The organism is Bacillus cereus group sp. MYBK108-1, assembly GCF_051917185.1.
In the GTDB taxonomy this organism is placed as follows: Bacteria; Bacillota; Bacilli; order Bacillales; family Bacillaceae_G; genus Bacillus_A; species Bacillus_A cereus.
In genome coordinates this window covers 230,686-312,810 of record NZ_JBQAHZ010000004.1, presented here as the reverse complement: position 1 = coordinate 312,810, position 82,125 = coordinate 230,686, and the positions used below count along the sequence as shown (strand labels likewise).

Sequence of the window (82,125 nt, the reverse complement as noted above, 5' to 3'; positions counted from 1 at the left end):
GCTATTTCTCTTGCTTTCTCTTCTTCTTTAGCTTTTGCTATTTCTCTTGCTTTCTCTTCTTCTTTAGCTTTTGCTATTTCTTGCGCTTTCTCTTCTTCTTTAGCTTTTACTATTTCTCTTGCTTTCTCTTCTTCTTTAGCTTTTGCTATTTCTTGCGCTTTTTCTTCTTCTTTAGCCTTTGCTATTTCTTGCACTTTCTCTTCTTCTTTAACTTTTACTTCTTCTTTGATTTTTGCCTCTTCTTTAGGCTTTACTATTTCTTGCGCTTTTTCTTCTTCTTTAACTTTTACTTCTTCTTTGACTTTTGCCTCTTCTTTAGGTTTTACTATTTCTTGCGCTTTCCCTTCTTCTTTAGGTTTTACTATTTCTTGCGCTTTCGGTTCTTCTTTAACTTTTACTACTTTTGCCTCTTCTTTAGGCTTTACTATTTCTTGTGCTTTCGTTGTTTCTTTCGCTTTTGCTACTTTCTGCGTCTTTACTTCTTTCTTTTCTTTAACTGATTTTTGTACTTTCGCTACTTGCTTCGTTTTCTCTTCAGTTTTCTTTTCAGTTGGTGCTGTACTTGATAGGAAAGAAACGTTTGCATAAGCAGTTTTTCCTTTATACTCAAATTGCAACCATCCGTCTTTTACTTGATGCGTTGATTCAATTACATCATCTTTTTTTAGTCTGCCAAGAATTTCTGAATCTGTGTTTGCTTCAGTACGTACATTTAACAAATTCGCCGTTACATGATATACATCTTTTGTAAACTCCGAACTTACAAACACTTCTTTACCATTCAACTCAATTTTTGACCAGCCATCTTCGGTATTTATGACTTTTAACTCTTGCCCATTCTTTACTTTTTCGACCACTTTTGATTCTGTAGTCGGTTTTTCACGTACGTTAAGTACATCTGCTGTTACGATTGTTTCTGCGGTAGCAGTTGTGGTAAACGCTCCCAATCCAAAAACAGTTGCTGTTGCTGCGCCAATTACTTTTTTCATATTAGCCTCCATTAAATTTTTTTGAATTTTATCAAATGCCTCCGTAAAATTGTATAATTTTACATAATATCAAAACATTTGCAACAGTATATTAATATTGTTTAATATACTGTTATTAAAACTCCTTACTCCAATACTATCAAATTCTCATTTCTAATTCTATATATTATAAATCTCCTTATCTTTTATAAAAGCTCCATGCCCTTCTTCACACTAAATAGTTGTGGCAATTCCCGCCAAAAATAAACTTACGATTGCTAAAATTTGAGTAGCGACAATAGCCCCTCTTAAATGAAACTTATAATCTTTATATCCTTTCATACCTTCCGTACTAGGAATCACAACAAACCTTGGAGTAATCCAGCAAAAAATTAGCCAATCAATTATAAGTAAATCTACTAAATTGAAAATCATTAAAATACCAAAAGTGTGTAAATAGGCATCCATATACATTAACTTTTCATGCTTATGTAGTATATATGTAGAAACGAAAGGAGTACCGAAAAGAATAGTATTATATACAATATTAAAATAAATGGTTTGCTTTTTTTCATGAATCGATTTTGGAAAAACTACTTTTTGAATATCTTTCGGATAATCAGTTAACGAAAGTCGAGGATTATAATATAAGGACCCTAAAATCATTACGGATAGTACAATAGACATGATGACACCAACGTACATCATTTGCTCAAATTGATTCATATGCTTCATTCACCCGTTTCTGTAATTACTATGATGGTCATTCACTTAATTACATATTGTATGTACGTACATAATCAAAAATTAACAACTAGCTTTAATAGCGAAGCAAAATTGTTGCAATGCAAATGCAAATTTAATACAGTGGAAGCCTAATTGATACAGATAGGATTGGTGAAACCTATGAAAATTGAACATATTGCAATTTGGGTAAATGACTTAGAATGTATGCGTGATTTTTATATGAAATACTTTAATGGTAAAGCAAACTCTTTATATCATAATAAAACGAAACAATTTGAATCTTATTTTATTACGTTCGAATCTGGAGCAAGACTTGAATTTATGCGTAAAAAAGGGATTGAAAATAAGCCTAATTTAAACATAACCGGCTATACTCATATGGCTTTTTCTGTCGGTAGTGAAGAACGTGTGAATGAACTAACAAAGGTGATAAAAGATGCTGGTTATCCTTTATTAAATGGACCACGTTTTACTGGAGATGGCTATTATGAAAGTGTAATAGGCGATCCAGAAGGCAATCAAATAGAAATTACGATTTAACTTACCCTTTTCCACCACCTCCGTATTTTTCCACAGATTAGGCGGTGCTGTTGTTGAGGTGCCAAATGAGGCAACTGCTTACTTTTACCGAAAAGCACTATCAAACATGCCAATATTCGCTACTTGGGAACAGCCAGAAGGTGCTGGTGGAAGTATTCGATGGGTTGAAGACTTCCGCTTAGCAATGCTTCCATTTACAAAAGGTATCTATGTTAATACTCCTGACCTATCCATTAAAAATTGGCCGGATGCATACTTCAGTTGCAACTTTGACCGATTAATGGAAGTAAAAGCGGAATACTTTGCGAAAAATGTCTTTAACTTTCCGCAAAGTATTCCGCTTTTTTAAACTATATATTCCACCTAATATATCAAAATATAAAACATCCATTTTTTTATGGGTGTTTTACAAAAAGAGTTTACATAATATAATTATTAGTTGCTTCTTTTACTAAATATCTATTCAGCAATCGAAAGTAACACTTTCTCAAGGTCTTTTTTAGATAACATACTTTCGTTTATATAGCCATTCTTTTAATTGTAATTCATCCAAAGCTCCGTTCCCCTCTCATAATCCTTCACACTATATTCGCTCGTTTTTCACAAAAGGTTCATTTTACATGAAAATTTATTTATTACAATAAAAATATAAGGTATATTTTTATGAAAAGGAGGAATTCAATAATGAATACAGAGGATAAAATTCACGCTGAAAAAGTGTTAAAAAATCTATTCATCGGATCACAAGTTGATGGATTACAATTTGGTATTTCTCCAGGCGCTATAAAGATTCATTTCACAAACTTTCACGACTCAGTTGATTATGACGGACAATTATATATCAATATCGAATCCAAATGGTGTTTATTTAATAAACCTCAAAAAAGCTACCCATTAAATGAAGATGAATTTGAAGTTTATTCTGAGAAAGAAGAATATGAAAGAATATGTAAGATAAGAAGACAAAAAGTTACCGATATACAACTTGGCTTAGAAAGCCCTCATTTAATTATTACATTAGAGAGTGGACAAATTATTTTTTTAAATGGTTTTCATGATTATTATGAATGTTGGCAAGCTGGTGTCCTATGTGAGCAATGGCTTGTAGTCGCTGCACCTGGGAATGAAATCGCCACTTGGGCTCCCGATGAGTTTACCGATAAGTAAACTGTCTTCACGAAGAAGAAACGAAGATATTTTATGAAGTACTATACTAATGAACTACATAATCATTTCTATTACACGTAAACAAAATGACGATTTTACTTTAATAGAACTCACTTTATTAAAGTTGAAAGGATGATAATGATGGCATGTGTCCATGATTTTGGAATAATTGACGATTTTACTTCTCAAAAAAATTACGAAGATTATACACCAGAGAAATATCATTGTATATCTGTTGATGATGATATTATCAGTAGTTTAAATCAAAATTTATCAATTATGAAAACCTACTTCCATATAGTCAAAAATCAGAAATACGGTTTAGCTTATTGTGGTATTACAATTATCCCGCCTGAATCATTAGCAATTTTCTATGAAACAGTTACATCCTCAAAGTTCTTCAGAAAATCTGATGAGCTGAATGAGTTAGCTTCAAAAATTGTACAAGCTGCAGCAGAACAGAAGTACATGATCCATTATGGGGTTTAAATGTAATTCAAAAAATGCTTAGGATTTCTCCGAAGCATTTTTTGTATGTTACTAATACATTTATTCCTTAACCATTTAGTCAATGCTTGAGCCTATGGACCCATCTTTTACAAGTGAGGGCGCCCCTATTAATCTAAATAAGCGTCTCATTTCCAATCTTCCAGCTAAACCATCTCCCGTGCCCTTCTGTTTCTCCAACCGTTTCACGATATTCGTTTCCGTTAATATAATAATCAATATGAAGGTCACGATCCCACATGTTGTTATACAGGTGGAATACATCACGTTTTGCGCCAATTTCTTGTATTTGTTTTTCTAACTTATGTTTTACTTGTTCTGGTATTTGATTTGCAACATGTGTATGGAAAATACAAATAACAGCTTCTTCACTTATTTGTTCAATAATAGATGATAATAGCTCTACACCGTCTCCTTCTATTAATTGGACAGATTCATTTTTCACTAAAGATGCAGCTTGATCAAACATCTCAAGCCTTTCTTTATGTTCTGGCCAAATTAAAGCACGTAACCATAAATAATCTTCCTCATTATGTAAATCATTCACATGTAAGTCCAGTCCAATTCTTTCTACGACAGATGGGCTTTCTTTTAGAAAATGCGGCACATTTTCCCCTCTTATTTCAGAAGTTACATGCACATTTGAATTTATATTTCCGTACATTTCATCCGTCCCGTACGAATAACTATATTGGTCCCAGAACAGTTGCAACCCAGAACTTGTCCCAATTTCAATTAACGCTAACGGCTTCTTCACTTTGTTAAATATGTAGCAGAAACTTGGGTATAAGTATGCGCACCGTCTTACTTCATTTGTTTGAACGAGTTTCGTTTGTAACAAAGTAATGATTTCTTCTCGGTACTCTTTACAGAAATCTTTAAAATGATTAAAAGCTTTATCTAAATTTGTATCAGCATTTTCAACTAAACTACTATAATACGTTTTTAAATGATGTTCTTTCCCTGCTAGCAATAAATAATGTACTGCACCTAATAGTAAGTTTGGGACTGGTTGACCTACCTGAGAATAGGACGATAGTGTAAGTACTTCCTCATCTTCAGCAATTTTCATTGATAAATATTCATATAAATCACTTGACCCTTTACATTCCTTTATTGAAAAGTTTCGAAATAAGTTTGAAATTTGTTCTTTTGTACACATTAGAGTCCCTCCTTTTTATTTTTCAGAATAATCTTACCATTATAGAAAGAATAATCCTATAAAAAGGTACTCGATTTAGTCACTTAAGGATACGTAAGCTTTTTCGAGATAATTTCAAACTGTAATTTTTTTCTATTTATCACCTTAAAAGAGCTTGTTAAATAAGATTTTTAGCGAATAAAACGTTAAATAGTTTAAAATTATCAGATAACACTAGATATTTTAGTCTATTAATTATTATAATAGAGTATGAGATGGTTATATAATTGAGACAAAAAAGGTATACACCTAGGTGGGGCCTAGGCGGTGTTTCTCTTTTACGGCTTAGACATAGAAAACACCTACACTTTTTTGCCAATATAGGGGATGGAGAGATTATCATGAGCAACATGCAGCAAAAAACAGACGTTATCTTAATTGGTGCAGGAATTATGAGTGCAACGTTAGGCTCATTACTAAAAGAATTAGCACCAGAATGGGAAATTAAAGTTTTTGAAAAACTCGCAAGTGCCGGGGAAGAAAGCTCTAACGAATGGAATAATGCAGGTACAGGGCATTCTGCGCTATGCGAACTGAACTATACTTCCGAAAAAGCTGACGGATCTATAGATATTAGTAAGGCTGTAAAAGTGAATGAGCAATTCCAGCTTTCAAGACAATTTTGGGCATATCTTGTAAAGAGCAAATTAATTCGTAATCCACAAGATTTTATTATGCCACTACCTCATATGAGTTTAGTACAAGGGGAAAAAAATGTTGAGTTTCTAAAAAACCGTTTTGAAGCGCTTTCAAAAAATCCACTGTTTCAAGGAATGGAATTTTCTGATGCTCCTGAAACATTAAAAAAATGGCTTCCACTCATTATGGAAGGCCGCACATCTAATGAACCGATGGCGGCAACGAAGATTGACTCTGGAACAGATGTTAACTTCGGTGCATTAACACGTATGTTGTTTGATTACTTAAAAACAAAAAATGTCGAGCTAAACTACAAGCATAGTGTCGAAAATATTAAGCGCACGAAAAATGGTTTGTGGGAAGTAAAAGTACACGATATGAATAGTGGTAAAATTGAGCATCACACTGCTAAATTCGTCTTTATTGGCGGCGGTGGCGGTAGCCTACCTCTACTTCAAAAGACTGGTATCCCTGAATCAAAACATATCGGTGGATTCCCGGTAAGTGGACTATTTATGGTATGTAAAAACCAAAAAGTTGTAGAGCAACATCATGCGAAAGTGTACGGTAAAGCTAAGGTTGGTGCTCCGCCAATGTCTGTACCTCATCTAGATACGAGATATATAGACAATAAAAAAGCTTTACTGTTTGGACCATTCGCAGGCTTCTCACCTAAATTCTTAAAAACAGGTTCAAATCTTGACTTAATCGGTTCTGTAAAACCGAATAACGTCTTAACGATGTTAGCCGCTGGTGTAAAAGAAATGGGACTTACAAAATACTTAATTCAGCAAGTTATGTTATCACATGAAAAACGTATGGAAGAATTACGCGAATTCATTCCGAACGCGAAAAGTGAAGATTGGGATATTGTAGTTGCTGGGCAACGTGTACAAGTAATTAAAGATACTGATGCTGGCGGTAAAGGGACACTTCAATTTGGTACAGAAGTAGTAAGTGCAGCTGACGGCTCAATCGCCGCATTACTAGGCGCATCACCAGGTGCTTCTACTGCTGTTCACGTCATGCTTGAAGTATTAGAAAAATGTTTCCCAAGCCGCATGGTAGAATGGGAAGAAAAAATAAAAGAAATGATTCCTTCATATGGCATTTCACTAACTGAAAATCCAAGATTGTTCCAAGATCTTCACACTTCTACTGGTCGTACACTTGGATTAAACGAAAAAGAAACTGTTCATAATTAATGAAGAAATAAAAAAACGTCCGATATATTCGGACGTTTTTTTGTCTACTAAAAATTATACTTATCAATATTGTCTTTCGTAAATACAACTCGTTCTGGTAATACGATAATTCCATTCCCTTCTGCCTCATAATCATATCCTTGAATGGAGTTTGGCTCTACCTTCACTTTTCCAATTCCTTTTACTTCGAAGCTATCCCCTACTTTTAACTTCTTCCCTTTTACAACAATTTCATTTGCTACATACGTTGCGAGAGCACCTTGTTGTTTTACATCCCATAAACCAAATTGTGCTACTGTTCCTCGTTTTACGTAATCACGCATAACGTTTGGTGTAGAGAAGCCAGTTACGACAACCTTTTTATCCATTTTTAAATTTTCAGCTGCTTGTGCCATTGCCGGAAGTGCCGTTGCATCTGGACAAATGACTGCATTAATATCAGGATACGTTTTTAAAATATTCTCTCCTACTGACAAAGACTTTTGCGCATTATTTTCACCGTACTGCGTCGTTACAATTTCCCAGTTCGGATATTTCTTTTTAATAATTTCTTTCGCTTTCGTTACCCATTGGTTTTGATCCGTTACTGTCGGGCTAGAATAAAAGAAGGCTACTTTTCCTTTATCTCCAATTTGCTTTGAAGTCATTTCTATTAATAAATTAGCAAGTTGGTCTGGTGTTCCTTGGCTGATATAAAAGGAACGGTCTTTCGGATTCACATCAGAATCCCATGTTAACACCGTCATCCCTTTTTTCTTAGCACGTTGCAGTGATTGCGATAACCCATCCACTGACGTAGATGAAACCATAATCGCATCATAGTTTTGATTAATGAAATTGTTTATATATTTAACTTGCCCTGAAACACTCGCTTCAGACGGTCCATCATACTTCACTTGCACGCCTAACTTATCTCCCATCTCTTTTGCCCCTTCACCACCCGATGTGAAGAAACCAACTCCTGTTAATTTCGGAATAAATGCAAATTTCACATCATCAACCTTTTTCTTATCTGCCGTTTGGCTAGAACACGCAATTAAACCGATTAAACAAATACATACAATCAATACAATCCCCAGTTTTCTCTTCATGACATTTCCCCCTTATGCAAATTCTTTCTTTTCTCCGCTAAGAATTGATGTAATTTGAAATGTCTCATAATAACTGAAAGAATAAGGATAATACCTATTACTACATTGGATTGTTCATTTGTTAAACCCGTCATTTGCAAGCCATACTGCATGAGCCCAATGAAAATACTCGCCAGTACAGTACCAATAATGCTTCCTTTTCCGCCTGTAATAAGTGTACCGCCTAAGACGACTGCTGTAATGATTGGTAAAATTGTTTCACTTCCCATATCAGCACGTGCGGAACCGAAGTAGGCAGTTAAGAAAGCGCCTCCTAATCCACCTCCTAACCCTGAAAGTATGTAAGCAATAATGACTACTTTTTTCGTTTTAATCCCGGTGTATTTTGCTGTATTTTCGTTCGCACCTGTTAATTTTACATGGCGCCCGTATATAGTTCGGTGAAATAATACAGTACATAAAACTGTTAATACGATCAGTAGCCATAATAAATTCGGTATTCCTATAAAACTACCGTTTGCCAGTTGTACAAATGTGTCAGGTAAACCGCTTATTCCTTCGTACCCAGAAGCACCTGCCCCTCCTGAAATGACGAGGGCAATTCCCCCGTATAAAAACATCGTTCCGAGTGTAACGACGAGTGGTTCTACATCCGTCATTTTTATAATGAGTCCGTTTAAAGCGCCTGCTAAACAACTAATTATTAGGGCGATTATAACAGCAAACAAAATAGGTATTCCGTTCATCCAAAGTACACCGATTAAGATTGAAGTGAGCCCCATTATTGAGCCGATCGATACATCAATTCCTCCTGTTACTATAACAAAAGTCATTGGTATCGCCGCAATTGCGATAAATAGGAAATCATTTGTACTAAAAAGGAGATTACTAATATTTAAGAAATCACTATTTATTAAACTAAAAAGGATGAATTCTACAAGAAGTAATACAATTAGAACCCCTTCCCATCTATATACATACTTCATAGATTCATCCTCCTTTCTGCCTTCCACTTTTTCATAACACTATCTAATATGATGATAAGTAATAATAAAAAACCTGAAATAGCATTATTCCAAAATGCTGGTATTTTTAAAAAGACGAGTGAGCTACTTATTGTTTCTAAAAATAACGCTCCTAATGCAGCTCCAAATAAAGATCCTGTTCCTCCTTTTAAATGAATTCCTCCTAGTACAGCGGCTGCGATTACTTGTAATTCTAATCCTGTACCTGTTTGATTTGGCACAAAACCGATATTCATAACAAATATGCAACCAGCGAGCGCAGCGCTTATGCCTGAAATCATAAACGCATATATCTTCACTTTATTTACAGGTATACCAATAAGCCTCGCGCCATCTTCATTATCACCTACCGCATAAAAGTATCTTCCCAATGGCACTTTTCTTAAAAAGAAGTATAGTAGTAGTAAAATAATAAGAACGAACCATACAGTTATAGGTAAACCAAGAATGATGATAGATGACAGCTGCTTAAAATCGTTTGGAATATCTTCAATCCACTTCCCGCCTGTGAAAATTAACATTGTACCTCTAATAATTCCTAACATGCCTAATGTCATAATAATGGCTGGTACCCGAAACTTCGCAACTCCAATACCATTTACGAAACCGATAATGGCTCCAAGTATAATAGCTACAAATATCGACAAGAATGCACTATACCCATTCGTTAACATCATTCCGCAAACTGCTGCACTTAGCCCCATGCTTGAACCAACTGATACATCTATATTTTTCGTAAATAAGACGAACGATTGACCGATTGCTAGCACGACTAAAATAACGCTTGATTTCATCAGTAAAGATAACGAGTTAAATTGAATAAAACTAGGGTTTATCATTCCTACAATAGCTATATAAATTAGTAGTAACAGTATGATAGACGTTTCATGCATTTTTAACATATGTTTCATTCCGCTACACCTCCGTATGCAAGGCGTGTAACTTCATTCACACTCAGTTGTTCTTTTTCCATATGAGAAACAAATCGCCCATTTCTCATTACATATACACGGTTTACTAATTGGACAATTTCTTCAACATCTGAAGAGATTAATAAAATTGCGAGTCCTTCCCTTTTCATTTTTTTTATCGTCTCATACACTTCAAGCCTTGCTTTCGCATCAATTCCGCGAGTCGGCTCATCAAGAATAATAATTTTAGGATTACATGCAAGATACTTCGCAAGCACGACCTTCTGCTGATTACCTCCTGATAAAGATGCCAGTTCTTTATTCATATTCTGTACAACAATTCGGAACTGTTCTATAAACGAATTAACTAAAGCGCTTTCTTTTTCTTGATTTATAAAAAAGCGATTATTTTGATATAAACTTGCTGCTGCAATATTTTCTTTAACAGAAGCAATTGAGAAAATTCCATTCCTCGCCCTATCCTCTGGCACATAAACTAGTCCTTCGTCTAGCCTTTTATGCAAAGAACACGTATCAATTGATTTTCCACCCAATAAGATAGACCCTGATTTTATAGTTTTCAATCCAAATATCGCTTCTGCTAATTCCGTTCTGCCAGATCCTATAATGCCAGCAACACCTACAACCTCACCCGCATGTACAGTGAATGATATATTTTCGAATGCGTGACCATTTATATCAACCACTTCTAATATTTTTTTCGTCTTTACTGTCTCTTGAACTACTTCTATTTTCTCTTTCTGTTTATATCCTTTTGGCAATAGTCCCTCCATCAGCATGTCATATGTATAGTCACATACATCACCTTGGCTTACAACCATTCCATCACGTAGTATTGCTACTTTGTTGGCAATTTCAAAGATTTCTGGAAAACGATGCGTAATATAAATCATCCCAATTCCTTTTTCTTGTAAACTTTTCATCAACACAAAAAGACTCTTAATTTCGTGTGTTGTTAATGTCGATGTTGGCTCATCTAGAATAAGAATCTCAGCTTCTCTTATTAATCCTCTAACGATTTCTACTAACTGTTGTTGCGCAATCGATAATGTTCCTCCTAGTTTATTAAGGTCAATATCCCATCCTAAGCTGCTAATCAATTGCTGAATCTGTACTTTTAGTTTCTTTTTCTTTTCTTTTAACCCGATACATATATTTTCTTCAATAGTCATATGCGGAAAAATGAGTGGTTCTTGCGGTATTAAATAAATACCTTTTCGGTGTGCTTCTGATGGATTTGAAAACTGTTGCTTCCTTCCTTTTACATACATCTCTCCATCATCATACGAATATAACCCCGTTAATATTTTCATTAATGTTGATTTCCCGGCGCCATTTCCCCCCACTAAAGCGTATATATCTCCGCGCTCTACTTGTAAGTTCACTTCTTTTAATACAAGTTGATTTAAAAACGCCTTACTCATTTTCTTTACTTGTAATAAAGGTACGTTCTCCACATGATGTCACCTGCCTTTATCCAGAACATTTTTTGAGAAAATGATTATTTGTTCTACTTGTTTTGTAGCATTGTATATTCCTTTTTTTATATCTAGAACACTTTTTTCTACGTACTATTAATCGTTTCAACTGGAATAAACAAAATATATGGTACATATGTTTAAGCTGTGGTCAATTGTTGAAAGGGATGAAGAGTATGACTCAGCTGAACTTTGAAGAAAATTTATTAACTAAAGTAGCTTGGTACTATTATAAAGACCAATTAACACAACAGGAGATCGCGTCACTTCTTCATATTTCAAGAAATAAAGTCGTCCGGTTATTAGATAAAGCGCGGAGTGAAGGTATCGTTACATTTCACGTAAAAGGGACTGGTTTGCACTGTTTAAGTATTGAGCGTGACCTAATGAAAAAATTCCACTTAAAAGATGCTTTTATTATCCCTACCCCAGTAAACAATTATCACGCTTCTCTCGGAAAAGCTGCTGCACAATATTTAGAAACTCATCTCCAGCAAGGCGATTTACTCGGTATTGGCTGGGGAGAAACAATTAGCAAAATGCTAGAAAACATTCATTTTGAAAGTTCTATCAACCTTTCAATCGTAACGCTCACAGGCGGGGTAAATCACTATCTCCCGAGAAAACAAAACTATTTACACTACATGCAAGGCGAACTTCACATTATCCCTACGCCGTTTCTAGCGTCTACAACCGAAATGGCACAAAGTATTCTATCAGAACCGAGTGTAAAAGATATGCTTCAAGTCGCTTCACTTGCTCATACGGCTGTTGTCGGTATTGGGGGATTATCTCAAGACGCTACGATTGTAAAAGAAGAAAAATTAACACTACGTGAGATGACATATATTCGTAGTCAAAACGGTGCTGGCGATATTTTAGGACAGTTTTATAATACAAATGGCGATTTATTAGAACTCTCGCATCACAATCGTCTAATTGGCACGCCCCTCTCTATTTTGCGCAATATGAAGCATGTCGTCGGTGTTGCTGGAGGTACTGAAAAGATAGATGCAATTTATGGTGCCTTAAAAGGAAAGTTTATTCATTCATTAATTACCGATGAGGAAACTGCCCTCTCCTTATTACGAAAGGATGGTGATTGTTAATGTCCCATTTATTAGCTTTCGATGCTGGTACAGGGAGCATTCGAGCAGTTCTTTTTGATTTACATGGTAATCAAATTGCAGTAAGTCAAAAAGAATGGATTCACAAATCTGACCTTCGTTATCCAGGCTCTATGAACTTTGATGTAGTAGAAAATTGGAAGCTAGTACAAGAATGTACGAAAGAGGTGCTTCAAAAAAGCAACACTCCTGCCTCTTCTATTCTTGCTATTAGCGCTACAAGTATGCGAGAAGGATTTGTTTTATATGATCAAGATGGGCAAGAAATATGGGCGTGTGCAAATGTTGATGGGCGCGCATCCGTCGAAGTTAGTGAATTAAAAGAAATTCGGTCACATCTTGAAAAAGATTTATATACAAAGTCTGGTCAAACTTTTTCATTAGGTGCTTTACCACGCCTACTCTGGATAAAAAAACATGAACCCGACGTCTATAATAATATTTACTCTTTTACAATGTTAAACGATTGGATTTTATATAAACTAAGCGGCGTACTACAAATTGATCCCTCAAACGGATGCACGTCAGGTATTTTTGACTTACAAAATAGAGTGTGGGATAACGATGTCGCTAAGGAGTGCGGTCTATCTTTGCCATTTTCACCAACAGTAAATGAAGCTGGTACAGTAATTGGCAACGTTACAAAAGAGTGTGCAGCATTAACTGGATTACGTGAAGGGATTCCTGTCGTCGCCGGGGGTGGAGATGCTCAAATGGCATCGCTCGGAACAGGAATCGTGAAACCGAATCAAACGTTAATATGCGGGGGTAGCTTTTGGCAACAAGAAGTGAATGTTACTGAGCCAATAACAGATCCACATGCTGCGATTCGAGTAAATTGTCACGTCGTTCCGAACCTATGGCAATATGAAACAATCGCCTTTTTCCCAGGTCTCGTTATGCGCTGGTTTCGAGACGCTTTTTGCCAAGAAGAAAAGAAACTTGCTGATAAACTCGGTGTAGATGCTTATGAATTACTAGAAGAACAAGCGAAAGACGTACCTGTCGGTTCATATGGTATTATCCCTACTTTTTCAAACGTTATGAACTACATTTCTTGGCGTCATGCCGCACCTTCATTCTTAAATTTAAGTTTAGACGCTGACAAATGCGGAAAAAAGGAAATGTTCCGTGCTATTGAAGAAAATGCGGCCTTCGTTACACTTGGAAACTTAAAACTAATTGAAAATCTTACTGGTACATTCCCTTCTGAAGTCATTTTTGCTGGCGGTGCCGCTAAAGGGAAACTATGGCCACAAATTCTATCAGACGTACTCGGCATTCCTGTAAAAGTACCAGTTGTGAAAGAAGCAGCTGCTTTAGGAACTGCAATTGCTGCTGGAGTTGGCGCTGGCATATATTCATCTATGGAAGAAACTGCCGAAGAGTTTGTACAGTGGGAGCAAACATTCGAACCAGTTACTGAAAATCACGAACTATATAAAGAGTTCTATGAAACATGGAAAACTGTATATGACAGTCAGCTCGCTTTAGCTGATAAAGGGCTCACCTCACATATGTGGATTGCGCCTGGTGCACTGTAACACATTACATAAAGGAGTGAACTGTATGTTAAAAGCGAATGAAAATGACTTCTCCTATCGCTTCGGTGATAACGGGCCGAAATATTTAATACAAGGGCCAAACATTGATCTTGGCCTTGTTGTCATTCAACCGGGCCAGGAGTTTCAAAACCATTATCATACGACGTGCGAAGAGGTCTTTTATGCATTAGAAGGTGAAATAGACTTCTATGTAAATAACGAAAGAGTTCCGATTAAACAAGGTGATGTCCTGCAAGTTCGCCCTCATGAATCTCACTATCTGATTAACCATTCTGACAAACCTTTTAAAGCTGTTTTTATAAAGTCACCACATTTACCAAATAAAGATACGGTACAAACGGAAAATCCAACATTAACGAAGGAGTGATTTTGAATGACTTGGGGATTTAAAAATCGATTAAATACAATTTTACCTGATGGTAGAGCGGTTATGTTAGCAATAGATCACGGCTACTTTTTAGGGCCAATTCACGGGCTAGAACAACCACTTGAAACAGTTAAAAACTTACTTCCGTATACAGACTCCCTCTTTTTAACACGCGGTGTACTTAGTTCCTGCATTCCTGAAAACTGCAGCACACCGATGGTTATGCGTGTATCTGGTGGTGCTACTGTCGTCGGTAAAGATTTAGCGAATGAAACAATTGTTACACCTGTAAAAGAAGCAGTGAAGCAAAACGCAATTGGCGTTGGCGTTTCTGTTTTTGTCGGATCAGACTATGAAACACAAACTGTTACAAATCTCGCAAATGTAGTTTCTGAAGCTCATGATTACGGCCTACCAGTACTCGGCATTACCGCAGTCGCAAAGGAATTACAAAAACGTGAAGCTCGCTTTCTAGCACTTGCTTCCCGCGTATGTGTTGAAATGGGTGCTGATATTATTAAAACGTATTACTGCGAAGGATTCGAAAAAATAACGAGCACATGCCCTGCCCCAGTCGTCATCGCGGGCGGCCCAAAACTAGATTCAATTGAAGACGCATTAAACATTACGTACAATGCATTGCAAGAAGGAGCAATTGGAGTAGACATGGGCCGAAACATATGGCAATCCGAGCACCCAGCTGCGATGATCCAAGCAATACATGGCATTGTGAAAAATGGATTGAATGTGAAAGAGGCACTTGAACTTTATGATGATGTGAAGAATTAATGTGAAAAGACAGACTATTTATTAGTCTGTCTTTTTTACTTTACAGTGAAACTTTCATAATCCGTCTTCTAATATGATACATACTTAAATTTTATACACCTTCAAATGATTACTCTTGTTGATCGCTATTAAGCTTTGAAACTTTCTTACCTTCTCTATAATCAAGACAAGACACTTCAATTAATAAGCCATTAAATACTGTAAAATAAAAACCATAACTACTACCTCGCATCGAATAAGGTTCCTTATCTATTTCAATGCCGCCTGCTACTAAACGATTATACGCTTGATCAACTTCATTTGAAGTATCCACTAAAAAACCAATATGAAAAGCTTCAGGATACATCACTTCCTTATTCCCCTTAAATGCTTTGGGGTCGCTTAGCACCAGTATAAATCCACTCTCATCACTCATTACTAATAATGCCTTTCCCTTTTGCTCTAAAAATTGAAAATCAAAAAATGTTTCAAAGAAATGTCTCGCTTCTGATAAGTCATCAACACATAAATTTAAATGATTCAGCTTCATGTACTCATCTCCTTTTAAAAAGAAGGGATATAGACTCATTTTCATAACCCTTAAATATGTAAGGCAAGATATTCAAGCGTTCCATCTAAGACTATGCTTTATAAGTCTAATACTTTTCTCCATAGCCTAGAACGTTTTTTATGACTGCAATTATATAAACTGTTCGACGTGAAATATTAATGTACCTATATAAAATAGTCTCATTATTTATTTTCCAGATTGTGTAGAACCCACTCAACCAGGAAAATTGCTGAAGGGATGCGCTCTGTTGTATCACCTAAAAATAGCTTATTAAGTAACTCATCTAAATGAATTGGCTTATTCGGCAACGTTTGAATATACCTTAAAGCAGATCCCGCTGGCGGTACTGGCTTATTATTAATAGCCCATATCCCTTCTAACAATGTCCAAGTTGACGTATGAACTAAGTATGAAGCTTTTAACTCATCATTTGCTTTTAAAGCAGATTGAATTTTAATAAGCGAACTATGCAACCAATGAGAAATGCCCTTCATTTTGTCGCTTGAAACACGATAGTTTTCAAATTCATATGTAGCTATTTCCTTTAACTTTTTTAACTCACCGCTTTTATCAAACAAAATTTTCCCTTCTAGAAATGAGTATAGTTCCATCGGATTGTTTTTAAAGTTTACTTGAATTTGATTAAAATCTGCACCCTTATATTCAACTAAAATATCTTCTCTCATTTCAGAATGAAATTTCTTCTTTTGTCCGCCTTCTAAAAGAATATAGAAGTCTAAATCAGATTCAGGATATGCATCGCCTCTTGCAACAGATCCAATTAGCATGAATCCATTTACCTTTTCCATAGATAAGACTTCCGCTACTATTGTTTGCACTAATTTTTTATGTTGTTCATATGTAATGAATGCAAGTTTTTCTATCATTCCCATCCCCCCAGTCATAAAAAAGAGGATACATGATTGCTTCTACAACATGTATCCTCTACTTATATATTACGACTGTTGATAAGCCGATTTCGATGATTTCACATAATAAACTGCATGATCCACATTAATAATATGATCTGGCTTTGGTTTACCACGGCCCGCTCTATGTCCAGCTAAGTGTTCTTCACTTGTTTCCCAGTTTTTCCATGCTTCTTCAGATTCCCAGCGAATCATTACGACAACTTCTTCGTCGCCGCGTCTTACTTTTTTCACGAGAACACTTAAATCGATGAAGCCTTCAAATTTTTCAATAATACCTTCTCCAGTGAAACGTTCTACAACTATATTTGATGTACCTTCTTTTACTGTAAATGTTTTCGTTTCGATAAACATATATCCCACTCCCTCTTTGTTATACGAATACTAGTATTCTTCTATTATAATTGATTATGATAATTATTTTCAATTGTAAAGTTTTAATTTTTTGAATTATGCTGATTTCTTTTCTATCGCCTCATCTAAAAATTTGAAATATGGAAGTAACATCCCTATTAAAGATGTAACACATATAATTGCACCGATGATTACATATAGCGCTCTTACTCCCCACATTTCACTCAATATCCCCCCTACTAACACACCTAATGGCATAGCGGATCGTATAAAAAATAAACGCACTGAAAATACTTGTCCTATCATATTATTTGGAACGGTTTGTTGGCATATTGTCGTGTTATGAACATTGAAAAATGCAATACAAATCCCTGCTATTACTTCAATTATTATTGCAATGATAATACTATGATTGAATCCTAATGAAATGTATGTGAGTCCCCCTATAAACAATCCTCCAAGCATAAGTATACGCCGGCTTTTATATGTTACTTTTCCGACTAATACTGAGCCAATTACGTAGCCAAGTGGAAAACCTGCCATGAAATAACCGTACTCTGCATATCCCGCTGACAGCTCGTCTTTTATATAAGGAAGATTTGTGACCATCGTTACCCCTACTCCAAACTGCACGAAAGTAAGAAATATACCGAGCCAAACGATGATTGGTTTTGTGAAAAAATATGTAAAACCGTGAAAAAACTGTTCTAGCCACGTTTTCCGAATAGGTTGCGACGTTCTATTTTCTTTTATATAAAATAAGAAAGTGCCACTAACAAATAAACATATGCATACGAAAGATAATGTAAGTTCTGTTCCAATCAAATGAATGACTACTCCGCCTAATACTGGCGCAAGAAACATCATAAGGCGAGTCATTCCATCAATGTACGCATTTGCATCTTGAAGTTGTTCTTTCCCTACAATGCTCGGTGTAATTGCTTGACTTGCAGGTGTATAAAGTGGTGTAATAAGTCCCACTACAATTTGAACAACATAAATGTGCCAAACTTCTATACTACCCGAAACTAGCATCACCAAAGGTAATAAAAATACGGACGCTCGTATCCATTGTGAAAATATCATAATCCACTTCCGGCTCCATTTATCAATAAATGGGCCACTTATTAATTGCAATATGAGTGATGGGATGAAATATAATAACCACATACTACTTAAAGCCATTTCTGATCCTGTTAACTCATATACTAGAATTGTATTACATAACGTTCCGAAAGCCCCTCCTAATTCAGAGATTGCACTACCAATCCACATAAAAAAGAACGAACGATTTTTCAATATATTTTTCAATTTCACACACCAACTTTTCTTTTATATTCCTCCCTTTATGTACATTCTCGTTGTTAATTATCTATTCAAAAACATATCTAATTCTTTCGCTAAAGACTGTACTGCTTTCTTTCTTAATACATATTTTCCGTCATGTATATCAACTAACTTCGCTGCACGTAACAATTTCAAATGATGGTGTACAGTCGATTTACCGAGTTGCAATCTTTCCGTTATTTCCTGTAATGTACGTTCTTTTTCAAACAACATTTTTACAATTCGCAATCTCGCTTCATCTCCAAGAGCCTTATATTTTTGAACTAAAAAATAATTCGGTTCATACGGATCTTCAGGATGAATACTTTCATTCGCAACTGGATAATGAAATACTTTCGTATCATCAATATCTGCTTCAATATTCCACGGTCTGTACGTCATTTGCGGAATAAGAAGTACGTGATGAACACTTGGCTCTGGCATATAGTTCACTCCGCCAGTCGCCCACTCGACAAACTCTTCCGGCTTCATCTTTTTATTCATTTCATTTTTTGCTTCATAATCTCGTTTTAATATAGAAAGTATTTCTTCTTCCTCACTCTTAATTACACTCTCATACCACCCTGTCATTACAGCGATTAAATGAGATTTCAGCACTTGTACATCTACATCACATATAAAGCGAATGTACGTAGAGAAAAACTGATGATCATGTGTTAATTCCTTTAGTTCATGTATTGCAGTTCCATCTCTACTTGCGGCTAAACGTCTTTTTTTCTCATATTTCTCCCCTAAAAACGGTAAACATGTATACTTCAAATCTTCTTCTGAAAGTGAATCGATTTTAGCATGAAACTGCGATACACCCTGTATGTCTTCTTCATACAACAACTGAAGCAATGCTTTCCACGTATTATTTTCTTCGACAAATTGTAAGTGCTCTCTCATTTCTTCTGTTAATGATTTCTTAATTTCTTCCCATTCATTTTGACTCTTTTCAAGTGTATCAATTAACCTCTTATGAGTACTTGCTGCAATGCCAAGCGCACATTCGAAAAGTATCGAATATTTCACTTGAACGTTATAAGTTTCCCTCTTTCTACTCGTTATGTGATAGACCTCCATTTTTATCCCCTCCTTGTTTGCTATATATCAAATTCTATTTTTATCGAATTTAACCTTCTATATTTTTAGAATTATTTTGCGACTTCAAAAAAACTCTAATCCATGAGCAAATAGAGAAAGGTTTATACTCTTTTTCATTCTGACTCAATTAAAGCCTTGATTATTAAGTATCATATTAAAAAGAAGTTTTTTAATGGCTCTGTTATAAGTTGTCTTTCACCCTCTTGTGCAACTATAGAAAAGGTTTATTGAAGAGAAAAGAGAATTGGTTTTATTAAGAAAAATGAACAGGAGGCTATACGAATGGGAAGAAAAGAAATGTTGCAAAATGGAGTCCAACAAGTTTTTTACGAAGAAGAATGGTACCCACCAATATCAGAAGCGTTAAAGAATCTTACGGTTGAACAAGCATGTTGGCAACCAGAAGGTGCTGCCAGTAATACGATTTGGGAAAATGTGAACCATTTATTAATCTTTAAAGAACGCCTACTTTCCCGTTTACATGAAGACGACACATTTGTTGCTCCACAAAATAATGATCAGACGTTTATCCAAGGTGGACCTAATGATGATGCCGCTTGGCAGCAAACCGTAAAGCGAACGCTTCAAGTACATGATGCCTTACAATCTTCATTAACCGCCCTTCAAGAAGCAGAACTAGATCAACTAAGTCCTTCTCTACCAGTTTGGCAACAATATATGAATATCCTTTTGCATGATGCTTATCATACAGGACAAATTATACAGCTTCGGAAACTTCAAGGTTCATGGCCAACTCACCGTTCTTATTTATAAAGTGAAATTTTAATCAGCTCTTACCAATCGGGATTTTGCGGGCAGCCCATCCCCACCTCACTTCTTTGCTTTCCTTGAATTTTGAGGTAAAAATCTTACTGCCCGTTAATGCGGAATAAACGATGTTTAAAATCGCATACGTTTAATATCCAACAAAACAATTGAAAACAGCTAATTGTTCGATAATTACTGCGATTGCTCAAAATAAAGCAAATTAAAATACATTGATTCCTAACATAACTTACATGCTTCATAACTTCTAATCATAATCCAAATTTGGAAGAATAGATGCTTTTTTATATACAAATAATAACTCTCAAGGAGTTGTTGACATGCATTTCATATTGAATATGTTAGGGATTTTCGTTGTCATATTAATCATTTTCTTATGTTCGCCTAATAAAAAACATATAAAATGGAGACCGATTGTAATTCTCATCCTATTGGAGCTTTTTATTACGTGGTTTATGTTAGGCACAAAGCTCGGCAGTATTATCATTAATAAAATTGCGTCATTTTTCAGTTGGCTACTAGCATGTGCGAATGAAGGTATTCGATTTGCATTTCCTTCAGCTATGGAAAGTCAGCACATTGATTTCTTCTTTAGTGCGTTACTTCCTATCATTTTTGTTATTACTTTTTTCGATATTCTTTCTTATTTCGGAATCTTAACTTGGATTATTGATAAAGTAGGTGCAGTTATTTCAAAGATTTCTCGTTTACCAAAGTTAGAAAGTTTCTTTTCGATTCAAATGATGTTTTTAGGAAACACCGAAGCACTTGCGGTTGTTCGTGATCAATTATCTGTTTTAAAAGAAAATCGATTATTAACTTTTGGAATTATGAGTATGAGTAGCGTTAGCGGATCCATTCTTGGTGCTTATTTATCAATGGTTCCAGCAACATATATTTTCAGCGCAATCCCATTAAACTGTATTAACGCATTAATTTTAGCCAATGTATTAAATCCTGTGGAAGTTTCGAAAGAAGAAGACGTTGTTTACACACCTTCAAAACATGAAAAAAAGGATTTCTTTTCTACTATTTCAAACAGTATGTTAGTTGGGATGAATATGGTTATCGTTATTTTAGCTATGGTAATTGGTTATGTAGCTTTAACAGCATGTTTAAATGGGATTTTAGGATTTTTTGTAACGGGGTTAACAATTCAAAAAATCTTCTCCATTATCTTTAGTCCTTTTGCATTTTTACTCGGTTTATCAGGCAGTGATGCTATGTATGTAGCTGAATTAATGGGGATCAAAATAACGACGAATGAATTTGTTGCAATGATGGATTTAAAATCAAACTTAAAGTCGCTACAACCGCATACGGTTGCGGTTGCAACGACATTTCTAGCTTCTTTTGCTAACTTTAGTACAGTAGGTATGATTTACGGAACTTACAATTCATTATTTGGCGGAGAAAAATCATCAGTCATCGGTAAAAATGTTTGGAAGCTTCTTGTTAGCGGGATGGCTGTTTCTTTATTAAGTGCTATGCTCGTTGGGCTATTTGTATGGTAATTAATTTTAATAATAAAAGACACCCAAGCCAATTGAGTGTCTTTTATTATTATTTTCGAATTTGCCCATTTCCACGAATCACATATTTTGTAGAAGTTAATGCTGGAAGCCCCATTGGTCCTCTTACGTGTAACTTTTGTGTACTGATACCAATTTCCGCTCCGAATCCAAATTCGGATCCATCTGTAAAACGAGTCGATGCATTATGATAAAGTGCCGCGGCATCTACAGAAGTAAAAAACTTGCTGACGTTTTCCTCGTTTTCAGTAATAATTGCTTCAGAATGCATAGATCCATACGTATTTATATGATGAATCGCATCTTCAACAGTGGAAACCACTTTCACTGCTAGTGTGAGAGATAAAAACTCAGTTTCCCAGTCTTCTTCTGTCGCAAGTAAGATAGAAGAATCAATCGCCACTGCTTTATTATCACCACGTAGCTCCACTCCTCTTTCCTTCAAGGAAGAAAACAACTCGCTACCATATTGCTCTGCCCAATTCTCATGAAGTACAATCGTCTCAATTGCATTACATACAGATGGACGCTGTGTTTTTGCATTTATAATAATATTAAACGCCATTTGTTTATCTGCTGTTTCATCAATGAATATATGACAATTTCCCGCACCTGTTTCAAGTACTGGAACAGACGCTTCTCTCACAACAGTATCGATTAATTGTTTGCCACCTCTTGGAATAAGAACGTCTAGATAATCCTTCATTGTAAACAACTGCTTCGCGCTATTTCGCGTTGTATCTTCTATAAGCTGTACGCTTTCTTGAGGTAAGCTTGTTAGTTTGAGCGCTCTGTGAATAACGGCAACGATGGCCTTATTAGAATGAATAGCAGAAGAACTACCACGTAATATGACTGCGTTTCCTGTCTTCAAACAAATTGTAGCTGCATCCACTGTTACATTCGGTCTTGCCTCATAAATCATGCCTATAACACCAAGTGGTACGCGCATCTCCTGAATAGATAGTCCATTTGGCCTTTCCCATGCACTTACACATTCTCCTACAGGATCACGTAATTCAATTAGCTGCTTAATCCCCTCTGTCATATCAATAATACGATTTTCAGTTAGCAGAAGACGATCAAGGAGTGAATCAGAAAATCCTTTTGCCTTACCTTCTTCAATATCCCTCTTGTTTTCTTCTAAAATATAAGCTGTTTCTAATATTAACTGATCAGCTATTGCGGAAAGTGCTTCGTTTTTTTGCTCTGTAGATTTAAGCACAAGCTCTCTAGCAACCTCTTTTGCTTTTATCCCCTTTGCCAACACTTCATTCATTTTTATTTCCTCCTTTTTAAAGTGAAACCCAATGATCCCTATGGATGACTTCATAACTATGTCTCTCGCCTCTTACTTGAATATCTTGGCTTTGCATACCTTTTACATCTCTTAGTTCCTCTGCACTATATGTGCATTGTCCTTTTCCTATTACGCGCCCTTGTTGCGTTACAACCTCTACAACTTCACCCACTTGGAAAAATCCTGATACATTCGTAACACCAGCTGGAAGTAAACTCTTACCATGCTGAATGATGGCAGTAGCTGCCCCAGCATCTACTTCAATTTGTCCGCTAACAAGCGAATGTAAGGCAATCCATTGCTTGTTCATCTTCATTTCTTTTTGAGGAGCATTACCAACATACGTTCCATCACCCTTACCCTTCAAAACATCTACAAACTTTTCCTGTCCACGTCCTGTTCCGATAAATACACTCACACCAAGAGAGAGCGCTGTCTTTGCAGCGTCGATTTTTGATTTCATACCGCCAGTCCCAAGTTTTGAGCCAGCATCTCCTGCAAGAGAAGAAATTTCTTCCGTAACTTCAGGAAGAAAATAATATTTTTTTGCATCCGGATTTTTCTGAGGATTTTTGTCATATAACCCGTTCACATCCGTAAAGATCATAAGCATATCCGCCGAAACAAGCCCGCTTACTAAAGCTGACAGCATATCATTATCACCGAACGTCAGCTCCTCTAAAGAGATGGAATCATTTTCATTAATAATTGGAAGAGCGGAGCGGTTTAATAATTCTCCTAACGTAGCGTAAGCATTACTATATTGTTCTTTTCTAGAAAAATCACTCCTCGTCAGCAAAAGTTGCGCAGTAACGATGCCATATTTACGGAATTCCTCCGTGTACGCCTGCATTAACAAACTTTGTCCGACAGCTGCTGCAGCCTGTTTCCCTTTAATCGTTACAGGTCTGCTAGGATATCCTAGCGCTGAAAAACCTGCAGCGACGGCTCCAGATGTAATTAACACAACCTCGTGCCCCTCTTCTTTCAACCGAGCCAATGCGGCAACGTGATCTGAAAGCTGTTCTGTAGAGATGCCTCCGTGACTATCTGCCAAGGAACTACTCCCAATCTTTACAACAACTCGTTGTTTTTTCACTTTTTTATCCCCCAAGTCTAAAATCAAAGTTTTTTATAAATTACACTTCATTCACTTTGTAACTATATCTATTCTCATCAATGCTGCAATGAGGTATTTAAGAGCAAAATAAAAATGACCGCTTCGCCCTTAATAAAATAAAAAGGACGAAACGGTCATTGTTCCGCGGTACCACCTTAATTGATATACATAGATATCCACTTGGTGCCTATAACGCAGGCGAACGCCTAAACTTTCATTTAAGACTCAGGGATAGGTTCGATATATTCTATACGAGGAATCTTTCAGCCGGTGAATTCCACTCTCTTTCGCAAGAAGACATATGTACTAATTCCCTTCAACGATTTTCAATCTAATTTTTTTATATTATGCGATATAGTTCGATTCGGTGTCAAGAGGTATTTTTAAAAATAAATAGAGCCGCAAGTTATTTGTATGAAATTATCGCCCTACTGAATGAAAATACAAAATGATATAAGTTTAACTCATATTCATAAACATAAAACCTTACATTATAGTGTATATATTTACATAATGTCGAATATAATTAATTTTTATCTTTTAGTGTTGCAAAAAGGAATATATTCTCTTAGAATGTTTCTTTATATTGCACAGGGATGTTATTCTTATTCTAAGAAAATAATATCAAACCGATATAATTGATTATAAAAGGAGCAAGATTGAGTTATTATGGATAAACAAATTGGATTCATCGGTTGCGGAAATATGGGAATGGCTATGATTGGCGGAATGATAAACAAAAATATAGTGTCTTCAAATCAAATTATTTGTTCAGATTTAAACACTGCTAATTTAAAAAATGCTAGTGAAAAATATGGGCTAACTACAACTACCGACAACAATGAAGTAGCTAAAAATGCTGATATTTTAATTTTATCAATCAAACCAGACCTATACGCGTCAATAATTAATGAAATAAAAGAAATAATCAAAAACGATGCTATCATCGTTACGATCGCTGCTGGGAAAAGTATTGAAAGTACTGAAAATGCCTTTAATAAAAAAGTAAAGGTTGTAAGGGTAATGCCTAATACTCCTGCTCTTGTTGGAGAAGGAATGTCTGCATTATGCCCGAATGAAATGGTGACAGAAAAAGATTTAGAAGATGTACTAAACATTTTCAATAGTTTTGGTCAAACAGAGATCGTAAGTGAAAAATTAATGGATGTTGTCACATCCGTAAGTGGTTCTTCACCAGCTTATGTATATATGATTATAGAAGCGATGGCAGATGCTGCTGTACTAGATGGTATGCCAAGAAATCAAGCATATAAATTCGCTGCTCAAGCTGTGTTAGGCTCTGCAAAAATGGTACTAGAAACAGGAATACATCCAGGTGAATTGAAAGATATGGTTTGTTCTCCTGGCGGAACGACAATAGAAGCTGTAGCAACATTGGAGGAAAAAGGACTGAGAACAGCGATTATTTCAGCTATGCAGCGTTGTACGCAAAAGTCTGTTGAACTATCTGGTCAAACTAAAAAGTAAAACTGTAAAAGAGATCGCGTTAGCTATGAATTCATATGAATTTAATTAGAAATTCACTACATGATAAACGGCCAAACTCATATATAATTGAGTTTGGCCGTTTCAGTTTTAATTATATTAAAATAATTTCATTCAAATCTTCTTTACAGGTTCTGTTTTATCCCTTACCTATTCCCTACTATGATTGTGTAATTTTATTAGAAACTAATAATTTTTCAATGCACTTCGGTAACATATCTAATAGCGTTTCAAATGCGTAGTTTACATCTAGACGTTCTGTCCATTGATGTGCATCTTTTCCTACCGGCCCCATATTTAATACTGGAACATCAAACTCTTCTAATTCCTGAAGCGGAATTGAATAACCTTTATCCCATAATGGCATATTGTCTACAAGCGAACTCATTGAATCCAGTGGATACTGCAAGCCTACATAACTTAAATCTGAAATCCCCCCAAAATAATTTTGGTTTTCAAATGTAATTTTATGATTGTAGTGTGCATACTTTTCCATTTCTACAACTACCTCTTTTATTAAAGGATTGTTGCGTGAACTCACAGCTGGATAGTACGGCGGAGCGAAGAAAAGTACAATCATCGGTGCCTTTTCTTTACATAAAATCGCTAATTTATCTACTAAATCAATGGTTACCGCACGATCATCTTTATCTCCTCTATTTTTTATAATATTAGATTGAATATGATTTATTTTTTCTCGTCCATGTTGCTCAATTGCATATGTGATAAGCTCTTCATAAGTTAATACATTTACTTTGAGATTAGGTGGTATAAATGGATTATATTTAGAAAAACGATATGCATGTTTTTCATACGACTCTTCTATTTTCTCTGCTACTTTCGTTACTTTTTGACGTAACAATGAAACTACATCTGTCATTGATTTTTCTAATAAAAACAAATTAAATAATGTAACTGCACGATGCGGAATTTGTACAGAATAATCCTCTTTTAAGTCCCTTTGAAGTAAGTTAGTTGGCGGAGGACTCGCTTCCCCTTCTACAATATCACAAAGGTCTGTGTTTAACTCTAATTCTGCTGTTATTAATGAAGCCATATAACTCCCATTTAACCCTGCAAAAGGTTCACCTACATGTGTCTCTTTTCCGTAGCAAAGAAAACCAGGTAACACTTTACCAATAGAGCCAGTGTAAATATACTTATTTTGGTCACCAGGATGTCTTGAAAACATAGGCTCTGAGTTTAGTACCGTTTTATACTCTAAATCATGTTCTCTTGCTAACTCTAGTAATCTTGGAACAGCAGCTCTCATCCCTACAGAGTTTACTTCTTCATCTGGTACAGCCAATAAAAGAACATTCCCATCAAATCTTTCTTCGCAAGCTTGCTCAATCATTGCCATTTGTAATGCGAGGCCGCATTTCATATCCATTGTTCCTCTACCAAACAGCCATTCTCCATGTTCTATATCTTCACGTACATGGTCTGGAAGTTCATCTTTATGAGAATAAAACATAGATGTTAACTTTTTAGGATTAAATGCATCTTCTTTCCACATTCCGTAATCTTGTACATCTACAACATCAAAGTGACTTACTAGAATTACAGTATTTTTTGTACTATCGCTTTTCTTTACTAGTGCTGTAACAAAATATCGTCCGTCCCCTGTCGGATTTTTTTGCAAATGGTGCGGGTTTTGTTTGAAATACTGTAAGTCAGATAATTGTTCCACAACAAAGTCTGGCAATATTACTTCAGCTTCTGAACCGGTAATACTAGGAATTTCAACAAGACTGCTTAATAATTGAACCAATTGTTCTTTTGATTGCCACTTTGACATATAAATCCCCCTATTTTCCGCATTATGAAAACTAATTCCAGTATATGAATAAAAAATGACGACAGCTATCAAAATTATAGTTCTGATGTACTGCCGATTTTTATTGATATTTCATGAGCCGCTTGTTTTACCTTGCTAATAAGAAAAGATAGTCGATCATCATTAATACGATGACTAATTACCCCAACACTTAATGCTCCTACTACTTTATGATTAAATCCGATAATAGGTGCAGCTACTGAAGCTGTCCCTTCTGTTTTTTCACCATAACTGACAGCATATCCTTCATTTTTTATTTGCTTTATTTGATTAAGAAGAATTTGCTTTTGTTCTGGTAATGAAGGAAGTAAATACTCTACAATATGTTCCATTTCATTCGTTTTCATATTGGCAAGCATCGTTTTATTTGCAGCACCAATTGAAAGTGGAATTTGTTCTCCTAGATTATCGATAACTCGAATTTTTAAAGGACTATCAATTCTTTCAATGATAATAGAATGTGTTCCGTTTGGAATATTCAAATAGACACTTTCTTCCACTTCAGAAGCCAAACGTTTCATCACTTCTCTCGCAACAGATCTATAGTCTACCTTCTCCAATTGACGCAACCCTATTTCCATCCACATTGGTCCAATTTTGTACTGTTTTGTCTCTGTAATTTGTGTAACTAACCCATGCTCCATTAGAGAGTTAAGTAATCTATGTACTGTACTAACCGGGAGATGTGTTCCATCAGCTATATCAGAAATAGCCCAATACTCTTTTTCATTTGTAGAATTCAATAATTTAATAATACTTATCGCTCGATCAATGGACTGTACCATAACTCGCCTCAACTTTACTCGTAATATGTTAGTACGCTTAATTAACTATCAATTTAGCAAACATTCGAAATGAAATCAATCTATTTATTTAATTTTCTAACAATAAAAACATATCACTAACAACGAATTGAAAACGCAAACAAAAAAATATTGACTTTTCTTTTTAATTATCTGAAAATTATAACAAGATTTCACATCACGGAATACATTCCATAATACGGAAAAACATCAAACGTTATTCTATCAACTACGAAAGTGAGGAAAACAATGGCGCAAGTAAGCAATACAAACAATGAATTAAAACGTACGATGAAAAGTAGACACTTATTCATGATTGCACTCGGTGGTGTGATTGGAACCGGGTTATTTAACGGATCTGGCTTTATTATAAGTCAGGCTGGACCTGGTGGATCCGTACTTGCCTTTATTGCTGGTGGATTATTAATGTATTTCGTTATGCTATGTCTTGGTGAACTTGCTGTAGCCATGCCTGTTTCAGGTTCTTTTCAGGAATATGCTACTAAATTCATCAATCCTGCAACTGGCTTTACAATCGGATGGTTGTATTGGTTAAGCTGGGCGAATACGACCGGTCTTGAATTTACAACTGCCGGTATTACAATGCAGCGCTGGTTTCCTGATATTCCTGTTTGGGTTTGGTGTTTAATATTTGGCGTTACCATCTTCACTATTAACGCATTATCTGCTCGTAGTTATGCAGAAACAGAATTTTGGTTTTCAAGTATAAAAGTATCTGCCATTATAGCTTTTATAATTCTTGGTGGCGCCGCTATGTTCGGTTTTATTGATTTAAAAGGCGATGAACCAGCTCCACTTCTTTCAAATTTCGTAAATCATGGTGGTTTATTTCCGAATGGACTTGCAGCTATTCTATTAACAATGGTTACAGTCAATTATTCCTTCCAAGGTACAGAGCTTGTCGGAATCGCAGCAGGTGAAAGTGAAGATCCAGCAAAAACTTTACCTCGTTCTATTAGAAATATTATATGGCGCACAATGTTTTTCTTCGTCTTAGCAATCTTTGTTCTTGTTGCTTTAATTCCTTGGGAAGAAGCTGGATTAACAAAGAGTCCATTCGTTGCTGTTTTTGATAATATCGGTATTCCATATGCAGCTGATATTATGAACTTTGTTATTCTTACTGCTGTTCTTTCTGTCGCAAACTCAGGACTATACGCTGCTACTCGAATGCTTTGGTCTTTATCAAAAAACGAAATGGCTCCAGCATTTTTAAAGAAATTATCATCACGTGGGATTCCTCTCAACGCTTTAATCATGACAATAGCTATTTCTGCTTTTTCTCTTTTGACAAGTGTAGTAGCTGCTGAAACTGTTTACTTGTGGCTCATTTCAATTTCCGGAGTCATTACCATTATTGTTTGGATGTCAATTTGTGTTTCTCAATTCTTTTTCCGCAAACATTATTTAGCAGACGGCGGAAAATTAGAAGACTTAAAATTTAAAACGCCACTTTATCCACTCGTACCAATTCTTGGTTTTGGATTGTATGGCATTATATTAATCAGTCTTATTTTTATCCCAGAACAACGACTTGGAATCTATTGCACTGTCCCATTTATCATCTTTTGCTACACTTACTATCACTTTAAAGTTAAGAAAAGAAATTCTACTAACACTCATAGTGAAACTAAAATTAGCGAGACTTCGTAATATTTGACTATACATAAAAGACTACACATGGCGTTTCACTTCATGTGTGGTCTTTTTTCATCATTTTAATATGATTTCATCTGAATTTAATGAATATATCCCCTTTCCTACAAAAGTAGTAGAGTGTTCATTTAAACACTTACTACCTCAGTGGGATTTATCACATTCCAATTTCAATATAATAGCAAATAGGTATATCGGATATAGATGTACATTACTAGGCTTATACATATTTCAACTTTAGAATTATATTCACTATTCAATTGGTAGTTACCAATAAAGAAAGAAAGGAATGATCATAATAATACAGAACATATACGAAACTCATTTACATGTAAGAAATTTAGAGAAGGCAATAAATTTCTATCAAAACAAGCTAGGATTAACGTTAGCAAGAAAACTCTCCAAAAGAAGAGTGGCTTTCTTTTGGGTCGGAGAAAATAAACAACAAATGCTTGGACTATGGGAAGTACATAACATTGAAGACTTTGAGCCGAGACATTTTGCTTTTGGTGTAAATTTAGAGTTTTTAATGACTTCTAAAGCGTGGTTAGAGGAACATGGAATAGCAGTGATAGGAAGTCAAGGAACAGGAAATCAAGAGCCAATTGTCCAAAGGTGGATGCCTGCTGCAAGTGTATACTTTCTAGATTGTGATGGAAACAAATTAGAATTCATTTCTATGCTACATGAGAATCCAGATGAATTAGAATATGCGTCCTATTTAAGTGTATGGAATGCGGAACACCAAGAAAAATGAATGGAATTTTCGTTCAAGTCTTTTCTTATTTTTGGATATAATGTTGTACGATCCCCCCTTTTACTATGAATTTGTTAACATAATGCATTTACTGTCATCTTATATTTGTACTTACGTACGAGCAATTCCTAATCTGCTTCAATTACAATTTGAATTATGTAAATTTTCCTCTTATCTGGCATCTACTCTTTAAACACAAACTCCCCTTAAATCGAAAATGATTAAGGGGAGTTTTATATACGATGCAATTATAGTTCAGATTTCACTCGAACAGAAACATTATTTTTAATTATATTTTTGACATCTTTAAAGCTAACAAAATTGTTACTTTTCTCATCCCAAAGACGGAAACGTAGTGATTGTAAGCTTGTAGCAAGCGTAATCGTTGGTACATTTTTTAACGGAAGCGTATTATTGTGTGCCTCTTCTAGTTTATAGTTAGGTACCCTTGGGCTTAAATGGTGAACATGATGGAATCCAATATTACCAGTTAAGAATTGCAAAATTTTAGGAAGCTTATAAAAAGAACTTCCTTCCACTGCCGCTTTCACATATTCCCAATCTTTATCCTCTTCAAAATAAGAATCCTCAAATGTGTGCTGTACGTAAAACAGCCAAATCCCTACTGAACCTGCTATTAAGAATATAGTACCATGTACTAACAGAAACGATTGCCACCCAATTGCCCAGCAAAGTATAGCTACTACAGCAACAATTATAATATTCGTCAAATAAGTATTCATACGTTCTTTCTGCCTTGCACCTTTTCGGTTAAATCTATTTTTAAGCAAGAAAACATAAATCGGACCTAATCCAAACATAACGAATGGATTGCGATATAAGCGATATGCTAAACGAAGTCTAAATGGTGCAGCTACATATTCATCAACTGTAAGCGTCCAAATATCCCCTGTACCCCTCTTATCCAAATTACCACTCGTAGCGTGGTGAATAGAATGTTCATGCCCCCACTGATCAAATGGGAATAATGTTAAAACACCCATACACGTTCCAACTATTCTATTTGCACGTCGACTTTTAAAGAACGAATAATGGGTGCAATCATGAAAAATAATGAAAATTCTTGTCATAAATCCAGCGGCTAACAGTGCTGGAACTAATGTTAACCAATAAGAAACTGACAAACTTTTATAAGCAAGGTACCATAAAATAATAAATGGCACGATTGTGTTGATCAGTTGCCAAACACTTTTTTTAATCGTTGATTTTTCAAAAGGAGCAACTTGTTTTTTTAAATTTTTAGTATTTTCTAAGGTCATTGTTCTAATTCCTTTCCTTTTTGTTGCTAATTCATATTATAGCACACTATTAGTATCAGGTGTTAAAAGTAGCTATAATAAATATTATATACTATGAAAATCTCTTTTTTCTTACTCATTACTTACAAATTACTTACGCCCAAAATAGCTTCTATAATTGGACAGGCGGAGTATTTTATTTATAAAAGAAACTTCGAATTTTTCCAATAAGTACATAAAAAAACAGCAAGTTTTTTCACAAGAAGAAAAAAGCTGCGATAAGTCAGTTTCACCGACTTATCGCAGCTCCTCTTCGTTTTACCTTATTTTATCGATGAAGCCACACTGCACCTGCAGACTTGTCTTCAGCTTGGCCTACCACTTCAAACTTCAGTCCTAGTTTCGGTAACTTACGTCCTGCATCAGGAATAATGCTGTTGATGTATTGCTTAGAATCATCAAATTTTGCCACTCCTGGTAATCCTTTATAATCGAAGATACCGCGAGTTGGTGAATTTACTTTCCATGCTGGTGTTTGATCAAATGAGAATGCCGCATCGGCAATTTGGTAACGCGTACTGCTCTTCACAGTAGGTTGTCCGTTTAATGTCCCTACAATTGCCTCTGGATGAGAATCTACTACTCCTAAGAACCCTTCACCTGGATGAACGCCTACCCAGTTATCTGTAAAGCTTTGATCCGCATACCATACAACCATTCCTGTATTAAATACTGGGCCACGTGCATGTTGTAACGCAGTGTCAGAACCAGCGTAATTTCTCCACTCTACATAGTAATTATGTTTTTTCTGTTCAAATCCGTTAGACACAGTAAAGCCTTTTAACGTCATTGCTGGCTGACCTTCTGCATCATCAGAGAAAACAACTTTTCCATCTACAGTTAATGCTGCATTATCTAACGCAAACCCTTTATAAGCTACTGCAATATCTGTTAAGTACTCAAATTGCAGTTTTACTTTTTTTCCTTTGAATTGGCTTAAATCGTATGATTTATCAACCCACTTACCATCAGTTGTATCCGCGCCGCCTTTTACATCTTTTTCGCCCATTCTATCAATGCGTGTCTTCGTTCCATCTTCTGCAATCGCATATACGTCAAGGAAATCATACTTCGCTTCAAGTTCGTAAAATGCCTTATAATCGAACTTAGCATCCTTTGCATTTGTTAAGTCAAATACTGGTGTCTCAAGTGTTGTATGAATGTCATTTCCTTTTGTACTGTAATAGAACTTCTTACCAAACGCTGATTCGATATTTTTTATATCTTTGTCCGGCAAGTTAACACGAACGATTCCAGGTCGTTTAGATTTTGTAGTACTTTGATCTACATATGTCGCAACACCGATTCCTTTGCTAAGTTTGTCATAATCTACTTCAAGGATATTCGCCCAGTTCCCCTTCATATTCTTTTGGAAAAATTCTTTATTTTGTGGTGAGAAACTCGTTGGCTCTGTTCCTGCAATTTTTCCAGCCCAGCTACCACCACTCATAATAGACCATGACTCAACAGGTTCACCTTGTCCTGAGTACTTTGTATCATATTCATCTGGTAAGCCTAAATCATGGCCATACTCATGTGCAAACACACCAACTGCCCCGTCTTCAGGCTCGATTGTATAATCATATGCAGCCATCTTTCCGCCCCAGTTCGAAACAGAAGATTTCGTGCCATCAATTGCATATGGTTTTGAACCTAGTTTTGAACGATGTGACCAAATCGCATCATCTTTCAATTTACCGCCGCCAGCTTCTTGACCAACGCCAGCATGTACAACCATTAAATGATCAATAATGCCATCTGGCTCATTTTTATTTCCATCACCATCTTGATCGTATTGATCAAATTGGTCATAGTCTGCTAAATTGATTCCTTTTGCTACCGCTGCTTTTAATGCTTCTTTCACAAAATCTTTTGGTCCTAAAGGCCCCTTGTTATCATGCCCAGTACCCGCATCAGCACCATAATCTGATGCTTTTCCTGGAACAGTAAGCCATTCTGTTACAGTCCCATCAACTGTGTAGCTACCACCAGATTGTTCTTCATAATATTGCTTAAATGTGTTAATCTTCGATCCATCAAATAAAGTAAATGGTTCATCACCAAATAACATTTTTTGATAATGTTCACGATTAAAGTCTTTAGAATACATGTATCCTGGCTCTTGATCAATATTGTTATGCTTAAAATCGCTAAATTCTACAAGTAAAACAAGTACTTTATCTTTTCGAACAGCTCCATTGTATTCTTCTTGCTTCGCTGATGTAGTAGGTACTTTTCCATTTAATTTCCCAGGGTTCAATGCTGCACCTTGTCCAGCTACTGGGCCTACTTCAGGCTGCTGCGCCTGTTCATTTTCCTTCATTTTTGCATCTTTTACTTTTTTCATAAAATCAGAAGCTTCTTGCGTAAGACTATCTCCTGTTAAAATTTCTTTCCCAGGGTTTTCCCCTTTCTTTTTCTCAACATATTTTTCGACAGCCTTTGACGTCTCAGCTTGCGATGCAGATTGATCAATTACCCCCCGTTGTTTTAGCGCTTCAGCCAAGCGCTCCTCCGGTATTAAGTGCTCATCTATTGGTAGAGATGATGTTGGTGTCTCAGCATGCGCTGCGTGACCTCCAAAAGCAAACGTACTACTTAGTACTGCTGCTGTTGTTAATACCGCTAATGGTTTTAATTTCTTTTTCTTTTTCAATGTATTTCCTCCCCAGTGTCTGCAAATTATCGTTTTTTGCCGATAACAACATAATATTCGTTATAATACGAATATTCAATCTTTTTCAACAAATAAAATGTTGAGAAATATTTTTTATGCAGGGTGAAATACATAAGATAGAAAAACAAACTCACCTATAAATAACAGTGAACTTTTTTAGTAAAAATAAGAATTAAATATTTTCTATACTACTTAATCTATGGGTTACCATATTACTCACTAATCTCATTATTACAAGCTAATAGTGGTTCGTACATCATTATAGCGTGATTCTCTGTTACATATTGATCTTCTATTAACTGTTTCTGTAGATTATATACTTTACGTTGAATCACATTATGTCGTATATAACCGCCCCAGTATGCAGGTTGAATTGAGTGTTCTTTCTCATACACTTCATATTGATAAAGTTGCGGATAGACTGTTCTCCATTCACCAACTAAATGTTCATCTGTCATATAAAGGTGAAGTTGATACGGTTGATCCGTTTCATTTTTAATTTGTAAATCCAAATAGTTATAGGAACAAGTTGCCCCACTCCCAAACGGTTGAGTTCGCCTAGAATCAGGAAAGACATCAAAGCTATGACGATATCGTTCGGTTACTGTCAGTGGTGTATGTAGAGTCATCCAATATATTAAATTTGAAAGCTGACAAAGACCTCCTCCAATACCTGATTGAAAAGATCCGTAGTGTAATACCATACCTTCTACATACCCTTTTTTCCTCGTTGGCTTACCTATTAAACGCCAGTAAGAAAATGTTTCTCCCGGTCTAATGACGATACCATTTAGTTTTTTAACAGCAATTTTCAAATTAACAACCTTATTCTGTTGATACCACATATCTACATCTTTGAGCTTACGAAGTAATATTGTTTGGTGCTGAATTGCTGTACAAGGTAGCTTTTCTTGTTGGAACCTTTTTGCATATGTTTTTCCGTCTGCTAACCACTGAATGTGCCTCTTTGTAGAGTAATACCACTTACCTAGCATAATGCGATACTTAGACCGCTGTTTAGGACGTAAGTGCACTATATTCATTTTATTCCCTCTCTCTTTCTTCAACTAAATTCTAATATATTTCTAATTCAATAAATTACAGTTTTCTTAACTGCATAATAATTTCCGCAAAAAAATAATAAATTTACTCTAGTGGAGATTTTATTTTGATGATTGCTTTATAATTATATAAAACTGAGCTTCAATACAATAAATTGAAATAAACACATTATAAATATAACGGATAACCTTAAATAAAAAATAATGAACATTAAAGAAATTCTAAAGTATTAATATATTTTTCGTAAATATTAATTGATAACCCATTAGACTTTACTATATGTATAACTTCTTATTCTACAAAACGAAATTTTTTAATGTAAGAAAAAACTATACTTTCCCTTTAACATTTATACCAGTCTCATATGGAAAACTTTACAAAACAATCCGAACCCTTATATTTAGAATAAACACAAAAAATTGCCACCAGTTAGCTTAACTGGTTGGCAATTTTTTAACGAGAATGCTTTACAAATAGTTGAATTGCTTCTTCTGGTACATAGCACTTTCCATTACTCTCTACAATAATACTTCCTAATTCATACCCTTTACCATTGATACGAATTATATTTTTGTTACCAAATAATTGTGCTTCTACTTTATTACGTTTTACTACGAGTAACGGGTTTGCTCCTTCGGTTTTGTCGGCTGTTACAGTTGCACCGATTTTCTTAAAGGCTTGTTCACTCTCTAAAAATATTTTATTCGTTACTTCTTCTAAGTTAAAGCCCATCGCTTTCGCCATCGTCTTCGCAATGTCTGTATTTTGGATTAAGCCTTCTGGTTTTTGAGGTCCATAAGAATGTAAAAATACATCCTCACCTGTATGTCCTCCTGTCGTAAAGCCGATATTTGCACGATTAGCCAATAATGTAGTAAGAATTCGTCCTACATCCATTTTCTTTTTTGCCGCTTTTAATTTTTCTTTTTCATCATGAGTTAGATTATCCAAACCGTATAGTTTAGCTACATCTTCTACATTTGATAAATCAGATTTCAGTTTATTTATAGTTCCTTCAAGTGTCATTTTCGCCTTTTTCAATGAATCAATGTATGCAGAAACCGGTGTAGTATTGTATCCTTTTGTCGTATTTCTATTCCCTATAGAGATACCGCTGTTACCATGATCAGTTAAAGCTATGAGCATCGTATCCCCATCTTTCTTTGCAAATTGTAACGCCTTTGCTACCGCTTCATCAAATGCCAATACATCACTAATCATCCCAATTGGATCATTAGCATGGGCTGCCCAATCAGGCTTACTACCTTCTATGAATAAAAAGAAGCCACCTTTATCTTTTGATAATGTTTGAATTGCTTTTTCTGTCATTTGAGAAAGTGTTGGTTGTTCTGGGTTTGTTGCTATACGATCCATATCAAACGCAAGAGCATGATGTGAGAAAGAGCCCCAAATTTTATTAGATTTGGAGTTCAATAACGCATCTTTCGTTTCAACGAAATCGTATCCTTTGTCTTGAATCACCTTCACTAAATTTTCACCATCTTTTCGGATTCCATTACTTTGCATAGGTAGCAGCGCTGCTTTTCCCCCGCCTAATACGACATCTATATTTTGATATACTTGCTGCTTCGCAATTACGTCAAATTGCTTGCGATTGACATGGTGAGCCGAGAATCCCGCCGGAGTAGCATGCTGAATTTCAGATGTAGCAACAATTCCAGTTGCACGACCAGTACGTTTTGCACCTTCTAATACGTTTGCGACCGGCCGTAACTTGTCCTCTTCTTTTATTGGCTCTAAGCTAGGCGAACTTACAATAGAAGGTAATACACCTACATATCCTGAATTTGATTTATTTCCAGTTGCTAATGCTGTTGCTGCTGGCGCTGAGTCTGTAATAGCTGATTCCGCCGAAAACGTACGAACTCCTCCTGTTACAATTTGATCTAACGTAAGCGGTGCCCCTTTATACCAGCGAGCCAATGTTGTCGCCGTTGAACTCGTTCCGTCCATAACCATCATAATTATATTTTTAGGCTGATGTTCTACTTTTTTCACCTTAGCTTTGGCCGCATGATAATTCATCATACTTTCCGTACTTAATACGCTTACTATTATAGCTGCCACTAATAGCAACTTTTTCATCTTCACACCATAATTCAACATGATTGTTCCTCCATAAACTTTGCATTCATTTAAATACACACTATTTCCTTTTCCATACCAAAACCTACATATGTTTTATTAGTTCCCAATTCTCATAAAGCTAACAATAGTTACTTTCCCTTTCTTTCCTTTATTAAATATCGGTATGTATCATCTATCTTATAAAAAAGATTTAACATCCTTTTCATTAATTACTTGTTTAACAATAAATCCTCGATCAAAAGAAATAAAAATTTATTGTTAAACAATAAATTTCGTGTTAAATTAATAAGATATTAAATAAATGAGGTGCTTTTTATGAAACAAGGATCCACACTCTTTTTAAAGACCGTTGTGATTCTGATTGGAATCCCCGTTCTTGCTATGTGCATTTTTTTAGTCCCTAAAATAGGAGCTTTCGCTGCAGAATTATATCCAGATATTGCATATATTAAATATCTTGTATTTATCAATTTATATGCAACAGCAATACCTTATTACTTCGCACTGTACCAAACATTTAAGCTTTTAAACTATATTGATAAAAATAACGCATTCTCAGAGTTATCTGTTCAAGCGTTAAAAAATATTAAGTACAGCGCATTGGCAATTAGTGTATTATATGTATTAGGTATGCCACTTTTCTATCTCGTGGCAGAGAGAGATGACGCCCCTGGCATTATTATTATCGGAATGATTATGATTTTTGCTTCAATGGTAATCGCGGTCTTTGCTGCCGTTCTCCAAAGACTATTAAAAGATGCTATAGATATAAAATCAGAAAATGATTTAACGGTCTGAGGTGAATAATATGGCAATTATTATTAATATTGATGTAATGTTAGCGAAAAGAAAAATGAGTGTAACAGAGCTTTCGGAGAAGGTTGGAATTACAATGGCTAACCTTTCTATCTTGAAAAATGGAAAAGCAAAAGCAGTCCGTTTTTCAACTTTAGAAGCAATATGTAAAGCATTAGAATGCCAGCCGGGGGATATTTTAGAATATCAACCTGAAGATACCGAGTAAAAAGAGTCCTTCATACGAGAAGGACTCTTTTTATTACACATTACGGTGCAAAACTAATTTGACCAGTAAACAATAGGATAATTGCTATGATCCAAAATATAAAAAATGATGAGGACAGTATTAATGAAAGAATAGCAATTCCCTTCTTCTCTGTTCTTTTCGTCATTGTGATTATTGAAAGTATGATACCTACACCTGTCAGGGCAATTGTAATATAATCTCCAACTATATTACCTGCATTGGCTATCCTTGTTGGCGTTATAAAAACGAATAGAAAACACAAAATGCCGATGAGTAAAGATACATAGCTTATTATACTGTACTTCTTTTTAGGAACTATTTCAGTTTTCATACTAACCCCACCCCTTCTATATAGCTATGAATTCATATTAACATGAATAACCATAATTTGGTTAAAATATAAAAAAGATAAAGTAGACGCTATCACTTTATCTTTCGGTTTATTTCTATCTAACAATTAACCTGGCTACTTCCTTAATAAAGATGGACGATCATTCTTTAACCTCTAGTAATTATTATATACAGAAAATAAAGTGAAACTTTAATCAGTGGAGGTTTTGTTCACCCTTCACTGATTATTAGTTGAACCAATCAGGCTACCCGTTAATGCGGAATAAAATGAAAGAGTTCTAAAAAATAAAGACTGTACCTTTAAAATGAAAGATTCAGTCTTTATTAATAACTTTTTTTATAAAGAAAACTCTCTATCACTCACTATCTTAAAAAACTCCGAGTAATGTGATAAAGAATAATCCGCTACATCACAATCACCTTGAAACATACATGTTGAAATACCTAATTCTTTTGCAGGTAATAAATCTAATTCTCTATCTCCAATAGCTAAATCAATATTATGTTTTTTATGTAAATGATTATAAGCTAAAGAGTTGGGCTTTCGTGGAAAGCCATCGTCAATTGTAACCATATCTACAAAGTACTTTTCCCAGCCGTAATATTTAAAAATGTCCATAACCCCTGCCCTATGTTTATGGGTCATAATCACATTTTTATCTGCAAATTTCAAAACCTCTTCGACACCTGCAAAAGGTTTCATATCTTTTGGCGTGAATTTCCCCTTCAAAACTTTAATCTTTTCTTCCTGCTCACATGAAATATTATAATACTGAATTGCATGAGAGTATGATATTTTTAAGTTTTTGTATATTTCTTGTTTTTCTACTGAATCACCTAATATTTCAGAAAGCATCATTGTATATGCAGGATACGTATCAAATAACGTCCCATCAAAATCCCATAAAATATTCATTCTATTCACCTTCTATTTTCAAATCATTCAATGACTAAATCCGCCCTATCCCTCGGCAATTCCGTTTTTAAGTAATAATCCTCTGCTTTCCAATACCTATTTTCAAACTTTGAAAGGTTTTTCTGCGTTTTTTCACTCTCACGTAGAAACCTTGTCTCTCTTGGACAGTCCAAATAGACCATATAATGAAAAAAATCTCTCCATTCTTTTCGCTGCAGAAAAACTCCTTCAATAACAATTACGCCTACAATAGGAATCTGTACTTTTTCCATTTCACATATATCTGTTTCTTCATGAAAGAAAGGTAATTTCAATTTTGTTTCATGTTGTAGCTTTTGAAAAAATTTCCGCCTTAGCCATTCAATGTCCCATTGTAAATAATAATACTCATACCATTCTTCATATCCAGTATGATATCGTTTATTACGCTCCACTATATGATCATCAATATGGAAAATACGAAACGGAATGCCTTCTTGTTTCATATTTTCTTTTAAATTGGCTACGAATGTTGTTTTTCCAGATCGACTTAAACCATCTATACCTAAAATGAATCTATTTTCCCTATGCTTCTTCATAATCGTTATAAGTTCGTTTGTACTCATTACTTCTTCCACTCTTCTTTTAATAAAGAATATAAAATGGTATCATGAGCAACTCCATTTTGAATCATATGTTTTCGAAGTAATCCTTCTTCTTGAAATCCTGCTTTTATTAATAATTTTTGAGAAGCTTTATTTTCTACATATACAACCGCTGCGATTCTTATTAGTTGCAGTATTTCAAATCCGTAAGCTAAAATTGCTTGTAATGCTTCCAATGCATATCCTTGTCCCCAATATGTATCATCTAATTCATAACCAATTTCAGCTCGTTTATGATGATTATTAATTAAATGAAATCCGCACGTTCCGATTAATTGGCCCGTCCCTTTTTTCTCGATTCCCCAGCGAAATACACTGCCCTCTTCATAACGATTTTTGAACGTTTGAATCATTGTTTTCGCTTGCTCAATATTTTGGAAAGAATCCATTCCGAAATAACGTATAACTGATTCTTTCGAAAAATATTGGAACATCGTTTCTGCATCTAATAGTGTAAGTTCTCTTAAGAATAAACGTTCTGTTTCTAGTTTCGGAAATCCCATTTCTCTTTCTCCCTCTATTCTAATGAACTGCAAATTTCAATATAATTTCCATCTGGATCAGCAATGTAGGCAATTGTTTGTCCCCACGGTTTTACAATTGGCTCCACTAAAATTTTAATACCTTGCTCTCTAAATTGCTCAATCGTTTCTTGTACATTCTCAACAACGAATCCTAACTCGAAATGAGAAGACTGTAATTCACCTTCTGTAAGCGGTAGTCCTGTTAATTCTTTCACATCTTGCCGCGTATTCATCGCTAAAATGGTAGTTCCAGTATTAAATTCAATATATGTGCCGTGCTCTGCTTTTATAGGTAACTGTAAAATATCTTTATAGAACTTTAAACATTCCTCAAACTTTTCTACATATAAAATGATGTACTTCATTTTCAAATTCATTTTACATCCCCCTTTGTATCTATCCCTAAAATTTCGACAAAAGTCTCATAAAACCTTGTTCCTTGTAGTAATGAGCAAAAAAAATGAGGCCGATTTCTCGGCCCCCCAGCTTATTGGCATAAAACAGGAGATTTGGTTTGGACATAACCAGTTCGTACTTTTATTATATTTTATTTTTTCTGAATTTTAAATACATTAAACACCTATTTATATTGAGAAAGTTTTTTGCTTGCATAAAATTAAAGATTTTAAGAAATGATACAAATGGAGGTGTATACATATGGAACCAATGCTATGTCCAAGTTGTAAAACGAACCGTACTCGCTTTAATATTCTTGAGCAACAAGTAAAACCAGTCAAAATAAATCCACAAACTGGTCAAGTGGAAGAAGAATACACAAATGAAACGATGAATGCTTTTCATTTGGCCTATCAAGGACCTACATACCGTGTCCAATGTGCTGTATGCGGACTTGTTGAAAACCCTGAACAATTTATTAAACCTGCGCAAAATCAGTCTTTCTAATAAAAACATGATTATCCCTTGTAGAAATAGATTTTTCTATAAGGGATTTTTTCGTTTAATACGTTAATTAAAAATGTATTTCTTCCTTATTATATATTAAAACCCACACCCTTTTGGTAATATTTACATAAGGGGGGGATAACAAATGATTTTAAATAAAAAGATAATGCTTCCATCAACATTTCTACTAGTAACTTGCCACATAGTCATCTTTTACTTTTGGATCTTCGATTTTGAAAAAATAACGACTCCTTACGGTCTAACAATATGGATACTTTCTACTATTTGTGGTCTTTTACTTTATTTCCTTTATAAAAAACAAAAATCTAATAAAGTGATATTCATTGCTAGTTCGTTATTATTAATTACTTCTTCATTTATGATTTTTTTAGATATTGTTACTGGTATCATCTTTGTAACTGTTAGTTCTATACCTTAAATATACAATGTTTTATTATATAAAAAATACCCAACAAAACAAGGATATATAGAAATTAAAGAAGATGATTTCCATTGAATATACAACCATCTTCTTTAATAAATCCAATCTTTGTTACAATATTTCATTTTTTAACTTTTTAATCTTCCAATATACATTAATAAATATATATAAATACATACAACCTATAAATCCTATCATGCCTTTAAATATATAAGGAATTCTAGATTCTGATGGTCCAAGAAAACATAAGTAAAGCGCTGGCATTATTGTTACAAACATAATTACAAAAAACTGTAACAACTCAGTAAGTTTTTGTATCCTCGTTTCCTTCTCTGAATATATATCAGGTAACTCATTTTCCTCTTCTACTTCTTTACAAAAGTAATTCCACTTCGCAAAACTCGTTACATGTTTCCAGCCACACATTTCATATATTTGGATATATTCTTTTTGTTTTTCTGTCGAATCTTTATACTCTAATCTAAAGTCTGCTTTATATACTACATCTTTCGGCTCAGTTTTCTTAAACGTATACATTACGTTATACTTTTGTAACGCCCAGCCTTGTTGATGCATTTTACGTAAATACGCTTCTTCTTTTTCTAAGCTCCATACTGCGAAAGGTTTGAATATCTTCTTTGTCTCCATCTCTCATTCACTCCCCTAATATACTATTTCCATTCCTTACAGATCTCTGCAATCTGTTATACTCGAGCTCTAACACTTCTCTCCCAAACGGCGTTAACTCATAGCACTTCTTTCTGTCTGTAGAGGCAACTTCAACAATTAACTTCTCTTTTAGTAATTTCGTCGTATTTCCATATAAAGTACCAGGGCCGAGCTTTACTTCCCCATTTGTCATCTCTTCTACCATTTGCATAATTCCGTAGCCATGCAACGGCTTCACGAGTGACAATAATATGTAATATGTCGCCTCAGTTAACGGAATATATTTTTGCGCCTTCGCATTCATTATAACTACCTCCGATACATCGATATATGATATATCGACTCACGATACATCGTATATCGATATTGTATAATTATATTCCAAAATATGCAAGAGTAATTTAATAATTAAATATCCATTTCTTTGAATTAAAAAATCATACCGATTTTCTGAATAATTTGTTAAAATATAGAAATATTAGCTCTTTTATAATGAAAGGAATGGTACATATGATAAATAAATTGAAAGAAAACATCGGATCTGTGTTTGTTGGTAAAGAAAATGTTATTGATCTACTGCTCGTTTCACTTCTTGCTGATGGACATGTACTACTCGAAGACGTGCCTGGTACTGGGAAAACGTTACTGGCGAAAACCATTTCAAAAAGTATTGGTGGTAGTTTTTCTCGCGTTCAATTTACCCCTGATGTACTTCCAAGTGATGTAACAGGTATTGAATACTTCAACCCAAAAACAAGCGAATTCGAATTAAGAATTGGACCAGTTATGACAAACATTTTGCTAGCAGATGAAATTAACCGTGCAATGCCGAGAACGCAGTCGAGTTTGTTAGAAGCGATGGAAGAACGACAAGTGACGCTGGAGAAGCAGTCAACTCCTCTTCCGAAACCGTTCTTTGTTATTGCGACGCAAAACCCAATTGAATCACAAGGGACTTTCCCTCTTCCAGATGCACAGCTTGATCGCTTTTTAATGACGATTTCAATCGGTCATCCAACTCCTAAAGATGAGTTACAAATGATGCGACGTTTTCGGAACGATTTACCATTAGAAAGTGTCACATCTGTCATCTCATTAGAAGATATTTTAGAAGCTCAAAAACGAGTAAAAGAAATATTTGTTTCGGAACCGTTAGAACATTACATTATTAAACTTGCTCATGCTACAAGAAATCATGATTATATCGCTAACGGTGTAAGCCCTCGTGCCACATTAGCTTTAGTACGTGCTGTTCAAGCTTTAGCCTTTTTACGCGGGAGAGAATATTGCACACCAGAAGATATACAATTGTTAGTTCCTTCTGTTTGGAATCACCGTATCGTCTTATCAATGGAAGGTGCCCTGCGTACGACAAAGAATGATATTATGCAAAGTATTTTAAAAGAAGTTGACGTACCTGTGGAGATTGAACAAGCATGAATGGACAGCGTGTTGTAACTGTGCCTTTATTTTTTCAACTCCATATTATTCAACTAACCGTTCCAATCGCATTACTTTTCACATTCTTTTTCCCGCAACGAATGCTTATGTTTCTCTTTTTCTTCTATTATTTATTTGCGATTTTTATTTATAAATATGTCGCTTTCATAGAGAAGAAGTTTCAAATCATAAATGAGAAACAAACTACACGGATTTTCCCTGAGGAATCTGGACAGTTTTTTATTCATTTAAAAAATGGAGCCAGCATACCAATCGTTAATGGTGTTTGTTACTTTCATTTAAATTCGTCCCTTATACCGCATAAAGAGCAAGGCATTGAACAAATATCAAAAACGTTATTCTCTTTCCCATTTTCACAACCTGCACATTCGGCACAAAAATGGGGGTTAACATTAACCGCCACGAAGCGTGGTGTGTTTCAAATTGAACAATTTGAATGTGTATTAAAAGATCCATTTCATCTATTAACTGTACATTTACCTGTTTTTGATAAATTAAGGACTGAAATTATTGTGTATCCTTCTCCTAAAGAAGTAGCAGGTTTGCAAGAACTTCAGCAACTTTTGAATGGATCTTATCGAACGAATTTTTCTTTTTACAATGATGAAACATCTATTATCGGTGTAAAGCGATATGAGCGTGAGTCTTTCCGCTCTATTCATTGGAAGGCATCTGCTAAAATGCAACAATTACAGGCGAAGCAATATGAACCTGTAAAAAATTATAGTTGGACGATTTGTCTTTCTTTAGCTGCCGATCGTGGATTTGGTTGGAAAGATAATGTAGAAGAACTTATTTCATATGCAACATACATTTTCCAGTATGCAACGAAGCACCACCTTCCGTTTGAATTGTTTATTAGTGTATTAGCAGAAGGCGGTGCATTACATGTACCGTTAAATGAAGGACAAACACAATATGCAAAAGCTTTAGAAGAATTAGCCCGTATTTCAGATGATAGTACGTTACTTCCGAAACAAGGATTCCTTCATTATGTAAAGAGAAAGAGAGAACGATCGTCTACAATGATATACATTGGTTTACAAAGAAATGAACTCCCTCTTCTCTCGCAGCCAACGTTTCTCATTACTAGTGAAGGGATGGTGGAACCAGTTGAAAACTTGGCTATATCACATTCATGATTTCATTCTGCTCCTTCTGCTTTCATTATTAACAGAAAGAGATGAACTAATTAGTATTGCAATATTTTTAACAACAGGCTATATTGGAGTATTTCTTATTCATAAATTTATGCAGAAAAAAACAACAGGATTTGTAATACTTTTAGTTCTTCAAATCGTTCTTTTCTCTTTATTTTTACCTTTTTCTCTATTTGGCACAATCATATTACCACTATTTTTCTTTATCGTACATGTGGTCGGACCTGGATATCCAGTTCAAAAATCTTTAGGTGGTATTGTATGGTTTGTCGTTTCAGCTATATTTTATGCACCCTTTCCACCGTTGTGGAAACTATTAATGTTAGCCTTGCATCTTATGATTACATTTTGGTTAACCGGGGCAAATCGCAAACAACAACTATTACGTTTTTCTTCTATCATTACGATTGGCTTAATGAGTATATTAATTGTTCATGTATTTCCTTTCATTCGACTTATTTTTGGTTTTATAACGGAAGTAGTCGCATTAGGCGTCGGCTATGCTTTAATGCCATTAATTAAAGCAGCGGAATTAAAAGATACTGAAGATGTTTGGGCAAATAAAGGACATCTCTTAAAACCAAAAATTGAAGACGGAAAAAAAATTCCTGATTTTGATCCAATACTCATAAATAGCACTACAATAATAGTCTGTACAGCTATCGCTATTTACGTCGTTTGGAAAATAGTAAAAAAACGAAAACATTTAAGTTTACCAAATATGCCCGCCTTCGAATCTACTATCATTACTGATAAAGAAGGAATGAGCCAAAATCGTTTTAAACGAAATAAACCGCCACATAACGAAATTCGGAAGGAAATTTTCAAGCTAGAGAGTAAGTTAACCCCTCCTTTAAATAGAAAACGGGGAGAAACTGTTGAGGCTTGGCTAGAAAGAATAAACGATGAAGAAGATGTAAATATTCAAAGTGATATTATTATAGATGCTTATAATACGGTGCGTTATTCAAATAGTGCAAACACTGTACTTCTACATGAATTTAAGGAAGAGATTCATAAGCTTTATGCATATCAAAAAAGTTTGAAGAAACGAAAGAAATAACGTAACAAAAAGACTCCTATATTCATAGGAGTCTTTTTGTACTTCTACGTTGCTTTTTAAATGGAAGCATTCTTCCCTGCTTCAATTTCTAATGACTCTTCATGCCACCAAAGTGTTTCTTCAGGGTCTTCTTTAGCGATTTGGTGTGCTTCTTTTTTCGTTTCTACTGTAGGATATGAACCTTTTAGCGCACGCCCTGAAGTTGTAACGAATAGTACACTAAATACAACTAATCCAATAATACTTACACCTGCTAAATAAAATGCCGGTGCGAGCGGGTTACCAGTTGCATGAACTAAGTATGAACATACAAGCGGTGTTGTTCCACCGAATATCGATACAGAAATATTAAATGAGATCGAAAGTGCTCGATAACGTACATCAGTGAAAAAGAGTGATGGTAATAATGAAGGTAATGTTCCTTCATATACACTTAAGAAGAAACCTAGTACGAAAATACCTGCAAATATAGCTGCAATATGTCCGTTACCTATTAGTAAAAATGCTGGAATTGCAAATACAGTTAAACCAAGTAAACCAATTTGCACAACGCGTTTATTACCAATTTTATCACTTAATTTACCGAAATATAGTGCTAGTGGAATCATAAGTGCCATCGTAATAGAAATAATTAATAAACCTGTTGTTTCTTCGACTTTAAGTACTTGAGTTAGATAAGAAGGAATATACGAAAGAATCATATAATTTGTAATATTAAAGAAGGCGACAATTACTGTGCTTAATAAGAAGTCTTTTTTGTGATATTTAATAATATCCATGAATGAAAATTGTTCATTGTCTTCAGATTCCTCTTGTGCTTTTTCCATCTCTTCAAAGATTGGAGATTCATCTAGATGACGGCGTAAGTATAAACCGACCAAACCAATTGGTGCAGCTATTAAGAACGGAATACGCCATCCCCAGCTGAGCATTTGCTCATCTGTTAACAATAACGTCAAAATGGTAACAATTACCGATGCAGCAATGTAACCTGAGAGTGTTCCAATTTCAAGACCACTACCGAGTATACCACGCTTTTTATCTGGAGAAGATTCTGCGATATAAACCATTGCTCCTGAATATTCGCCGCCTGTAGAGAAGCCTTGAATCATTCGGGCAACTAAAAGTAGTATTGGTGCCCATACACCAATTTGTTCATAGGTTGGTAGTAATGCGATGAATAATGTAGAAAGTGCCATTAAAATAATAGTAGTACTTAACACGATTTTTCGGCCGTACTTATCTCCTATTCTACCAAAGAATACACCTCCGATTGGTCGAACGAGAAAGGCTGCTGCAAATGTACCGAATGTAAGTACAAGTTGCAATCCACTATTATCAACACCAGAGAAGAATAATTGACTTAAAATTACCGCTAAATACGCGTATAATCCGAAGTCAAACCACTCCATTGCGTTCCCTATACCAGTAGCAATTACTGCTTTCCTGGCTTGTTTAGGATTAACAATATTAACGTCTTGAGGTTCAAAATTTAAATCATTATTTTGTTGCATATAATAAAACAGCTCCTTATTTAATTTAACTTCTTTAAGCACACCTTCTCTTATTGAATAAAATTAATTCGAAGCACTTAAGGAAAAGCAACGTCTCCTTATCTGTTATTATTATTTCACATAATTAATTATTTGTCCAATTAAATGCTCTTTTTATATAAAATTAAACCCTGTTTAACTTGTTATAAAATGACGTTTAGCTTATATAATACATACCTTTACACTACAAATGAAACTTTAATTTATTTATATTTATAACGTTTCTATAATTGCTTCCTTTAACCTGGAAATCAGTAACTTTTACTAAAGATTTGCATATATTTAAAAAGTGAACTCATTAGCTCGAATTTTGTCTTATTACATTCAACTATAGTATTATTATAGATTTAAAGGAGGCTATTTTATGTTGGAAATAATACTTTTACTTGCTACTGTTTCTTTTCTCTTAATTATTTCTGGATTTTTCATTACCTTAAAGCAATATAAAGAAATAAAAAATATAAAGACTATATTAACTACCAAAAAAGAAAATGAGAAAACTCCATCCGAAAACTCAATCCCTATGCAATTAGACCTTAGCGTTCTCAATAATTTACTCGCTTCTGGAATAAATAAAGGTTCGAATTCAAGTAATGAAAATTTTAAATCTGATAAAACTAAATAGTCGTTACGTATATAATAAAATATATATCTCCTATTTTATCTAACCTTATTAATAACTACCTCTGATTAAAAAGGAGACTACTTATGTGTAAAAATCCGATTTCTATTATTATTCGTATACAGCATAACATAAGAGTTTTACCTGAAATTTTGAAAGCCTGTGAACAACTACAGCCTTTAGAAATCATCCTTACTATTAACGGATGTATCGATGATTCCATTGATACTGCACAATCTTACAATTGTAAAATTATCACATTAGAAGAACCGACAGAATTAAATAATTGTTATGTAATTGGTGCCAAAAAAGCAAAGGGTAAGTACCTCTTATTTTTAGATGCAAATTACATTATTCACCCTTCCTTACTTATACCATTTCTTCAACCATTACTAGACGAATCAGCTGACGTAGTATTAAACAATTTAGATGATTTTTTTTATCAAAAGCAAAAGCCCACTATAGAAATGATTTGGCAGCAAGTTACGAATCATTTTTTTCATCGTCCAGATTTACATGTTAACTCATTATTATTTCCTCCCTATGCAATAACAAAAGAAACTCTTGAAGCAATTACTCCAGAAAGTTTATTAAATCCGATACTGGCACAAATGAAAATTATTAAAAATAAATTTCGCATTAGCAATCATTTTAAAATTTCTATACCGCAAATTCCCTCCTTCCCCTCAAAACAACTCATTCGTTATCACCTAGAAGCAATTGAAAATTGGGTAAATATATCACAAAATTCAAGAGGAAACTATACTGATAATAATCGAAGGCGAGATATTATTTTAGAACTTCAAAACGGCGAACAAAGAGCTATACCTAAAATAATTACAGGTAAAAAGTTTTATTCAAATACTTATGGAAATAAACAATTATCCATCATTATCCCTGTTCAAAATGAAGAAAAAACGATAGAATCTATCATTTTTGAGGTGCAGAAATTAAAACCTTTAGAAATCATCATTATTGTTAATGGATCAACAGATAAAACAGAGGAATTGGCGAAGAATTGCGGTGCAACAGTTATTACTTACAAAGAAGCACTCGGCATTGATACCGGACGTGCCGTTGGTGCATATTTTGCAAAAGGTGATATATTATTATTTATTGATGGTGATTTCTTAATTCCTAGTTCTGATTTATTACCATTTGTACAATCTGTTCAAAATGGAACCGATTTAGCTTTAAATAAATTAGAGCACTACTACATGTATCGTGTTCCTTATACTATCGTAACTGCATGTAAGCATGTTGTTAATTTAGCATGTAATCGAAAAGATTTAGGTATGGGCTCCACAACTGCTGTCCCTCATGCTTTTAGTCGAAAATGCATTGATACAATTGGGTTTGATTCTCTTCTTTCACCAACCTTAAGTCAAGTTAAAACAATTTTAGCAGGATTGCATGTACAAAATGTTCATTCTATCGACGTTGACAAGATAAATCGAGTTCGACCAGAAAAACACTTCTCGCAGGAAGGCTACCTTTCATTAGCAACGCAACAAATCATTGGTGATCATATAGAAGCAATTTCTTACCTCATTGAACAAAAAAGAAACACTGAATACTTTTAATTGTATATTCTTACCACCAAATAATATATGAATTCATTTTAAATATATAGCAAAATAAAAAAAGATGGTTGTAACCATCTTTTTTATTTTTACATTAGATCAAAAGAAAAGTAGCAGGCAGGCTTTTCATTTCTGTATCTTTCTTAAGAAGTTTGAAAATAGAGGCTTGTTAATGAAGAGTCAACACTTAAATCATCTTTTAGTGCAATTGAGAAACATGCAACTAATGGTAAAGTAATAACAATTGATCCACTAGGACTAATTACAATAGTAGGACTTGTCCCACATGTGCCTCCACAATCGACTACTGCATCAATTCCACTACCAGGGGTAATTGTAATTTTAAGACACACATCTAAACAAACATTATTCGTAGTACATGCCATAACTCTCCCTCCTTTCTTTTAACAATATATGCAGTTAATTAAATTTGGACACGACTCTCTTACTAAGTCTTATAAATTAGATGTTATTTTATTATTAACTGCATAGAAAATTAACGTTTTATTAAACTATCTAAATCAACTAAAAAACTCAAATCATCCTTTACTGAAATAGAAACACATGCAATAAACGGTATTACATTAAAATTAGATAAACATTCATCATTGCACCTTACGAATATTTCTGCCCCACCATTTGGATTGACTTTAGTTTCTAAAGAAATATGAAAACAACTTTTATTGATGCAAGACAAGATATTCCCTCCTTTCTTATATCTAATATCAATTTATCCAAAAATAAAAATACCGTTACAACTTTATTTACTCTTTATCTTCCATACTTAAAATAAAAAAGATAAAAGCTTCTTCATATATATAAAGAAGCCTTTACCTTTTAGTTACTTGTTCATTTACTATCAGTCAGTGAAACATGCTCTTCACTTGTACCTGAGCTAAAAATAATAAAAATTTTTGATTTTAGTTTCATTGCAATACTAAATATCGTCAAGTTGCATAAATGAAATGTTTAAGTTACTCATTCAATAGACAAATTTACCTTTTAAAATAAATCTTTAAAATCCTTATTCTTCAATAAATATGAAAGTCCTTCTAAATGATCCCCAGTAATTCTCAATACAGCTGGTGGATGTCCTATCGTCGCAAAATGCTCTTGTGGCCGAATACGATTTGGTTTCATTACATCTACAAAATGGACACATTCGACTTTATACCCTTCTAATATTGCCTTTACTTGTGCAACACACGCTGTGTGAAGAGTGTCCCAGCCAATTCCCTCTAAACATTTTCTACTAATAGCATGGGGAACAGCAATTGTAGATCCTACCCCTAAATCTTTACGGTTACAAGCAATATTCAACATATATTTATATAAACTTACAATATATAGAGGAAATCTAAGATTTAAATTTAAATCATTTAAAACCATATCAACACCATCCGCAACAGCTTGCGTTAACGGATGAAGATCTTTTGCTGGAATAGCAAAATCAGCATCAATAAAGAGAAGTATATCTCCTGTCGCTTCTTGTGCACCAATTGCCCGTCCTACATCATGCCCTAATCTTTCTTCATAAACAATTACTGTTGCCCCTGATTGCTTAGCAATTGCTTCTGTTTGATCTGTTGACCCATTAATGACAACAATTATTTCTTTCGGTTCAATTTTTCTTGCCTCAAGAATAACTTCTTTAATCGTTGATTCTTCATTTTGTGCTGGTATAATAATTGATAACTGTTTTCCATTATAAATAGAGGAATTCATTCCCCATCCTTTATGGAAACGTGAATAATTCTTTTGGTTTTTTAACTGCTCTATAATTTCTCTTTTTCTTCCTCCATCTGTATAATTACCTCTATCATCTTTTCGTTGTAACCAACTCTCCAAAGCTTTTATATTTTCTTTAATCTCATATACTTCTAATTTAGTTAATCCATTTTTATAGAAAGAGGTTTTGTTTGCAGGCATATTATTCAAGGAGGTGTTAGTGATGGCTGACGAGGATTGTAGTCGCCACCCTTTCTCAATAAGAGTTACTTGGGACAGAATAGGGTTCTGCAAGAGATCATATCCAATGTCTTCAATTGCTTTTTTAGTAATAGCATATGGCATAGATAACATCGAATCATATTTTAAATCCATACGCCCCAATACATCGTTTACTATTTTTCTATACACCATAGCAATGCTTGGCCATTCTACTCTCATCTTTTCAAAACAAACCGAGTCTATATTATTTAAAATTACATCCTGTTCCTTTTTTAGTAGCGGTTCTATAAATCGTTCTAATTCTACCGAAAAAATAACATCTTCTCCATTTAAAAATAAGACTACATCACCATTGGCGACTTTTGCCCCATGAACTGGTGCTTTCCATTTACTTTTCTCCTCAATCACAACAACGTTACTTTCAACAAATGTTGGTATAGATTGTATCGCACTCATTCTATCATCAGCTACAATAATAATTTCTAGTGGTTTTATATGCTGCACTTTATTTAAAATTTGATTCAATTTTGATTTTTCTTCTCCTAAAACTATAACGACTGATAGGTCCACTTCTTTTTGTTCTTCTTTTACAGTCTGATTAGGTTTTACTTTTTTTATATATTCAATTGTTTCACTCTTCCCTACAGCTGCATGCCCTGCTTTTTTATCAAAATATAAGTCAATTATAATTTGATTTACTTCCGTGTCTTTATCAAGTTGCTCTAATTCGGAAATAAATGGTAGCAAATGATTTTGCACATCAAATTCACACGCGAAATTTTGCAAAAAATAAATATTCGGTACATATTTAATGTGATTAAAAAATTTCACAACATTAATTCTTTCGCCAAATTTCTCTTCAACTTCTTCTCTTGATAAATTTGGATAAGACAAATCGAAAACTAGATTTATTGGTACAGGTATCCATTTTAATAAATTTGTTTGAGGATTATTAATGAAAGCTGTGGAGCCCTTAACGAATCCAGCTAAAATTAAAGACATAAATCCTCCCCCAGAACTGCCATAAAACAACACATTTTTCGAATCAACTTTTAACTTTACAAATACTATTTCTAAAATATTTGCTATATCTTGTAAATAAAATCTATTTAACTCTCCCTGTCCCCAACCTAAAGATAATTTTCCAAGATATAACGTAGGGTCATTATAATATATAACAGTATCTTCAAATTCATCCATCCAAGAATGTCGATGAAAAATAGGTGGACCAATTGGCTGTTCTTGAAACCCACCTGCTCCGGATCCAAAAACAATAGTGTTAGAAGCATCGGGCTTAATACGAATTAAAAATTCATACGTTACTTTATCCCAATCAACCTTGAGTATAAATGGTTCTGTAATTTGAAAATCCATTTGCCATAATTGTTCATATGAAATGTTAATTATTTTATACTGGTCTAACAGTTTAATCACCCTTTCCATCCATTTCGAGTTGTTCTATCAAGTAAGAGAGAGCTTCAACGTGATCACCAATTATTCTTAATACTGCCGGAGGATGCCCATTGTGACTTACATTCTCCATTAAACGAATTCTATTCGGTTTTACAACATCAACGTAATGTACACATTCTACTCTATACCCTTGTAATATTGCTTTTACTTGTGCAAGACTAGGGCATAGTAAGCTTTCCCAGCCTATTGCATCTAAACATGATCTACTCATAGCATGTGGAATTGCTACTAATGAGCCATTGCTTAATTCTGGACGATTATATGCTAAATTAAGCATATATTTTACGACGTCTACAACATAAAACGGAGGGTGTAACATCGGATTCAAATCATTTAATGCTATGTCTACACCAGCTGAAACTGCTTTTGTAAAATGATGCAAATTACTTCCTGAAACACTAAAATCACCATCAATAAATAAAAGAATATCTCCTGTAGCTTCAAGCGCTCCAATAGCACGTCCAACATTATGACCAAGTCGTTCGTTATATTCAATAATAGTAACACCAAGTCTTTTAGCAATATTAGCCGTTTGATCTGTCGAACCATTTACAACGACGATGATTTCTAGTGGTTCTATTTTTCTCGCCTCAAGTATTACTTGTTCTATAGTCTCTTCTTCATTTTGTACTGGTATAATGACAGAAAGTTGCTTCCCATCATAAATTGAAGAATGCATTCCCCACCCTTGATGATAGGAAGGGTATCGCTTACATTCACCTAGTTTTTGAACAATATCTCTTCTTTTTCCTGCATCAGTAAACCCTACTCTTCTTCCTTTTTTCTCTATCCATTTAGCTATACCGCGTAAATATCTTTCTACTTTCTCTTTTTCATTTTTGGATAACTCTTTTTTTATTAAATATCCTCCTTCCTCTATAGTCTCATCTTTAGATAACGTATTGATTGCATATTGATCGTTAATCCGCCACCCTTGATTCACAATCTTCATATGAGATAGAACGATATCTTCCATATAATTAAAGCCGATATTTTCCACTACTTCCTTCGTAAGCGCATATGGTAACGAAAGTATTGAATTGCTTTTTAAATCTGGTCGACTTAAAATTTCATTTAACATTTTTCTCCATACAATATCCATATTTGGACATTTACCTATTTCTATCAATTTATCTATTTTATTTAAAACTACATCGGCTTGATTTGTAACAATTGGCTCAATAAATCTCTGCATTTCATTTGTGGATAATGAAAAATTGCCATCTAAAAATAATAAAACTTCTCCTTTTGCTGCCTTTATACAAGCTCCATATCCATCATAATGCTTATTATATTTGTCCATAAAAACAATATGACATTTATGTTTCTTTGCTATTTCATACAAATTACTTCTATCGTTAGGAACTAAAATTATAATTTCAAGAGGATTTAGCTTCCATATAGATTGAATTGACTCTTCTAATATTTGCTCTCTTTCACTGTACAAAATAATAACCGTTAACGATTTCATTACACGCCCCCTTTACACATCATGTGACATAAAATATTAAGTATTACCATTTCCTATGAATTTGCTACTTTATTAACATATTCAAAAGTGAATTATACTGTGTGAAAACAAACGTCTATTTTTAAAAATATAAGTTCTGCACTTACCTCCTTTCTCTTATCATTGTTTGTTATAACTCTCACCATAAAAAACAAAAAAAGTCCTAATTTCTTTAGGACTTTTTTAAATAAATTTATCAATATTATTAATTTTATATACTACCTTTTTCCATGTTATACCGCGATCTTTTGTAGTAAATATTTCTTTTTTATTACACGCCCAACCTTTACGCCGATTAAAAAAATGCAAACAAAATACATTTTTTAACAATGGATTACTTGATACTTTAATCCATTTTGCTCCTTTTTTTATTATTTGATACACACTTCCATTTTCACTATTTATAACCCAGCCATAATAGGAACTAAAAAACGAAACAGCCACTTTACTAGTATTTATTGTTTTATTTGAAATATGCCACGAATTCCCATTATCAAATGAGTAATTCATTAAAAATACATCATCATTCTTTTTAGTTGGTATTACTAATAAGTTATTTTTATAGATTGCTTTATAAGCCATAGCAGTCCCATTGTTAATTTCTTCAATACTTGGAATATCTTTTATAGGATGCCAACTTTCCCCACCATTTATTGTTTTAAATACCGTTGATGTTTCATAATGTTTTTGTAATGAAATAAACCCAATTAGATCGTTTATAAATGTTATCCCTGAAATACTATCACTAATACTTATATTTTTTATTACTTTCCAAACTTTCCCTTTCGTTTTCAAATAGTATAAATTATGTTCAAATTTATTTGATGCAAGCTTTCTAGATAATACAATCCATATACTATCCATATTCGTAGCATGCAATTGCACTTGAACATCAGTCGATTTCTCCCAATCTTCTTCAACCGGTAAAATAAACTCACTCCACCTTTCTCCTCTATTAACTGTATAAAATATAGCTGGCAATAAATCGTCATTCTTTTTTGTTAAACCATATGCCCAAGAGCTTCGAGCGTTTATTGGATACCCAAATAATACAATTGAATTAAGAGGATTGACAACATCCCATTCTACTCCTCTATTTTGAGTATATAAGATAGCCTGCTTTTTATTTGTATATTGAATACTAGCCCAACCATATTTATCCGTTCTCATTTGTAAAGAAGTAAATTGAATATCATTATTTTCCAATATATCACCTCATTCTTATTATTTATATATTCGTATGCTATTATTTTCAAAACGTTCTATCATTAGTTATTTAAACCACCCGCTTTATCTACTATCTTTATACTTACTTTCCCTTTTCTTCACCACTCAAATATAACGAAATTCCTTCTATTTTTCCGTTATCATATACAAACGACTGTATTTTACAAAATTCAACTATAAAAAATGCACCCAAATTGTAAACTATCCCCAACAATTAGAGTCCACTTTATATAAAATATAGCTTTAATTTTTAAGCACTTACTACAGCAGCAACTTTATCTAAACAAATAATAAACTGATTCATAAATGCGTCAATTTCCTCTTTCGTAATAATATACGGCGGAAGTAATCGAATAATATTCCCTTGTGTTACATCGACTAACATTCCTTTATTCATTAGCTCAACCTGTAATTTCTTCACATTTTCATTCGTATCATTCAGACTAATTCCAAACATCATGCCAGCATGACGCACTTCCTGTATATAATAAGAATTTTCTTTCTGAATGTCTTGCAGTTTGTCATTCAAATATAGTGACGTTTCATAAGCTTCTTGCATTAACCCATCATCAAGTAATGTATTTAATACCGTTAAACCTAAAGCTGTTCCCATTGATGAATGAGCAAACGTTGTCCCGTGATCTCCTGGTGAAAATACATCACATAACTTTTCACCTACAATAATTCCTCCTAGCGGTATCCCGCCTCCTGCTCCTTTACCAATTTGAATAATGTCCGGTGTGATATTAAAATTTTGATAAGCAAATAGTTTTCCCGTTCGACCCATACCACTTTGAACTTCATCAACGACAAGAAGTACATTATATTTTTCACATAAATTTTGAACACCATGCAAATATTTACTTGATAAAGGATAAATTCCCCCACTTCCTAAAACAGGCTCTAGCATAATCGCAATTGGTTTTTCTTTAATAATGGTCTCCTCTAATTGGTCTATATTCTCACGCTCTACTTCGTATACAGGAATAGATGTTTTAGGGAAATTTTGATATACCTTTTCTTGTCTCGTAAAATGTAGTGCCCCTAACGTCCTCCCGTGAAAACTATCTTTTAACACAACTACTCCGTCACGCTCTTCATTCGCAATAGATCTATATTTATCAATTAATTTTAATGTCGTTTCTGTCGCTTCCGTACCAGAGTTTGTAAAAAAGACTTTTCCGCTTTTTAAAGTACACTCTACTAATTTCTTTGCATACTCAATTGCAACTGGGTTTAAGAAATGAAACGGTAAATGCAACGATTTCACAACTTGCTCCATTGTCGTTTGTACAATTTTAGGATGATTGTATCCTAGTACATTTACTCCTACGCCAGAAAATAAATCTAAATACTCTTTACCATCTACATCATATAGTTTACATCCTTCTCCTCTTTCCATTGCAACCTCTGTCCGACAATATGTAGACATCATATATTCTTTATCTAATTGAAACCAATCCGACATGTTAAATTCCTCCTAGTTATTTTTCCTTTTTTAACGTTTATTCTCTATATAATCGTTTATAAATTAAGTTTTAAGATTGAAATTTTAATAGTGGTTTTCTTCCACATTTTTTATTAAAACGTGTGCTTTCTCTTCCCGATATTCATTTTTCCATAATTTCTTCTATTTCAACAGGTCCACTACATATGTGTTTTTTTCATCTAGCGGTATGTTACTGCTTTGAACTTTGTATGTCATACATAATCGAGACTATAAAATCATATTTAGTAACAATCGACGAAAAAATTTGGAGGCTATATCGATGAATGAAAAATATGATAAACATAGGAAAGAATTATTAGAAGAAGACTTTAATAAACATCGAGAACTTACTGAACCAGCTAAATTTCACTCTCAAACAGTTGGTTCACGTGGACCTGTACTAGAGCAAGATAGTGTACTGCATGAGTCATTACAACAATTTATTCATGAAAAAATTTTAGAAAGACCTGTTCATGTAAAAGGATTTGGTGCGTTCGGTTATTTTCAAACGATATATTCGATGTCTGAACATACTAAATTAAGTTTTTTACAAAATTCTAATGAGAAAGTTCCTGTTATGGTTCGATTTTCGTTAGCTGTTAGTACGAAAGGAACACCGGATACTGCTAGAAATGTACGCGGTTTTTCCACAAAATTTTATTCAAAAGAAGGCATTTTTGACCTTTTATGTAATCACATTCCTGTTTTTTCTGTCCGTGATCCAATGCGTTTCCCTGAAACGATTCAAGCATTATTGCCTTCACCTAAAAATAACTTAATAGACCCTAATAGATTTTGGAGTTTTGTCGCTAAAGCACCTGAATCTATTCATTTTGTTGTCCGTTTATACTCTAATAATGGTACGGCCAAAAGTCTTCGCCACATTCCAGGACATAGTGTTAATACATATGTATGGAGAAATGCGGAAGGTAATCGAAAGTATGTAAAGTATCATTGGTACCCATTTGAAGGTGTACAGTACATTACTAGTAAAGAAGCAATTAAATTAGCTGCTGAAAATCCTGATTATAGCGGGAAAGATTTATATGATGCTATTAAAAATGGTAAACCAGTGGAGTATGGTTTATACGTCCAGCTCATGGATCCGAAAGATGAAGCGCACCTTTCTTATGATCCTTTAGATGACACAAAAGTATGGGATGAACAGACGTATCCTCTCATACCAGTCGGGAAAATGGTATTAAATAAAAATCCTGAAAATTTTATGGAACAAGTAGAAAAGGTCGCATTCTCTCCTTCTAATTTACTGGATGGTGCAGAACTATCAGATGATAAAATGCTGCAAGGGCGCGCTAACATTTACAGTGATTCACAAAGAAGAAGAATTGGTCCAGAATTTCGCAAATTAACGATTAACCAGCAGCAAGATTGGACACCTGCTAATCAAATTACAACCGGTGAAGGAAGGTACGTTGAAGGTAAACTTGAAAGAACTTCTATAATGAAACAGGATGACTTTACGCAGGCTGGTGAATTTTATACGAAGTTACAGCCAATAGAAAAAGAACATCTCGCTGAAAACTTAGCTAGTGATTTGAAAGTTATATCCGATGATATTAGGGATATCGTTTTGGGGTATTTCAATCAAGTATCAACTGATTTGAAAACAAGCATTGAGACAAAAATGAAAGAGCATTAAGAAGATTAAAACATGCTTTACGAATGAGAATTCAAATCTATATTAATTATTTTCTTGTCAAAATCCAATGAGGGTTATTTAATTTGAAAATATAAAGCCAACATATCCCTGTTCTATAATTAGAACAGGGATATGTTGGCTTAGTTTAATGTTTAACATTACATACTTTATTTCGCTAAAAAATGCGATAAGTAGCCTTTCAAAACAAACTATAGTAAACTATTTTACTTGTACTGTATAATTCCCTGTTCCACCACCATACTTATATACACTTAAGTAATATTTCCCTGGCTTTGCATTATAATTTCCAAGCAATTTGTTTCCATCACGTTTTGTTGCATAAGCTACATAATTATTTAAATCTGATTCAGAATATAATACCCAGTTCAGTCCAAGATTTTGTTCGTTCGTAACAGAAATTTGTAAATCTTTTTGATCCTTTACATCAATAACAAATTTATCCCCCTGATCTTGATCGCTCAAGGTTCCTCTTAACAAAATATTCAAAGATAGTGGGTTTGCTGTTTCAAATGAATTATTTGGTTCTTTTTCTACAGCCGTACCTTCTTCCGTATTCACTCCGCTAAACACAACATCATATTCAAATTGCCCAGCATTATTTACACGGTAATTTACAAAATAAGCAGTCAATGTTTTATATCCAGTCCACTCTTTTCCTGAAAGACGTTTCAACATATCATTTGTTGCTTCATTCATCACTTTCCAGTCCTCAACTTCTCCTTTAGCCACACTTCCTGTATATGTTCCCTGTAGTGTAAATGTATTAAAGAATTGTGATTTATTCTTTGTTACTTTCACATCTTTTAATTTCGCTTCATTCGTAATATCTGAAGTAACGTCCGAAAGCGATTTTGGATCATGTTGAGTTAAATATTCATCTGATACTTGTGGGATCGTATACTTATCGCGATTATCAATAAGCATTTGCATATAAGATTGATATTCTTCATTTAACTTATTATCTTTGCTTAATGTAGCACGGTATGCATCGTAACTTGAAACATCATTTGCGCGAATTAAATCATGTACTTTATCGAACATTTCTGGGCGCTTATTATACATATATGATTGCAGCGCAAACGAATAATTATAAAAATCCCACGTTCCATATTTCGCATTTAATGTTTGTGATGCTGTATAACGTTTTGCAGGATCATTAGATAACCCGCCAATTATACTTTTTCGCGGTACTACACTATCTAATCGAGTTGCACCTGCAAAGAACTCTGCATTCCCTTCTTCAAACCATGTTAAACGTTCATTTTGATACATTTCCCCTTGGCCCCATAATCCCTGAACTTCGTACCTTCCCTGTAAGTAGTGCGTAAATTCATGGCGGAACAATTCTTCCAGACTATAAATACTTTGCTCTGGTGTACGTTCATATGTAAAGAAAGTTCCTGTCCCTTCAATATAAATCCCACCATTATTCGTTTCATATCCGTACAGTTGACGATTAAATTGATACTCATCTGGGCTATTATAAATAACCATCGTTAACACATCATCAGCATGTCCACTTTCAAGTGGTTTATCGCTACCAACTGTACGATAAAATTGAGAACGCACCTCTTTTGCCGCCCAGTATAGACGTTTAATTTTCTCTTCGCTAACTTTATCCCCAGCTTTAAAGACAATTGCTCCATCATCAAACGTATACGTTTTCGGTAAATATTTCTTTTTACCTTCTTCTCGAATTTGATCTAAATTTACAGTTTTTCCATTCGCATCTATTCCTCCATAATTTGTAGTAATTTGTTCTGCCGCAACAAAGTATTGCTCTCCTAAATATGGGTAAACTCGCATTGCATCTGTAACAACTTGTTGTCCTTTTGTCGGCGTGCTATGAAGCTTGCCCAATCGGCCAGCATAATAAATTCCATTATTAATTAACCATCCGTTTTTATTTGTTACTGTACCAAGTAGTGCAAAACGATTTACTTCATTAATAAAGTTATCGATATTCCGAAACCACATCGTATCTTTTGGCTCTTTTCCAGTCGTGTACATATCCGTCTGAATATCAAAGTCAATTCCCTTCATCAACTCATATATAGCGTCTCCTTTTGTTCGGTCTTCAATGAAAGTTGCAAGATTATCGTTATATTGTTTAAAAATTTCACCTGCATATAAAACCGTTTCAACATCTGCTGATGCATTTCCAATTAATTTTCCATATGATGCAATTATTTTATTTTGTTCTGATGTACCAAGTTTGAAATTTGGATTTTTTGCAATTGTTTTTAAAGCTGGTAAACACTTATCATGGTAGCTACGCTCATTTAGTTTGCTTAATTCATCATGGTAAAAACCTAAATAAAATGCTGCACGTAGAGCTTCTACTAATGTTTCAATCCCTTTTGAATCATCTTTCGTATAAGCTTGTCCTTGTTCTGCTAGTTTATTAATAATTGCTTGCATTCGGCTATCATCTTGATAGAATTTAAGACTATCACTATTAAACTGAAATAATTCCGGAATTTGATACCATTTAATTGTCACAAGAAGATCAGTTAATTGTTTATTATTTAATTGATTTAACTCAGCCATTGAATACTTTTTTTCTTCAGCTAACGGTTTAATATTATCGGTTGGTGCTAGTGGACGCTGTGATAAATCCGCTAATTTTAACCGTTTTGTAAAAGATGCATTTTCTTGTACTTTTGAAGGGTGCGCCAATTCATCAACAGATTTCTGTATTCCTACCGGCTCCATTTGTAATACGTTCTTCACATTTTGCTCTTTTGTCTCTGCTTGAATTTGCAAACCATTACATGTTATTGTCACTAATCCAACACCAAGAATCCACTTAGAAATTTTCGAATATTTAACCATCCCATTGCCCCCTAATAACTTAAAAGAAAATTCAGAATTTTAAAATCAAAAACCCCACTTATTTGTATGTATTTACAGTTCCGCTATAAATACAACTATGATTAATAATGCAATAGTAGCTTGTTTTATACTATTACGAGTACAGATTCCTTACATACAATCTCCCTTCCTTACATGTAATACAAGCAAAAACCGTGCCAATCATATTTCTTATGAATAGCCAACATTCTTTTATAAATACTGTAGAATAAAATATACATAGGTGGTTCGGCAATGTATAAATCATTTGACACAAAATCTAATGTTTATGAAGAACAAATTCATTGAATATTATAAGTTCATTAGCCAGTAAATAATCCCCAATTATTAAATCTCTCAAAAAAAGGTAAACAAACATATTCCATAAAGCTAATATGTTCGTTTACCTTTTTCTATTTCACATCAACAGCAAAATATCGTTGAATAAAAACAGTATGAATAAGTATTTTGTTATTCATTTCTCTTTTTCATATAATCTTTTTCACATTGCAACAGCTTGAATTTCACTTTTTTCCCTTTCTTCTTTTTCGTTTTTATAACGAGCCATTCCCCTTTTTCAACGTCTAGTTTTAGGCGTTTCATTACATTGATATTATCTTTTTCTTTATAAAGTAAAAATGCTTCTTGTGCCCTCACAAATAAGCTGGGCTGTTCGCTAAATCCACCACTATCATAAATTTTAGTTAGCGAATTATAATAAGAATCATTTTCCTTTCCACCATACATCAAATGAGCAGCCTCCAGATCTCTTTTACTTACTTCCCAAAAACTATGTTCATCAATATTTAAATTAAATGTGGATTTAATGTCCTGTATTATATTCTTCACATGCTTTTCATCTCTAACTTTTCTTTCTTCGAGACAATCCGAAGATAATTCTGGTGCATCTGATTGGGAATGTACAACGTGTTGTATCGATACACACAGAATAAATACGCTTAAAATGTAAAATATTTTTTTCATATTTACATATCACCTCAAATGATTTAGATACTATATCATTTGAGGCTTACAATATTCTTATGCTATAAAATTTTTATAGGATCTTTCCTTTTAATATTGCTTTATCAAATTCACGGGCGGGGCAACTACCTTACTACTTTTCACATCATATAATCCTATAGGTGTTACTCGTATAAAAGGCAAGTGCGTCGCAGAAAAGAATAAAATTGTAAATGCTGGATCATCATGCGCGTAGCCACGCTCTTGTAGTAATTTCACCATCTGTTTCTCTTCCTGTATTAATTCTCTCATTTTTAAATTAGACATAATCCCGAGCAATGGTAATGCTATTTCGTGTAACACTTCATTGTTTTCTGCTATGACCATTCCACCACCGAGCTCTTTTACTCTACGAAAAGCTGTAAGCATATCTTCTTTTCTTTTTCCGATAAGAATGATGTCACCTGTACCAGAATAAGAGCTAGCAAGCCCACCTAGTTCTTTCGCAAAACCTTTCACAGCTATATTCACTTGCCAACTGCCATCACGAGCAATCATCATAAAGAAACATTCATCATGATCTGTGGACAATTCATCACAGTCTATATTAATTTCACTAGTGTATGGTTTTGTAATAACGTTGTTTAATAAGTGTATCCCCGTTTTATTAGAGAAAATCATATCCTCTTTTTCTATTGACCAATCTAATAATAATGGAGTTACTTTATGTTTACTCCAGTCTATATGTAATGCTTCATGTGTATTTACACCGTCACGCTTCACCCATTTCCCCTTTGCAAGGACACTGATTGGTACTGGGTTTTCTTTACTTTCTAAAATATTGATATTAGCAATTCTACCTGTCGCAATCGAACCATGTACATGTTCCATATTATAATAGCGAGCAATATTATAACTTGCCATATCGTATGCATCTATTACTGGCACGCCTTGTTTTATCGCGGTAGAAATCATAACGTTTGTCATTCCATTCTCATAAAACGAAGGATGTGAGCCGTCTGTTGTAAAAAAGAATCTATCAAACTGCTTTACGCCTAGTTCCAACAATTCTTTCAGTAAAACTTCTAAATCTGGGCGGATTGAAGAATTTCTTAGGGAAACAGTGTAACCTTGCATAAGACGAGTGAAAACTTCCTGCCCTGTCATCGCTTCATGATCACAATCTGTACCTAACAGTTTTAACTTCGCTAAAGTCGTTTCAGATGCACCCGGAAAATGTCCTTCTACTTTCTTTTGCAATCGCTTCGTTTCCTGCACCCAAGTTAACATTTCATCATCGCCATGTAATAGTTTTGGCCATGCTGTTAGCTCGCCGCCTTGAAGAACCGCTTCATGCTGCAGCCACTCTATTATTTCTTCACGATTAAACAAAGATTCTCCGTTTTGCAATTCAGTCTGTCCATCAAAACGGCACCACCAATACATACTTGCTGGAATCTTATTGAATTCATCTAATAAACGAAATGCTTCTTCACGCTTTAATGTGAAAAATAAAGTTAAATTATCATTAATAAAAGTTGTTGTCCCAAACTGCATCGCATGATTCGCTAGCGTCTCTGGGTTATACAACTGATACGGATGTGCATGTGGTTCTATGTAACCGGGTACGACATACTTTCCTTCGCAATCAACAACTTCACACTCCGTTAATTGCTCTGGCAGCTGCTCCCCTACGTATACAATTCGATCATTATATATCCAAATATTCGCTGTCATCCACTCGCGCATATAAGAATTTAAATATGCTGCATTCTTTAATAATATGTGTGTGCTTCTCTTACCATCTAGTACTTCAACATGTTCTCGTAATTGTTTATTACTCCATTTATAATGATTTTTCCCCATTGTATTCAACTCCAAATCAACTCATAATTATTTTGATTAAAACGAGTAATATTTAACTAACTAAAGTATTTTCCATTCATAACTCCCCTATTGGTGCCCCTATACCCTTCATTATATGTAAAAATTTAAAAAATAACAATTTTCAGAACTATATACATACCTCTTTTATCCAAAATAAAAAGAATGTCATGTAACTGACATCCTTTTTTATTTTGTCGTAAGCATTAAGATTGATTTTCACTTTGGAATACACTTGATGTCATATCATAAATGCAACTACTGTCCATAGTTGCGAACTTAAAAAAGCACCTCTTTTAAATACAACTATAACAAAATTCTATTCATTTTCTTTTCATCTATTTATTAAATTCAATTTGCATCATTTTATTTAACTGCGGAACAATATCGACCCCACCTATTGAGTTAAGACTGATAGCTAATGTATGTTTGCCTCCAATTACTCCCCCAGCAAAAGTTGTAAATCCAGGAATTCCTCCTCCATGCCCCCAAACTGAAATACCGTTTGGAAGTTTAGTCTCATAGATTCCAAGACCGTATGCGTCACCAACCCCTTTTCCTTCTACAGGAACTGTAGTAAGCATTTCTTTTAGCTCGCGTTCCTTCAGTAACTTACCACCGAGTAAAGATGAAAAGAACTTATTTAAATCATCCGCATTAGAAATCATATCTCCAGCTGCATTAGCTAAACTCGGATTATAATACGTAATATCTTTCAACTCGCCTGTTCCTTCCATTTTCACATATCCACGAGCATGGTTCTTTCCTGGGATGACAGGTGAATTTCCTGGTAAAAACGTATTGGATAGGTCCAAAGGTTCAATAATTCGCTTTTCGATTTCTTCCGCATAACTATTTCCAGTTATTTTTTCAATAAGCATTCCTAGTATTACGTATCCTGTGTTTGAATACAACCAGTCTTTACCCGGCGAGAAATCTGGAGGCAGAGAAAGGCCTATTTTCACTATTTCTTCTGCGGAATACGTTTTTTTCGAATTCATTATGTCCGCATCTTTTGACTTTAAGTATTCAGCGATACCACTCGTATGATTCAAAAGTTGTCGTATCGTAATTTGATTGCCATCATACCCATTTCCTTGCACGAGACCCGGCAGCCACTTTTCAATTGGATCGTCAAGTTGTACGCGATTTTCTCCTACTAATTGAAGAACAGTCGTGGCAGTAAACGTCTTCGTCACACTACCAATCCGAAAGCGATAATCCGAATTCACCGGTTTCTTTGTACTTAAGTCCGCCACGCCAGCAGTAAAACTACTAGTTTTTCCGTTGTTAGACGCCTTAGCTAATATTCCTACAGCACCAAGCTGTACTGTTTCCTGCATTACTTGTTTCCAGCCATTACGATTCTTTTGATCATGTACTTGTGACGAACTAGAAATATTTTGAGCTGACTCTGCAGTCACAGTAAAACCAGGTGTGAATAGAACAGTACCCGCTAATAAAACTGCAAAACTTGCTAACTTAATTGAATTACATTTTTTCATAAGGCTTTCTCTCCTCCATTAATATCGGATTGATTCAAGCTATACTTTCATCCTATATGATAAATCTCTCTTTTTTCTTATCCATTCCTTACGAAATACTTACGTTTAAATTTAAATACGGTAAACTGAGGAAGAGTTATGCATGCAAATAAAAAGAGAACATGTTTTCATTTTTTATGTAAACATGTTCTCTTAAACATTTAAAATTCTATATCAACTTTTCATCCTATTCTTTACACAACTAATTTATATTCCTTTTTACCAGCCCGCACTAGCATTCATACCATTTCCAATAATAGAAAGTAATAGCGGCCATAATACTGGTCCTAGTGTAAGAAATATATTTAGAAGTATGAGCATTCTATATCCAACGGTGAAATTGTGATTTTTACGATTAACAAATACTAAACTGATTAATGATATTATAGTTGTTAAAAATAATACTAACATTAGCAACCAATACCACACCATTAAACTAAGACTCCACGGTGTTAATAGCTCATGTATGATACAAAATGAGATTCCTAATACAGCAAAACTAAAACTAGTCACCGATGTTTTTATAAGCCATTTATTTATTTTTTTATCGTATGTATTTTTACAATATAAATCTATTAAAGTATATAAAGATAAATATGCCATTAATACACCTATCCAAGACAATAACCAGTCTCCGTCTCCTTTGAATAATACGTACAGTAACCAACACATACCTACTGCTGAAAAAACAAAGGAAATAAGTATGCTTTTTAATACCGATTTCATTACATTTTCACACCCTTAAAAAATCAAAAATTAATTATAATTTATAAAAATTAAGTATAGGTTAACATGTAATGAAGTATAAGTAAATAAAGTTAATTTTGTTTACCTATTTGAAGACGGTTTCATATAAGAAAATAATTCATGTTAATCAAATTTCTGTATAAAAATAGAAAAGGTGGATATTTATGTATCCACCTTCCCGTCTCCCTCTACCCACTTCATTATTTCTTCCACATCTAAATCCGTATACGTCTTTTCACCATAACGAACAGACTCATATAACGAGATAATATCCCTTGTTCTACAAATTCTTTTTAACCATTGTTGTATCGTTTCATAGGACCTTCTCTGTTCATGAAATGGTAATGTTCTTTCCCATTCAACTAACGTTTTTCTTATCTTATCTGTCGGTAACGGCCGTTCTAACTGATGAATGACTTTTTCATTCTTTATGCTTCTTACCGCAGTTTGCTTTGTGATCGATTCTTTCTCCTGTACTATTTCTGTTCTCGTCAATTTGTTCCTAATATACTTGCAGATGGCATATATAATTAATATTGCGATTATCACATAAAAAACTATAGTAATCCATACATTTGAAAGAACAGAAAGCACGTCACTCCATAGACTTTCTCTTTCGAAAGGTTGAAATTTTTTACCCGTTTTCGTTCTTATACCCGTATCTTTTACTTCTTCATATTCATCTTCATCTATTTTGGAATCATCAAAATTTTCACCTATACTAGTAAAGTCATAATTTCTTTCCGATATTGTCTTAGTCTTACTGAAAAAACGCTCTTTTACTATGTCTTGTACATACACAATACCTTGTGATAACGTTATCGCACTAATCGCAAAGAAAAGTATGATTAAAGTTCTCACACTCCATAACTTCACTTTCATATGTCGCTTTTTATTCACCATGACATAAGCCCCTTCTTATTCTTTCATTACAATCCATTTATTCGTTCTACTGTATTTCTTTGGTGAAGTACCAATAATTAAAGGAACCGCATCCAGTTCCTTTCGACGAAAGCCTGCTGTGTAAAAGTAAGAAGAAGATATAGGCGTATCTTGGTCTGATATCGAGGCAAGTATCCTTAATACATTTTGCAAATGTTTCCGATTATCCCCATTTTTTATATGTAGCAAACCGTTATCTTTTACACTATTGATCCATACTTCAAACGAACAGTTTTGCATAAGAAGTTGTTTGCATATACCTGCTGTTAATTCAATTAGTTCCTCTATATCATTTCGCAAAGAAACACCACTTTTATTTTGCAAGTTGAGATAAATCGCGTATTTATCACATTGTGTTCGCTCATACTTTTTCGCAATTATTGTCCCTGTTTTCGCTGTTGCACTCCAGTGGATGGAACGAAAATCTTCATTTTCATAAGACTTTACTCCCATTACTTTCGTTTCATCATATAAGGGTGAAGACATCGCTTTTCGAAATCCTCGTGACCATTCTTGTAATTCAGGAACTTGTATTTTCGGAACAGCTGGTAAAACTAAATAAGAGGGCGTATCAACTTGTTTATATGTTATATGGTTCGTTATAAATCCAAAGAGATCAGTAATAACAATTTCAACTTCTTCCCATTTCGCGATGCCTCTTTTTAACGCTACAGCTTGCAAATCAAATGAAACTGACTCCCTTCCTTTTAAATTAAAATTCATATAATAATTTGAACCTGTACTATGATTTTTGTTTATTTCATCATGATTCCAAGTTAGCTTATTTTCACATTTAAATCGAAATACGATATTAAGAATAGGAAATATCGACTTGTTTGAAATTTTCATTTTGCACATATTCGTTTCACCTATAAAAACATTCGAATTCCCTTGACTGTATTCCCATTCAACACGAGATACTTTACGTATATATACATGCATAGCACCTATTAAAATTACATATAAAAATACGAGAGATAAAAACAGTAGATTACTTGAAAATACACTTAAAATAACGGCTACAACTGACATAACCCCCATTACGAAAGGCTCCGCTAAAGGTGTATACACAAGCTGTTGATTCATCGTACATTCTCCACTGGCACACTAATCGTATGAAGAATTTCTTTCATAATTTGTTCTTTCGTCGTTTTCATCTCTCCCTCAATTGTTAACGTTAAACGATGAGCACAAACGGATGCAGTGAGCGTCTTAATATCATCTGGCGTACAGTAATCTCTTTCATTTAATATTGCCCGTGCTTGAATCGCTCTCATAAATGCCAACGTTCCCCGAGGGCTTACACCAATTTCAATTAACTCATGGTTACGAGTTGCTTCAATAATTTCAAGAAGATAATCTTGCACATCATTCCCTACTAACACTTCTCTTGCACGCTTTTGCATCGTAATAATTTCTTCACTTGAAATAATAGAATGTAACGTTTCTAATGGATCATTCATTTGAAACCGATTCATCATTTCCTTTTCAGCTTCTCTCGTAGGATAACCTTGGCGTATTGTGAGTAAAAACCGGTCTAACTGAGCATCTGGTAAAGGAAATGTGCCCGCTGATTCGAGTGGATTTTGCGTTGCTATAACTAAAAAAGGTTCTGGTAATGAATGTGTCTGTTTCGCAATTGTAACAGTACGCTCTTCCATAACCTCAAGTAACGAAGATTGTGTTCTCGGTACAGCTCGATTAATTTCATCCACTAATACGATATTTGCAAAAATGGGACCTAACCTCGTTTTAAAATCCGATTCCTTCACATCAAAATATTCAAGGCCAATAACATCTCCAGGCAAAGTATCCGCTGTAAATTGTATTCTTTGAAATTTAGCGTCCACACTTTCAGCCAAACTTTTCGCTAATGTTGTTTTTCCTGTCCCAGGTACATCCTCTAATAAAATGTGTCCTCTTGCTATTAGAGCAATGGCTGCTAGTTCTATCGATTCGTCTTTTCCTATAATAACCTTCGAAATATTATTAGTAATTTTCTTTAATGTACTCATATAGTATCTACCACCTTTTAATTATCTAAAAATTAAGAATATATTTTTCCGAATTATAACATGTAATTCAAATATGAAATAGAGCAAAAAGAAAACTTATATTTTTTCTTCACTGCACGCAAAAAAGCACCTATTGTCGTATATTGACAATGAGGCGCTTAACTCAATCCAACAGCCTTCTTTCCCTCTAATTTTTAGTAACAATACATCCTTTTTTCTCCCACGCATGCATTGTTTTCAATTAACTAGTAAAATGCATTCTAATATTACATATAATAAAAACCATTTCGATTTGTTCGTTATAGAACTTCCTCTACATCGACACTCTCTATCTTCACTTCATACATATTTGGGATGTTTGCTTCTTTTGGTACCCATGCATAATAATTTTGATCATTCTCTAACATAAATTGAACTAACTTTGTTTCTGAAACATTCCAGAAATTTTTAAGATTATCGATGTAGTCCTCTAAATCTTCTTTATAGTCCAATTGTAATATATAATCTCTTACCGTCAGGGCAAACACAATTAAACTTCCTAATAGATTTTTTTGCTCATTTTCTTCTTCATACTCTTGTGGTAAGAACCACACTTGACCTATTCCTATCGTTTTTTTGTATTTTTCATAAAAACTACTATCATTCATATTCTCATAATCATGTATTAATTCATTGACCAATGAATGCCATTTTGGCGGAATCATGTTTTCCAATGCAGGATTATGTTCAATTCCTTCTACTATATCCTCGATTTCTTCTGTCTCATCTTCATAGTGATATTCACCTAGGTCTATATGCTTGAATTTCATTTCATTTTTATAATTTGCCAAATCATATGGATAATGATTATTATCTTTTAAACTTGTATCATCAAGTCCGAGTATCTTTACTATTGCAGCTGTCTCAAAGCTCCAATACCCTACATATCCAGGTTCTTTGTGGGCATTTTTCCATTCATAATCATAATGGCCTCTAAACCATTCTTTCTCCATATACGTTTGTAATCTTTTAGACGCTTCTTTTTTATCTGTTTGTGCAAGTTCTATAATCTCTTTCGTTTTTGCATATGGATTTTCTTTATAATATCTGTTCGTCATTTTTGTGTATCCGATATCACTAGCGCATAAGAGGAAATCAATTACTGCGTCGTTCATATTTTCCTTCTCAACTAGCTTAGCTAAACTTACAAGATTCTTTTTCTCCGTCTCTAATAAAATTCCTAGAGATATCATCCAAATTAGATTTAAATATCCAACTTCTTTTTTTCCTATATGCTTCAAATTAATAAGAGCTTTGTCAAAATCTCCTTCTATTGTATGGATAGCTTCTCCTAGGGAATATTTTGCATTAACATTATCCAAATCGTATATAAAATTTGACTGATAGAATTCTTCTATGATACTTATATTATCATTAGGATACCTTTGAATACCTTTTTTTTCATCTTCTTCTAAACTTTTAATTTCAACTCTATTTTCTTGAATAAACTCTTTATTATATTCTATTACTTCTCTACATTTTTTTTCTATACATAAATGATCTCTCATACCTTTCAATTCCTCCTGGCTTCTAAACTTATGGCCATTCTCCAATAATGTCTCCCTTTGCATCTATTCTATAAGTTTTAACGTTCCCAGTACTATCAACTTTTGATAGTACTCTTTCCACTTCACCTTTTTTCAATGCATTCGTAATTTTTATTGATAATTTCATATCTCCATCAACAGCCTTCAATATCCTACTTTTTCGCGTCTTCGCACCATTCAACCAATCATTTGACATTTGTCGTCCATCTTTAGTTTTCCCCAATTGTGAACTACCAAACTTAGCTTCATCAATAACATATTTGATCTTTGATTCTGCATTTGCATTTTCGTATAATCCATCAATTCCTTTTACTATTTTATCATTTATGCCTGATGGTGCACTTTTTCCGACTGGCTTTAAATCAAATCCAGCTTCTTTTAAACTTTGATTATTCAATAAATTGTCACTAGATTTTATTTCACCATAATTCCCTTTTTGCTTATTTGTAGCTGTTTTTGCATCAAAATTATCTACATTTGTGTTTTTGTTACTGCTAGGTTTACCGTTAGCCGTACCCTTAATAGGTACTTTAACACAAACTTAAAAATCCACAGTGTAAAAAATTTATCACTGTGGATTCTTACATTTATTTTCCTTGATAATGCACCATATCATAAGGGTAGTATAAAGTATTTTTTAAACTTGAATCATCTAATTTTAAAATCTTTACGATTGCTCCGCTTTCGTAACTCCAATAACCATTGTAGATATCATTTTTATTTTCATGTGAATCATACCAGCCTGTATCACTATGCCCCTTATACCATTTTCCCTCTAAATATTCTTTCAATTCTTTTACTGATTCTTCTTTATTCTTTGCATTAACCACACGATAAATTGATTTATATGGGTCTGCAAAGATAAATTCCGTGTTATTCCCTTCCCAATTTTCATCTTTATAACTAAATAAAAAATCAATCAAATAATCATTCAATTTCTCTTTTTCTACCAACTTTTCTAATTCAATTATATAATCTTTTGAAACATCTAGCATTATCCCAATAGAAAGAACCCACAATAAATCTATATATCTATATTTACCACTCCATCCCTTTTTCATCGCCTCAATTATTTCGGGGTAAAAATCTCTTAGTACTTCCATAGGTCTTCCCATTGAATATAAACAATTAAATTTATCAATACAAATTGATTCAATATATCCATAAGCTCTTTTAATACTACCTAAATCATTTGGTCTTTCATTTTTTACTTTTATTGCTAATTCTTTATACTTTTCTATTCTATTATTCTGTCTATTTAAATAATCCTCGAAATAATCTTCATTTTTTAAAATATCTCTCATTTCATTCTCCTCACTCAATTATTTTCTTCCCAGAAGAATCCAAAATGCTTTTAACCACATTACCATCCTTATCAACATTAATTAGTATATTTTGTACATTTTCAGGATTCAAAAGCATTTCTTCTCGAATTTTATCTGCCATTTCTTCTCCAACAGTTGATTCCAAACGTCTAGAACCATCTATCCATGTTTCGCTCATTTGCTTTCCATCTTTTGTATTTGAAAGTTGCGCAGTATTATACTTAGCCTCCGCTATCACATACTTAGGTGGCGGAGATGAATTTTCATATACAGCATCTATTCCCTTAACAATTTTTTGATCTAATGTTATTACACGATCATCACTAATTCTGGTATATGTTTGACTTTCAAAAAAGTCATCCATCTTCATTTCACCATAATTCCCTTTACACTTCGTTGTTTTTAAAGCTACTTCGCCACTTTCTACTGATCCTATTACCTTACGCTGTTGTGCTCTAGCTACTTCTAATGTTTGGGCTACTTTTCCAGATTCCTTAGCTATTTCACCAGTTTTACCCGTACCCTTACCACCATCTTTAGACTTCGCAAACTTATAAAAAGCTTCTAATAATTCGCCTTGAGGTATTTTGGTTACAATAGTTCCACCAACACTAGAGAATGCATAGGAAGCATCTCTCTTAAATGATTGTAACATTTCAAGCGTTGGCTTCAATTCTTTTGCTAGTGTTACTGCATTAGCAAATGTACTTACTCCACTTTATGCTTTTGCTCCTTTTGCGATATGTCCTACTTTATTTAGTACCTTATCGCCTAATATTGTGGTAGCTATTTGCGTTAATCTCAGGAGTAATATAATATTTGTTTTAAAATGGTAGAAAAAGAAATCAACACTTATGAATTGTAGTTTCATTTAATAGATAACTATTATTCTGTAAGTTTTGTCGCTATATTTGAATATCAATTTACTATTATAAGTTTTGATTTACATGTGAAATCTTCAAAAAGTAAAACCTTTTAGTTTACTAAAAAACCTTGAAAGGCATTTAGCCAGTCAAGGTTTTTAACTTACTTTAAAAAATCTAATATTGAATTTACACTTTCTTCAAAACGACTTGGGTTTCTTTCTTTAATACTAGTTAATTGAGAAACAACATATTTCTGAATATCATTGTTTAATGTAGGGATGATTTTTTTATAAATATTCCTCGATGGTTCATGATTCAATATTCTTTTGTGAAGTATCTTTAACCATTCCTTAGCATGAGGAATCATCTTAGGAATAGAATTAGCTAACACTTTCAGCGAAACTTCAGAACTAACAATCTTGTCATACGACTCTATAGCATGAATTAAACCAAACATTACTTCATCATTTTCAGTTAAATCATCAAAGCCTTGACACAATACTTCTATATGGTTAACATCCTCCATTTCTAAAATATTCCCAATAGATTTTTCAAATTTTTCTACTTCATTCTCATCTCTTAATAAACGATTATTCTTTAATTCGGTAAGTTCGACTAAAATGTCCAACTTTCCCCACCTCCTATTGTCTGTCAAAAATATTTGGGTACTTTGTTTTATTTAATTTTATTACTTCCAATAGTCCTGAACGTATCTCAGGAGTGTAAAGTCCTTCTTTTATATAAATATTCCTTGCATCAATTATATCACGAGCTAAAGCGTCACGTGGTTCAAGGTTAAGATAGGCATCTAATTTCTTACCAGTCATTCCGTATGTTTCAGTTTGACGGTGCCTGCCCCCTTTCCCTGGATGAGGGTGCTCCATATTCATACTTACTCCATCATTTTTATGTACCTCTGCTTTTGTTTTCATATATTTTGCAGACGGCATATGGTGAGGAGTTATATTGTCTCCACGTGTTCCTGCATCAATTAATTCTTCATATGTTCCAACTTTCCCTTCACCTGGTAGTAAAGGATTATCTATCCCCTTAGTAACCCCCGCACTCCCAGCCGTTGCTTTCTTCACATCTCCAACCTTTTTTAAATCATGAAGTTTATCAACTATTTTTACACCCTTCCCATATGGGGACATCATTCCAACTGCTAGGAGTTTTTCACCATAGGTAGCTTCTGAGTCAAAGAGTGTGAAAAGATCACCAAAGAGAAAATCGAATCCAAACTTCGCCACACCGATTAAAAAAGGATCGAGTACTGGCCTTCTACCACCGACTGGCTGGCCAAAAATGTTATGCTCCATTTCATAATCATCGGTTTCAACTTGGAAATCCTCACCTATATTCCCTTTTATTGTACCATTTTTAATTCCTTCAAGATATTTTTGTGTCGCTTGTATCTCTTCTTTTGTAAATCTATTGTTGATAGATATATTTTCGCTACTTATTCCTTCCGTTTCGTTATACACATTGTGCTCTAAGTCTACGCTTTTTCCAATACCATTGTCAGATTTCCGTATTTTCTCTTCTATAGTTATTTGAATTTGTTTTGCCCATTCCATATTTAACCTTTCACTATGAAACGTACCACTCACAGGACTAAATCCTTTCCCGCTTTGCACTTCAGAGAGTCCGGCTGTGATGCTAGCTGCTAATTGGAGGGCGGTGCTGTAGTTGTTGCTGGATGAATGATTGAATTCATATAAATGCTCTAGTTTTTCTTCCAGTTTTTTTCTCATTGTACCTAATACCGTTACAATTGCACCTACTCCGGGCATTGGTGTAAGTACTTCTATTGCTTCTATACTTGTAATCGATTGATTAATTCCCCTTATTTGTTCTCTTATTTCTTGTTCAATCACATCTGTCGAAACAACTTTCGCTTGGAACTCATTTGGAAATGCTTCGTTTTGGCGAATTAATTCTTCACATAAGCATATAATTCCTTGCGCTAATGGCCGAAATGTTTGGACAAGGTAGGATTTTGCACTACCGTATGTTTGTCCTTGTAATACTGTGTCTATCGCAAAGGCATCAATAGATTGAATGACTTGTTCCATACTTTGAATCGTAGCATTACATATAGCGTTCATACTTTGAGTTTGACTTTGTACTTCTCCCAAATACATGTTTAAACTCATGTATTTGCCTCCCTTTGTAGTTGCTGCTGTTCATAGGAAAGGTCGTTTTCTTTCTCACTGAGATGCCGTTTTTCTTTAAGCAACGTCTCTTTTTCATTTTCTAATTCGAATGTAAGTTTTCTTTCATACTGTCCGATTTCTTGCCGCATATTCGTAAAAAGGTGAAACACTTCTTTGTCGCCGTGCCAAGTTTCTAGTATTCGGTTAAATAAACGATTACTTCTATTTTTCCATACATGAAAACTAACCTCCGCTCGTTCTTGATTTTGCAGCGCAATTCGGTTTTTATTTTGTTCTTCAAATATAATTCGTAATTTTTGATTACATTGACTGATTTTCGTTTCAATTTCTTGACTCATCTTTTCTCCCTACCTTTTCCCCTTTACGTAGGTTGTTACATTATTGAAAAGTCTTTTGAAGTCCTGTATCCATTTTCTCAAATTCATTTGCTACGGAATGGATATTATCAATCGTTTGTTGAAAAGCAGCGCAAAACTGTTTCGTGATTTGTAAATTTTGTTGATTTGCTTCTTGTGCTTGGAAGTTCACAGATAGTGTCGTACGCGTTGCCTTATTTATAGAGCGACTAGTAGCACTTTGCATCCTATCTGAAGCATTTCTCATTTTCGTTGCAAGTTGCGTTGCCGTATGCAAATTACTTTGAAATTCTCCCATTACTTACTCCCCTCTACCTTTTATTTACAAGAAAATTATAACACGGAAAAATATCCCAATAAACCAAATGTTCGAATTTAACATACAATTCACCACAGTTACTGAGGATACGAGCAACACTTATCAATCAACATAACTGAGTCCAAAATGGATTCTACTTATACAAAAAAGATGACTTCAGCCATATGCCAAAGTCATCTTTTTCTACCTTATTATTTTACTAACTCTCCATTATAAGCTTTTATATCAAGAGGAGCAGTTAAAAATTGTGCTGCTTTACTAACGAAAGATGTGAAGTGTTCACTCGTATTATGGCTCGCAACTGCTGCTTCATCTTTCCATACTTCTACCATCGTATAAACACTTTCTTTTTCTGTATCTTTATATAAGTCATAAGATACATTTCCACTTTCTTCTCTTGAACCATGAATGAGTGGCTGAATTTCTTCTAAAAATGCTTGTTGTTTTGCTTGGTCTACTTGAAATATTGCGTGAATAATAATCATGGTGCTTCCCCTCTCATCTTTCACTTATTGAAGTTCTTTTATAAAATTATTTCCACTCTGCAACTTTTTCAATTGGAAGACGTACTGATTGGTAACCACTGTCTGCAGCTTTCCCGATTGAAATTAACATAACTGGTACGTAGCGTTCTTTATCTAGTCCAAATGCTTCTGCGATTTGGTCTTTTTCAAATCCACCAATTGGACAAGTGTCATAACCGTGCGCACGAGCTGCTAGCATAAATTGCATTGCTACAAGACCACCGTCAATTAATACCGTATCTTTCATTACTTCTGGTGTAACCATTGAGAAGTAAGCTGAAAGTTTTTTCATTTGGTCTTCTTTTACTTCTGCTGGCATTAAGCCACGCTCTACTGCTGTACCGTAAATTTCCTCTGCGTTATCAAAATTGTTTAAATCACCAAATAAAGCGATCATTGCTGAAGATGTTTCTACTTGAGATTGATTGAATTTCGCAAGTGGCGCAAGTGTTGCTTTCGCTTCGTCACTTTCAATCACTACGAATCTCCATGGTTGCATGTTTACTGAAGATGGTGCAAGTGTTGCTTCTGTAAGAATTTCTGTCATTTCTTCTTTGCTAATTTTCACTGAAGGGTCGTACTTACGAATTGAACGACGTCCTGTTAAAATTTCGTTAAAATCATTTGTTTTTACTGAGTTAGTCATAGTTGTATTCTCCCTTTTTTATAATTCTTTTATATTTTCTTGAATGTGATTTAACATATTTAAAAGATTATCGCGTTCTTCCTCACTTAATCCTTTAAATGCAGATGCTGCAAAACGTTCTTTTTCTTCTTGAAACGCCTGAATTTTATTTCGCCCCTCTTCAGTAAGAGAAACTAACGTAATTCTGTTATCATCTGGATTTTTACGTCTTACAATCATTTCATTGGCCTCAAGCTGCTTTAAATGCCTTGTTATCGCAGCATTATCAATATTCACTTCTTGCTGAAGTGCTTTTTGACTAATTTCACCTACTTCAAATAATTGAAGTATAAGCTCTAATCGAGACTGGCTCATACCCGTACACCCTTCAAATTTCGAACTTACTTCTTTATTTAGAAAGTGTAATTTATATAAAATAATCGCTTCTTTTGAGCATGAACTTGTCAAATTAACCCTCCTTTACAATCAAAATAAAAACATTTGATGTATCAATAGTTGATATGTCAATTAATATAATCTATATCGATTTAGAATGCAAGCATTTTGTTTTCATTTTATTTTTTCCAAATTAAGGCGCTTTGTAGCGTTACAAATAATGTTAATTGCACTATAATAGTAATAATTTAAATGACTGGAGAGTGATTGATAATGCGGCAATACACAAATAGAAATGAGGAAATGAAAATGGAAAATGAAATGAGGATATTCACAAATGACAACAATAAATATAGGGATTGTCGCGCACGTAGACGCTGGCAAGACGAGTTTGACTGAGCGTATTCTTTATGAAACGAATGTGATTAAAGAAATTGGCCGAGTAGATAGTGGTAATACACAAACTGACTCAATGGAATTAGAAAGACAACGCGGCATTACGATTAAAGCATCTGTCGTTTCTTTCTTTATTGATGATGTAAAAGTAAATGTCATTGATACACCTGGACACGCTGATTTTATCGCTGAAGTGGAGCGATCATTCCGCGTTCTAGACGGTGCGATTTTAGTTATCTCTGCCGTTGAAGGTGTGCAAGCACAAACAAAAATTTTAATGCGAACATTACAGAAACTAAACATACCGACTATTTTATTCGTTAATAAAATTGATCGTAGTGGCGCAAACACTGAAAAAGTTATGAAACAAATAAAAGAGGTTCTTTCAAATGAAGCATTCCCCTTCTACTCTGTTCTAAACGAAGGAACGAAAGAAGCCCGGATCATTGAATACAAATCATATGACGATTGTATGGAACTGTTAGCACCATTTAATGAATCGTTACTTGAATCATATGTAAATAACGAAATAATACCGGACGCACTATTAAGAGAAAAACTAGAACAGCAAATACAGCAAGCAAATGTGTATCCAATCTTTTTCGGTTCAGCAATGACAGGTATAGGAGTAACTGAAATACTTGAAAAACTTCCGGCCCTAATGCCAGCTCTTACATCGGCACAAGAGGAACCATTATCTGGTGTTGTTTTTAAAATTGAACGTGAACCTTCTGGAGAAAAGGTTGCGTATATAAGAGTTTTTTCAGGTAGCTTACATGTTAGAAAATATGTTGATATACAGCGCGATGAGTCTCTACCACATAAGGAAAAGATAAAAAAAATGTGCATATTTCATAATGGAGATGCCGTTCAAACTACTACCGTTCCTAGCGGTGAGTTTTGTAAAGTGTGGGGGCTGAATGATATTAAAATTGGTGATATTATCGGTGAACGTACGGATTATATAAAAGATATTCACTTTGCCGAACCACAAATGGAAGCAGCCATCAATGCAGTACCAAAAGAACGAATTCATGATTTATACGCTGCACTTATGGAACTATGTGAAGAAGATCCGCTCATTAAAGTGTGGAAAGATGATATTCATAATGAACTTTATATTCGCCTTTTCGGTGAAGTACAAAAAGAGGTTATCGAAACAACACTTTATGATAAATATAACTTACAGGTTACTTTCTCAAATACGCGAGTTGTATGTATTGAAAAGCCAATTGGCATTGGGAATTCCGTTGAAGTCATGGGTGAAAAAGCGAATCCATTTTACGCAACAATTGGTTTTAAAATTGAACGTGGTGAACTTAACTCTGGCATAACGTATAAATTAGGTGTTGAGCTTGGTTCATTGCCTTTAGCATTTCATAAAGCAATTGAAGATACTGTATTTCAAACGTTAAAACAAGGTTTATACGGATGGGAAGTTACGGACATTTCTGTCACGTTAACGCATACAGGTTATGCTAGTCCTGTTACAACAGCGAGTGACTTTAGAAATTTGACACCGATCGTATTAATGGATGCTTTAAAGCAAGCTGAAACATATGTATATGAACCAGTAAATGAGTTTGAATTAACTGTACCGGAGCAGGCAATTAGTACCGCAATGTATAAGCTCGCTGCCGTTCCAGCAACTTTTGCAGAGCCTATATTATATAATGATTCTTACCAATTAACAGGATCATTACCTGTTGCGAAAACAGAGAATTTTAAACGCGTGCTTCATTCATTTACAGAAGGAGAAGGCATATTTACAACGAAGCCAGCTGGTTTCACAAAGCTTATGGCTCCCTTCCCTACTCGAAAACGTGTTGATTATAATCCGCTGAATCGTAAGGATTATTTACTTCATGTTTTGAAGGCTTATTAAAGTAAAAGAGGTGCAATTCGCACCTCTCTTGCATGTATTAATAGGTTAGTTTGTCCTAACAACTTCTTTAAGTTTTCCTATTATTTTCGCTATAGCCTCAATTGAATTTTCCGTTTCATATCCCCCAACATTTACAGAATGATTTGCGTTTTTAACAACATCAATCGTTAAATTTGTTTTATGTAACTGATCAATTTGATCTGCATTGTATTGGTGATCTTTATCCCCAATAACTAAAAACCCTTCGTGATTACTATGCAAGATAGAATCAAAAATCGTATCAAACGTCAGTAACGGTGTCAGTAATATCATTTTCGACTGTAAAAACTCTTCTCTCTTCATTAAATCATTCGC

At 34.2% G+C, this 82,125-nt stretch carries 79 protein-coding genes and 1 other annotated feature (1 of these 80 only partly in view); of the genes, 25 read left to right on the top strand and 54 right to left on the bottom strand.

Going from position 1 to position 82,125, the window contains the following annotated elements; genetic code table 11:
• Both ACTFSL_RS09850 and ACTFSL_RS09845 read right to left on the bottom strand, forming a co-directional pair.
• Nucleotides 1-989, bottom strand: a 989-nt coding sequence (locus ACTFSL_RS09850) for an SH3 domain-containing protein (RefSeq protein ID WP_440041601.1), incomplete at its 3' end; no start/stop codon positions are given.
• Nucleotides 990-1,202: 213 nt separating this feature from the next.
• A complete protein-coding gene (locus tag ACTFSL_RS09845) occupies nucleotides 1,203-1,694 on the bottom strand; it encodes a hypothetical protein (protein ID WP_001071244.1) in 492 nt (163 codons plus the stop codon).
• Between the two features lie 180 nt (nucleotides 1,695-1,874).
• Between ACTFSL_RS09845 and ACTFSL_RS09840 the strand changes: the two genes are divergently transcribed.
• From ACTFSL_RS09840 to ACTFSL_RS09825, 4 genes are all read left to right on the top strand, one after another.
• Nucleotides 1,875-2,255: a VOC family protein gene (locus tag ACTFSL_RS09840; protein WP_440041600.1), complete on the top strand. Its 381-nt coding sequence runs from the start codon at nucleotides 1,875-1,877 to the stop codon at nucleotides 2,253-2,255.
• Between the two features lie 58 nt (nucleotides 2,256-2,313).
• The gene (locus tag ACTFSL_RS09835) at nucleotides 2,314-2,604 is read left to right on the top strand and encodes a BBE domain-containing protein (RefSeq protein ID WP_440041599.1); all 291 of its coding nucleotides are present in this window, start codon (nucleotides 2,314-2,316) and stop codon (nucleotides 2,602-2,604) included.
• 335 nt (nucleotides 2,605-2,939) lie between these two features.
• Nucleotides 2,940-3,422 (top strand): hypothetical protein, encoded by a 483-nt coding sequence (locus ACTFSL_RS09830; protein ID WP_001090913.1) that lies wholly within the window; start codon nucleotides 2,940-2,942, stop codon nucleotides 3,420-3,422.
• A 138-nt stretch (nucleotides 3,423-3,560) separates the two neighbouring features.
• Entirely contained in the window at nucleotides 3,561-3,911 is a 351-nt protein-coding gene (locus tag ACTFSL_RS09825) for a short-chain dehydrogenase (protein ID WP_440041598.1), read from the top strand.
• A 133-nt stretch (nucleotides 3,912-4,044) separates the two neighbouring features.
• Here the strand turns inward: ACTFSL_RS09825 and ACTFSL_RS09820 are convergent, their stop codons facing one another.
• Nucleotides 4,045-5,091, bottom strand: coding sequence for a DUF2332 domain-containing protein (locus ACTFSL_RS09820; protein ID WP_440041596.1), 1,047 nt, complete (start codon nucleotides 5,089-5,091; stop codon nucleotides 4,045-4,047).
• 380 nt (nucleotides 5,092-5,471) lie between these two features.
• Between ACTFSL_RS09820 and ACTFSL_RS09815 the strand changes: the two genes are divergently transcribed.
• Nucleotides 5,472-6,974 (top strand): malate:quinone oxidoreductase, encoded by a 1,503-nt coding sequence (locus tag ACTFSL_RS09815; RefSeq protein WP_000069138.1) that lies wholly within the window; start codon nucleotides 5,472-5,474, stop codon nucleotides 6,972-6,974.
• 47 nt (nucleotides 6,975-7,021) lie between these two features.
• Here ACTFSL_RS09815 and lsrB read toward each other — a convergent pair whose 3' ends face one another.
• The 4 genes from lsrB to ACTFSL_RS09795 are packed head-to-tail and all read right to left on the bottom strand — an operon-like array spanning nucleotide 7,022 to nucleotide 11,479.
• Nucleotides 7,022-8,065 (bottom strand): autoinducer 2 ABC transporter substrate-binding protein LsrB, encoded by a 1,044-nt coding sequence (lsrB, locus tag ACTFSL_RS09810; RefSeq protein WP_000823660.1) that lies wholly within the window; start codon nucleotides 8,063-8,065, stop codon nucleotides 7,022-7,024.
• Nucleotides 8,062-9,051 carry an ABC transporter permease gene (locus ACTFSL_RS09805; RefSeq protein ID WP_000878521.1) on the bottom strand — a complete coding sequence of 330 codons (990 nt, stop codon included), beginning with the start codon at nucleotides 9,049-9,051 and terminating at the stop codon, nucleotides 8,062-8,064. Before ACTFSL_RS09805 ends, lsrB begins: the two co-directional genes overlap by 4 nt.
• Entirely contained in the window at nucleotides 9,048-10,001 is a 954-nt protein-coding gene (locus ACTFSL_RS09800; RefSeq protein WP_000682144.1) for an ABC transporter permease subunit, read from the bottom strand. The genes ACTFSL_RS09805 and ACTFSL_RS09800 overlap by 4 nt, the downstream gene beginning before the upstream one ends.
• The gene (locus tag ACTFSL_RS09795; RefSeq protein ID WP_000432617.1) at nucleotides 9,998-11,479 is read right to left on the bottom strand and encodes a sugar ABC transporter ATP-binding protein; all 1,482 of its coding nucleotides are present in this window, start codon (nucleotides 11,477-11,479) and stop codon (nucleotides 9,998-10,000) included. The genes ACTFSL_RS09800 and ACTFSL_RS09795 overlap by 4 nt, the downstream gene beginning before the upstream one ends.
• 197 nt (nucleotides 11,480-11,676) lie before the next feature.
• On the opposite strand from ACTFSL_RS09795, the gene ACTFSL_RS09790 reads away from it, so the two are divergent.
• The 4 genes from ACTFSL_RS09790 to lsrF are packed head-to-tail and all read left to right on the top strand — an operon-like array spanning nucleotide 11,677 to nucleotide 15,348.
• Nucleotides 11,677-12,609 (top strand): sugar-binding transcriptional regulator, encoded by a 933-nt coding sequence (locus ACTFSL_RS09790; RefSeq protein ID WP_000192709.1) that lies wholly within the window; start codon nucleotides 11,677-11,679, stop codon nucleotides 12,607-12,609.
• Entirely contained in the window at nucleotides 12,609-14,171 is a 1,563-nt protein-coding gene (lsrK, locus tag ACTFSL_RS09785; RefSeq protein WP_142292843.1) for an autoinducer-2 kinase, read from the top strand. Before ACTFSL_RS09790 ends, lsrK begins: the two co-directional genes overlap by 1 nt.
• A gap of 25 nt (nucleotides 14,172-14,196) precedes the next feature.
• Nucleotides 14,197-14,559 carry a cupin domain-containing protein gene (locus ACTFSL_RS09780; RefSeq protein WP_000909986.1) on the top strand — a complete coding sequence of 121 codons (363 nt, stop codon included), beginning with the start codon at nucleotides 14,197-14,199 and terminating at the stop codon, nucleotides 14,557-14,559.
• 6 nt (nucleotides 14,560-14,565) lie between these two features.
• Nucleotides 14,566-15,348, top strand: a complete 783-nt coding sequence (gene lsrF, locus ACTFSL_RS09775) for a 3-hydroxy-5-phosphonooxypentane-2,4-dione thiolase (protein ID WP_000219782.1) — start codon at nucleotides 14,566-14,568, stop codon at nucleotides 15,346-15,348.
• 109 nt (nucleotides 15,349-15,457) lie between these two features.
• Here lsrF and ACTFSL_RS09770 read toward each other — a convergent pair whose 3' ends face one another.
• The 5 genes from ACTFSL_RS09770 to ACTFSL_RS09750 form a co-directional block, all read right to left on the bottom strand.
• Nucleotides 15,458-15,877, bottom strand: coding sequence for a VOC family protein (locus ACTFSL_RS09770; protein ID WP_000773073.1), 420 nt, complete (start codon nucleotides 15,875-15,877; stop codon nucleotides 15,458-15,460).
• A 203-nt stretch (nucleotides 15,878-16,080) separates the two neighbouring features.
• A complete protein-coding gene (locus ACTFSL_RS09765) occupies nucleotides 16,081-16,785 on the bottom strand; it encodes a nucleotidyltransferase family protein (protein WP_088338921.1) in 705 nt (234 codons plus the stop codon).
• 69 nt (nucleotides 16,786-16,854) lie between these two features.
• Nucleotides 16,855-17,181 carry a heme-degrading monooxygenase HmoA gene (hmoA, locus tag ACTFSL_RS09760; protein ID WP_000469498.1) on the bottom strand — a complete coding sequence of 109 codons (327 nt, stop codon included), beginning with the start codon at nucleotides 17,179-17,181 and terminating at the stop codon, nucleotides 16,855-16,857.
• Nucleotides 17,182-17,277: 96 nt separating this feature from the next.
• Nucleotides 17,278-18,498, bottom strand: coding sequence for an MFS transporter (locus ACTFSL_RS09755; RefSeq protein ID WP_088338922.1), 1,221 nt, complete (start codon nucleotides 18,496-18,498; stop codon nucleotides 17,278-17,280).
• A gap of 51 nt (nucleotides 18,499-18,549) precedes the next feature.
• Complete coding sequence (locus tag ACTFSL_RS09750; protein ID WP_000454585.1) at nucleotides 18,550-19,593, bottom strand: ArsR/SmtB family transcription factor; 1,044 nt, start codon at nucleotides 19,591-19,593, stop codon at nucleotides 18,550-18,552.
• A gap of 303 nt (nucleotides 19,594-19,896) precedes the next feature.
• Here ACTFSL_RS09750 and ACTFSL_RS09745 point away from each other — a divergent pair, with 303 nt between their 5' ends.
• Both ACTFSL_RS09745 and ACTFSL_RS09740 read left to right on the top strand, forming a co-directional pair.
• On the top strand, nucleotides 19,897-20,388 hold the full coding sequence (locus ACTFSL_RS09745) for a DinB family protein (RefSeq protein ID WP_088338923.1): 492 nt from the start codon (nucleotides 19,897-19,899) through the stop codon (nucleotides 20,386-20,388).
• A 332-nt stretch (nucleotides 20,389-20,720) separates the two neighbouring features.
• Complete coding sequence (locus ACTFSL_RS09740) at nucleotides 20,721-21,914, top strand: NupC/NupG family nucleoside CNT transporter (RefSeq protein ID WP_000545479.1); 1,194 nt, start codon at nucleotides 20,721-20,723, stop codon at nucleotides 21,912-21,914.
• Between the two features lie 49 nt (nucleotides 21,915-21,963).
• Here ACTFSL_RS09740 and ACTFSL_RS09735 read toward each other — a convergent pair whose 3' ends face one another.
• Together ACTFSL_RS09735 and proB are read right to left on the bottom strand one after the other, a co-directional pair.
• Entirely contained in the window at nucleotides 21,964-23,211 is a 1,248-nt protein-coding gene (locus tag ACTFSL_RS09735) for a glutamate-5-semialdehyde dehydrogenase (RefSeq protein ID WP_001006608.1), read from the bottom strand.
• A gap of 16 nt (nucleotides 23,212-23,227) precedes the next feature.
• The gene (gene proB, locus ACTFSL_RS09730; protein WP_000744809.1) at nucleotides 23,228-24,331 is read right to left on the bottom strand and encodes a glutamate 5-kinase; all 1,104 of its coding nucleotides are present in this window, start codon (nucleotides 24,329-24,331) and stop codon (nucleotides 23,228-23,230) included.
• Nucleotides 24,332-24,470: 139 nt separating this feature from the next.
• Nucleotides 24,471-24,681, bottom strand: a binding site (T-box leader).
• 340 nt (nucleotides 24,682-25,021) lie between these two features.
• Between proB and proC the strand changes: the two genes are divergently transcribed.
• The gene (gene proC / locus ACTFSL_RS09725) at nucleotides 25,022-25,840 is read left to right on the top strand and encodes a pyrroline-5-carboxylate reductase (RefSeq protein WP_000360723.1); all 819 of its coding nucleotides are present in this window, start codon (nucleotides 25,022-25,024) and stop codon (nucleotides 25,838-25,840) included.
• A gap of 178 nt (nucleotides 25,841-26,018) precedes the next feature.
• Here proC and ACTFSL_RS09720 read toward each other — a convergent pair whose 3' ends face one another.
• Together ACTFSL_RS09720 and ACTFSL_RS09715 are read right to left on the bottom strand one after the other, a co-directional pair.
• Nucleotides 26,019-27,659 (bottom strand): M20/M25/M40 family metallo-hydrolase, encoded by a 1,641-nt coding sequence (locus ACTFSL_RS09720; RefSeq protein WP_000049571.1) that lies wholly within the window; start codon nucleotides 27,657-27,659, stop codon nucleotides 26,019-26,021.
• A 74-nt stretch (nucleotides 27,660-27,733) separates the two neighbouring features.
• Nucleotides 27,734-28,483 (bottom strand): IclR family transcriptional regulator, encoded by a 750-nt coding sequence (locus tag ACTFSL_RS09715; protein WP_440041592.1) that lies wholly within the window; start codon nucleotides 28,481-28,483, stop codon nucleotides 27,734-27,736.
• Between the two features lie 267 nt (nucleotides 28,484-28,750).
• Here ACTFSL_RS09715 and ACTFSL_RS09710 point away from each other — a divergent pair, with 267 nt between their 5' ends.
• Both ACTFSL_RS09710 and ACTFSL_RS09705 read left to right on the top strand, forming a co-directional pair.
• On the top strand, nucleotides 28,751-30,175 hold the full coding sequence (locus ACTFSL_RS09710) for an amino acid permease (protein ID WP_000079991.1): 1,425 nt from the start codon (nucleotides 28,751-28,753) through the stop codon (nucleotides 30,173-30,175).
• 301 nt (nucleotides 30,176-30,476) lie between these two features.
• Nucleotides 30,477-30,935 (top strand): VOC family protein, encoded by a 459-nt coding sequence (locus tag ACTFSL_RS09705; RefSeq protein ID WP_142292844.1) that lies wholly within the window; start codon nucleotides 30,477-30,479, stop codon nucleotides 30,933-30,935.
• Between the two features lie 248 nt (nucleotides 30,936-31,183).
• Here ACTFSL_RS09705 and ACTFSL_RS09700 read toward each other — a convergent pair whose 3' ends face one another.
• The 4 genes from ACTFSL_RS09700 to ACTFSL_RS09685 all read right to left on the bottom strand — a co-directional run bounded on the left by ACTFSL_RS09700 (nucleotide 31,184) and on the right by ACTFSL_RS09685 (nucleotide 38,120).
• Nucleotides 31,184-32,215, bottom strand: coding sequence for a fatty acid desaturase (locus ACTFSL_RS09700; RefSeq protein ID WP_000171504.1), 1,032 nt, complete (start codon nucleotides 32,213-32,215; stop codon nucleotides 31,184-31,186).
• A gap of 307 nt (nucleotides 32,216-32,522) precedes the next feature.
• Nucleotides 32,523-34,910 (bottom strand): immune inhibitor A domain-containing protein, encoded by a 2,388-nt coding sequence (locus tag ACTFSL_RS09695; RefSeq protein ID WP_000727440.1) that lies wholly within the window; start codon nucleotides 34,908-34,910, stop codon nucleotides 32,523-32,525.
• Nucleotides 34,911-35,143: 233 nt separating this feature from the next.
• A complete protein-coding gene (locus tag ACTFSL_RS09690; protein ID WP_001028236.1) occupies nucleotides 35,144-35,974 on the bottom strand; it encodes a VanW family protein in 831 nt (276 codons plus the stop codon).
• Between the two features lie 472 nt (nucleotides 35,975-36,446).
• Nucleotides 36,447-38,120, bottom strand: a complete 1,674-nt coding sequence (locus ACTFSL_RS09685) for an alkaline phosphatase (RefSeq protein WP_088339134.1) — start codon at nucleotides 38,118-38,120, stop codon at nucleotides 36,447-36,449.
• Between the two features lie 297 nt (nucleotides 38,121-38,417).
• Between ACTFSL_RS09685 and ACTFSL_RS09680 the strand changes: the two genes are divergently transcribed.
• On the top strand, nucleotides 38,418-38,900 hold the full coding sequence (locus tag ACTFSL_RS09680; RefSeq protein WP_000809113.1) for a DUF2975 domain-containing protein: 483 nt from the start codon (nucleotides 38,418-38,420) through the stop codon (nucleotides 38,898-38,900).
• Nucleotides 38,901-38,910: 10 nt separating this feature from the next.
• Nucleotides 38,911-39,126 (top strand): helix-turn-helix domain-containing protein, encoded by a 216-nt coding sequence (locus ACTFSL_RS09675; protein ID WP_000974619.1) that lies wholly within the window; start codon nucleotides 38,911-38,913, stop codon nucleotides 39,124-39,126.
• Between the two features lie 40 nt (nucleotides 39,127-39,166).
• Here the strand turns inward: ACTFSL_RS09675 and ACTFSL_RS09670 are convergent, their stop codons facing one another.
• The 5 genes from ACTFSL_RS09670 to ACTFSL_RS09650 all read right to left on the bottom strand — a co-directional run bounded on the left by ACTFSL_RS09670 (nucleotide 39,167) and on the right by ACTFSL_RS09650 (nucleotide 41,959).
• A complete protein-coding gene (locus ACTFSL_RS09670) occupies nucleotides 39,167-39,478 on the bottom strand; it encodes a hypothetical protein (protein WP_000845558.1) in 312 nt (103 codons plus the stop codon).
• 357 nt (nucleotides 39,479-39,835) lie between these two features.
• Nucleotides 39,836-40,414, bottom strand: a complete 579-nt coding sequence (locus tag ACTFSL_RS09665) for an HAD-IA family hydrolase (protein WP_078421366.1) — start codon at nucleotides 40,412-40,414, stop codon at nucleotides 39,836-39,838.
• Nucleotides 40,415-40,437: 23 nt separating this feature from the next.
• Nucleotides 40,438-41,019, bottom strand: coding sequence for a kinase (locus ACTFSL_RS09660; RefSeq protein ID WP_000106114.1), 582 nt, complete (start codon nucleotides 41,017-41,019; stop codon nucleotides 40,438-40,440).
• A complete protein-coding gene (locus ACTFSL_RS09655; RefSeq protein ID WP_000506638.1) occupies nucleotides 41,019-41,561 on the bottom strand; it encodes a GNAT family N-acetyltransferase in 543 nt (180 codons plus the stop codon). The genes ACTFSL_RS09660 and ACTFSL_RS09655 overlap by 1 nt, the downstream gene beginning before the upstream one ends.
• Before the next feature lie 14 nt (nucleotides 41,562-41,575).
• The gene (locus tag ACTFSL_RS09650) at nucleotides 41,576-41,959 is read right to left on the bottom strand and encodes a glyoxalase/bleomycin resistance/dioxygenase family protein (RefSeq protein ID WP_001049849.1); all 384 of its coding nucleotides are present in this window, start codon (nucleotides 41,957-41,959) and stop codon (nucleotides 41,576-41,578) included.
• Between the two features lie 280 nt (nucleotides 41,960-42,239).
• Between ACTFSL_RS09650 and ACTFSL_RS09645 the strand changes: the two genes are divergently transcribed.
• Complete coding sequence (locus ACTFSL_RS09645) at nucleotides 42,240-42,485, top strand: DNA alkylation repair protein (RefSeq protein ID WP_440041589.1); 246 nt, start codon at nucleotides 42,240-42,242, stop codon at nucleotides 42,483-42,485.
• Between the two features lie 145 nt (nucleotides 42,486-42,630).
• Nucleotides 42,631-42,924 (top strand): hypothetical protein, encoded by a 294-nt coding sequence (locus tag ACTFSL_RS09640; RefSeq protein WP_440041588.1) that lies wholly within the window; start codon nucleotides 42,631-42,633, stop codon nucleotides 42,922-42,924.
• A 114-nt stretch (nucleotides 42,925-43,038) separates the two neighbouring features.
• On the opposite strand, the gene ACTFSL_RS09635 is transcribed toward ACTFSL_RS09640, so the two are convergent.
• Nucleotides 43,039-43,575 (bottom strand): DUF2812 domain-containing protein, encoded by a 537-nt coding sequence (locus tag ACTFSL_RS09635; RefSeq protein WP_000448311.1) that lies wholly within the window; start codon nucleotides 43,573-43,575, stop codon nucleotides 43,039-43,041.
• Nucleotides 43,576-43,582: 7 nt separating this feature from the next.
• Entirely contained in the window at nucleotides 43,583-43,900 is a 318-nt protein-coding gene (locus ACTFSL_RS09630) for a PadR family transcriptional regulator (protein WP_000991882.1), read from the bottom strand.
• A 206-nt stretch (nucleotides 43,901-44,106) separates the two neighbouring features.
• On the opposite strand from ACTFSL_RS09630, the gene ACTFSL_RS09625 reads away from it, so the two are divergent.
• Genes ACTFSL_RS09625 through ACTFSL_RS09615 form a run of 3 tightly spaced genes read left to right on the top strand, consistent with a single transcriptional unit; the run spans nucleotide 44,107 to nucleotide 47,280 of the window.
• Nucleotides 44,107-45,036, top strand: coding sequence for an AAA family ATPase (locus tag ACTFSL_RS09625; RefSeq protein WP_000608784.1), 930 nt, complete (start codon nucleotides 44,107-44,109; stop codon nucleotides 45,034-45,036).
• Nucleotides 45,033-46,199 (top strand): DUF58 domain-containing protein, encoded by a 1,167-nt coding sequence (locus tag ACTFSL_RS09620; RefSeq protein ID WP_088339138.1) that lies wholly within the window; start codon nucleotides 45,033-45,035, stop codon nucleotides 46,197-46,199. Before ACTFSL_RS09625 ends, ACTFSL_RS09620 begins: the two co-directional genes overlap by 4 nt.
• On the top strand, nucleotides 46,171-47,280 hold the full coding sequence (locus tag ACTFSL_RS09615) for a DUF4018 domain-containing protein (RefSeq protein WP_078421361.1): 1,110 nt from the start codon (nucleotides 46,171-46,173) through the stop codon (nucleotides 47,278-47,280). Before ACTFSL_RS09620 ends, ACTFSL_RS09615 begins: the two co-directional genes overlap by 29 nt.
• A 56-nt stretch (nucleotides 47,281-47,336) precedes the next feature.
• On the opposite strand, the gene ACTFSL_RS09610 is transcribed toward ACTFSL_RS09615, so the two are convergent.
• The gene (locus ACTFSL_RS09610) at nucleotides 47,337-48,794 is read right to left on the bottom strand and encodes an MFS transporter (RefSeq protein ID WP_001186926.1); all 1,458 of its coding nucleotides are present in this window, start codon (nucleotides 48,792-48,794) and stop codon (nucleotides 47,337-47,339) included.
• A gap of 403 nt (nucleotides 48,795-49,197) precedes the next feature.
• Here ACTFSL_RS09610 and ACTFSL_RS09605 point away from each other — a divergent pair, with 403 nt between their 5' ends.
• On the top strand, nucleotides 49,198-49,458 hold the full coding sequence (locus ACTFSL_RS09605; protein WP_063536685.1) for a hypothetical protein: 261 nt from the start codon (nucleotides 49,198-49,200) through the stop codon (nucleotides 49,456-49,458).
• Nucleotides 49,459-49,541: 83 nt separating this feature from the next.
• On the top strand, nucleotides 49,542-51,038 hold the full coding sequence (locus tag ACTFSL_RS09600) for a glycosyltransferase family 2 protein (protein ID WP_440041584.1): 1,497 nt from the start codon (nucleotides 49,542-49,544) through the stop codon (nucleotides 51,036-51,038).
• A 143-nt stretch (nucleotides 51,039-51,181) separates the two neighbouring features.
• Here the strand turns inward: ACTFSL_RS09600 and ACTFSL_RS09595 are convergent, their stop codons facing one another.
• The 6 genes from ACTFSL_RS09595 to ACTFSL_RS09570 form a co-directional block, all read right to left on the bottom strand.
• Nucleotides 51,182-51,424: a hypothetical protein gene (locus ACTFSL_RS09595; RefSeq protein WP_000752474.1), complete on the bottom strand. Its 243-nt coding sequence runs from the start codon at nucleotides 51,422-51,424 to the stop codon at nucleotides 51,182-51,184.
• Nucleotides 51,425-51,534: 110 nt separating this feature from the next.
• On the bottom strand, nucleotides 51,535-51,735 hold the full coding sequence (locus ACTFSL_RS09590; RefSeq protein WP_001277646.1) for a hypothetical protein: 201 nt from the start codon (nucleotides 51,733-51,735) through the stop codon (nucleotides 51,535-51,537).
• Nucleotides 51,736-52,040: 305 nt separating this feature from the next.
• Nucleotides 52,041-54,362 (bottom strand): glycosyltransferase, encoded by a 2,322-nt coding sequence (locus ACTFSL_RS09585; RefSeq protein WP_440041606.1) that lies wholly within the window; start codon nucleotides 54,360-54,362, stop codon nucleotides 52,041-52,043.
• A gap of 52 nt (nucleotides 54,363-54,414) precedes the next feature.
• Complete coding sequence (locus tag ACTFSL_RS09580; RefSeq protein WP_000839308.1) at nucleotides 54,415-55,932, bottom strand: glycosyltransferase family 2 protein; 1,518 nt, start codon at nucleotides 55,930-55,932, stop codon at nucleotides 54,415-54,417.
• Nucleotides 55,933-56,154: 222 nt separating this feature from the next.
• Nucleotides 56,155-57,177: a hypothetical protein gene (locus tag ACTFSL_RS09575; protein ID WP_440041582.1), complete on the bottom strand. Its 1,023-nt coding sequence runs from the start codon at nucleotides 57,175-57,177 to the stop codon at nucleotides 56,155-56,157.
• A 271-nt stretch (nucleotides 57,178-57,448) separates the two neighbouring features.
• Complete coding sequence (locus tag ACTFSL_RS09570; protein ID WP_001286474.1) at nucleotides 57,449-58,666, bottom strand: aspartate aminotransferase family protein; 1,218 nt, start codon at nucleotides 58,664-58,666, stop codon at nucleotides 57,449-57,451.
• 301 nt (nucleotides 58,667-58,967) lie between these two features.
• Here ACTFSL_RS09570 and ACTFSL_RS09565 point away from each other — a divergent pair, with 301 nt between their 5' ends.
• Nucleotides 58,968-60,347 (top strand): catalase, encoded by a 1,380-nt coding sequence (locus ACTFSL_RS09565; RefSeq protein ID WP_440041581.1) that lies wholly within the window; start codon nucleotides 58,968-58,970, stop codon nucleotides 60,345-60,347.
• Nucleotides 60,348-60,566: 219 nt separating this feature from the next.
• Here ACTFSL_RS09565 and colA read toward each other — a convergent pair whose 3' ends face one another.
• The 19 genes from colA to ACTFSL_RS09470 all read right to left on the bottom strand — a co-directional run bounded on the left by colA (nucleotide 60,567) and on the right by ACTFSL_RS09470 (nucleotide 79,562).
• Nucleotides 60,567-63,203, bottom strand: a complete 2,637-nt coding sequence (colA, locus tag ACTFSL_RS09560; protein ID WP_440041579.1) for a collagenase ColA — start codon at nucleotides 63,201-63,203, stop codon at nucleotides 60,567-60,569.
• 489 nt (nucleotides 63,204-63,692) lie between these two features.
• Complete coding sequence (locus ACTFSL_RS09555) at nucleotides 63,693-64,205, bottom strand: hypothetical protein (RefSeq protein ID WP_000719372.1); 513 nt, start codon at nucleotides 64,203-64,205, stop codon at nucleotides 63,693-63,695.
• Nucleotides 64,206-64,295: 90 nt separating this feature from the next.
• On the bottom strand, nucleotides 64,296-66,050 hold the full coding sequence (locus tag ACTFSL_RS09550; protein ID WP_440041578.1) for an adenine deaminase: 1,755 nt from the start codon (nucleotides 66,048-66,050) through the stop codon (nucleotides 64,296-64,298).
• A gap of 356 nt (nucleotides 66,051-66,406) precedes the next feature.
• Entirely contained in the window at nucleotides 66,407-67,573 is a 1,167-nt protein-coding gene (locus ACTFSL_RS09545) for a serine hydrolase domain-containing protein (RefSeq protein WP_440041577.1), read from the bottom strand.
• 258 nt (nucleotides 67,574-67,831) lie between these two features.
• Nucleotides 67,832-68,338, bottom strand: a complete 507-nt coding sequence (locus tag ACTFSL_RS09540) for a DUF3902 family protein (RefSeq protein WP_000843838.1) — start codon at nucleotides 68,336-68,338, stop codon at nucleotides 67,832-67,834.
• Nucleotides 68,339-68,521: 183 nt separating this feature from the next.
• Nucleotides 68,522-69,262 (bottom strand): hypothetical protein, encoded by a 741-nt coding sequence (locus ACTFSL_RS09535; RefSeq protein ID WP_000247495.1) that lies wholly within the window; start codon nucleotides 69,260-69,262, stop codon nucleotides 68,522-68,524.
• A 15-nt stretch (nucleotides 69,263-69,277) separates the two neighbouring features.
• Nucleotides 69,278-70,387 carry a DUF58 domain-containing protein gene (locus ACTFSL_RS09530; protein ID WP_001075940.1) on the bottom strand — a complete coding sequence of 370 codons (1,110 nt, stop codon included), beginning with the start codon at nucleotides 70,385-70,387 and terminating at the stop codon, nucleotides 69,278-69,280.
• Nucleotides 70,384-71,316, bottom strand: coding sequence for an AAA family ATPase (locus ACTFSL_RS09525; protein ID WP_440041575.1), 933 nt, complete (start codon nucleotides 71,314-71,316; stop codon nucleotides 70,384-70,386). Before ACTFSL_RS09525 ends, ACTFSL_RS09530 begins: the two co-directional genes overlap by 4 nt.
• Nucleotides 71,317-71,615: 299 nt before the next feature.
• On the bottom strand, nucleotides 71,616-72,863 hold the full coding sequence (locus tag ACTFSL_RS09520; protein ID WP_440041574.1) for a PoNi-like cognate immunity protein: 1,248 nt from the start codon (nucleotides 72,861-72,863) through the stop codon (nucleotides 71,616-71,618).
• Nucleotides 72,864-72,891: 28 nt separating this feature from the next.
• Nucleotides 72,892-73,299 (bottom strand): hypothetical protein, encoded by a 408-nt coding sequence (locus ACTFSL_RS09515; RefSeq protein WP_048568607.1) that lies wholly within the window; start codon nucleotides 73,297-73,299, stop codon nucleotides 72,892-72,894.
• 190 nt (nucleotides 73,300-73,489) lie between these two features.
• On the bottom strand, nucleotides 73,490-74,206 hold the full coding sequence (locus ACTFSL_RS09510; protein ID WP_440041572.1) for a PoNe immunity protein domain-containing protein: 717 nt from the start codon (nucleotides 74,204-74,206) through the stop codon (nucleotides 73,490-73,492).
• A gap of 10 nt (nucleotides 74,207-74,216) precedes the next feature.
• On the bottom strand, nucleotides 74,217-74,882 hold the full coding sequence (locus tag ACTFSL_RS09505; protein ID WP_440041570.1) for a hypothetical protein: 666 nt from the start codon (nucleotides 74,880-74,882) through the stop codon (nucleotides 74,217-74,219).
• Nucleotides 74,883-75,253: 371 nt separating this feature from the next.
• Nucleotides 75,254-75,721, bottom strand: coding sequence for an Imm30 family immunity protein (locus tag ACTFSL_RS09500; protein ID WP_043936975.1), 468 nt, complete (start codon nucleotides 75,719-75,721; stop codon nucleotides 75,254-75,256).
• Nucleotides 75,722-75,734: 13 nt separating this feature from the next.
• Nucleotides 75,735-77,249 (bottom strand): T7SS effector LXG polymorphic toxin, encoded by a 1,515-nt coding sequence (locus ACTFSL_RS09495; RefSeq protein ID WP_440041569.1) that lies wholly within the window; start codon nucleotides 77,247-77,249, stop codon nucleotides 75,735-75,737.
• On the bottom strand, nucleotides 77,246-77,608 hold the full coding sequence (locus tag ACTFSL_RS09490) for a DUF3958 family protein (protein WP_098213942.1): 363 nt from the start codon (nucleotides 77,606-77,608) through the stop codon (nucleotides 77,246-77,248). Before ACTFSL_RS09490 ends, ACTFSL_RS09495 begins: the two co-directional genes overlap by 4 nt.
• 40 nt (nucleotides 77,609-77,648) lie before the next feature.
• Nucleotides 77,649-77,924 (bottom strand): TIGR04197 family type VII secretion effector, encoded by a 276-nt coding sequence (locus ACTFSL_RS09485; protein ID WP_439962465.1) that lies wholly within the window; start codon nucleotides 77,922-77,924, stop codon nucleotides 77,649-77,651.
• A 212-nt stretch (nucleotides 77,925-78,136) separates the two neighbouring features.
• Entirely contained in the window at nucleotides 78,137-78,430 is a 294-nt protein-coding gene (locus ACTFSL_RS09480; protein WP_400154800.1) for a putative quinol monooxygenase, read from the bottom strand.
• Nucleotides 78,431-78,476: 46 nt separating this feature from the next.
• A complete protein-coding gene (locus tag ACTFSL_RS09475) occupies nucleotides 78,477-79,115 on the bottom strand; it encodes a nitroreductase family protein (protein WP_000185391.1) in 639 nt (212 codons plus the stop codon).
• An 18-nt stretch (nucleotides 79,116-79,133) separates the two neighbouring features.
• Nucleotides 79,134-79,562, bottom strand: a complete 429-nt coding sequence (locus ACTFSL_RS09470) for a MarR family winged helix-turn-helix transcriptional regulator (RefSeq protein ID WP_000204162.1) — start codon at nucleotides 79,560-79,562, stop codon at nucleotides 79,134-79,136.
• Between the two features lie 265 nt (nucleotides 79,563-79,827).
• Here ACTFSL_RS09470 and ACTFSL_RS09465 point away from each other — a divergent pair, with 265 nt between their 5' ends.
• Nucleotides 79,828-81,771 carry a GTP-binding protein gene (locus ACTFSL_RS09465; protein ID WP_440041567.1) on the top strand — a complete coding sequence of 648 codons (1,944 nt, stop codon included), beginning with the start codon at nucleotides 79,828-79,830 and terminating at the stop codon, nucleotides 81,769-81,771.
• A 45-nt stretch (nucleotides 81,772-81,816) separates the two neighbouring features.
• Here ACTFSL_RS09465 and ACTFSL_RS09460 read toward each other — a convergent pair whose 3' ends face one another.
• Nucleotides 81,817-82,125: the 3' portion of an alpha/beta hydrolase gene (locus ACTFSL_RS09460; RefSeq protein WP_400154802.1), read on the bottom strand. It continues 336 nt past the right edge of the window; the window shows 309 of its 645 coding nt (coding positions 337-645); its start codon lies beyond the right edge, outside the window; the stop codon is at nucleotides 81,817-81,819.

Excerpts from the sequence above, each read along its gene's own strand:
- ACTFSL_RS09825 (WP_440041598.1), top strand. The coding sequence starts at position 3,561 with ATGATGGCATGTGTCCATGATTTTGGAATAATTGACGATTTTACTTCT.
- ACTFSL_RS09670 (WP_000845558.1), bottom strand. The coding sequence starts at position 39,478 with ATGAAAACTGAAATAGTTCCTAAAAAGAAGTACAGTATAATAAGCTAT.
- ACTFSL_RS09510 (WP_440041572.1), bottom strand. The coding sequence starts at position 74,206 with ATGAGAGATATTTTAAAAAATGAAGATTATTTCGAGGATTATTTAAAT.
- ACTFSL_RS09555 (WP_000719372.1), bottom strand. The coding sequence starts at position 64,205 with ATGAAAAAAATATTTTACATTTTAAGCGTATTTATTCTGTGTGTATCG.
- ACTFSL_RS09520 (WP_440041574.1), bottom strand. The coding sequence starts at position 72,863 with ATGAGAGATCATTTATGTATAGAAAAAAAATGTAGAGAAGTAATAGAA.
- ACTFSL_RS09505 (WP_440041570.1), bottom strand. The coding sequence starts at position 74,882 with ATGTTACAATCATTTAAGAGAGATGCTTCCTATGCATTCTCTAGTGTT.
- ACTFSL_RS09690 (WP_001028236.1), bottom strand. The coding sequence starts at position 35,974 with ATGAATATAGTGCACTTACGTCCTAAACAGCGGTCTAAGTATCGCATT.
- ACTFSL_RS09740 (WP_000545479.1), top strand. The coding sequence starts at position 20,721 with ATGCATTTCATATTGAATATGTTAGGGATTTTCGTTGTCATATTAATC.
- ACTFSL_RS09650 (WP_001049849.1), bottom strand. The coding sequence starts at position 41,959 with ATGAATTTGAAAATGAAGTACATCATTTTATATGTAGAAAAGTTTGAG.
- ACTFSL_RS09530 (WP_001075940.1), bottom strand. The coding sequence starts at position 70,387 with ATGAATCAACAGCTTGTGTATACACCTTTAGCGGAGCCTTTCGTAATG.
- ACTFSL_RS09745 (WP_088338923.1), top strand. The coding sequence starts at position 19,897 with ATGGGAAGAAAAGAAATGTTGCAAAATGGAGTCCAACAAGTTTTTTAC.
- lsrK (WP_142292843.1), top strand. The coding sequence starts at position 12,609 with ATGTCCCATTTATTAGCTTTCGATGCTGGTACAGGGAGCATTCGAGCA.
- ACTFSL_RS09800 (WP_000682144.1), bottom strand. The coding sequence starts at position 10,001 with ATGAAACATATGTTAAAAATGCATGAAACGTCTATCATACTGTTACTA.
- ACTFSL_RS09715 (WP_440041592.1), bottom strand. The coding sequence starts at position 28,483 with ATGGTACAGTCCATTGATCGAGCGATAAGTATTATTAAATTATTGAAT.
- ACTFSL_RS09665 (WP_078421366.1), bottom strand. The coding sequence starts at position 40,414 with ATGAATATTTTATGGGATTTTGATGGGACGTTATTTGATACGTATCCT.
- ACTFSL_RS09720 (WP_000049571.1), bottom strand. The coding sequence starts at position 27,659 with ATGTCAAAGTGGCAATCAAAAGAACAATTGGTTCAATTATTAAGCAGT.
- ACTFSL_RS09570 (WP_001286474.1), bottom strand. The coding sequence starts at position 58,666 with ATGTCGGATTGGTTTCAATTAGATAAAGAATATATGATGTCTACATAT.
- ACTFSL_RS09620 (WP_088339138.1), top strand. The coding sequence starts at position 45,033 with ATGAATGGACAGCGTGTTGTAACTGTGCCTTTATTTTTTCAACTCCAT.
- ACTFSL_RS09830 (WP_001090913.1), top strand. The coding sequence starts at position 2,940 with ATGAATACAGAGGATAAAATTCACGCTGAAAAAGTGTTAAAAAATCTA.
- proC (WP_000360723.1), top strand. The coding sequence starts at position 25,022 with ATGGATAAACAAATTGGATTCATCGGTTGCGGAAATATGGGAATGGCT.
- ACTFSL_RS09580 (WP_000839308.1), bottom strand. The coding sequence starts at position 55,932 with ATGAAATCGTTAACGGTTATTATTTTGTACAGTGAAAGAGAGCAAATA.
- ACTFSL_RS09640 (WP_440041588.1), top strand. The coding sequence starts at position 42,631 with ATGATTTTAAATAAAAAGATAATGCTTCCATCAACATTTCTACTAGTA.
- ACTFSL_RS09765 (WP_088338921.1), bottom strand. The coding sequence starts at position 16,785 with ATGATAGAAAAACTTGCATTCATTACATATGAACAACATAAAAAATTA.
- ACTFSL_RS09790 (WP_000192709.1), top strand. The coding sequence starts at position 11,677 with ATGACTCAGCTGAACTTTGAAGAAAATTTATTAACTAAAGTAGCTTGG.
- ACTFSL_RS09465 (WP_440041567.1), top strand. The coding sequence starts at position 79,828 with ATGACAACAATAAATATAGGGATTGTCGCGCACGTAGACGCTGGCAAG.
- ACTFSL_RS09490 (WP_098213942.1), bottom strand. The coding sequence starts at position 77,608 with ATGAGTCAAGAAATTGAAACGAAAATCAGTCAATGTAATCAAAAATTA.
- colA (WP_440041579.1), bottom strand. The coding sequence starts at position 63,203 with ATGGTTAAATATTCGAAAATTTCTAAGTGGATTCTTGGTGTTGGATTA.
- ACTFSL_RS09805 (WP_000878521.1), bottom strand. The coding sequence starts at position 9,051 with ATGAAGTATGTATATAGATGGGAAGGGGTTCTAATTGTATTACTTCTT.
- ACTFSL_RS09780 (WP_000909986.1), top strand. The coding sequence starts at position 14,197 with ATGTTAAAAGCGAATGAAAATGACTTCTCCTATCGCTTCGGTGATAAC.
- ACTFSL_RS09845 (WP_001071244.1), bottom strand. The coding sequence starts at position 1,694 with ATGAATCAATTTGAGCAAATGATGTACGTTGGTGTCATCATGTCTATT.
- lsrB (WP_000823660.1), bottom strand. The coding sequence starts at position 8,065 with ATGAAGAGAAAACTGGGGATTGTATTGATTGTATGTATTTGTTTAATC.
- ACTFSL_RS09565 (WP_440041581.1), top strand. The coding sequence starts at position 58,968 with ATGAATGAAAAATATGATAAACATAGGAAAGAATTATTAGAAGAAGAC.
- ACTFSL_RS09475 (WP_000185391.1), bottom strand. The coding sequence starts at position 79,115 with ATGACTAACTCAGTAAAAACAAATGATTTTAACGAAATTTTAACAGGA.
- ACTFSL_RS09635 (WP_000448311.1), bottom strand. The coding sequence starts at position 43,575 with ATGGAGACAAAGAAGATATTCAAACCTTTCGCAGTATGGAGCTTAGAA.
- ACTFSL_RS09595 (WP_000752474.1), bottom strand. The coding sequence starts at position 51,424 with ATGGCATGTACTACGAATAATGTTTGTTTAGATGTGTGTCTTAAAATT.
- ACTFSL_RS09735 (WP_001006608.1), bottom strand. The coding sequence starts at position 23,211 with ATGAATGAAGTGTTGGCAAAGGGGATAAAAGCAAAAGAGGTTGCTAGA.
- hmoA (WP_000469498.1), bottom strand. The coding sequence starts at position 17,181 with ATGTTTATCGAAACGAAAACATTTACAGTAAAAGAAGGTACATCAAAT.
- ACTFSL_RS09480 (WP_400154800.1), bottom strand. The coding sequence starts at position 78,430 with ATGATTATTATTCACGCAATATTTCAAGTAGACCAAGCAAAACAACAA.
- ACTFSL_RS09535 (WP_000247495.1), bottom strand. The coding sequence starts at position 69,262 with ATGGTGAATAAAAAGCGACATATGAAAGTGAAGTTATGGAGTGTGAGA.
- ACTFSL_RS09630 (WP_000991882.1), bottom strand. The coding sequence starts at position 43,900 with ATGAATGCGAAGGCGCAAAAATATATTCCGTTAACTGAGGCGACATAT.
- ACTFSL_RS09685 (WP_088339134.1), bottom strand. The coding sequence starts at position 38,120 with ATGTTGAATTATGGTGTGAAGATGAAAAAGTTGCTATTAGTGGCAGCT.
- ACTFSL_RS09655 (WP_000506638.1), bottom strand. The coding sequence starts at position 41,561 with ATGGGATTTCCGAAACTAGAAACAGAACGTTTATTCTTAAGAGAACTT.
- ACTFSL_RS09550 (WP_440041578.1), bottom strand. The coding sequence starts at position 66,050 with ATGGGGAAAAATCATTATAAATGGAGTAATAAACAATTACGAGAACAT.
- ACTFSL_RS09600 (WP_440041584.1), top strand. The coding sequence starts at position 49,542 with ATGTGTAAAAATCCGATTTCTATTATTATTCGTATACAGCATAACATA.
- ACTFSL_RS09820 (WP_440041596.1), bottom strand. The coding sequence starts at position 5,091 with ATGTGTACAAAAGAACAAATTTCAAACTTATTTCGAAACTTTTCAATA.
- ACTFSL_RS09605 (WP_063536685.1), top strand. The coding sequence starts at position 49,198 with ATGTTGGAAATAATACTTTTACTTGCTACTGTTTCTTTTCTCTTAATT.
- ACTFSL_RS09645 (WP_440041589.1), top strand. The coding sequence starts at position 42,240 with ATGGAACCAATGCTATGTCCAAGTTGTAAAACGAACCGTACTCGCTTT.
- lsrF (WP_000219782.1), top strand. The coding sequence starts at position 14,566 with ATGACTTGGGGATTTAAAAATCGATTAAATACAATTTTACCTGATGGT.
- ACTFSL_RS09660 (WP_000106114.1), bottom strand. The coding sequence starts at position 41,019 with ATGAGTACAAACGAACTTATAACGATTATGAAGAAGCATAGGGAAAAT.
- ACTFSL_RS09540 (WP_000843838.1), bottom strand. The coding sequence starts at position 68,338 with ATGAAATCGGTATTAAAAAGCATACTTATTTCCTTTGTTTTTTCAGCA.
- ACTFSL_RS09610 (WP_001186926.1), bottom strand. The coding sequence starts at position 48,794 with ATGCAACAAAATAATGATTTAAATTTTGAACCTCAAGACGTTAATATT.
- ACTFSL_RS09585 (WP_440041606.1), bottom strand. The coding sequence starts at position 54,362 with ATGGATTTTCAAATTACAGAACCATTTATACTCAAGGTTGATTGGGAT.
- ACTFSL_RS09700 (WP_000171504.1), bottom strand. The coding sequence starts at position 32,215 with ATGACCTTAGAAAATACTAAAAATTTAAAAAAACAAGTTGCTCCTTTT.
- ACTFSL_RS09525 (WP_440041575.1), bottom strand. The coding sequence starts at position 71,316 with ATGAGTACATTAAAGAAAATTACTAATAATATTTCGAAGGTTATTATA.
- ACTFSL_RS09680 (WP_000809113.1), top strand. The coding sequence starts at position 38,418 with ATGAAACAAGGATCCACACTCTTTTTAAAGACCGTTGTGATTCTGATT.
- ACTFSL_RS09485 (WP_439962465.1), bottom strand. The coding sequence starts at position 77,924 with ATGGGAGAATTTCAAAGTAATTTGCATACGGCAACGCAACTTGCAACG.
- ACTFSL_RS09815 (WP_000069138.1), top strand. The coding sequence starts at position 5,472 with ATGAGCAACATGCAGCAAAAAACAGACGTTATCTTAATTGGTGCAGGA.
- ACTFSL_RS09840 (WP_440041600.1), top strand. The coding sequence starts at position 1,875 with ATGAAAATTGAACATATTGCAATTTGGGTAAATGACTTAGAATGTATG.
- ACTFSL_RS09495 (WP_440041569.1), bottom strand. The coding sequence starts at position 77,249 with ATGAGTTTAAACATGTATTTGGGAGAAGTACAAAGTCAAACTCAAAGT.
- ACTFSL_RS09750 (WP_000454585.1), bottom strand. The coding sequence starts at position 19,593 with ATGGAGGTCTATCACATAACGAGTAGAAAGAGGGAAACTTATAACGTT.
- ACTFSL_RS09710 (WP_000079991.1), top strand. The coding sequence starts at position 28,751 with ATGGCGCAAGTAAGCAATACAAACAATGAATTAAAACGTACGATGAAA.
- ACTFSL_RS09545 (WP_440041577.1), bottom strand. The coding sequence starts at position 67,573 with ATGAAAAAATGTAATTCAATTAAGTTAGCAAGTTTTGCAGTTTTATTA.
- ACTFSL_RS09675 (WP_000974619.1), top strand. The coding sequence starts at position 38,911 with ATGGCAATTATTATTAATATTGATGTAATGTTAGCGAAAAGAAAAATG.
- ACTFSL_RS09625 (WP_000608784.1), top strand. The coding sequence starts at position 44,107 with ATGATAAATAAATTGAAAGAAAACATCGGATCTGTGTTTGTTGGTAAA.
- ACTFSL_RS09770 (WP_000773073.1), bottom strand. The coding sequence starts at position 15,877 with ATGAAGCTGAATCATTTAAATTTATGTGTTGATGACTTATCAGAAGCG.